The sequence below is a fragment of the Streptomyces sp. HP-A2021 genome (assembly GCF_022807935.1).
GTDB classification, from domain to species: Bacteria; Actinomycetota; Actinomycetes; order Streptomycetales; family Streptomycetaceae; genus Streptomyces; species Streptomyces afghaniensis.
Genome location: NZ_CP094344.1, coordinates 4324205 through 4438394 on the forward strand (window position 1 = coordinate 4324205; position 114190 = coordinate 4438394).

A 114190-nucleotide genomic window follows, 5' to 3' on the forward strand; every position below is an offset into this window, starting at 1 on the left:
ACTACGCGACCTGGCAGAAGGACTGCCAGGCGGTGATGGACCAGGCACTGCCCTATCTGAAGCAGCGGATCGCGGCAGCCAAGCCGGGCGAGAAGCAGGCGATCGTCTTCGACATCGACAACACCACGCTGGAGACCGACTTCGGCTTCAGCTACCCGCAGCCGGCCAACAAGCCGGTCCTGGAGGCCGCCAGATACGCCCAGGAGCGCGGCGTCGCCCTGTTCTTCGTGACCGCCCGCCCGGACATCATCTACTCGTTCACCGAGTACAACCTCAAGCAGGCCGGATACCAGGTCTCCGGCCTCTACGTCCGGAACTTCATCGACCTCTTCAAGAACGTCGCCGAATACAAGACGGCCCAGCGCGTCGACGTCGAGAAGAAGGGCTACACGATCATCGCGAACATCGGCAACAGCGCCACCGACCTCTCCGGCGGCCACGCCGAGAAGACGTACAAGCTGCCGGACTACGACGGGCAGCTGTCGTAGGGCGGGAGCTCGTCCGCCCTCGGGGCATGCAAGAGGGCCGGTGCTTTTCAGCACCGGCCCCTCTCATTCGACCGTGACGCTTACACGTCCTTGCTCAGGTTCGGACCCGTGCCACCGGCCGCCTGCTCGATCGGCGGGACGTCCGGCAGGGCCGACTTCTCCTCACCCCGGAAGGTGAAGGTCTTGGTCTCGCCCTCGCCCTCGGTGTCCACGACCACGATGTGACCGGGGCGCAGCTCGCCGAAGAGGATCTTCTCCGACAGGCTGTCCTCGATCTCGCGCTGGATCGTCCGGCGCAGCGGCCGGGCGCCCATGACGGGGTCGTAGCCCTTCTTGGCGAGGAGCTCCTTGGCGGACTGGGCGAGCTCGATGCCCATGTCCCGGTCCTTCAGGCGCTCGTCCACCTTGCTGATCATCAGGTCGACGATCCGCAGGATGTCTTCCTGGGTCAGCTGCGGGAACACGACCACGTCGTCGACGCGGTTGAGGAACTCGGGCCGGAAGTGCTGCTTGAGCTCGTCCGAGACCTTGTTCTTCATGCGCTCGTAGTTGGTCTTCGTGTCACCCGAGGCCGCGAAGCCCAGGTTGAAGCCCTTGGAGATGTCCCGGGTGCCGAGGTTGGTCGTCATGATGATGACCGTGTTCTTGAAGTCCACGACCCGGCCCTGGGAGTCGGTCAGGCGACCGTCCTCCAGGATCTGCAGCAGCGAGTTGAAGATGTCCGGGTGAGCCTTCTCGACCTCGTCGAAGAGGACGACCGAGAACGGCTTGCGGCGGACCTTCTCCGTCAGCTGGCCGCCCTCTTCGTAGCCCACGTAACCGGGGGGCGAACCGAAGAGACGCGACACCGTGTGCTTCTCGCTGAACTCCGACATGTCGAGGGAGATCAGCGCGTCCTCGTCACCGAAGAGGAACTCGGCGAGCGCCTTGGACAGCTCGGTCTTACCGACACCGGACGGGCCGGCGAAGATGAACGAGCCACCGGGACGCTTCGGGTCCTTCAGACCGGCACGCGTACGGCGGATCGCCTTCGACAGCGCCTTGACGGCGTCGTTCTGGCCGATGACCCGCTTGTGGAGCTCGTCCTCCATGCGGAGCAGGCGGCTGGACTCCTCCTCGGTCAGCTTGAAGACCGGGATGCCCGTGGCCGTGGCGAGGACCTCGGCGATCAGCTCGCCGTCGACCTCGGCGACGACATCCATGTCGCCGGCCTTCCACTCCTTCTCCCGCTTGGCCTTGGCGGCCAGGAGCTGCTTCTCCTTGTCGCGGAGGGAGGCGGCCTTCTCGAAGTCCTGCGAGTCGATCGCGGACTCCTTGTCGCGGCGGACGCCGGCGATCTTCTCGTCGAACTCGCGCAGGTCCGGCGGCGCGGTCATCCGGCGGATGCGCATCCTGGATCCGGCCTCGTCGATCAGGTCGATCGCCTTGTCCGGCAGGAAGCGGTCCGAGATGTACCGGTCGGCCAGGGTGGCGGCCTGGACCAGCGCCTCGTCCGTGATGGAGACGCGGTGGTGCGCCTCGTAACGGTCACGGAGACCCTTGAGGATCTCGATCGTGTGCGGCAGGGACGGCTCCGCGACCTGGATGGGCTGGAAGCGGCGCTCGAGGGCCGCGTCCTTCTCCAGGTGCTTGCGGTACTCGTCCAGCGTGGTCGCACCGATGGTCTGGAGCTCGCCGCGGGCCAGCATCGGCTTCAGGATCGAAGCCGCGTCGATGGCGCCCTCGGCGGCACCCGCACCGACCAGCGTGTGCAGCTCGTCGATGAACAGGATGATGTCGCCGCGGGTGCGGATCTCCTTGAGCACCTTCTTCAGGCGCTCCTCGAAGTCACCGCGGTAGCGGGAGCCGGCGACCAGGGCGCCGAGGTCCAGGGTGTAGAGGTGCTTGTCCTTGAGGGTCTCGGGCACCTCGCCCTTGACGATGGCCTGGGCGAGGCCCTCGACGACGGCGGTCTTGCCGACACCGGGCTCACCGATCAGGACCGGGTTGTTCTTCGTCCGGCGGGACAGCACCTGCATGACCCGCTCGATCTCCTTCTCGCGCCCGATGACCGGGTCGAGCTTGGACTCACGAGCGGCCTGGGTGAGGTTCCGGCCGAACTGGTCGAGGACCAGGGACGTGGAGGGCGTGCCCTCGGCAGGACCGCCGGCGGTGGCGGTCTCCTTGCCCTGGTAACCGGAGAGCAGCTGGATCACCTGCTGCCGCACGCGGTTCAGATCTGCGCCCAGCTTGACCAGGACCTGGGCGGCGACGCCCTCGCCCTCGCGGATCAGGCCGAGCAGGATGTGCTCCGTGCCGATGTAGTTGTGGCCCAGCTGAAGGGCCTCGCGGAGCGACAGCTCCAGGACCTTCTTGGCACGGGGGGTGAAGGGGATGTGACCCGACGGGGCCTGCTGGCCCTGGCCGATGATCTCCTCCACCTGCTGGCGGACCGCCTCGAGCGAAATCCCGAGGCTCTCAAGGGCCTTGGCGGCGACACCTTCACCCTCGTGGATCAGGCCCAGGAGGATGTGCTCAGTGCCGATGTAGTTGTGGTTGAGCATCCGGGCTTCTTCCTGAGCCAGGACGACAACCCGCCGCGCGCGGTCGGTGAACCTCTCGAACATCGTTAATCGCTCCTCAGAGCGGTCAGGCAGTGGGGGGAACTTCCCCTCCCTGTCCTTCCGCAGCTTAGTCCCGCAAGCGGGGACCGCTCATTCCAACTGCCGACACCGTCCTTGGCCTCCTGACCCCGAACGCCGACATCTGCTCCAACCCGATGGTGCGAGACGATGTTCCCGCAGGCCAGGCAGTTACCCCCTTCGCCAGTACGCCCATGGCGAACGTGAGACGGCCTTTCCTGCGTGTCGCCCCCTCCCACTAGGGATGTCTTACCCGTACGGACCCGAAGTCCATGCCGAGCGCCCCCGTTCCCTCCGCTACGGGCGAACAACCTTGCGCCTCCCCGCACCCCCCACACGCCCCCATTTCGCCACACTGTGCACATGTGACGCCACCCAGCGTAACCCGCACGTCCTTCCGGCTGTTGCACTTGGCATGTTCGGTGCCTCTCGCCCCGTCCCGCTCCCCCGCCGGCCGCTCGACGCGAGCTGCCGGGCCCGGCGGTGGTACGAGAACGAACTGGGCTGGCCGACGGTGCCCGGCGATCCCCTGCGGCTGGTGGTGGGGGTGCGCTACGACGTCCTGGACGTGCCGGCCGAGGCGGGCCACGCGGCCCTGCGGCGCCTGGCGCCGGGCTCTCCGGTGGCCGTGCTCGGCGACCGGATGCGACTGCTCGTGGCCGCGGGCACCGCGGAGGAACTGCCCGGGCTGCTGGAGTGGCTGGAGTGGGGGACGCTGCCGCTCGACCTGACGGCGATCGGGGCCGGAGGCACCATGGAGGCGCCTCGGCCGCCGGGGATGAATACGCCGCCGCGGACATGCGAGAGGGACCAGCGGCTGCCTCAGAGGGCGGGCGGGGCGTTGCCGCCTCAGGATGCGGGCGCGTGGTTCTGCCGCGGGGCGGGCGGCTCGAGGTCGGGCGAGGAGTGCGGGGCGCTGCCCTGCGAGACGAACGCGCCGTTCTTGCGAGAGACGGACGCGCAGTGCCTCGACGAGTGGGACGCGCCGTCCTTTCGAGAGACGGACGCGCAGTGCCTCCACGAGCCGGACGCGCCGTCCTTGCGAGAGACGGACGCGCAGTGCCTCCACGAGCCGGACGCGCCGTCCTTGCGGGAGAGGGACGCGCAGTGCCTCCACGAGAGGTACGCGCCGTCCTTGCGCGGGGCGGGCGGCTCGATGCGGCGTGAGAGCGGCGGGCCGTTGCCTGAGGAGAGGGGCGGGGCTCTGCCCTGCGGGAGGGATGCCTCGTGCTTCCGTGAGGCGGGTGGGGCGCTACTGCGCGTAAGCGGCGGGACCCTATCCTCCGAGACCGCCTCGCTGCCTGAGGAGAGGGACGGGACTCTGCCCTGCGGGAGGGATGCCTCGTGCTCCCGTGAGGCGGGTGGGGCGCTGCACTGTGGGGCAGGCGCGTCGTTCCTCCGTGAGTCGGACGGCTCGGTGTCGCGCGGGAGGGGTGGGTCGCTGCCTCCCGACGGGTTTATCGCGTCGGGTTCCGAGCGGGGCGGGCTCCTGCCCCGGCAGGCGTTCGTGCCGTCGGCCGCCGAGGCGGACGGCGCGCAGCCCCCCGAGCCCGGCTTTTCCGGCAGCCGGCCGCTTCCCCTGGGCCGGTTCGGTTCCCAGGGGGCCGCTGTGTGGCTGCGGCCCCCCGAGCCGGGATGCGAGGTCGAGGCCTCGCTGCCGACGCTGTCGGCCTTGGGGGGCGGTGGAGACGCCCCCGATCTCGTACGGCTGGTGAACACGGTGGCCACGCAGTGCCACCGGGTCCGGCTGCGGCGCGCGTGCGCCCGGCCGCCGGCCTTGCGTGCGCAGGGTCGGTAGTGCGGCTGTTCAGCCGTTGGCCTTCTCGTAGGCCTCGCGGATGGTCGCGGGAACACGGCCGCGGTCGTTGACCTCGTAGCCGTTCTCCTTCGCCCAGGCGCGGATGGCCGCGGTGTCCTGGCTGCCGCTCGAAGCCGCGCGCGCCTTTCCGCGCCCGCCCGCAGCACGGCCTCCGGTACGACGACCGCCCTTCACGTAAGGCTCGAGAAGGCCGCGGAGCTTGTCCGCATTAGCGGTGGTGAGATCGATCTCGTACGTCTTGCCGTCCAGCGCGAACGTGACGGTCTCGTCCGCCTCGCCGCCGTCGAGGTCGTCGACAAGAAGGACCTGAACCTTCTGTGCCACCGGATTTCCTTTCATCGATATCTTCAGGGCCGGGGTGTGCCGGCGTCCGCCGTATCGCCGTCCCCTGTTATATGCAGTACTGCAGTACCTCGGAAAGCAAACCGCTTTTGCCGGAAAAACACAAACCCTCGGCAGAGACCGGCAGCCCCGCCTCCGTCCGGAAACGTGCGCGTTTCGGACATAGGGCACCCGGGCGGGGCGGCGGTACGGAATATGTCTTGACGAACCGGGCCGGCGGTCTTGCGACCGGCTTGCGACTGGCTTGTGTGTCCGTCCCGGCGATCACAGATGCAGAAGCATCCGGCTGTTGCCCAAGGTGTTCGGTTTCACCCGTTCGAGACCGAGGAACTCCGCGACACCCTCGTCATAGGAACGCAGCAGCTCCGCGTAGACATCCGTGTCGACAGGCGTCTCGCCGATCTCCACGAAGCCGTGCTTGCCGAAGAAGTCCACTTCGAAGGTCAGACAGAAAACGCGGCGAACGCCGAGCCAGCGGGCGGTGTGCAGCAACTTCTCCAGCAACTGGTGACCGACGCCCGCGCCCTTCAGGCCGGGCTTCACGGCGAGAGTGCGCACTTCGGCGAGGTCTTCCCACATCACGTGCAGGGCGCCGCAGCCGACGACCTCGGCGTTGTCGTCCCGTTCCGCGACCCAGAACTCCTGGATGTCCTCGTAAAGCGTCACCGTTGCTTTGTCGAGCAGGATGCCGCCGCGGACGTAGGCGTCAAGGAGGCGGCGCACGGCCGGGACATCGCTGGTACGTGCCCGTCGGACGGTGATGGCTTTTGCGGGTGCTTCAGGGCTCTTCGCGGACATGCCGGGACGCTATCGCCCGTCGGGGTCCTGAGCAGAGGCGGGGTTCTCCGGCGGTTCGGTTCGTTCCGGCGGTTCCGTTCCTTCCGGCGGAACGGCCAGTTCCGACGGTCCGGTCGGTTTCTGGGTTTCCGGGCCCTGAGCGATGCGTACGGCATCGCGGAGAGTCTCTCGCTGTTCCTCGCTCATCATGCCGAAGAAGGCGACGAGAGCCGCGGCGGGGTTGTCGCTCTGCGACCAGGCGTCGTTCATCAGGGCGGCTGCGTAGGCGGCGCGTGTGGAGACCGCCTCATATCGATAGGCGCGGCCTTCCGCCTCGCGGCGCACCCAGCCCTTCTGATGGAGATTGTCCAAAACGGTCATCACGGTGGTGTACGCGATGGACCGCTCCTTCTGAAGATCTTCCAGGACTTCTCGAACGGTCACCGGGCGGTTCCACTTCCACACCCGCGACATGACCGCGTCTTCGAGTTCTCCCAATGGGCGAGGCACACCTCAGAACAATAGTGGGAGATCTGGGTAATGGCGTGGCGGACGTGCACTTCACCGGCGAACGGGAGCAAAAAGGGCGTACGACTCGAAAGTGCGGGCCTCAAGGCCTCACCAGGGAGGGCGGGCCGCACGGAGTCGTACGCCGTCGGAGCGCTGTGCCGGGCGGGCGGCAGGCAGCGGTCGGGTCAGGCTTCGGCCTTCGGGGGCGTCGCGGAGGACTGCCGGGCACCCTCCACGCGCGCGAGGGCGGCGTCGACGGCCGCGTCCTCCTTGGCCTTGTTGGCGCCGCCCTGTGTCTTCACGATCACCCGGATCACGCCGATGAAGAAAACGGCCATGACGACCGGGGGCAGGAGCGCGGAGACATAGTCCATGGATCCAGAGTAGCCACGTCAGCCCGCGGCGAGCTGCTGGGGGTTCGACGGGGGTGGCGGGGTGGGCTTGCGGCGCGGGAAGACCTCGCCCGGGGTGGGGATCGGGCGGCTGGGTTTCGGGGTGCCCGGGGTGGGGGCCGGGGTGGGCTTGGGGGCGGGCTTCGGGGCCGCCGGCTTCCGTGCGGGCTTCTTCTCGGGCTGCTTCTCGGGCTGCTGTTCCGGGGCGTTCTCGGCGGCGTTGGAGAGGCCTCCGGGGAGGGGGAGGAGACGGAGGCGGGAGCGTGAGGCGGGGATGGTGGGGGTGCCGGGGGCCACCGGGCGGGGGTGAGTGGCCGACGAGTACGTGTGCGAGCGGGTGCGGACGGGCTGCTGCCCGTCGAGCAGGTGACAGCGGTCCAGGAGGGCGGCCGCGGTGGGGTTGCCGCGCAGGGCGCGAAGGGCGGCGAGGTCGTCGGGGTGGGGGCGGTATCCGGCGCCCAGTGCCTCGTCCAGGAGCGTGAGGTAGCCGGCGGCGGTGCCGGGGAGGGCGGCGCGGTACCGGCCGAGGTCGGCCACGAGGAAGGCGCGCAGCCTGACCCCTTCCCGCATCGCCTCGTCGAGCGACTGTGCGAGGCGGAGGCAGTCCTGGACGTCGTCGGCCGAGGCGGAGGTGGGGTGGAGGGCGAGGGCGAGAGCGCGGCGGAGCACACGCAGCTCCTCCACGCCGAACGCCATGCCGCCGCGGGATCCGTATGGCGTGGGCATGCTGCGACGATACGCGCTAATCAGACAAATTCCGCATAAAGGGTGGGTGTGGCGCGGGGGACCACCCGGGTGGGCGGGGTGCGTGGCCGCCCTAGCGGGCAATCGTGCCTCCCCCAGTGCCTTAAGGGCCTGGGAGGTACCCCCAGGGCGGCACGGGTGGGCAGCGGCGCACCAGCGCCGCTGCCCGGCTCACATACGCGACACGTTCCGCTCGTACACCAGGCGCAACCCGATCAGCGTCAGCCACGGCTCGTGCTCGTCGATGACCGACGACTCGCCCAGGACCATCGGTGCCAGGCCGCCCGTCGCGATGACCGTGACATCGTCCGGGTCCTCGGACAGCTCGCGGGCCACGCGGTTGACGACCCCGTCGACCTGGCCGGCGAAGCCGTAGATGATGCCCGACTGCATCGCCTCGACCGTGTTCTTGCCGATGACGCTGCGGGGCCGGGCCACCTCGATCTTGCGGAGCTGGGCGCCGCGGACGCCGAGGGCCTCGACGGAGATCTCGATGCCGGGGGCGATGACCCCGCCGACGTACTCGCCGCGCGCGCTGACCGCGTCGAACGTCGTCGCCGTGCCGAAGTCGACGACGATCGCGGGGCCGCCGTAGAGCTCGACCGCCGCGACCGCGTTGATGATGCGGTCCGCGCCGACCTCCTTGGGGTTGTCCATGAGGATCGGGACGCCCGTCTTGACGCCCGGTTCCACGAGGACCGCCGGGACGTCGCCGTAGTAGCGGCGCGTCACCTCGCGGAGCTCGTGCAGGACCGAGGGGACGGTCGCGCAGATGGCGATGCCGTCGATGCCGTCGCCCAGTTCGTCCCCGAGGAGCGGGTGCATGCCCATCAGGCCCTGGAGGAGGACCGCCAGCTCGTCGGCGGTGCGGCGCGCGTCCGTGGAGATGCGCCAGTGTTCGACGATGTCCTCGCCGTCGAACAGGCCCAGGACGGTGTGGGTGTTCCCTACGTCGATCGTCAGCAGCATGACCCGTACCCGCTCCCCTACTCCGCCGGCCGCAGGTCCAGGCCGATGTCCAGGATCGGCGAGGAGTGGGTGAGGGCTCCGACGGCGAGGTAGTCGACGCCGGTGTCCGCGTAGGCCTTGGCGTTGTCGAGCGTGAGGCGGCCCGAGGCCTCCAGGAGGGCGCGGCCCTGGACGAGGGCGACCGCCTCCTCGCACTCGCCCGGTGTGAAGTTGTCCAGGAGGATCAGGTCGGCGCCGGCGTCCAGAACCTCGCGGAGCTGGTGCAGGGTGTCGACCTCGACCTCGATGGGGATGTCGGGGAAGCGTTCGCGGACCGCCTTGAAGGCCTCGGCGACGCCGCCCGCGGCGACCACGTGGTTGTCCTTGACGAGGGCCGCGTCCGACAGGGACATGCGGTGGTTGACGCCGCCGCCGCAGCGGACCGCGTACTTCTCCAGGGAGCGCAGGCCGGGTGTCGTCTTGCGGGTGTCGCGGACCTTGGCCTTCGTGCCGTCCAGGACGTCCGCCCACGCGCGCGTGGCCGTCGCGATGCCCGACAGACGGCACAGGATGTTCAGCGCGCTGCGCTCGGCCGTGAGGAGGTCGCGGGTGCGGGTGGTGACCGACAGGAGCTTCTGGCCCGCCTCGACGCGGTCGCCGTCCTCCGCGTGGCGCTCGATCTCGAGCTCCTCCTCGCAGACGACCGAGATGACCGCTTCGGCGACGCGCAGGCCGGCCACGACGCCCGCCTCGCGGGCGGTGAAGTCGGCGGTGGACACCGCGTCCTCGGGGATCGTCGCCACCGTCGTCACGTCCACGCCGTGGGCCAGGTCCTCCTGGAGGGCCACGTTGGCGATGTCCTCGACCTCCACGGGGTCGAGGCCGGCGTCGGCCAGGAGCTGGGCGAGTGCGGGGTCCAGGCCGCACTCCAGGTATGCCTCGTCGTCCGCGCCGCAGGCGCAGCCGTCGCCGCAGCCTCCGGACGAGGCCAGGGGAAGGTCGGGGGTGCTCACGTCGGTCACTGCTCCTGGGGGGCCTTGTGCGGGAGGGTCGTGGGGAAGTTTGTGGTGTCCGTGGTGTGCACGGCCAGCGTGCGGTCGGGGTTCAGGCGTACGACGATGTGGCGCCGCCAGGTGGTGTCGTCGCGCTCGGGGCGGTCCTCGCGCCAGTGGCAGCCCCGGGTCTCCTCGCGCAGCCGGGCCGCGGCGACCAGGACCCGGGCCACGCACAGCAGGTTGGTGGCCTCCCAGGTGTCGACGCCGGCCTCGGCGGTCTTGCCGTTCTCGGCGAGGGCGTCGCGGGCGTCGGTGTGCAGCTGCTGGAGCTGGTCGGCGGCCTTGGTGAGGGACTCGGCGGAGCGCAGGACACCGGCCCCGTTCGTCATGATCCGCTGGATCGTGAAGCGGGCCTCCGGGGTGAGCAGCGGGTGCTCGGGGGTCTCCGGGTGCGGCAGCGGCTGCGGCACCCGGGCTTCGAGGCCGTTCGCCGCGATGTCGGCCGCGATGCGCTCGGCGTAGACGAGGCCTTCGAGGAGGGAGTTGGAGGCCAGGCGATTGGCGCCGTGCACGCCGGTGCAGGCGACCTCGCCGCACGCGTACAGGCCGGGGACGGTCGTACGGCCCCGGGAGTCGGTGCGGACGCCGCCGGAGGCGTAGTGGGCGGCCGGGGCGACCGGGATGGGCTCGGTGACCGGGTCGATGCCGTGCGCGCGGCAGGCGGCGAGGATCGTCGGGAAGCGGTGTTCCCACATGTCGGCGCCGAAGTGCCGGGCGTCGAGGAACATGTGCTCGGCGTCCCGCTCCTGCATGCGGCGCGTGATGCCCTTGGCGACGATGTCCCGCGGGGCGAGCTCGGCCAGTTCGTGCTGCCCCTGCATGAAGCGCACGCCGTCGGCGTCGACGAGGTGGGCGCCCTCGCCGCGTACCGCCTCGGAGACCAGGGGCTGCTGGCCCTCCGCGTCGGAGCCCAGGAAGAGGACCGTCGGGTGGAACTGGACGAACTCCAGGTCGCTCACCTCGGCGCCCGCGCGCAGCGCCAGTGCCACGCCGTCGCCCGTGGAGACGGAGGGGTTGGTCGTCGCCGAGAAGACCTGGCCCATGCCGCCGGTCGCCAGGACCACCGCAGGGGCGTGGACCGCGCCCACGCCGTCGTGCTGGCCCTCGCCCATGACGTGCAGGGTGACGCCCGCCGTGCGGCCCTCGGCGTCCGTGAGGAGGTCCAGGACGAGCGCGTTCTCGACCGTGCGCAGACCACGCGCGCGTACCGCCTCGACCAGGGCCCTGGAGATCTCGGCCCCGGTGGCGTCGCCGCCGGCGTGGGCGATGCGGCGGCGGTGGTGGCCGCCCTCGCGGGTGAGTTCCAGGCCGCCCGCGGAGGACTCGTCGAACTGGGCGCCGGTCTCGATGAGGCGTCGTACGGCGTCGGGGCCCTCGGTGACGAGGAGGCGGACCGCTTCCTCGTCGCACAGGCCCGCGCCCGCGACCAGGGTGTCGTCCAGGTGCTGTTCGGGGGTGTCGCCCTCGCCGAGGGCCGCGGCGATGCCGCCCTGGGCCCAGCGGGTGGAGCCGTCGTCCAGGCGGGCCTTGGTAACGACGACGGTGGTGAGGCCGGCCGCCTCGCAGCGCAGGGCGGCGGTGAGGCCGGCGACGCCGGAGCCGACGACGACCACGTCCGCGGAGATGGACCACCCGGGGGCGGGCGCGTGCAGTCGTATGCCTGTGGTGGTCACGAGGCGGCTCCGAAGGTTCCGAAGGTGAGCGGGATGTTGTCGATCAGCCGGGTCGTCCCGACCCGGGCGGCGACGGCGAGGACCGCCTCGCCGGTGAAGTCGTCCCCGATCTCGGTGAAGTCGGACGGGTCGACCAGGGCGAGGTAGTCCAGCACCAGCGGCGGATCGAGGCGGGCGGCCTCGTCGAGGACCTGGCGGGCGGCGGCGCGCACGGCGGCCGGGCCGCCCGGGACGGCCGTCGCGACGGCGTGCGCGTCCGCTGCCGCGCGGGACTCGCCTATGGCGCTGAGGGCCTCGGCACGCGCGCGTGTGGCGGGCACCTCGCGGGCCCGGGCGCGCAGCGCCTCCTGCGCGGCGTGCCGGTCCTGGCCCGCGAACAGGGCACTGGACAGCGCGAGGGCGGTGCGCCGCTCGGCGGGCGACAGGTAGCGGTTGCGGCTGGACAGGGCCAGGCCGTCCTCCTCGCGGACGGTGGGGACGCCGACGATCTCCACCCCGAAGTTCAGGTCCCGCACCATGCGGCGGATCAGGGCGAGCTGCTGGGCGTCCTTCTGGCCGTACAGGGCGACGTCGGGGCGGGTGAGGTGCAGCAGCTTGGCGACGACCGTGAGCATGCCGTCGAAGTGGCCCGGGCGGGAGGCGCCCTCGAGCCGCTCGCCCATGGGGCCCGCGGTGATGCGGACCTGGGGCTCGCCGCCGGGGTAGACCTCGCCGACGGCCGGGGCGAACACGACGTCCGCGCCCGACTCCCCGGCCAGCTTCACGTCGGCGTCCAGGGTCCGGGGATAGCGGTCGAGGTCCTCGCCCGCGCCGAACTGGAGCGGGTTGACGAAGACGGTGACGACGACCTCGCCGTCGGGCCCGGCGAGGGCGCGCGCGGTGCGGATCAGCGTGGCGTGTCCCTCGTGCAGCGCGCCCATGGTCATCACCACGGCGCGGCGGCCCGCACGCGCGCGTGCGTGCAGTTCACCGGCGGTGCTGAGCAGGGTGGTGGTCATCGGGCGTCCCCTTCGGTGCCGTCGGTGCCCTCGGTCCCGTGGGCGAGTACCCCGAGGAGGTCCTCGGCGAGCTCCGGCTTCAGCAGGCCGTGGGCCAGGGCCCGGTCGGCGGTCGCGCGGGCCATCGCCAGGTAGCCGTCCACGGCCTGCGGGGCGTGCCGGCGCAGCTCGGTGACGTGCGCGGCGACCGTGCCCGCGTCCCCGCGCGCGACCGGGCCCGTCAGGGCCGCGTCGCCCGAGCGCAGGGCGTTGTCCAGGGCCGCGCCGAGCAGCGGGCCGAGCATCCGGTCGGGGGCCGAGACACCGGCCGTGCGCAGCAGCTCCAGGGACTGGGCGACCAGGGTGACCAGGTGGTTGGCGCCGAGCGCGAGGGCCGCGTGGTAGAGCGGCCGGTTCTCCTCGGCGATCCACTCCGGCTCGCCGCCCATCTCGATGACCAGGGCCTCGGCGGCCAGCCGCAGCTCCTCGGGCGCGGTGACGCCGAAGGAGCAGCCGGCCAGCCGCTGGACGTCCACGGGCGTGCCGGTGAAGGTCATCGCGGGGTGCAGGGCCAGCGGCAGGGCGCCCGCGCGCAGGGCGGGGTCGAGCACCCGCGCGCCGTACCGCCCGGAGGTGTGGACGAGCAGTTGTCCCGGCCGTACCGACCCGGTGTCGGCGAGGCCCGTGACCAGCTCGGGCAGGGCGTCGTCGGGAACCGTCAGCAGGACCAGGTCGGCCCGCTGGAGGACCTCGGCGGGCGGCATCACCGGCACGTCGGGCAGCAGTTGCGCGGCACGGCGCCGGGAGACCTCCGAGACCGCGGAGACGGCGACCGGGCGGTGCCCGGCGAGCTGGAGGGACGCGGCCAGTGCGGGTCCCACGCGGCCGGCGCCGACGACGCCGACGGTGAGCCGCGCGGGGCGGTCCCTGGGGTCTGGCTGTGGGGTTGTGTTCACTCGACGGCGGCCTTCCCGTTCCAGTCCGCTCCGGGTACCGGACGATTTCTCGTCATGTTAACGCGATCGGTTCGAGGGGCGTTCGGTTGTCCACAGGATGTGCGTTCAGGCATGGAAAACCGGGTGTCCGCCCGCATCCGCGCGCGGGATGATCCGGGCCATGAGCGACACGGCGGAACAGGACGAGCAGGCGACCGGGCAACTGTCGGACGAGGACCGGAGGTCACAGCTCCGGGAGCGGCGGCTGGCCGCCCACCGCGGCGCACAGCGCGTGTTCGCGCGCTTCGCCTTCCACAAGTCGCTCCGGGAGCGGCTGGCGGAGCTGGACGGGGCGGCGGACCTGTACGACCTGGACGAGCGGTCCGACGTGTACGGCGACGGCGTCGTCGAGGCACTGGAGTCGAAGGTCGCCGGGCTGCTCGGCACCGAGGCCGCCGCGTTCTTCCCGACGGGCACGATGGCCCAGCAGGTGGCGCTGCGCTGCTGGGCGGGCCGTAGCGGCAACCCGACCGTCGCCCTGCACGCGCTCAGCCATCCCGAGGTGCACGAGCGGAACGCGTTCAGCGAGGTCGGCGGCCTGCGGCCGGTGCGCCTGAGCAGCGAGCCGCGGCTGCCCACCGCCGCCGAGGTGCGCGACTTCGAGGAGCCCTTCGGAGCGCTGATGCTGGAACTGCCCCTGAGGGACGCCGGTTTCGTCCTGCCCTCCTGGGAGGAGCTCACCGAGGTGGTGGCGGCCGCGCGGGAGCGGGACGCCGTGGTGCACTTCGACGGGGCCCGCCTGTGGGAGTCCACGGCCCACTTCGGCCGGTCCCTGGCGGAGATCGCGGGCCTGGCCGACAGCGTCTACGTGTCGTTCTACAAGTCCCTTGAGGCGTTCGGCGGTGCGGCGCTCGCCGGGCCGACGGAGCTCGTGGAGGAGGCGAGGGCCTGGCGGCACCGGTACGGCGGCCTGGTCTTCCAGCAGTTCCCGACGGCTCTGTCGGCGCTGGTCGGGCTGGAGCGGCAACTGCCCCGGCTGCCGGAGTACGTCGCCCACGCGCGCGTGGTGGCCGCCGCGCTGCGCGAGGGGTTCGCGGCGGCCGGGGTGCCGTGGGCGCGCGTGCACCCGGAGGTGCCGCACACCCACGACTTCCAGGTGTGGCTGCCGTACGACGCCGACGTCCTCTCGGAGGCGGCGGTGCGGACGGCCGAGGAGACCGGCACCGTCCTGTTCTCCTTCGCCTGGGACCGGACCGGCCCGGGCCTGGCCCGCACGGAGGTGCAGGTGCGGTCCGCCGGGCTGGAGTGGACCGCCGAGGACGTGAAGACCGCGGTCGCCGAGTTCGCCGCCCGGCTGCCCGAGGAGGCCGGCCGGGCGACGAGCGGGGCCGCCGACGGGGAACGCACGGTCAGCCGGTAGAACGCCGCACCAGGCGCGGCCGGCGGCTCATGGCGTGCCGGATCCGTGTCCGGGCGCGGGCCGGGCGCCCGGCGAGGACCGCCCGGAACTGCCGTTCGTCGCGCCATTCCCGTACCACCTGCCAGTCGTGCACACCCGGGGCGGGCGGGGCGGCCTCGTCGTGCTGCCGGGCGCGGTAGGTGTCGAGGAGGTACTGCTGCGTGATGCTCATGGTGGATCGCCTCTGCGGGACGGGGTGATGGAGGTCCGGAGGCTCCGCGGCTGCCCCGGTGGTCCCACAGTGCGCCCGTGCCGAGGGCGGCGTCGCGCCGATTGACGAGGCCCGTCAATCGACGGGGGCGCTGTCAGTGGCGGGGTGCACCATGAGGTCATGAGCGTGCACATCGACATCGCTGGGTTGAGGCGGGAACAGGTCGCCGTCGTGCCCTCGCCCCTGGCCGAGCTGGGCATGGCGCTGCACGCGCTGTCCGAGCCGGGGCACCACCCTGGCCTCCAGGGCTGGGTGACGGGCGTGACCGCCCGGCTCGACCCGCATCTGGCCGACCGGATGTGCGAGGCCGACTTCCTGTGGCGGACGACGTTCTCGGACCTGTTCATGCCCTTCGCCGGCATCCCGGGCCGGAGCACACTGCCGGGCGCCACGCTCGCCGATGAACTGGACCTGCTGGACAAACTGACGGACGAGCAGTTCGTGGACGCGGCCCTGGAGTTCACGTGCTCGCTGCCGTACTGCTCGCACGGCCCGGACGCGCTGTCCGACGCGGAGGTGCGCCGGCGCGCCCTGGACCTGGCCGCCGCGCGCGGGCCGCGGCAGTTGCGCTTCAGCGAGCGGCTGCTGGCCGACCCGCCCAGGATCCGGGCGTGGCTGCGGCAGTTCCTGCAGGACTGTGACGCGGCGTTCTTCGCGGAGGCCTGGTCGCGGCTGCGCCACCAGCTCGCGGCGGACACCCGGCACAAGACGGACCTGCTCAGGCACAAGGGCCTGGCCGAGATGCTGGCCGCGGTGTCCCCGGCGCTGACGCTCGACGAGGCCGCCGCCGACATCACGGTCGACAAGCTGGGCGAGGGCCGTACGACCACGGGGGACGGCGGTCTGCTGCTCGTCCCGACGAGCCTGGGCTGGCCCCATCTGGCGGTCCTGCACCGGTACGGCTGGCAGCCGGTGCTGCACTACCCGGTCGGCTCCCCCGAGCTCGCCGCCCCGCCCACGCTGGAGCAGCTGGCCCTGCGCATGACCGCGCTGTCCCACCCCGTGCGCATGCGCATGTGCCGCCATCTGGCCCGCAGCGCGTACACCACCGGCGAGCTGGCGCAGGTGCACGGCATGACGGCTCCGGAGATATCCCGGCATCTGGCAGTGCTGAAGAAGGCGGGCCTGATCACCACCCGCCGCCGGGGGCGCTACGTCCTGCACCAGCTGGACGTGACGGTGGTGGCCCGGCTCGGCAGCGAGTTCCTGGAGGGGATCCTGAGGTAGGTCCCGGGCGTCCGGGTCAGCCGTGCCCGCCGGCCCGCACCAGCCCCGTCTCGTAGGCCAGCACCACGACCTGCACCCGGTCCCTGAGCCCCAGTTTGGTCAGGATGCGGCCCACGTGCGTCTTCACGGTCGCCTCGGACAGCACGAGCCGGGCCGCGATCTCGCCGTTGGACAGGCCCTGCGCGACCAGCACCATGACCTCGCGCTCGCGCCCGGTGAGCCGCTCCAGCTCCTGGTGCTGGGGCTGCTTCGCGGTGCCCGGCAGCATCGGCGCGAAGCGGTCCAGGAGCCGCCGGGTGGTGGAGGGCGCGACGACCGCGTCCCCGCTGTGCACGGAGCGGATCGCGGCGAGGAGCTCCCCGGGCGGCACGTCCTTGAGCATGAAGCCGGAGGCGCCCGCCTTCAGCCCGGAGAAGGCGTACTCGTCGAGGTCGAAGGTGGTCAGGATGAGCACCTTCGGCGGGTCGGTGTCCGAGCAGATCCGGCGGGTCGCCTCCACCCCGTCGAGCTTCGGCATGCGGACGTCCATCAGCACCACGTCGACCTCCGTCGAGCGCAGCACCTGAAGGGCCTCGACACCGTCGCCCGCCTCCGCCACGACCTCCATGTCCGGCTGGGCGGCGAGCACCATCCGGAACCCGGTGCGCAGCAGCACCTGGTCGTCGACGAGCATCACGCGGATCGTCATCGGGGCCTCTTCCAGTCTCTGTTGCAGGTAGGAGCGTTACAGGTGTCAGCGAGGGGCGTGTGCCCGGGTCAGCCGGCGGGTTTGAGCGGCAGCAGGGCACTGATGCGGAATCCTCCGCCCGGGCGCGGGCCGGCGTCCAGGGTCCCGCCGACCATGCCGACCCGTTCCCGCATGCCGATCAGGCCGTGGCCCTGGCCGTCGAACCCGCCCTCCTCGTACAGCTCGTGCGGGGCGCCCTTGCCGTCGTCCTCGACGAGCAGGCCTAGGCCGTCGTCGAAGTACACCAGGCGCACGCTCGCGCCCGCGTTGGGCCCACCGTGCTTACGGGTGTTCGTGAGCGCTTCCTGCACGATGCGGTAGGCGGTGAGCTCGACGCCGCTGGGCAGTGGGCGGGGGGTGCCCTCGACCTTGAAGTCGACGGGCAGTCCGTGCCCACGGCACTGTTCGACGAGGTCCTCGATCTGCTGGACGTCGGGCTGCGGCACGTATTCGCCGCCCTCCTCGTGCTCCCCGGTACGCAGCACGCCGAGCAGGCGGCGCATCTCGGCGAGGGCCTGGCGGCCGGTGGAGGAGATGGTCTCCAGGGCCTTCTTCGCCTGGTCGGGGGCGGCGTCGAGGACGTAGGCGGCGCCGTCGGCCTGCACCACCATCACCGAGACGTTGTGCGCGACGACGTCGTGCAACTCGCGGGCGATGCGGGCGCGTTCCGCGGCGACCGCGACCTTGGACTGTGCCTCGCGCTCCCTCTCCAGGCGGGCGGCCCGCTCCTCCAGCTGCGCGAAGTAGGCACGGCGGGTACGGATGGAGTCGCCGAGCACCCAGGCGAGGGCGAAGGGCACGGTCATGAAGACCGTCGCGGCGATGCCGGCCGCGACGCTCGTCTGGTCGCTCGGCCAGCGCAGGTGGGCCACGGGGGCCGCGCACAGGCCGGCGACCAGCGCGAAGCGGGACGCCCAGCGCGCTCCCTCCGCCGCCACCGTGTAGACGATCACCAGCATGGCGAAGTCGTGGGGGCCCATCTCGACATCGGTGATCAGCTGGGCCAGACCGACTGCGGTCGCGAGCAGCAGCATCTTCTCCGGCATGCGGCGGCGCAGCGCGACCACCAGGCACAACAGCAGCGAGAGCGGAACGGCGACGGCCGGGGAGCCGAATCCGCCCGACGCTCCGCCGACCACGGAAATCCCGAGGAGGACCACGGCCCACGAGCCGTCGACCCACATCGGGTGCCTGCGGAGGAAGTCATAGAGGCGCTGCACGTAACCCAGCGTAGGGAAGCGGGATAGGTGCAGGGGTCAACCGGAGGGCCGATCCGCACCGGGCGCGCGTACTCCGCAAGGTGGAGTTGCGTTCGTTGTGTCCGCATAGCCTGGCCCCGTGACGGAAGTGACGAGGGGCGAGGGACCGGAGGAGCACGAGGCACCGGAGTGGCGCGGGTGGCGTGCGGCGGCTCGGGAGGCCCTGTACGGGCCGGGCGGCTTCTACCGCCGGGCCGAGGGGCCGGCCGGGCACTTCCGCACGTCCGTGCACGCGTCACCGCTGTTCGCCGGGGCCGTGGCGGGGCTGCTGTGCCGGGTCGACGAGGCGCTGGGGCGGCCCGCGACGCTGGACTTCGTCGACATGGCGGCCGGGCGGGGCGAGCTGGCCGCCGGGGTGCTCGCCGTGCTCCCGGCCGAGGTGGCGGTCCGCACGCGCGCGTACGCCGTCGAAGTCGCCGAGCGGCCCGAGGGGCTCGATCACCGGATCGAGTGGCTGGCCGAACCGCCGCAGGGCACGAACGGGCTGCTGTTCGCCAACGAGTGGCTGGACAACGTACCGGTGGAGGTCGCGGAGGTGGACTCCTCGGGCGTGGCGCGGCTGGTGCTGGTCCGGCCGGACGGGACCGAACGGCTCGGGGAGCCGGTCGACGGGCCGCAGGCGCGGTGGCTGGCACGCTGGTGGCCACTGTCCGGCGAGGCGGGGCTGCGGGCCGAGATCGGCCTGCCCAGGGACGAGGCCTGGGCCTCTGCGGTCGCCACGCTCGACCGGGGACTCGCCGTCGCCGTGGACTACGCGCACACGGCGAAGACGCGGCCGCCGTTCGGGACGCTCACCGGCTTCCGGGAGGGCCGCGAGACGGCGGCCGTCCCGGACGGCTCGTGCGACATCACGGCCCATGTGGCGCTCGACGCGTGCGCGCTGCCCGGTGGGCGCGTGCTCCCGCAGCGCGAGGCACTGCGGGCCCTCGGCGTGACCGGCGCACGCCCCCCGCTCACGCTGGCGTCCACCGACCCCGCCGCCTACGTACGCGCCCTCGCGAGCGCCGGGGAGGCCGCCGAGCTCACGGCGTCGGGCGGCCTGGGCGACTTCGGGTGGCTGCTGCAGCCGGTCGGGATCGGGGACCCGCTGTAGGGCAGGGCCCGGGACGCTACTTGTCGATGTCGCCCACGACGAAGAACATCGAACCCAGGATCGCCACCATGTCCGCCACCAGCGTCCCCGGCAGCAGCTCCGTCAGCGCCTGGATGTTGTTGTACGAGGCCGAGCGCAGCTTCAGCCGGTACGGCGTCTTCTCGCCCTTGCTGACCAGGTAGTAGCCGTTGATGCCGAGCGGGTTCTCGGTCCAGGCGTAGGTGTGGCCCTCGGGTGCCTTCAGGACCTTCGGGAGCCGCTGGTTGACGGGCCCGGGCGGCAGTTCGGCGAGCCGGTCGAGGCAGGCGTCGGCCAGGTCGAGCGCGTTGTGCGTCTGCTCCAGGAGGCACTCGAAGCGTGCGAGGCAGTCGCCCTCCTGCCGGGTCACCACCTTCAGGGTGTCCTGGAGGTCGCCGTAGGCGAGGTACGGCTCGTCCCGGCGCAGGTCGAAGTCGACGCCCGAGGCGCGCCCGAGCGGCCCGCTCACCCCGTACGCGTGCACGGCCTGAGGCGTGAGCCGGCCCACGCCCCGGGTGCGGCCCCGGAAGATCTCGTTGCCGAGCACCAGGTCGTCGAACCGGTCCATCCGGGACCGCACGTCGGCGACGGCGGTCCGCGCGCGCGTGGTCCACCCGGCGGGCAGGTCCTCCTTGAGACCGCCCACGCGGTTGAACATGTAGTGCATCCGCCCGCCGGAGACCTCCTCCATGACGTGCTGGAGCTCCTCGCGCTCCCGGAAGGCGTAGAAGATCGGGGTGATCCCGCCGAGCTCCAGCGGGTACGAGCCGAGGAACATCAGGTGGTTGAGCACCCGGTTCAGCTCGGCGAGCAGCGTGCGCAGCCACACCGCGCGCTCGGGGACCTCCATGCCGAGCATCCGCTCCACGGCGAGGACCACGCCCAGCTCGTTGGAGAACGCCGACAGCCAGTCGTGGCGGTTGGCGAGCATGATGATCTGGCGGTAGTCGCGCGCCTCGAACAGCTTCTCCGCGCCGCGGTGCATATAGCCGATCACGGGCTCCGCGTGCGTGATGCGCTCGCCGTCCAGGACGAGCTTCAGCCGCAGCACGCCGTGCGTGGACGGGTGCTGCGGCCCGATGTTGAGCACCATGTCGGTGCTCTCCGCGGCGCCGCCGATTCCGACCATGGTCTCCGTCGTAGGAGTCATGGACACAGTCTCTCCTACGTACGCTGGCCTCATGGAGACGGGGAGCCCGCAGGACACGGGGCCGGCGGGGACAGAGGGCGCGGCGGAGACGCAGGGCGCGGCGGGGACAGAGGGCGCGGCGGGAACGCAGGACGGCGCCGAGACACCCGGCGCAGCGGGCACGCAGGGCGCGGCGGAGACGCAGAGCGCGGCGGAGACGCAGAGCGCGGCGGGGGCAGGGGGCGCAGTGGAGACGCAGAGCGCAGCGGGGGCAGCGGGCGCCACCATGACACCGGGCGCGGCGGACACGCAGAGCACCACCAAGACACCAGGCGCGGCCAAAACTCCAGGCGCCGCAGAGACGCAGAGCGCGGTGAGGGCAGGGGGCGCGGCGGGGGCAGAGGGCGCGGCGAAGACGCAGGGCGCGGCCGGAACGCAGGGCGCCGCCGAAGCAGCGGGCGCGGACAGAACACCGGGCGCAGCAGAGACGCAGAGCGCGCTGGCGGCAGAGGGCGCGGAGGCCACGCAGGGCGCGGCGGACACGCAGAGCGCCACCAAGACACCAGGCGCGGCCAAAACCCCAGGCGCAGCGGACACACAGGGCGCCGGCAACGCTCCAGGCGCCGCCGACACACCGCGCGCCGCCGGCACACCAGGCTCTGCCGGCACACCAGGCTCCGCCAACAAACCGGGCGCAGCCAAGACGCAGGACGCCGCGGAGGCCGTCGACGCCGAGCCGGTGTGGATCGCGCTGCCGCCCGGGCTGCTGAAGATGCGGCGGTTGCTGCTGGTGGTGTGGCTGGGGCTGATCAGCCTGGCCGCCGGGCTGGTGCCGGGCCTGCTGGCCGGGCCCGCCTGGGCCGCCTTCGCGCTGCCGCCGCTCGCGCTGATGGCCTGGGGCTGGGTGATGACCGGCCGCAACTGGCGCTCCTGGCGATACGCCGAGCGCGCCGACGACCTGCTGATCAGCCGCGGTGTGCTGTGGCGCGAGGAGACGGTCGTGCCGTACGGGCGGATGCAGCTGGTCGAGGTCACCTCCGGGCCCGTGGAACGGCACTTCGGGCTGGCCAGCGTGCAGCTGCACACGGCCGCCGCGGCGACCGACGCGACCATCCCCGGCCTGGACCCGGCCGAGGCCGAACGGCTGCGCGACCGGCTCACCTCGCTGGGCGAGGCCCGATCGGCGGGGCTGTGACAGCGCCCGACGCCGCCGAGGCCGCTGAGCCCGCCGCGGCCGGGAACGGCATCGCCGAGCGGCGGCTGCACCCCGTCACACCGCTGAGGCGGGCCTGGGCGCCGGTCGCCGTGGTGATCGGCTGGGCGGTGCACGACCCCGACGGGGCGCAGCGCCATCTGACGCGGCTGGACACGACCACGCTGCTGATCGGCCTCGCCGTGATCCTCCCGGCCGCCGCCCTGTACGGCTTCTGCTCGTGGTGGTTCACGCACTTCGCGGTGACGGAGACCGAACTGCGCATCCGCACCGGCCTCGTCTTCCGCCGCACCGCGCACATCAGGCTGGAGCGGATCCAGGCCATCGACGTCACCCAGCCGCTGCTCGCGCGGGTCGCGGGCGTCGCCAAGCTCCGACTCGACGTCATAGGCACCGACAAGAAGGACGAGCTGGCCTTCCTGGGCGCGGACGAGGCGGGTGCCCTGCGGGCCGAACTGCTCGCCCGGGCGGCGGGATTCGCGCCCGAGACCGCGCACGAGGTCGGGGAGGCGCCGTCGCGGCAGATGCTGCGGGTGCCGCCGGGCGTCCTCGCCGTGTCGCTGCTGCTGAGCGGGGCGACCTGGGGGTCGCTGGCCGCGGCGCTCGTCGTGCCGCCGGTGCTGTGGCTGGCCACGGAGAGCGTGTGGACGGTCCTGGCCGTCGCCCTGCCGTTGCTGGGCGCGGCGGGCGCGAGCAGCGTGGGGCGGTTCGTCGGCGAGTACGACTGGACGGTGGCCGAGTCGCCCGACGGGCTGCGCATCGACCACGGCCTGCTGGACCGGGCCCATGAGACGGTGCCGCCGGGGCGGGTGCAGACCGTGCGGATCGTGGAGCCCCTGCTGTGGCGGCGGCGCGGCTGGGTGCGCGTGGAGCTGGACGTGGCGGGCTCCTCCAACTCCGTACTGGTGCCGGTCGCTCCGCGCGAGATCGCTGAGGTCGTCGTCGCGCGCGTGCTGCCCGGGGTGACCGTGCCGGAGCAGGCGGCCCTGTCGCCGTCGCCGCGCCGCGCCCGGTGGTGCGTGCCGGTGTGGTGGCGCGGGTACGGGCTCGCCGTCACGGACGCGGTGTTCGCGGCGCGCTCCGGGCTGCTGCGGCGGAGCCTCGCGCTGGTGCCGCACGCGAAGGTGCAGAGCGTACGGATGACGCAGGGGCCGTGGGAGCGGGCCCGGGGCGTGGCCGACGTGTGTGTGGACACGGGCGCGAACAAGACGGTGAGGGCACGGCTGCGGGACGCGACCGAGGCACGCGAGCTGCTGGCGGCACAGGCGGAACGGTCACGCACGGGACGCAGGGACGCGCGGCCGGACCGCTGGATGGCATGACCCACTGAAAATGGCATGACCCACTTGCATGACCCACTTGAAGGCGAAGGCCCCCCGACCGCAGCCGGGGGGCCTTTCGGCAGCGTGGGCGTCAGGAAACCGCGCTCCGCAGCCCCTGCACGTCGATCTGCTCCGTCTCGTCGTGCGCCGTCAGGTCGATGACCTGGCCGATCCCGCGCGACTCCTCGTCGGCAGGCTTGTACCCGGCCTCTGCCTCGGCCTTGTGCAGCGCGAGAGCCTCCTGACCGACGACATCGGCCAGGTCCTCGTTCTGCACGGCCTCCAGGGCGGCCCGTGACGTCTCCTGCTTGGTACCGAAGAAGTCGAACCCGCCTTCGGACACGGGGCGCCGCACCGGCGTCTGCGGTGCCACGGCCACAGCGGTCGGCACCGTGTAGTGACCTGAAGAGGCAGGCTGCACGAGCCGCTCGGCCTCGGCTCCGGCCGCGGTGGAGGTGCCGGCGGTCGCGTGCTCGTGCCCGGCGACCGCCTCGGACTGCCCCTGCGCCTCGCTCTCCCTGTCGTCCTTCGACTGCTCCCGCTGGTCGTCCTTGCGGTCGTCCCCCGCGGGCTCCGCGTCGTCGCCCTTCGGTACGCCGTCGCCGTCGCCGCCCCCGTCCGGGTCCGGGGCCGAGTCGCTGTCGAGCCGGGCGAGCGCCGCCGCGGCACGCAGGAACAGCCGGGAGCCCTCCGGCGAGAACACCGCGGGAATCGCCGTCCGCTCCTCGACGGCAAGGCCCTCGGCCCCGGTGGCGGCAGTCGCCTCGTCCGCCTCTCCCGGAGCGTCCGCCGTCCGGTCCGCCCCCGCGGGCAGCGCGGCCCGCACCGGAGCCGTCGCCTCGATCTCGAGCACCCGGCGTTCCTCCAGGACGCTCGCGCGCTCGGTCTCGGCGGTGGCGTACCGGCGCAGCAGAGAGGCGTGCTCGTTGCGCAGCCCGGCCAGTTCGGTGCGCTTGGCGCGCAGCCGCTGCTCCAGCTTGGCGCGCAGCTCGCGGGACTCCTCGAGGTCGGCCTCCAGTTCGGCGACCCGCTCCTCGAAGCGCCATTCGTCGCTCGCCCGCGCGCGCGTGAGGTCGGCGACGCGTTTGCCCGCCTGGATGTCCCAGCGGCGGAGCACGACCGCGCCGACGACCGCCGTCGCCGCGGCGGCCGCGGCCAGACCGCGGAGCACCGTCGGCTCCGTGAACACCCAGGGCCCCAGGGCGCAGACGAGGGAGACGCCTGCGATCGCCGACGGGGGCAGCAGCCTGTGCAAGGGCGGGGAATGGCGGTGACGTCCACGTGGCATGGCCAGAAACTTACCGCGCGTAGGCGAATCTTGGTGACCCACCCCGCAAAAACAAAGCCACAGAAGCGTTCACACGGCACCGGAACTCGGGAAGGAGCGGAATCGGACCTTCACCCAATTCCCAAGATCATTTTCAACGGCCGTTCAGCCGCCCGCCCATCCACTCCAGCGTCGCCGGAATCTCGCGCCGCCAGGTGTTGAAGTTGTGCCCGCCGCTTTCCAGGATGATCGACGAGATCCGCGTCCGCCCGGTGGCCTCCACCCGCTCTATGAACCGCATCGTGTCCTTGTAGTTGGACTCGCCGGATCTGCTGCTGGTGACGAGAAGTGAAGTGTCGGGAGCGGGCCTGTGCTTGAGGTACCACCACAGGTCGGCGCGATTCCGGAGCCCCTTGTCGCCCTGGAAGAGATCGCCCGTGGTGGCGTCGATCGGCGCCTTGTAGTACGCGGACAAGCCCGCCCCGGCGCCATACACACCGGGATGGTGCATGGCGATCTTCAAGGCGCAGTAGCCGCCCGTCGAGTTGCCGATGATGCCCAGCCCGCCCGGCTTTTCGGCCACCCGGTAGTGCGTGCGCAACGCGTCGGGCAGATCCCTGGCGAAGAACGACTCGGTCTGCGGACCGCCCGGGACGTCCACGCACTCCGTGTCCCGGGGCGGCGCCACCGTGGGCCGCAGCATCACGAGGATCATCGGCCGCATCCGGCCCGCCCGGGCCAGTTCCAGTGCCGTGCGCGGGTAGTGGAGCTTCTCCACCAGCGCCGACGCCGTGCCCGGGTAACCGGTCAGCACGACGGCCGCGGGGAACGTACGGGTGCGGTACCGCGGCTGGAAGTACTCCGGCGGCAGATAGACGTACGCGGGCGTGGCGATGTGCGTCGTACGGCCCACGATGTCGATCTGCTGGATCCGGCCGCCCGCCCGGGCGCTCACCCCGGCCGCCCCCGGCACCCGGCGCGAGCCGACCACCTCCAACGGGCCGCCGCCCGGCGTGTGGTCGACGACCACGCCCTGGCCCTTCTCCTGCCCGAACAGGTCCGCCCAGCTCGCGTAGAAACCGAAGGACTGGTTGGCGGCGAGCCCCACCGCGGCGAACAGCGCCACCTGTGTGGCGAGCAGCAGGCCGACCCGCCCGCCCACGGCCCGCAGGCTCCGCCGGGCCAGGCGTGGCCACAGCCAGACCGTGCCGGCGAACAGCAGCACGGCGGACAGTACCGCCAGCACCAGCACCTTGTTGCTCGTGAGACCCAGACCCATCGGTGGTTACCTGTCCGCGCTTCCCGTCCGGGGCAGCCCTGCGCGCTCACACCTTCGCACGGGCTTGTCCCGGACTTTCCTTTGCCTTTGAAACGGCTTTGACGACGGGAGTGAACCTCTTCCCCCTAGACACCGTCCTAGAGGGCGCAATGTCGCCGGATGCCCGAATCGGCACCGGATCCAAGGTCTCTCGCAGAACTACGGGATGCGATGTCTGTCAGGACAGATGAGGAAATGTCGGGTGAGGTTCCGAGTCGTGGCAACGCCACGGCGGGAACCGGCCGGATGAACCGCGTGCGCCACCTGCTGCGCGGACCACGCCCCGAGGCCGTCCCCCTCCTCGTCGGCAGAGCCTGCGCCCTGGTGGGCGCCTTGGACATCGCCGCGGGCGTCTTCCCGCGCTTCCGGCACAGCCGCATGCACGCCATCGCCGAGGTGCTGCCCGGCGCGCTCGGCCCGTTCGCGGCCGCCCTTTCCCTCAGCACCGGCGTGCTGTTGCTGCTCCTCGCCCACGGTCTCAAGCGGGGCAAGCGCCGGGCCTGGCGGGCGGCCGTGGCCCTGCTGCCGGCCGGTGCCGTCGCGCAGTTCACCTACCGGCACTCGATCGTGGGCGTGCTGATCTCCCTGGCCCTGCTGGCACCCCTGCTGCGCCACCGCGACCAGTTCGACGCCCTGCCCGACCCGCGCAGCCGCTGGCGGGCGCTGGCCAACTTCGTGCTGATGAGCGCCGGTTCGCTGCTGCTCGGCCTGCTCATCGTCAGCGTCCACACCGAGCGCATGGTCGGCGACCCGAGCCTGGCCGACCGCATCACCCACGTCATCTACGGCCTGTTCGGCTTCGAGGGCCCGGTCGACTACCAGGGCAACACCTCCTGGACCGTCGCCTTCTCGCTCGGCGCCCTCGGCCTGCTCACCGCCGTCACCACCATCTACCTGGCCTTCCGCCCCGAACACCCGGCCGCACACCTCACCGAGGAGGACGAGGCGAAGCTGCGCGCCCTGCTGGAGCGGCATGGCGGCCGCGACTCCCTCGGCCACTTCGCGCTCCGCCGCGACAAGGCCGTCGTCTTCTCCCCCAGCGGCAAGGCGGCCGTGACGTACCGCGTGGTCTCCGGTGTGATGCTCGCCAGCGGCGACCCGATCGGCGACGTCGAGGCCTGGCCCGGCGCCATCGAACGGTTCATGGACGAGGCCAGGGCCCACTCCTGGACACCGGCCGTCATGGGCTGCTCCGAGACCGGCGGCGAGGTGTGGACCCGCGAGACCGGGCTCGACGCCCTCGAACTGGGCGACGAGGCGGTGGTGGACGTCGCGGATTTCTCCCTCGCCGGCCGCGCGATGCGCAACGTGCGCCAGATGGTCAAACGCATCGAGCGCGCCGGTTACGAAACCCGGGTACGACGTGTCCGTGACCTCGGCGACGCCGAGCTGGAGCGCATCCGGCGCGCCGCCGACGACTGGCGCGGCACCGACACCGAGCGCGGCTTCTCCATGGCCCTGGGCCGCGTCGGCGACCCCGCCGACGGCGACTGCCTCATCGCCACCGCCCACAAGCAGGACGACCACCCCGGCCCCTACGGCGACCTGAAGGCGATCCTGCACTTCGTGCCCTGGGGCACCGACGGCGCCTCCCTCGACCTCATGCGCCGCGACCGCTCGGCCGACCCCGGCATGAACGAACTGCTCATCGTCGCCGCCCTCCAGGCCGCCCCGAAGTTCGGCATCGCGCGCGTCTCCCTCAACTTCGCGATGTTCCGCTCGGCGCTGGCCCGCGGCGAGAAGATCGGCGCCGGCCCGGTGCTGCGCGCCTGGCGCGGACTGCTCGTCTTCCTCTCCCGCTGGTTCCAGATCGAGTCGCTGTACAAGTTCAACGCCAAGTTCCAGCCGCGCTGGGAGCCCCGCTTCGTCGTCTACCGGGCCTCCGCCGACCTGCCCCGCATCGGCTTCGCCGCCATGCAGGCCGAGGGCTTCGTCAACCTGGCGCTGCCGCTGCCGCGTTTCCTGCGCCGCCGTCGCCCGGCCGGCCGCCGCCCCTGCGCCCACGGCACGACGACGGAACGGAGCGTCAGAGCGGCGTGACCTGTCGGGACCGACCCGGGCCGCAGCGCCTGGCGGCCGTCCCCTGGGCCTACGCTGAACATATGAGCAACCAGAGCGGACGCGGGCGCGTGGCGGGCCTACCGGAATGGGACCGCTGCGCGGTCATGGGAGTCGTGAACGTCACCCCCGATTCCTTCTCCGACGGCGGCCGCTTCTTCGACACCACGGCCGCCGTCAAGCACGGCCTCGACCTGGTCACCGAGGGGGCGGACCTGGTCGACGTCGGCGGCGAGTCGACCCGCCCCGGCGCCACCCGGGTGGACGAGGCCGAGGAACTCCGCCGCGTCGTCCCCGTCGTGCGCGGCCTGGCCTCCGAGGGCGTCACCGTCTCGGTCGACACCATGCGCGCCTCCGTCGCCGAACGGGCCCTCGCGGCCGGCGCCGCCCTCGTCAACGACGTCAGCGGCGGCCTCGCCGACCCCCGCATGATCCCGGCCGTCGCCGACGCCGGCGCCCCCTTCGTCGTCATGCACTGGCGCGGCTTCCTCCAGGGCGGCAACGTCCGCGGCGAGTACGCCGACGTCGTCACCGAGGTCGTCGACGAGCTCCACGCGCGCGTGGAGGCCGTCCTGGCGGGCGGCGTCGCCCCCGACCGCATCGTCGTCGACCCGGGCCTCGGCTTCTCCAAGGACGCCGAGCACGACCTCGCGCTCCTCGCCGGCCTCGACCGGGTCCTCGCCCTCGGCCACCCGCTGCTCGTCGCCGCCTCCCGCAAACGCTTCCTCGGCCGGGTCCTGGCCGGCCCGGACGGCCCGCCACCGCCCGCACGCGAACGTGACGCCGCCACCGCGGCCGTCTCCGCGCTCGCGGCGCACGCCGGCGCGTGGGCGGTGCGCGTGCACGAGGTGCTCGCCACGGCGGACGCCGTACGCGTCGCCCGCGCCATCGCAGCGGCCCGCACCGGCGCAGAAGGAACCCGGTGAGCGCCCCGCACACCGACGTCGAACAGGTCGAGGCCGCCAACACCGCCTTCTACGAGGCACTGGAACGGGGCGACTTCGAGGAACTGGCGTCGCTCTGGCTGACCCCTGCCGACCTGGGCGTCGACGAGACCTACCACGACCCGGCCGACAGCGGCGTGGTCTCCTGCGTGCACCCCGGCTGGCCCGTACTCACCGGGCGCGGCGAGGTCCTCCGGTCGTACGCGCTGATCATGGCGAACACCGACTACATCCAGTTCTTCCTGACCGACGTGCACGTCTCCGTCACCGGCGACACCGCCCTGGTGACCTGCACGGAGAACATCCTCAGCGGCGGCCCCGCCCCCAAGGGCGACGAGGAGCTCGGTCCGCTCGTCGGCCAGCTCGTGGTCGCCACGAACGTGTTCCGGCGCACGCCCGCGGGGTGGAAACTCTGGTCGCACCACGCATCCCCCGTTCTGGCCGAAAACGACGAGGACGAACAGGACGACACCCCCGAGTGAGTGGGTACGCGCCAGGAAGTGGTTGGAATCACGGATGCACGGGTATGGGCGGCTACCAGCCCGTGAGCCGCCGGGTTCTCCAGGGGAAACGCCGGGTGAATCCTGCCGGGTCCGGCCCGGGCCCACGCCCCCGAGGCCCGGCCCCGCCCAGGCTCGCAGGTAGATTCGACTGAGGCCGGTGGCCGCCCGCACACGGCACGGACCGGCCGGCACCGACGATTGCAGGAGTGATTCGCGTGGATCGTGTCGCGCTGCGCGGCCTGAAGGCCCGCGGGCACCACGGGGTGTTCCCGAGGGAACGCGAGGAGGGCCAGACCTTCGTCGTGGACCTCGTCCTCGGCCTGGACACCCGGCCGGCCGCGGCCGACGACGACCTGGCGAAGACCGTGCACTACGGCATCGTGGCCGAGGAGGTCGTGGCCGTCGTCCAGGGCGAGCCCGTCAACCTCATCGAGACGCTCGCCGAGCGCATCGCCCAGGTATGTCTGAAGCACGAGGGGGTTCAGGAGGTCGAGGTCTGCGTCCACAAGCCGGACGCCCCGATCACCGTCCCCTTCGACGACGTGACCGTCACCATCACCCGGAGCCGAGTATGACTGCACCCTTCCTCAAGGGCCCCAGCGACCCGACCGTACAGCCGGTACCCGCCTCCGTCGTCGAGAAGGTCGACGCCGCCGACACCACGCTCAGCAATCCGAAACGGGCCGTGGTCGCCCTCGGCTCCAACCTCGGGAACCGCCTGGAGACCCTCCAGGGAGCCATCGACGCCCTGGAGGACACCCCCGGCGTCCGCATCAAGGCCGTCTCCCCCGTGTACGAGACCGAGCCCTGGGGCGTGGAGCCCGGCAGCCAGCCCGCCTACTTCAACGCGGTCGTCGTGCTGAAGACCACCCTGCCGCCGTCCTCGCTGCTGGAGCGCGCGCACGCGGTCGAGGAGGCCTTCCACCGCGTCCGGGACGAGCACTGGGGCCCGCGCACCCTGGACGTCGACATCGTCTCCTACGCCGACGTCGTCTCCGACGACCCGCAGCTCACCCTCCCCCACCCCCGCGCCCACGAGCGCGCCTTCGTCCTGGCCCCCTGGCACGACCTGGACCCCGAGGCGCAGCTGCCCGGCCGCGGCCCCGTCGCCGGTCTGCTGGACTCCGTCACCCGCGAGGGCGTGGCGCCGCGCACGGACCTGGAACTCCGGCTGCCCGAGTAGCCGTTAAGGTCGAGACGGCTGCACAACCGGGCCGGAGCCGGGGGAACCGAAGGGACACTGTGAAAGAGCTGCGCATCAGGGTGCTGGCCGGCGTCTTCGTCGTGGCAGGGGTGCTGTCCTGGGCGGGCGCCCGCCTGTGGAACTCGATCGGCACGCTCCCCAGCGTCCCCCTGGCCGCCCCCATCGTCCTGGCCCTGATCGCCGTGGTCCTGCTGGCCACGGCGCTCTCGCTGCGCGCCCGGCTGAGGGCCCAGCGCGAGCGTCAGCCCGACGCCAAGGGCGTCGACCCCATGATGGCGGCCCGCGCGGTCGTCTTCGGCCAGGCCAGCGCCCTGGTCGCCGCCCTGGTCTCCGGCATGTACGGCGGCACCGGCGTCTTCCTGCTGGAGTCCCTCGACATCCCCGCCCGCCGCGACCAGGCCATCTACGCCGGCTTCTCCGTCCTCGCGGGCATCGGCGTCATAGCGGCGGCCATCTTCCTGGAGCGCGTCTGCAAGCTCCCGGACGACGACGAACACGAGGGCACGGGGGCGGCCCCGACCGTGTGACGTGAGGCGTCAGCGCGCCATGATGAGGCTCATCGCCTCGTTCCGCGTCGCCGCGTCCCGCAGCTGCCCCCGCACGGCCGACGTCAGCGTCTTGGCGCCGGGCTTGCGTATCCCGCGCATCGACATGCACATGTGCTCGCACTCCACGACCACGATGACGCCACGCGGTTCCAGGATCTCCATCAGCGAGTCCGCGATCTGCGTGGTGAGTCGTTCCTGCACCTGCGGACGACGGGCGTAGACGTCCACGAGCCGGGCCAGCTTGGACAGCCCGGTGATCTTTCCGCTGTGGGCGGGGATGTACCCGACGTGGGCGACGCCCCGGAACGGCACCAGATGGTGTTCACAGGTCGAGTACACCTCGATGTCCTTCACGAGGACCATCTCGTCGTGCCCGATGTCGAACGTCGTCGTCAGCACGTCCTCGGGTTTCTGCCACAGCCCCGCGAATATCTCCCTGTACGCCCGCGCCACCCGCGCCGGAGTCTCCCGGAGCCCCTCGCGGTCAGGGTCCTCGCCGACCGCGATCAGCAGCTCCCGTACGGCGTTCTCGGCCCGCTTCTCGTCGAACTCGCCGATCTGGCCCTCGCCGTCCAGCATCACGGGGTCGGTCATCTGGTGCCTCGTTCCTGTTTCCATCACGGGCGGCCTGCACAAATGGCGGAAAGCCGCGCCCCCCAGGCTAAAACCTGGGGGGCGCGGCATCCATTCCGGGCCCGGTGGGCCACCGGGAGAGCGCTGATCAGCTCTCGGGGCGGTCCTCCGGGGCTCGCTCGGGCGCCGGGGCGGGCTCCGCCGCGGTGCTCTTCGCGGTGGTGATGGCCGGCGTCGCGCCGTTCGCCCCGTTCGTCAGGGCCAGCTCCTTGGGGGAGAGGACCGGCGGGCGGGTGGACGGCGTACGGCGGGAGGAGCCGGTCCAGGCGGGCCGCGGCGGGCGCTTGACGACCGGGGCGAAGATCTCGGCGATCTCCTCCTTGCCCAGCGTCTCCTTCTCCAGCAACTGCAGCACCAGGTTGTCGAGGACGTCGCGGTTCTCGACCAGGATCTCCCAGGCCTCGTTGTGCGCGGTCTCGATGAGCTTCTTGACCTCTTCGTCGACCAGCGCGGCGACCTCTTCCGAGTAGTCGCGCTGGTGAGACATCTCACGTCCGAGGAAGGGCTCGGTGTTGTCGCCGCCGAACTTGATCGCGCCGAGACGCTCGGTCATGCCGTACTGCGTGACCATCGCCCGGGCCAGGCCCGTGGCCTTCTCGATGTCGTTGGCGGCACCCGTCGTCGGGTCGTGGAAGACGAGCTCCTCGGCCGCGCGGCCGCCCAGCATGTAGGCCAGCTGGTCCAGCATCTCGTTGCGCGTGGTCGAGTACTTGTCCTCGTCCGGCAGCACCATCGTGTAGCCGAGGGCGCGGCCTCTCGACAGGATCGTGATCTTGTGGACGGGATCGGAGTTCGGCGAGGCCGCCGCGACCAGGGCGTGTCCGCCCTCGTGGTACGCGGTGATCTTCTTCTCCTTGTCCGACATGATCCGGGTCCGCTTCTGCGGGCCCGCGACCACACGGTCGATCGCCTCGTCCAGCATGTGGTTGTCGATCAGCTTCTGGTCGCTGCGGGCCGTCAGCAGGGCGGCCTCGTTCAGCACGTTGGCCAGATCGGCACCCGTCATACCGGGCGTACGGCGGGCGACGGCCGACAGGTCGACGTCCGGGGCGACCGGCTTGCCCTTCTGGTGAACCTTGAGGATCTCCAGACGGCCCTGCATGTCCGGGCGGTCGACGGCGATCTGCCGGTCGAATCGGCCGGGGCGCAGCAGCGCCGGGTCGAGGATGTCGGGCCGGTTCGTCGCGGCGATGAGGATCACGCCGCCCTTGACGTCGAAGCCGTCCATCTCGACGAGCAGCTGGTTCAGCGTCTGCTCGCGCTCGTCGTGACCACCGCCGAGGCCGGCGCCGCGGTGGCGGCCGACCGCGTCGATCTCGTCGACGAAGACGATCGCCGGGGCGTTCGCCTTGGCCTGCTCGAACAGGTCACGGACCCGGGAGGCACCGACACCGACGAACATCTCGACGAAGTCGGAACCGGAGATCGAGTAGAACGGCACCCCGGCCTCACCCGCGACGGCACGCGCGAGCAGGGTCTTGCCGGTACCGGGCGGGCCGTACAGCAGCACGCCCTTGGGGATCTTGGCGCCGACGGCCTGGAACTTGGCCGGTTCCTGGAGGAACTCCTTGATCTCGTGGAGCTCCTCGACGGCCTCGTCCGAGCCGGCGACGTCCGAGAACGTCGTCTTCGGGGTGTCCTTGGTGATGAGCTTGGCCTTGGACTTCCCGAAGTTCATGACCCGGGAGCCGCCGCCCTGCATCTGATTCATCAGGAACAGGAAGACGACGACGATGAGGACGAAGGGGAGCAGCGAGAGCAGGATCCCGACGAACGGGTTCTGCTTGGACGGCGAGACCGTGTAGCCGTCCGGGATCTGCTTGTCCTGGAACTTCGCCTGGAGCGTGTTGGCAATCGTCACGCCCTGGTCGCCGATATAGCTCGCCTGGATCTTCGAGCTGCCCTCGATCTTTACGCCGTCCTTGAGCGACGCCTTGATGGTCTGCTCGTCGCCGGTGGTCAGCTTGGCCGACTCGACCTTGTTGTCATTGATCGCCTGGACGACCTGGCCGGTGTCCACCGTCTTGTAGCCGCCGGACGAGCCGACGACCTGCATCAACACGACCACGGCAAGGACGGCCAGCACGATCCACATGACCGGCCCACGGAAGTATCGCTTCACGTCCATCCATACGGAGCGGTGCCGCCCCGTCCCTCCTGCCATAGTGAGTTTGATAAAGGCTGTTCTTCGGACGGTACCCCAGCATTGTCACCTGAAGCCGCGCGGGACGACTGGCGATCCGTCTACGCATGCTCCAACGGCGGGAAGCCCGCCGGGGTTCCCGATCTCCGTCACGGCACCCCGGCCGGAGTTTCAGCCGCCGTACACGTGGGGCGCGAGCGTACCGACGAACGGGAGGTTGCGGTACTTCTCTGCGTAGTCGAGCCCGTAGCCGACGACGAATTCGTTGGGGATGTCGAACCCGACCCATTCCACGTCGATGGCGACCTTCGCGGCCTCGGGCTTGCGCAGCAGCGTGCACACCTTGAGGGAGGCGGGCTCGCGCGAGCCGAGGTTGGAGATCAGCCAGGACAGGGTCAGGCCGGAGTCGATGATGTCCTCGACGATGAGGACGTGCTTGCCCTTGATGTCGGTGTCGAGGTCCTTGAGGATCCGCACCACACCGGAGGACTGGGTGCCCGCCCCGTACGAGGATACGGCCATCCAGTCCATGGTGAGGGGGGTGGACAGCGCCCGGGCGAGATCGGCCATGACCATCACCGCGCCCTTGAGGACGCCGACGATCAGCAGGTCCTTGCCCGCGTACTCCGCGTCGATCTTCGCGGCCAGCTCGGCCAGCTTGGCGTCGATCTCTTCCTTGGTGATGAGTACCTGCTGAAGGTCGGCACCCATGTCTTTCGCGTCCACCCGCATCACTTTCGGTCGTCCCTGACTGAGCGGCCCCTCCACCGACTGCTCGGAGGGGGACGTGATTCAGCCTTGCCGAATCACCAGTCTGCCACCCTGCCGCCGGGCCATGACCTTGCCGGGGAGGTTGATGGCACCCTGACCGCGCCAGCCGGTGATCAACCGGTCGACTTCCTCGAGGTGACGGGCGAACAGCGAACCGGCCGGGGCACCGGCTGCGATGGCGGCCCGGCGCAGCACTCGGCGGCGTACGGCGGGCGGCAGGGCGTAGAGCTTCGCGCACTCCAGTTGCCCGGCGGAGTCACGGACGGTGGCCTCGGCCTGGGTGGCCCAGGAGTCGAGGGCGTCGGCGTCGTCGCGGGACAGCTGGGCCGTACGGGCGAGGGCCTCGACGACGCCCTTGCCGAGGGCCTTCTCCAGTGCGGGCAGGCCCTCGTGGCGCAGCCGGGAGCGGGTGTAGGCCGGGTCGGCGTTGTGGGGGTCGTCCCAGACGGGCAGGGACTGGACCATGCAGGCCTTGCGGGCGGTCTGCCGGTCGAGTTCCAGGAAGGGCCGCCGGTAACGGCCGCCGGCCCCCGAGACCGCGGCCATGCCGGACAGGGAGCGGATGCCGGAGCCCCGGGCGAGGCCCAGCAGGACGGTTTCGGCCTGGTCGTCCCGGGTGTGGCCGAGCAGGACCGCGGCGGCGCCGTGGCGTTCGGCGGCGGTGTCGAGTGCGGCGTAGCGGGCGTCGCGGGCGGCGGCTTCGGGGCCGCCCGCGCGGCCGACGGTCACGGCGACGGAGTCGACGGGGTCGAGGCCGAGTTCACGCAGGCGCTGGACGACTTCCGCGGCCCGTACGTCGGAGCCGGGCTGGAGGCCGTGGTCGACGGTCACGCCGCCGGCTCTGATGCCGAGCTTGGGGGACTCGAAGGCGAGGGCGGAGGCGAGGGCCATGGAGTCGGCGCCGCCGGAGCATGCCACGAGCACGAGCGGCGGGGGCGGCGGCTCGTGCGAGGGGGCGTGCGGGAGTGCGGCGGCGGTGCGGTGTTCGGTGAGCAGGTCGTGGAGGACGCGGCGGACCGCCAGGCGTATCGCCGCGACCGCAGGATGGGGACCCATGTCCGGTTCCCTTCATGAAGTTTTCGGGGGGTGAACCCGAGTGTCGGTCACGCAGAGTGTGTAGATGGTGACAGAACCGGGCCGTTCCCCGAGCATTGCACGCCTACCCCTCGCTCACGGTCCCTCGGACGGGTGATTGGAGGGGCGTTCGCCTGCCGTCGGCCCGTTTCCTTTCACGACCCAACCGCGATGTGCACTACTCGGTCCTGCGATGCACCCGCGCGATCCAGTCCGCCGGTTTGGCGATCTCCGTCTTGGTGGGGAGGGTGTTGGGCGAGGTCCACACGCGGTTGAAGCCGTCCATGCCGACCTCGTCGACGACGGCCCGTACGAAGCGTTCGCCGTCCCGGTACTGACGGAGCTTGGCGTCCAGGCCGAGCAGCTTGCGCAGGGCCAGGTCCAGGCGGGAGGCGCCCTTGGCGCGGCGCTGCTGGAACTTCTCGCGGATCTCCCCGACGGTCGGCACGACGTCCGGTCCGACGCCGTCCATCACGAAGTCGGCGTGGCCCTCCAGCAGGGACATCACGGCCGTGAGGCGGGCGAGGATCTCGCGCTGGGCGGGCGTCTGCACGATCTCGACGAGGGAGCGGCCGCCGTCGTCCTCCTCGGCCTCGGGGCGGCCCCCGGCGAGGCTCTGCGCGGCCTCCCGTACCCGTTCCAGGACGGTCATGGGGTCGACGTCGGTCTCGCCCAGGAAGGACTGGATCTCGCCCTCGAGGTGGTCGCGCAGCCAGGGCACGGCCGTGAACTGCGTGCGGTGTGTCTCCTCGTGCAGGCACACCCAGAGCCTGAAGTCGTGCGGGTCGACGTCGAGTTCGCGCTCCACGTGCACGATGTTCGGGGCGACGAGCAGGAGCCGGCCGCCGCCGTTCTCCCCCGCCGGGAGCTGGCGCGTGGCCGGGGCGAAGGTCTCGTACTGGCCGAGGACGCGGGAGGCCAGGAAGGACAGGAGCATCCCGAGCTCGACGCCGGTGACCTTGCCGCCGACGGCGCTCATGACCGCGCCGCCGGGGGTGTTGCCGCGCCGGTCCTGCATCTTGTCGAGCAGGGGCTTCAGCAGTTCCCGGAAGCCGGCGACGTTCGCCCGGATCCAGCCCGGGCGGTCGACGACCAGGACGGGGGTGTCGTGGCCCTCCTCCGTGCCCAGACGAGTGAAGCCCCGGACGTGACCCTCCGAGGCCTTGGCATGCCGGCGCAGCTCCGCGACGACGGCCCGGGCCTCGTCGCGGCTGACGTCGGGGCCCGGCCGCACGAGCCGGGTCGCGGTCGCGACCGCGAGGTTCCAGTCGACCATGCCGGTTGAAGCACCACCGATGCTCGTCATGCGTCAACCGTACGTGAGCGCCGGCCGCTGGGGCAGGGCGGCGAGGGGGTGGTGGAGCTGGGGGTGCGTTTTGGCTGGCGGCGTCGTAGCCGGCGTGCTGGGTCGGCAGGGCTGGGGTGTCTTGGCCGGTACTCGGCGTTGCAGGCCGTGCCCACCCGTTCCGCCCCAGCGGAACGACTGCCCACGGCGGGGCGGATCGGCTGCCCACGGCCGTGCCTACCGGCAGCCGCAGGCCGCCAGTGTCGTTGCCGCCCTGTCCAGGGCCGTCTGGGCCGCTGCCGGGTCGGTCGTGTTGTTGGCCATGAAGGCGAAGGCCAGCAGGCGGCCGTCCTGGTCGACGACCGTGCCCGCGAGGGTGTTCACGCCGGTCAGGGTGCCTGTCTTGGCGCGGACGACGCCGGCTGCGCCGTCCGTGTAGCGGGTGGTCAGGGTGCCGGTGAAGCCGGCCACGGGGAGGCCGGTGAGGGCCGGGCGGAGTTCGGGGTGGGCGGGGTCGGCCGCCTTGGCCAGGAGGGCGGTGAGGAGGCCGGCGGTCAGACGGTCGGAGCGGTTCAGGCCGCTGCCGTCCTTGAAGGCCGCCCCCTTGAGGGGCAGGCCGAGCTTGCGGAGCTGCGCGTTGATCGCCTGGTCGGCGCCGGCGAAGTCGGCCCGGTGGCCGGTGGCGATCGCCGTCTGGCGGGCGAGGGCCTCGGCGATGTCGTTGTCGCTGTTGGTCAGCATCCGTTCGACGAGGGCCGAGAGCGGGGGCGAGTCCACCGTGGCCAGGGTCTTCGCGCGGGACGTGGCCTTCGACGGCCCGGGGGACGTTGCCTTGATGCCGCGGGACCTCAGCAGGTCCCCGAAGCGGCGGGCCGCGTCCGCGGCCGGGTCGGTCACGCGGGCGACCGGGCCGCTGGTCGAGTCGTCCGTGCGGCCCTCGTCCACCATCAGAGGGCTGACGAGGGCGAGATTGGGGTTGACCCCGATCGGGTGCTTCTGGGTGCCCGCGTACCGGGTCGTGTCGTAGGAGAGCGTCACGTCACGGATGCCGCGCTGGGCCAGGGCCGCGGCCGTCTGGTCGGCCAGGAGGCGCAGACTGGCCGAGCCGTCGGAGGCCTCGCGGGCCGTGAGGGTGGGGTCGCCGCCGCCGACCAGGACGACTTCCTGCGTGTCGGGTTCCAGCGCGGCGCGGGTGGTGAGGCGGTGGTCGGCGCCCATCGCGGACAGCGCGGCGACGGCCGTGGCGATCTTCGTCGTCGAGGCCGGGGTGAGCGCGGCGTCCGAGTCCGTGCCGTACAGGCGCCTGCCGGTCGTGATGTCCACGACCGCCGCTGCCGGCCGGGGGCCGAGCGCCGGGTCCTTCAGCAGGGGCGTGAGGGTCTTCGCGAGGGCCTTGCCGTCCGGGGCGGACTTCACGGTGCTGACACCGCCGAGGCCGGTCAGGACGGGTCCGGCGCTGGGGGCGGGCCGGGGCTGCGCGGGCGCGCCGGGGGCCCGGCCGTGATCTGTGCCACCCGCGCGGCCCAGGGCCACGGCACGGTCCCGCTCGGCCGTACGCTGACCCGAGGAGTCCCAGGGGCCGGCGGCGGTCACCACACCGGCGGCCAGTGCGAGGCCGGCGGTGGCGGCGCCCGCCGTGTAGTGCCAGGTCTTCGGCCGGGTGACCCGCGCGACCTGCGGTTTTCCGGCTCGGGCGAGCCGCGCGATCCGTGGTTTCGCGGCCGCGGCGGCCCTGGCCAGGCGCGGTCGCAGGGCCTGCGCGATCCGCACCGCGTGCGGTTTCGCGGCCCGCCAAGGACGCAGCTCCGGCACGACCACCAGCCCCTTTCGCGATCACACACCTGCGTGAGGGACACTTAACCACCAGAACTATGTGTTGATCATGGAGGAGCCACCGGTGGAGTTCGACGTCACGATCGAGATTCCGAAGGGTTCGCGCAACAAGTACGAGGTGGACCACGAGACCGGTCGTATCCGCCTGGACCGGCGACTCTTCACCTCGACCGCCTACCCGACCGACTACGGCTTCGTCGAGAACACCCTCGGCGAGGACGGCGACCCGCTGGACGCGCTGGTCATCCTGGACGAGCCGACGTTCCCGGGCTGCCTCATCAAGTGCCGGGCGATCGGCATGTTCCGGATGACGGACGAGGCCGGTGGCGACGACAAGCTGCTGTGCGTGCCGGCCACGGACCCGCGTGTGGAGCACCTGCGGGACATCCACCACGTGTCGGAGTTCGACCGCCTGGAGATCCAGCACTTCTTCGAGGTCTACAAGGACCTGGAGCCCGGCAAGTCGGTCGAGGGCGCCGACTGGGTGGGCCGCACCGAGGCCGAGGCCGAGATCGAGCGGTCGTACAAGCGCTTCAAGGACCAGGGCGGTCACTGACCTTTCTGATGCTCACGGGCCGTACGCCTGCGCGTGCGGCCCGTTCGCCTGTATGTGCGCATACTGAGGCTGGGGGGTACTGAGGCTTACGTGTCGTACAGGGAGCGCCAGGCAGTGACGGACGCGGAGGACCGCAAGCCGAAGTCGGACGAGGCGAGGAGCGCCTTCATGCCTCCGGCCGGGGCCGCCGTCGACGGGGACATGTCGACGACGTCGGAGTTCGCGATCCCGGAGGGGCTGGCCGTGCCCCGAACGACCGGTACGGAGTCGGAGACGACGTCCGAGTTCGTCTTCCCCAAGGGACTCGACGTCCCGCAGGCGCCCGCGGCGGAGCCGGAGGGTTCGGCGTTCAACCCGCCGAGGACCTACAGCGCCAAAAACGCCCCGCCCGCCTTCACGCCGCCGACCGGCATCCCCGTGATCAGTCTGACCAAGGACGTGCCCTGGCAGGACCGGATGCGCACGATGCTGCGGATGCCGGTGGCCGAGCGGCCCGCGCCGGAGCCCGCGCACAAGGCGGAAGAGGACGAGGGTCCGGCTGTTCCGCGTGTGCTCGACCTGACGCTGCGTATCGGTGAACTGCTGCTGGCGGGCGGCGAGGGCGCCGAGGACGTGGAGGCGGCGATGTTCGCCGTCTGCCGGTCCTACGGCCTGGACCGCTGCGAGCCGAACGTCACCTTCACCCTGCTGTCGATCTCCCACCAGCCGTCCCTGGTCGACGACCCCGTGACGGCGTCCCGGACGGTACGCCGCCGGGGCACCGACTACACGCGTCTGGCGGCCGTGTACCAGCTGGTGGACGACCTCAGCGACCCGGAGGCGCAGATCTCCCTGGAGGAGGCCTACGGGCGACTCGCCGAGATCCGCCGCAACCGGCACCCCTATCCCGGCTGGGTACTGACCGCCGCAAGCGGGCTGCTGGCGGGCTCGGCATCGGTGCTGGTCGGTGGTGACCTGATCGTCTTCTTCGCGGCCGTGCTGGGCGCGATGCTCGGCGACCGGCTGGCTTGGCTGTGCGCGGGGCGCGGGCTGCCGGAGTTCTACCAGTTCACGGTCGCCGCGACGCCTCCGGCCGCGATCGGGATCGCGCTGACGCTGGCGCACGTGGATGTCGAGGCGTCCGCGGTGATCACTGGTGGGCTGTTCGCGCTGCTGCCCGGGCGGGCGTTGGTGGCGGGCGTGCAGGACGGTCTGACCGGCTACTACATCACGGCGTCCGCACGGCTGCTGGAAGTCATGTACTTCTTCGTGGGCATCGTCGTCGGAGTGCTGGTGATGCTCTACGTCGGCGTCCAGTTGGGCGCCCGCCTCACCCCCGAGGCGGCTCTGAGTACCGATCCACGGCCGCTGTTGCAGATCGGCGCGTCGATGCTGTTGTCCCTGGCCTTCGCGATACTGCTTCAGCAGGAACGATCCACCGTGCTGGCGGTGACGTTGAACGGCGGTGTCGCGTGGTCGGTGTACGGCGCGATGCACTACACGGGCGAATTCTCGCCGGTTGCCTCGACGGCGGTTGCGGCGGGGCTGGTGGGGCTGTTCGGGCAGTTGCTGTCCCGGTACCGGTTCGCGTCGGCGCTCCCGTACACGACGGCGGCCATCGGGCCCCTGCTGCCCGGTTCCGCGTCGTACTTCGGGCTGTTGTCGATCTCGCAGAACAATGTCGACGCGGGGCTGGTGTGGCTGTCGAAGGCCGCGGCGCTGGCGATGGCCATCGCGATCGGAGTGAACCTGGGAACGGAAATCTCGCGGCTATTCCTGCGGATCGGGTCTGCCGAGAAGCGGCGGGCCGCCAAGCGGACCAGGGGTTTCTAGCGCCTCTGCCTGTGCTCGGGCTTCCTGTCCGTTGGCGGCCGCGAGTCGTCTGTCAGTAACCCCCGTTGTACGGGGGCTGGCCCCCGCCCTGCTGGGTGCCGTAGGGCTGCTGCTGGCCGTAGCCCGGGGCCTGGGGGTACTGGCCGTAGTACTGCTGGTCGTTGTAACCGTTCGGGCTGCCGTACGGGGGCTGCTGCGGCTGCTGGTGGGGCTGGTCGTCCGGGGTGATGCGGCGGAGCTGGGTCGTCGCGTCGTCCATGACGGGGGGATGGGGCTGGGCCGCCGGGGCCTCGGCGGCGGCGCGCTTCTTCTTGGAGCGGTCGCGGAGGTACTCGATGACGATCGGGACGACGGAGAGCAGGACGATCAGGATGAGGATCGACTCCACGTTCTTCTTGATGAAGTCGATCTGTCCCAGCCAGTACCCCGCGAGGGTGACGCCGGTGCCCCAGGCGATGCCGCCGATGACGTTGTACGTGAGGAACGTGCGGTACTTCATGCGGCCGGCGCCGGCGACGATGGGGGCGAAGGTGCGCACGATCGGGACGAAGCGGGCCAGGACGATCGCCTTGGGGCCGTACTTCTCCATGAACTCGTGGGCCTTGTCCAGGTTCTCCTGCTTGAAGAGCTTGGAGTTGGGACGGTTGAAGAGCTTCGGGCCCAGGAACTTGCCGATCATGTAGCCCACTTGGTCGCCGATGACGGCGGCGAGCACGATCAGCGTGCAGACCAGCCACAGGGGCTGCGTGATGTAGGTGCCCTCGGCCACGAAGAGGCCCGCCGTGAACAGCAGGGAGTCGCCGGGCAGGAAGGCGAAGAGCCCGGACTCCGCGAAGACGATGAGCAGGATGCCGGGCAGGCTGAACGTCGAGATCAGATAGTCCGGGCTGAGCCACTCGGGGCCGAGCGCAAGCGTGGTCACGGGGATGTGGCTCCTGCTGCTGGGGGTACGGGCTGGGGGCTGACTGCTTCAAAGTATCAACGCAGCCGTCATGGCCCAGGTTCCATGGGCGTACTCAGGATGCACTGTGCGCGGTCCCGGTCAAAGCTGTGAACCATGGGCATCGATGAATACGGCGGCGGACAGGGCCCTCGGCCCGACGTCCTCGTCGTCACCACGAACGACGTACCCGGCCACCGCGTGCAGGAAGTACTCGGCGAGGTCTTCGGACTGACCGTGCGCTCCCGGCACCTGGGGAGCCAGATCGGCGCCGGGCTGAAGTCGATGGTCGGCGGCGAGCTGCGCGGGCTCACCAAGACGCTCGTACAGACCCGCAACCAGGCCATGGAACGGCTCGTCGAACAGGCACGCGCGCGTGGAGCCAACGGTGTGCTCGCGTTCCGCTTCGACGTGACGGAGGCGGCGGACGTGGGCACCGAGGTGTGCGCGTACGGCACGGCGGTGGTCCTGGCCCGGGAGTGAGGCCCGCGCGCGAGCGTGTTTCTGATTTGCGGCGTTTGATCCCTTTATCGTGTGCCCGTGGTCGACACCGAGCAGCAGGCGCCTTCCGTCACTCCGTCGACCCCCGCCCGCGCCCTGCTGCCGTCGATCCTGCCCGCGGTGGCCGTCGGCGTGATGTCCAGCCTGCTCCTGGTGGGGGTGGAGGTCGCCGCCGAGGAGCTCCAGGGCGTGCTGTGGAAGACCGTGCCGGACGCACTGGGCATCGGCCGGTACTCCGTGGCGTGGATGTTCGTGATGCTCGTCGCGACCGGTGTCGCGGTCGGGCTGGTGGTGTGGAAGGTGCCGGGGCACGCAGGACCGGATCCGGCGACCGTGGGGCTGGACGCGCCGGTCCTGCCGCCCTTCGCGCTGCCGGGGCTGCTGCTGGCGACCGCGCTGATGCTGGCCGGCGGGCCGAGCCTCGGCCCGGAGAACCCGATCATCGCCGTGAACGTCGGCCTGGCGGTCTGGCTGGGTGGAAAGGCCATCCCCCGGGCCCCGGGCCGGATCTGGCCGGCGCTGGCGGAGGCGGCGACACTCGGCGCCCTGTTCGGCACGCCCGTGGGGGCCGCCCTCGTCATCTCCGAGGTGCTGTCCCGGCAGGAGACGCGCGGCCTGCTCTGGGACAACCTCTTCGCGCCGCTGACCGCCGCCGTGGCCGGTGCCCTGACGGCCACGCTCATCGACCGCCCGAGCTTCGACCTGGACCTGCCGTCCTTCGGCCGGCCGGGCTGGGCGGACCTGCTGGCGGCCGTCGTGGTCGCCGCGGCGGGGGCGCTGCTCGGCATGTGCGTCGTGCGTGCGCTCCCGTACGTCCACGGTGTCTTCCGCCGGCTGCGGCACCCGATGCTGATGCTCCCGGCGGGCGGGGCCGTCCTGGGCGCTCTCGCGGCCCTGGGCGGCCATCTGACGCTGTTCAAGGGGCTCGACGAGATCGCCGAGCTGGCGCACGACCCGGACGGCTGGTCGGCCGGGGAGTTCGCCGTCATGACGGTGGTGAAGCTGGCCGCGCTGCTCGTCGCCGCGTCCTGCGGTTTCCGCGGCGGGCGCATCTTCCCGGCCGTGTTCGCCGGCACCGCCCTGGGTCTGTGCGCGCACGCCCTGGTGTCCGGGGTGCATCCGTCGGTGGGGGTGTCCGCCGGTGTGCTCGGGATGCTGCTGGCGATCACCCGGCAGGGCTGGATCAGCCTGTTCGTCGCCGCGGTGCTGATCGACTCGCCGGGGATCCTCGTCCTGCTCTGCGTCGCCTCGCTGCCGGCCTGGCTGCTGGTGACGGGCCGGCAGCAGATGCAACTGCGGCCGGACGGGACGCCGGTCCGATGACCCCACCTCTCCCCCGCCAACCCTTCCGGAGCCCCTCATGCCACTGAACGAAGGCCCCCGCCGGCCCGGCGAACGCCGCCTGTCGGTCAACCCCTTCTACGGCCCCGCCAACCCGCTCGGCGACATGGCCGAGGCCCCGCCCACGCACCGGCTCCCGGACCAGCCCATGGCGCCGGTGACCGCCCACCAGCTGGTGCGCGACGAGCTGATGCTCGACGGCAACGCGCGGCTGAACCTCGCCACCTTCGTCACCACCTGGATGGAGCCGGAGGCCGGGGTGCTGATGGCGGAGTGCCGGGACAAGAACATGATCGACAAGGACGAGTACCCGCGCACGGCCGAGCTGGAGCGGCGGTGCGTGGCGATGCTCGCCGACCTGTGGCACGCGCCCGATCCGGCGGCGGCCGTGGGCTGTTCGACGACCGGGTCGAGCGAGGCGTGCATGCTCGCCGGGATGGCCCTGAAGCGGCGGTGGGCGCGGCGCAACGCCGACCGGTACCCGGGGGCACGGCCGAATCTGGTGATGGGCGTGAACGTGCAGGTCTGCTGGGAGAAGTTCTGCAACTTCTGGGAGGTCGAGGCCCGGCTGGTCCCCATGGAGGGCGAGCGGTTCCACCTGGATCCGCAGGCAGCGGCCGAGCTGTGCGACGAGAACACCATCGGGGTCGTCGGGATCCTGGGCTCGACCTTCGACGGGTCCTACGAGCCGGTCGCGGAGCTGTGCGCGGCGCTGGACGCGGTGCAGGAGCGGACCGGGCTCGACATCCCCGTGCATGTCGACGGGGCGTCCGGTGCCATGGTCGCGCCGTTCCTCGACGAGGACCTGGTGTGGGACTTCCGGCTGCCGAGGGTGGCGTCGATCAACACCTCGGGGCACAAGTACGGCCTCGTCTACCCGGGCGTGGGCTGGGCGCTGTGGCGGGACGCGGAGGCGCTGCCGGAGGAGCTGGTGTTCCGGGTGAACTACCTGGGCGGCGACATGCCGACGTTCGCGCTCAACTTCTCCCGGCCCGGCGCGCAGGTCGTGGCCCAGTACTACACGTTCCTGCGGCTGGGCCGGGACGGCTACCGGGCCGTGCAGCAGGCCGCGCGGGACGTGGCCACGGGCATGGCCGCGCGGATCGAGGCGCTGGGCGACTTCCGGCTGCTGACCCGGGGCGAGCAGTTGCCGGTGTTCGCCTTCACGACCGCGCCGGACGTCACGGCGTACGACGTCTTCGACGTCTCGCGGCGGCTGCGCGAGAGCGGCTGGCTGGTGCCCGCGTACACCTTCCCGGCCAACCGCGAGGACCTGTCCGTGCTGCGCGTGGTGTGCCGCAACGGGTTCTCGGCCGACCTCGCCGAGCTTCTCACGCAGGACCTGGAACGGCTGCTGCCGGAACTGCGCCGGCAGCAGCGCCCCTTCACCCGGGACAAGGGTGCGGCCACCGGGTTCCACCACTAGCGGCTCAGGACTCCATGACTAGCGGCTCAGCCGCCCGAACCTCCGTACCGCCAGCGGGAAGAACACCGTCAGCAGGGCCAGGGGCCAGACGATCGCCGCCCACACGTGCCCGGACTCCGCGCCGGGGCTGCCGAACAGGTCCCGTACGGCCGTGGCCGTGTGGGACATCGGGTTCCACTCGACGACCGTGCCGAGCCAGCCGGGCATGGTGTCGGGCAGGGCCAGGGCGTTGGACAGGAAGCCGACCGGCCAGACCAGGATCTGCACGGCCTGGACCATTTCCGGCTTCCCGGCCACCAGCGCCAGGTGGATGCCGATCCACAGCATGGCGAAGCGGAACAGGAGCAGCAGGCCCACGGCTCCCAGGAAGGCCGCCGGAGTGCCGTGGGTCCGCCAGCCCAGGGCGGCGCCCACGCCGATGAGGACCACCAGGGCCATCGCCGACTGGAGCATGTCGGCGGCCGAACGGCCCACCAGTACCGCTCCGTTAGTCATGGGCATGGCGCGGAAGCGGTCGATCACACCCTTGTTGAGGTCCTGCGTGACGGCGAGCATCGTGCCCTCCAGGCCGAAGGCCATGGTGAGCGCGAGCATGCCGGGGATCAGATAGTCGCGGTACTCGCCGCCCACGCCCCGGCCGCCGCCGACCAGGTAGCCGAACATGAGCAGCAGCATCACCGGGAAGACGAGGTTGACGACCAGCTGGACCGGCTGCCGCCCCCAGCGGGCGAGTTCCCGGCGGGTCATGGTCCAGGAGTCGGTCAGGGCGTGGGCGGTCACGCGGCCTCCTTCACTCGGCGGTCGTCTCCGGTCAGGTGCAGGAACACCTCGTCCAGCGTCGGGCGGCGCAGCGCGACGTCCTCCGCCTCGATCCCGGCCTCCTGAAGGGCCCGTACGACCCCGGAGAGCGCCTCCATGCGGTCGGTCACCGGGGCGCTCAGCAGCCGGCGGTCGGTGTCGACGCTGACCCCGGTGAGGGGCAACAGGGCGACGGCGGCCCCCAGTTGGCCGGCGTGCCGCAGGACCACGTCGATGCGGTCGCCGCCGGCCCGCGCCTTCAGCTCGTCCGCCGTGCCCTCGGCGATGACCCGGCCGGCGTCGACGACCGAGATGCGGTCGGCGAGCTGGTCGGCCTCCTCCAGGTACTGCGTGGTGAGCAGGACCGTCGCACCGCCGCCGACCAAGGAGCGGACGGAGTCCCACACTTCGGCGCGACCACGCGGGTCGAGGCCGGTGGTCGGCTCGTCCAGGAACAGCACCTCCGGTTCGGTGATCAGGGAGGCCGCGAGGTCCAGGCGGCGCCGCATGCCACCGCTGTACTGCCGGACCGCCTTGCGGCCGGTGCCGGCCAGACCGAAGCGCTCCAGGAGTTCGTCGGCACGCGCGCGTGCCCGCCGCGCGCCCAGGTGGTGCAGCCGGCCGAACAGCTCCAGGTTCTGCCGCCCGCCGAGCTCCTCGTCGAGCGCGGCGTGCTGGCCGAGCAGGCCGATCCGCAGCCGCACGGCGTACGCCTCGCGCACCACGTCGTGCCCGGCCACCTCGATCCGGCCCGCGTCGGGGCGCAGCAGTGTGGACAGGATCCTCACCAGGGTGGTCTTGCCCGCGCCGTTCGGGCCGAGCACCCCGTGCACCGTGCCGCGCGCGACCGTGAGGTCGAGCCCGTCCAGCGCCTTCTTGTCGCCGTATCTCTTCTCCGCGCCTTCGACGGTGATCGCCGTGTCGGCCACAGGGACTCCCTTGCTAGTCAAACTTGACTACAAGCTCGAACGTAACCCCGTCCGAGCCACTCGTCAAATTTGATTAGAGCGCGTCCCCGGGGTGCGGCTCCCCCGTGGCGTACGGGTTCTCCTCACCCTCGGCCAGGAGCCCGACGAACGGGTCACCCTCGTCGGCGAAGGTGTAGGCGCCGCCCTCGATGCGCTCGATGAGACCGCGGGTCCACTCGGCCTCGGAGTCGGCCGTGTGGACCCACATGTTCATGATCTCGCCGATGTGGCCCAGCTGGCCGGGCCCCTCCTCGGGGACGTAGTGCTCCAGGACGGAGGCCCGCCACTGCTCGATCCGCAGGGTGCGCTCCTTCAGCAGCGCGACCGCCTCGGCGCGCGGCAGGTCGACGATGAAGCCGACGGCCGCCGTCTTCGCGTCCGCGCGCTGGTCATAGGTGACCAGCGCCTCCCGCAGCAGCCGGAAGTACTCCTCGCTGCCCTGCCCGGTGACCTCGTACTCGGTGCGCGGCGGGCCGCCGGCCGTGGACGGGGCGATCTCGTGCGCGTGCAGCAGGCCCTGCTTCGCCATCTGCTTCATGGCGTGGTAGATCGAGCCGGGCTTGGCCGTGGACCACTCGTGCGCGCCCCAGTACTCCAGGTCGTTGCGCACCTGGTAGCCGTGGGCGCGGCCGTGCATGCGGACCGCGCCGAGCACGAGGAGGCGGATCGTTGACATGCGGCCAAGGTTATGCCTCGGCCACCGCCCGCTGTTCCTCGGCCACCAGCTCGAAAGCCGTCCGGCCGTCGAGCGACTCGCGGATGACGTCGGCGTGGCCGGCGTGCCGGGCCGTCTCGCGGATCAGGTGCAGGCACAGCCAGCGCATGGAGACCCGCCCGTCCGGCGGGAACCAGGGCTGGGGCGGCAGCGCGAAGGTGTCGTCGAGGCTCGGCACCGAGCGGATGAAGGCCTCCGTCTCCGCGGCGACCTTCTCCCAGTACGCCAGCTGCGACTCGACGGTCTCGTCCCTCACCAGCCGGAAGCACTCGTGCCAGTTGCTCTGGTCCCGCTCGACGGCCGGCGGCTCGCCCTTGGCCAGGGCGAGCCACAACTGCTCGACCTCGACGACGTGCTTGAGCAGCCCGGCGAGCGACAGCTCACTGGCGCTGGGCGTGCTCATGGCCTGCTCGTCGGTCAGACCCAGCACCGCCCGCCGGATGCCGCCGCGCTGCTCCTCGATGAAGGAAAGCAGCGCTCCGCGCTCGTCGCCGTGTGCCTCCGCGGGAACGTGAGTGACCATGACCGCCGCCTTTCGTCGGCCCGGGGGCCTCTTCCCCCTGACACCGACGAAGCTACGCACCCTTGCGGTCAGTTTCTGTCCGCAAGGACAGCCGCTCTTAGCGAGAGAGCCCTCCAGTCCGACAGCGGGCCGAGCACCAACCGCCCGGCCCGCCCGTCGTCTGGGATGCCGACGCCGTCCGCGACGACGTGCGCGAATACATCGTCGAGCACCTCCATGACGAGGCAGCGATGCTGGTCGTCGACGAGACCGGCGACGTGAAGAAGGGCGCCGACACGGTCGGGGTCCAGCACCAGCACCAGCACTCCGGAACGGCCGGGCGGATCGAGAACTCCCGGGTCGCCGTCCACCTCGTCTACGCCGACGAGCGGGGACACGCGGCGGTGGACCGAGAGCTGTACATCCCGCGCTCCTGGAAGTGCCCATCCGGATTGCTGTCGGGCAGCCCGAAACCGCGCACGGCTCTGGAGGGACTGGGCATCAGAAGCCCCCTAGGTCCTCGCGGTGGCCTGTTCCGCTGGACGCGCCGGAGATAGCGCTGTGGATGACGCCGGATCAAGAAGGACTCCAGCCTGATCCATCACAGCGACCGCGGCTCGCAGGCCGAGATCAGGCCGTACCGGCCGCAGTACTCGGAGCCGTCGGCGAGCATCGCCCCGTAGGGGCCGACGGGCGCCGCCCCCCACAGCGGGGCTCTGCCTGGGCCCGGTGCGCGCTCTCGCGAACCATGCCCACGCTCGCGGCGATTGCTCGGCCGCCCGCGCACGCCAGCCTCACACCAGGCGAGATGCGCCTCGGCGATCGCCTCGGGCCGCTCGGCGAGCAGCCGCGTCGGCCACAGCTCGTCGCTCAGGTCGTGCCCGGCGGAATCCAACTGGTTGGACATGCCGCCGACGGCAGTCGAAGCGCGGGTGTGAGCGGCCCGCCATGTCCGGTATGTGGGAGGCCTGTGGTGACGGCGCCGTGTACGGCCCCGTGAGGTGACGAACGCGGCCGGCCACCCCGGGCCGGCCCCGCCGGTCCGTCCTCAGCAGGTCAAGCGGCGCTCGGCGCTCTCATAGGTGGCGAGGTTGGAGTCGACGCCCACGACGGTCTTGTAGGTGTAGGTGCCGGAACCCGTGCACTTCCAATACGCGATCTTGGAGCCGCTCTCGAGCGGGGTCCAGTCCATCTCCTCCCAGCCGTACCAGCGGTGGCGCAGCAGGGATATCGTGGCGTCCCTGCACTTGCTGCTGGTCTTGCTGGCCGCGCCGATGATCTCACTGATGCCCTTGTAGGGGGCCGAGATCTTGTAGCAGCTCCGGTCCCAGTCCTCGGCGGAGGCCGGTGTGGCCGGCATCAGTAGCGTGGCCGCGCAGGCCAGAGCGACGGCGGCGCATGACTTTCCAGCGAACCCGAGAGTTCTCATGACAGAAGCTCCTGTCTGCGGGAATGTGGGGGGATACAGGATGAAAGAATCCTTTCATCAGGGCCAAGACAAGATCAAGTCGGCGCGGCCATGTCTGGCTTTCCGTCAAAGTCCTGCGTCACCCTGCCACTTGGCGTCGAACGGCACGGCACGGCGCGGCACTGTGCGGCGTTTCCGTGCTGCGTCGGGCGGGGCCGGGCCCGGGTCCTGGCTCGCGGCCGCGTTCTGCCTCGCCCGACCCGTCGACCTCCCCGGACCGCACCCTTACCACCCGCTGAACAGCCCCAACCGCCACACCGGTATCCAGGCCCTCGACTGCAACCCCGACGGCGGCGGCGCTCCTTGACAAGCCGTTCGGAGACGTCCTACGCGCACTCCTGCGGCGGGCGCGAACACCCGCCATGGGGGAGCTCACCTTCGGGACCGAGTTGGGCGCGGCTCTCGTCGCCTGGAGCGAGGCGGCTTCAGGCCACTGACAAGGTCGGCCCTCATGGCCCGAACACCCTCAGAACGGGAAGCCGCTCCGGCCGTGCTGCACGGAGATCCACTTCAGCGTGGTGAAGGAGTCCAGCATCGTCTCGCCGTTGAGCCGGCCGAGGCCCGAGTGCTTCTCGCCGCCGAACGGGACGATCGGCTCGTCGTGGACGGTGCCGTCGTTCACGTGGAACATGCCCGTGTCGATCTGCTTGGCGAAGTTCACGCCGCGCTCGATGTCAGCGGTGTGCACGGCGCCGCTCAGGCCGTACGGGGTGTCGTTGACGAGGCGTACGGCCTCCTCCTCGCCGTCGAACGGGACGAGGAACGCGACCGGGCCGAAGACCTCCTGCCGCAGCAGGGCCGAGTCGGCGGGCAGGCCCGTCAGCACGGACGGTTCGACGAGGTTGTCGGTCCGCCCGCCGCGCACCAGGGCCGTGGCGCCCTCGGCGAGGGCCTGCTCGACCACGCCCGCGACGGCGTCCGCCTGCGAGGAGTTGATGACCGGGCCGATGACGGTCTCCGGGTCGCGCGGGTCGCCCGCCTTGAGGGTCTTCACCTTGGCGACGAACTTCTCGGTGAACTCGTCGGCGACGGACCGGTCGACCAGGACGCGGTTGGCGGCCATGCAGACCTGGCCCTGATGGACGTAGCGGCTGAAGACGGCCGCGTCGACCGCGTAGTCGATGTCGGCGTCGTCGAGGACCACCAGCGCGCTGTTGCCGCCCAGTTCGAGGACCGAGCGCTTGAACTGCCGGGCGCAGACGGTCGCCACGTGCCGGCCGACCTGGTCGGAGCCGGTGAAGGAGATGACCTTGGGGATCGGGTGCTCGAGGAAGGCGTCGCCGATCTCCGCGATGTCGGTGATGAGGACGTTCAGCAGACCGCCGGGCAGCCCCGCGTCCTCGAAGATCTTCGCGACCAGGGCGCCGCCGACGATCGGCGTGTTCTGGTGCGGCTTGAGCACCACGGCGTTGCCGAGGGCGAGCGCCGGGGCGACGGACTTGATCGAGAGCAGGAACGGGAAGTTGAAGGGGCTGATCACGCCCACGACGCCGACCGGCACGCGGTAGACGCGGTTCTCCTTGCCGTCCACCGGCGAGGGGAGGATCCGGCCTTCGGGGCGCAGCGCGAGCTGGACCGCCTCGCGCAGGAACTCCTTGGCGAGGTGCAGTTCGAAGGCGGCCTTCAGACGCGTCCCGCCGAGCTCGGCGATGATCGCCTCGGATATCTCGGCCTCGCGCTCCTCGATGAGCCTCAGGGCCTTCTCGAAGACGGCACGGCGGGCGTAGGGGTTGGTCGCGGCCCACTGCTTCTGGGCGCGGGCGGCCGCCTGGTACGCCTGGTCGACCTCGTCGACCGTGGCTATGGTGATCGACGCCAGCTTCTCGTCGTCGTACGGGTTGAAGTCGATGATGTCCCAGGAGCCGGTACCCGGGCGCCACTCACCGTCGATGTACTGCTGTGCAAGGTCGGTGAAGTAGGACGACGACATGTGATCCCTCGATCCCTAGCAGACCCTCGATCGCGCCTTCACGATCTGATCACACGTCATCGTACTTAGGTTTCGGGAGAGTTGGAGGTTTCAGGAGAGTTGGAGGAGCCCCCGGAGAAGGTCCCGGCTCTCCGAAGGGCCCGGGCTGTCGCTCTGGAGTTCCTTGAGCGCCTTCTCGTACTGGGCGACGTCCTCGGGCTTGTCCAGGTACAGCGCGCTGGTGAGCTGCTCCAGGTAGACGACGTCCGAGAGGTCGGACTCCGGGAAGCTGAGGATCGTGAACGCGCCACTTTCGCCGGAGTGGCCGCCGAGGCTGAACGGCATCACCTGGAGCCGTACGTTGGGCCGCTCGGAGATCTCGATGAGGTGCTGGAGCTGGCCGCGCATCACCTCGCGGTCGCCGTAGGGGCGGCGCAGGGCGGCCTCGTCCAGGATGATGTGGAAGTCGGGCGCCCTCTCGTCGACGAGGTACTTCTGCCGCTCCAGGCGCAGCGCCACGCGCCGCTCGACATCGGCCTCGCTGGCGCCCTGCATGCCACGCCGGACCACCGCGTGCGCGTACGCCTCCGTCTGGAGCAGGCCGTGCACGAACTGCACCTCGTAGGCCCGGATCAGCGAGGCGGCGCCTTCCAGGCCGACGTAGGTGGGGAACCAGCTCGGCAGCACGTCCGAGTAACTGTGCCACCAGCCCGCGACGTTGGCCTCCTTCGCCAGGGACAGCAGGGAGGCGCGCTCCTGCTCGTCCGTGATGCCGTACAGCGTGAGCAGGTCCTCGACGTCTCTGGTCTTGAAGCTCACCCGGCCCAGCTCCATCCGGCTGATCTTCGACTCGGAGGCGCGGATCGAGTAGCCCGCCGCCTCGCGCGTGATGCCCCGAGCCTCACGCAGTCGCCTGAGTTGTGATCCGAGCAGCATGCGCCGCACCACCGATCCCGGCTCTCCCGCGCTCACGTTCGCCAGCCTCCCCAACGTCTTCAGGGGCCGAAGTCTGCCACTAAAACACTCCGAGCAGTACTCGTCCGGTTACGGAAACGGAATCGAGACAGGGGACGCACGCGCGCGGATTCAAGAAAGAGGCAAGCGAACGGGCAGACAGGGCCGTGAAGACGACGGAAAAATTAACCAACAAGCGGTACGGGACGACTCATTCCGGTCACGTGCACGTGCATCTGCCCTTGCATCTGCTGTACGCATCCGAAACCATGGTCCCGCACCACCGCCGCATCGCACCGACCGCGAATTCCCGGGAGTGCCTCGCATGGGGACGAATGGATCGACCATGCTCGAGCCGTTACGGCAGGGCCTTCCGCCGCTGGACCCCGCGGCCGTGTCCGACGCCGCCTCCTGCGCTCTGCCCGCCCGCTACGAAGCGGTGCGCGAAGCACGGCGGTTCACCCGCAGAACGCTCGACCAGTGGGACATGGGCGACCGTTTCGACGACGTCTGCCTGGTGGTCTCGGAACTGGTCACCAACGCCCTGCGGCACGGCCTGCCGGCGAGCACCCGGTGCGCCACCACCGGCCAGGAGCCTCCCGTACGGCTGCACCTGATGCGCTGGACCGAGCGCCTGGTGTGCGCGGTGCGCGATCCCAGTCACGACAGTCCCGTAGCGCGGGAGACCGACGACTTCTCGGCCGAGTCGGGCCGGGGGCTGTTCCTCGTCGACTCCTTCAGCGACAGCTGGGGCTGGCATCCGCTCGCGGGCGCGCTCAGCGGGAAGGTGGTCTGGGCGCTGTTCCGGCTGCCGCGGCCCGGTTCGGAGCCGCACGCGGAATGAGAAACCGCGGCGCTTCCGTGCGCCGCGGTTCTACGCGCGTCGCCGCGCGTTGAATACCGATTGCCCCGTTTCGGGAAGGGGATGCCGGGGCGTCAGCCCCCCACCAGGTGGTCGAACTCGCCGTCCTTCACGCCCAGCAGCATGGCCTCGATCTCCGCACGGGTGTAGACCAGCGCGGGGCCGTCGGGGAAGCGCGAGTTGCGGACGGCCACGTCACCGCCCGGCAGCCGGGCGAACTCCACGCACGAGCCCTGCGAGTTGCTGTGCCGGCTCTTCTGCCAGGCCACACCACGCAGCCCGGCGGCCGCCATACCGTTGTACACGTCGTGGTCCACAGGTCGCTCCCCGGTGGTGCACTGGCTGGTGTGGCCATTGATGCAGTGGTCAACTGACCCGGATCATAGCTGTGTTCATGTGCAGATGCATGGGCAGATGCACGTGCACGCGGGGTGGTCCTCCGGTTACAGCTTTGACGACTGCTTTACCGAAAGCTCTTGCCTGTTTGACGGGACTGCCCGGCCACGCGTTCCCGGCCACCGGCGACGAAGTCGGCGGGTTCGGCGGAGGTCTGATGGAGGCGGAGCATCCGCTCGGCTGCGGGCGCGAGGAACCGCGCGGGGGCGTGCGGGAGAAACAGGAGCTGGGGACGCGGGGGCGGGGGCTGCGGCAGTGCCGGCAGGCCTCCATCCGGAAGACGACCGCCGCTTGCGGGAGCAGGGAGAAATGGGCCGCGCGGATGACCGTGACGTCCTCCTCGGGGCCGGTACCGAGGTCGGACCATCGCCGGACAGGCGGTCGGCCGACCGGCCCTGACGGACCGCCCGGCGTGCGTCCCGTGGGGCCTCGCGGCAGATGCATGAGGTTCCCCACCCGTCAAGCGTGGGGAACCTCACCCGGGTCGGGACGGTCAGCGGCCGGCGTACGGCATCAGCGGCTGGCGTAGGGCAGCAGCGCCATCTCGCGGGCGTTCTTGATCGCCCGGGCCAGCTGCCGCTGCTGCTGGGCCGACACGCGGGTGACCCGGCGGCTGCGGATCTTGCCGCGGTCGGAGATGAACTTCCGCAGCAGGTCGGTGTCCTTGTAGTCGATGTACTCGATCCCGGCCTGGTCCAACGGGTTGGGACGGTTCTTGACGGGCTTGCGGTCGATCTTGCGGGGCATGTCGGTTCAGACCTCCAGGAGGGTGTCGAAGGCGTGCGGCAGCCGCTGCCAGGCGTCGCGCCCGGCCGCGTACTCGGCGTCGGTCAGCAGGCAGGACTCCAGCAGCCGCTCCAGGCCGTCCCGGTCGAGACCGGGCGAGGTGAAGACCAGGTGCTGGCCGCGGTCGCCGTGCTCGGGGTGCCAGTCCAGCGCGGCGGCGGCGCGGCGCACCGGCGGGACCATCTCCCAGGCCGCGTCCGGCAGGGAGGCGAGCCACGGTCCCGCGCTCTCCACGCACAGGGCCCCGCCCGCGGCGTCCCAGTGGAACAGCGTGTCGGGCTTGTCGGCGAGCCAGAACCGGCCCCGGCTGCGGGCTGCCGCGCAGGTCAGGTCCTCCAGGGCGGCGTAGAGCCGCTCCGGGTGGAAGGGGCGGCGCTGCTGCCAGACCAGGGTGGAGACGCCGTGCGCGTCGGCCTCGGCGGGGAGCAGGGCGCAGGCCGGGTGCTGGGCGGCCGCCGCCGACTCCACGTCGAAGCCGGCCAGGGCGGCCTCGGCCAGCGGGGAGAGCGGGCGGCGCCGCGGGGCCGGCACGGTCAGGCCGTCGGCCGTGTCCGCCGCGAAGGCGCCGGGTGCGGGTGCGCCCGCCAGGTCACCGTGGCCGATCGGGACCTGGCGGGCCGTCGGGTGCAGCTGCGCGAGCAGCTCGCGGTCCTCGTCGTCGGCCTCGGGCGACTCGGCGATCGCGAGGACGGGGGCGTACTCCAGCTGGCGGGCGAAGGTGTCGGCGACCGTGCGCTGGTCGGTGGCGGCGGCGGCGAGACCGCCGTCGGCCAGGTCGTCGCCGTTGCCGAGGTACGGCAGGAGCAGGGCCGGGTCGACGGCGGTGATCACGCCGGTGACGGTGAGCCCGCCGGCGGTGACGACCTCGGCCATGGCCTTGGGCTCGACGGAGTCCCACAGCTCGACGACGGCCAAGGGCGTCCGCCCGGCGTCCGCGAGCCGCTCCAGCTCCGGAACCAGGTCCTCGCGCAGGGCGCAGCAGGCACAGTCGTTGACGAGCGGCGCCTCCCCCGCGTCCAGGACGCCGGTGGCGTCCCGGACGGTGCGGACGACCGTGCCGGCCGCGGCCGTCGCCAGGTCGTGGTGGAGCGCGACGCTGCCGGGCACGTCTGCGAGCAGGCGGGCCACGGCCGCCCTGCGGGCGTCGGCGTGCAGCCCGCCGACGATCACGACGGGGAGCCCAGGAGGGACAGCCACGGGGTCAGCCCTTCTTTCCGTACCGGCGCTCGAAGCGCTCGACGCGTCCCGCGGTGTCCATGACGCGGGCGGTGCCGGTGTAGAAGGGGTGGCTGACGTCGGAGATCTCGACGTCCACGACCGGGTAGGTGTTGCCGTCCTCCCACTCGATCGTCTTCTCGCTCGTCATGGTCGAGCGGGTGAGGAAGGCGTAGTTCGCGGCACGGTCGCGGAAGACGACGGGACCGTAGTCCGGGTGGATTCCCTTGCGCATGGTCAGCGCTCCTCTCGGAAGTCGACATGGCGGCCGACGACCGGATCGAACTTGCGCAGGGTCAGTCGGTCCGGGTCGTTGCGACGGTTCTTGCGGGTCACGTAGGTGTAGCCGGTCCCGGCGGTGGACCGGAGCTTGATGACCGGCCGGAGTTCATTGCGTGCCATGCCGCTATGCTACTGAAAATGAATTCCATTTACATCTCCTGAGCCAGAGAGGTACGTCACCACATGTCCGCGCACTGCATGCTGACCGGCACCCAGCCCGGCTTCGGCAACCGCATCTCGCACTCCCACCGGCGCACGTCACGCCGGTTCGACCCCAACATCCAGTCCAAGCGCTACTGGCTGCCGAGCGAGGGCCGGTACGTACGCCTGCGGCTGAGCGCCAGGGCGATCAAGACCGTCGACACGATCGGGGTCGAGGCGGCTGTCGCCCGGATCCGCGCCCGGGGAGTGAAGGTCTGATGGCGAAGAAGAGCAAGATCGCGAAGAACGACAAGCGGCAGGAGGTCGTCGCGCGGTACGCCGCCCGGCGGGCCGAACTGAAGGAGATCATCCGGCGGCCGTCGTCCACGGACGCCGAACGGCTCGCCGCGCAGGCGGAACTGCGCAGGCAGCCGCGCGACGCCAGCGCCACGCGGGTGCGCAACCGGGACCAGGTGGACGGGCGCCCGCGCGGTTACTTCCGGGCGTTCGGGCTGTCCCGGGTGAGTCTGCGGGAGCAGGCGCACGCGGGATATCTGCCGGGGGTGCGCAAGTCGTCCTGGTGAGCCGGGGGCTTGCCGGTAAGAGGCCCTCGGGGGTTCGCCCCGGGGCCTCTTGACCGGCCCTGGTAGCTTGCTGCGGGTTCCGGCATGGGCCGGCAGGCTCCGCCGGGGCCGGTCGGCCGGCTACAGCTTGGGGGCTTGCAGTGACTTCGGTGATCTTCTCGCGTCGCCCGGGAGCGAGTCGGCGGGTGCGGGTGCGGGTCGCGGCGGCGGCCGCGGGACTGGCGGGCGTGCTCGTCCTGTCCGCGTGCAGCGGTGACGGCGACTCCGGGAACGACTCGGCGTCCACCCCGGCCCCGTCCGCCACGGCGTCCGTCGGCACGGGCGGCGACTCCGGCTCCAGCTCCGATTCCGGTTCCGGTTCCGACGGGTCGGCCGGGGGCGAGCTCGCGGGCAGCTGGCTCGCCACGACCGACGGCAAGGCCGTGGCCCTGGTGATCACCGGGAAGCAGGCCGCGCTCTTCGCCACCGGCGGCAGCGTGTGCACCGGCACCGCGGGCGAGCAGTCCGGGATGCGGATGATCCGCCTGAAGTGCACGGACGGCTCCAAGGACCGGACGACCGGCATGGTCGACTCCGTGAACGGGAGCAGCCTGAAGGTCACCTGGGAGGGCGGCCTCGGCGCGGAGACGTACCAGAAGGCGGAGGGCGGGAAGCTGCCGACGGGGCTGCCGACGGGGGGCCTTGGGTAGGAGCGGGGTTTTGCCGGGCGGAGGTTTTGTGAGGCCGCCCCGGCGGGCGGCCTGCCCGGGTGCGTGACGGTCCCCGCGTCCGAGATGATCCGTACGTCGGAACCGCTCATCGCCATCACGCACCAGAGGACCCCATGCGCACCTTTCCTCCCCTCGCCCTGGCCGCCGCTCTCGCAGCGACACTCCTGCTGACCGCCTGCGACGACGACAAGACCAGTGGCGACGACGCCAAGAACGCGGACCGGCCGGGCGGTTCGCCCTGTGCGATCGGCGACCTGGGCATGGAGGTCGGGGCCGGTGCGGCCCCGGCGGCCGGGGACACCGGCAACGTCACCGTCACCCTCACGAACAACGGTGCCCAGTGCACCCTGAAGGGCTTCCCCGCCGTCGACCTCTTGGCGGAGGACACCACGACGTCCGTGCCTCCGGAGCAGTCCGCGAAGGCCCAGCCGCTCACCCTGGGGAAGGGCGCCACCACGTCCTTCACGATCACCTACGTCCGGGGCGAGGCGGACTCCCCGAAGAGCCTTGCCGTCCGGAAGGCGTCCTTCGCCCTGCCAGGCGCCACCGCGGACGCACGCGACCTGCCGTGGTCGTACGGCGAGGTCGCCAGGAGGGACGGGAGCGGCGGCGCGGCGCAGGCCTCGGTGAGCGGCTTCGAGTCCTCGGGCGACTGACGGCAGGTCAGCGCAGCGGCGGGCGGTGGCCGACCTGGGCGCGGTCCGCCGCCTGTGCGCCCTCCGACCAGCCCGCCGCGTCACGCACGCCGCGCAGGCGGGTCGTGGTCGTCTCCGGAAACATCCGGTCCAGCCGGCCGGTGACCGCCACCTCTCGGGAGGCGAGGACCGGGAGCAGGTCCTGTGTCACCTGGGTCTCGGCGGCAGCCGCCAGACGGGTGCCGATGCGGTGGGCGTAGGCCGCGAGGAAGGACTGGCGGAACGTCTTGGTGCGCTTGCGGCCGCCCGCCCGCTGGGCGGCTTCCGCCTTCGTCATCGCGGTCGTGGCCTGCACCAGGAGTGAGGTGTAGAGGAGTTCGACCGCTTCCAGGTCGGTTTCGAAGCCGACGACGGTGGAGAAGCCGAGCGGCTCGTTCCACACCGCCCGGCAGTGGTTGGCGGCGGCGACGGCGTCCAGCAGCACCGCCTTGGCCTGCTCGTACGGCGGTTCGACACCGATCCGGCAGGCCCCGGGCGTCTCGGGCGAGGGTGCCCGGGCCGCGAGCAGCGCCTCGTCGACACTGTGCCGGGCCATCAGCTCCTGCGCCTTGGCGCTGAGCGCCTCCGCCTCCTCCGGGAACCCGGTGGCCTCCGCCTTGGCGAGCAGGGCGCGGATCCGGCCGAGCATCCGGGACTCTGTCCTCGGCTCCCCGGGTGAGTCGTCGAGGGACTCGAGCACGGGCAGGCGCAGCAGCAGGCGGTACAGCTCCAGCACGGCGGTGGCGTACGAGAAGCGGTCGGTGCGGGGCGGGGCCTCGGCGGGAAGTTCCGCGAGCTGCGCGCTCCAGCGGCGGCCGCGCGGGCGGTCGTGCGGCACCTGCGCGCGGATCAGTGCCGCCACCAGTCGTACGTGTACGTCGTCCAGTTCGCGCCGCACGATGCGTACGACGTCGGCCGGCTGCCAGCCGCGCCGCCAGGCCGCCGCCACGAACTCCGCACCGCGCCGGGCGAGTTCGTCATCGGCCGCCAGGTCGGACGCGAGCAGGGACGCGCCGGTGTCGAGGGCCGTCTCGCCGGTGTCGTACAGGGCGGCCTCGAACGCGCGGTCGACGGTGGTGGGCGTACTCACGGGGCCGATGGTGCCATGCCGGCACGGGCGGCCCGGCAGGCGGGACAGAGTGTCAACTCGCGGTTGACACCCGGCGGGGCGCAACCTACGGTTGACACCATGACGACGAACCCCGACATCACGTCATCCGTGCGCCTCGACGACCTGATCGCGGCCATCAAGACGGTGCACCAGGAACCCCTCGAACAGCTCCAGGACGCGGTGCTCGCCGCCGATCACCTCGGCGAGGTGGCCGACCACCTGATCGGCCACTTCGTGGACCAGGCCCGACGTTCGGGTGCCTCCTGGACGGACATCGGCAAGAGCATGGGGGTCACCCGGCAGGCCGCGCAGAAGCGCTTCGTGCCGAAGGAGTCGGCCGACCTCGACCCGAGCCAGGGCTTCAACCGCTACACGCCCCGCGCCCGCAACACGGTGATGGCCGCGCACAACGCGGCCAAGTCCGCGCGCAACGCCGAGGGCGTGCCCGAGCACCTCGTCCTCGGTCTGCTGGCCGAGCCCGACGGCCTCGCCGCGAAGGCGCTCGTCGAGCAGGGCGTCTCCCTCGACACGGTGCGCGAGGCGGCGACCGCCGCACTGCCGCCGGCCGTCGAGGAGGCCCCCGAGCTGGTGCCGTACGGCCAGGCCGCGAAGAAGGTTCTGGAGCTCACGTTCCGCGAGGCCCTGCGCCTCGGCCACAACTACATCGGCACCGAGCACATCCTGCTCGCCCTGCTGGAGCACGAGAACGGCGAGGGCGTCCTCAGCGGCCTGGGCATCGGCAAGGAACGGACCGAGCAGTACGTGGCGGAGGTGCTGGAGAAGATCGTGCAGGCACAGAAGGAGACACCGGACGGGGCGTGACGGGTCCGCCGAGCTGCGGGCAGTCGTGCCACTGGGGCCACACGGGTGGGCCCAGCCGCACCCCCGCTCCGCCGGGCTGCCCGCCCGGGCGGGGGCCGGGACCTAGGCCGGCCATCGCGGCTGACGGAGACCCCGCCCGGAGCGGGGTCGGGCGGCCACCGCCCCGGCCCCGGACGGCGCCCCCGACGTGATCGGGGCCGGCCGGCCACCGTGCCCGGGCGGCGCTCGAGACCGCGACCGCACCAAGGCCGGGACAGCCACCGTGGCCGGGGCGGCGGCTGCAACGATGACGGGCACCATGGCTGGGACGCACCCCAGAGCGGGACGGCCACCGCGACTGGGACGGCGACCGAGCCGAGGCCGGGACCGGCGCGGCCACCGCGACGGGGACCGCGACCGGGACAGCCACCGCAACCCGAACCCGGACCAGAACAGCCACCGCAACCCGAACCCGGACCAGGACAGCCACCCGGGCCGGGCCGTGGTGAGGGGGCGTTGTCAGACCCCCCTGGCACACTCGCAGCATGGCCGACCGGTGGGCGCTCGCTCCGGCCGAGGACGGTGGCGTGGACGTCGCCCCCCTCGGTCCGGACGGGGTGCCCGCCGGGCCGGTGCGGCGGGAGGCGGATCCCGCCGAGGCCGTACGGAGCCGTCCCGGCGTCACGCGGTGGGTGTGGCGGTCCACCGCCGAGGTCTACCCGCGCCTGCTCGCCACGGGGGTGCGAGTCGAGCGGTGCTACGACGTCGAGGCCGCCGAGACGCTCCTCCTCGGCCACGAGGGGCGGTACGGGGAACCCCGCTCGGCCGGGGCCGCCCTGGCCCGGCTGCGCGGCGGCCCCGTACCGCCCGATCCGCCGCAGCGTTCCGCCGAACCGGGCTCCCAGTCCTCCCTGTTCGAACCACAGGGCGTCCACCTGCCCCTGGCGGACCTCCTCGCGGTCTACGCCGAGCAGCAGAAGCGGCACGCGCAGGCCGAGCACCCCGAGCGGATGCGCCTGCTGACCGCCTCCGAGTCGGCCGGCATGCTGGTGGCCGCCGAGATGAACCGCGCCGGGCTGCCCTGGCGCGCCGAGGTCCATCGCACGGTGCTGCACGACCTGCTGGGCGAGCGGTACGCGGGCGGTGGCGAGCCGCGCCGCCTGGCCGAGCTGGCCGACGAGGTGTCCGCGGCGTTCGGCCGCCGGGTGCGGCCCGATCTGCCCGCCGACGTGGTCAAGGCCTTCGCGCAGGCCGGGATCAAGGTCGCCTCGACCCGCCGCTGGGAGATCGAGTCCGTCGACCACCCGGCCGTGAAACCCCTGCTGGAGTACAAGAAGCTGTACCGCATCTGGGTCGCCCACGGCTGGTCCTGGCTCCAGGACTGGGTGCGCGACGGTCGCTTCCGGCCCGAGTTCCTCGCGGGCGGGACGGTGACCGGGCGCTGGGTGACCAACGGCGGGGGCGGGCTCCAGATCCCCAAGGTGATCAGGCGGGCCGTGGTCGCCGACCCCGGCTGGCGGCTCGTCGTCGCCGACGCCGACCAGATGGAGCCGCGCGTCCTCGCCGCGATCTCCCGCGACCCCGGCCTGATGGAGGTGGCCGGCCGCGACAGCGACCTGTACCAGTCCGTCTCCGACCGCGCCTTCTCCGGCGACCGCGCCCAGGCCAAACTCGCCGTGCTCGGCGCGGTCTACGGCCAGACCTCCGGCGACGGCCTGAAGAACCTCGCCGCGCTCAGACGCCGCTTCCCCCGCGCGGTGGCGTACGTCGACGAGGCGGCCCGCGCCGGCGAGGAGGGCCGGCTCGTGCGGACGTGGCTCGGCCGGACCTGCCCGCCGGCAGCCCGGGGGACGGACGACGCGACGGAGGAGGCCGGCATCCCGGCCACCGACGAGGAGCAGCCCGACAGCGGACAGTGGGTGCCCGGGTACGCCTCCACCAACGCCCGCGCCCGCGGCCGCTTCGCCCGCAACTTCGTCGTCCAGGGCAGCGCCGCCGACTGGGCCCTGCTGCTGCTCGCCGCGCTGCGCAGATCCTGCGCGGACCTGGCGGCCGAGCTGGTCTTCTTCCAGCACGACGAGGTGATCGTGCACTGCCCCGAGGAGGAGACGGAGACGGTCGTCGCGGCGATCCGCGAGGCGGCGGCCCTGGCCGGCCGGCTGACCTTCGGGGAGACGCCGGTGCGGTTCCCGTTCACGACGGCGGTGGTGGAGTGTTACGCGGACGCCAAATAGCCCAATAGCCCAGTAGCCCGACAGCCGGGCTCACGGTGTCAGTCGGTGGGAGCGAGCAGCTCGCGGAGTTCGGTGACCACCGCGTGCGCGTCGGTCCCCTCCAGTGCCGCGAGAGCCGAGCGCCACTCCTCGCGTGCCGCTCCGGCCTGCCCCCGTTCCCGTAGCAGCAGCCCGTGCTGGTGGCGGGCGAGACCGCCGGCGTAGTGGTCGGCGCGGGCGTCGGCCCGGTCCAGCAACTCGGCGCACTCGCGGGCGGCCCGCCCGGTGCTGCCCAGCAGTCGCAGCGCGCGGACCAGGCCGAGCCGGGTCTGGGACTCGCCGTGCCAGTCGCCGTGGCCGCCCAGGATGCGCAGACTCTCCTCGAAGTGCGGGAGGGCGGCGGCCGGTTCCCCGAGCCGCAGATGGGCGTACCCGATGTTGCAGTGCGCGGAGTGCCGCACGATCACGGCGCCGATCTCGTCCCCGATGGCGAGCGAACGCCGGTGCTGCTCGATGGCGGCCCGCGGGTCGGTGTGCTCGTAGAGGTTGCCGAGGTGGCTGTGGGTGACGGCCTCGCCGTACGGGTCGTTCAGCTGCCGTGCGTACTCCAGGCTCCGGGTCAGCGCCTCGCTCGCCTCGACGTGCCGGCCGAGCCCGTCGAGCAGCAGACCGCGGTTGTTGAGGCAGCGGCGGATCCAGGACGGGTCGTCGAGCCGTCGCCAGATGGCCAGCGCGCGGTCGTTGAGGTCGAGGGCGTCGCTCTGGCGGCCGGTCAGGAAGTGCAGCCCGGCGAGGTCGACCAGCGCGTACGCCTCCGCGGCCGCGTCCCCGAGCCGCCGCGCCACGCCCAGACCGGCCCGGCCGAGCACCTCCATCTCGGCGACGCGGCCCCGGCGGTGCGCGCAGGGGAGGATCAGCCGTACGAGAGTGGAGACGAGGCCCGCGCGCCGCCGGCACGGGTCGTCCGCGTACCGCTCGACCAGGGTGACGACGTTCGCCAGCTCGCTGTCGCCCCAGGCGAAGGCCTCCTCGGGGCTGCCGAAGAGGGCGACGGTCTCGACGTGCGCCGCGTGCCCGGGCGGCTGGGCCGCGGTGGGGCGGCGACGGTCGTCCTGGTCGGGGCCGGGCTCGACGATCGCGACGAGCACCCGCTCGGCGACGGCGGCGTACCAGCGCAGGGCGGTTTCGCAGGCGTCGGTGCCCTCCGTACCCCACTCCCCCGCCAGCTCACGGGCGAAATCGCGGACGAGGTCGTGCGGCGCGTAGCGGCCGTACGCCGGCTCCTGGAGCAGGGCCACGTCGACGAGGCGGTCCAGGGCGGCCTCGGTGCGGCGTTCGCCCGTGCCGGTGAGGCGGGCGAGCAGGGGTGCGCCGTACGTGGGCAGGTCGAGCGCCCCGATACGGCGGAGGGTGAGGGCCGCGTCCCGGTCGGCCTCGCGCTCGGAGCCGGCGAGCGCGTCGTGCGCGACGGCCAGGGAGCGGCGCACACTCAGGTCGTCGTACTCGAGGTGCCGCAACCGCCCTTCCGTCTCGGACAGTTGCCCGGCGAGGACCTCCGGTGTGAGGGCATGCCGGGCGGCGAGCCGCGCGGCGACGACGCGCAGGGCCAGGGGCAGCCGGCCGGTGAGTTCGACGAGACGGCGGGCGGCGTCCGAACCGCCCAGGCCGTCCCGCCCCGAGGCCGCGGCCAGGAGCGCCGCGCTCTCCTCGTCCGACAACGGGCCGAGCGGAAAGCGGGCGACGCCGTCGAGAGCGGTGAGCGGCGAACGGCTGGTGACGATCACCGCGCACCCGGCACCGCCCGGCAGCAGCGGCCGTACCTGCGCGGCACTCGCGGCGTCGTCCAGCACCAGCAGCGTGCGGGTCGGCGCTAGCAGCGAGCGCAGCAGAGCGGATGCCGCGTCGGGGCGTTCGGGGATGCGGCAGGGCTCGGCCCCGAGGTCACGCAACAGGGCGGTGAGCGCCTGACCTGGGGTCAGAGGGGCCATGCCCGGGGTCGCACCGTGCAGGTCGAGGTAGAGCTGCCCATCGGGGAAACGTTCCGCCAACTCGTGCGCGACGTGCAGCGCGAGTGCGCTCTTGCCGACGCCGGGCATGCCGCTGATGACGGCGGCGGCGGGGAAAGCCGGGGTGTTCGGGGCACTGGAGGCAGTCGGGCCGCTCGGGGACGGCGGTCCCGGTGTCGTGAGGGAGCGGCGCAGGGCGTCGCGTACGGCGGCACGCCCCGTGAAATGCGCCGGCGGCGGGGGAAGCTGAGCGGGCGGCGGCTGAGCGGACGAGGGTGGCCTCCCCACGGCCCCCCGCAACACCTCCACATGCGCCTCCCGCACCCCCGGCCCCGGCTCGATGCCGAGTTGGTCGACCAGTCGGGTGCGCAGGTCGTGGTGGACGGCCAGGGCCTCGGCCTGGCGGCCGGTCCGGTGCAGGGCGAGCATGAGCTGGCGGTGGTACACCTCCCGCAGCGGGTACTCGGCGGTCAACGCCGCCAGCTCCGGCACGAGCCCGTCGAGACGCGGGCCGCCCAGCGCCAACTCGGCGTCGTGGCGCCACTCCAGAAGCAGCAGCCGGGCCTCGCGCAACCGCCGTGCGAGGGCGTACCCGCCCACCTCGGACGGCAACCCGGCGAGCGGCGCACCCCGCCACAGCGCGAGCGCGGCGGCGCACTCACGCACGACGCGCTCCCATTCCTGCCCGGCGTGCGCGGCCCGCGCCGCGGCGACGTGGGCATCGAACACATGGACGTCCAGCTCACCCTCGTCGACCCGCAGCACATACCCGGACGGCACGGTTCGCAGCCGCTCGGGGGCGTCGAGCACCCGCCGCAACCGGGCTATGTGGTTGTGCAGCGAGGCCTGGGCGGAAACGGGCGGCGCCCCGCCCCACAGCGCCTCCTTGAGCGACTCGACGGAGACGACCCGTCCGGCGTCGAGCAGCAACGCGGTCAGCAGCACCCGGGACTTGGGACTTGCGACGTCCCTCGCTTCCCTCCGGCCGCGCCCGTTGACGTCGTAGTACAGCGCCGGCGACCCGAGCAGCCCGAAGCGCAGCCCGCACCGCTCACCGGAACCGTCCTCGCTGCCCGAACAGGCAGATGCCCCCATCTCACGCCCCCCGTCTCCCCGCACCACCGCCCTTGACGAGTTTCCGCCCCCGGGGCAGCGGTTTTCCGCCACCTTCGTTCTCATGTTCTCCACCGGAACAGCCCCGCACAGGCCGTCGTCCGTCATGGTTCGGCAACTTCACGCCAATCGGCAGACGACGCAACGGAGAACCGTTGGCCACATGTTAGCGATCCGTTGGCAAACCCTGATGTGATCACTACGTCGGATCTGGCCCGGCGGCGCGCGCGTCTGGACGCGCAACTCGGGGGAGTGTCGCCGCCGCGGCCGGGTCCGGGTCCCGGTCGGCGGAGGTGAACGGCCGGGGCCCCACCAACTTCCTGCCGCCTGGCGGAGTCCTCGGCGTCAGATGACCGGCGGCCGCCCCAGCCGCGTGAGCCGCCACACCGTCCGCCAGCGCATGGGCCGCCGCTCACCGGCCGACTCCCGTACGCCTTCCACGAACCCGCCGAACCATGCCCGCAGCCCCGCACGCGACCGGTTCCGTGCGAGGGTGAGCAGCACCCAGACGCCGAGGTGGACGGGGACGAGCGCGAGCGGCAGCCGGCGGCGGGCCAGCCAGACCCGGTTGCGGGCGTTCACCCGGTAGTAGATGGCGTGCCGGGCGGGCGAGGTCTTCGGGTGCTGGAGCAGCAGTTCGGGCGCGTACAGGATGCGCCAGCCCGCGTCGGCCGCGCGCCAGGCCAGGTCGGTCTCCTCGTGCGCGAAGAAGAACTCGGCAGGCCAGTCGCCGACTTGGTCGAGCATGGCCATCCGCAGCGCGTGCCCGCCGCCGAGGAACCCGGTGACGTACCCGCCCCGCAGGGGGTCCGAGTTGCCGATCCGGGGCACGTGCCGCTGCTGCGTCTCGCCCAGCTCGTCGGCGATGCGGAAGCCGACGATGCCGAGCCGCTCGTCGGCGGCGTACAACTCCTGCACGCGGCGCAGCACATCGGCGTCGACGAGCAGCCCGTCGTCGTCCAGATCCACGACGACGTCGATGTCGCCGAACTCCCGCAGCCGCGCGAGGGCCGCGTTCCGGCCGCCGGGACAGCCGAGGTTCTCGTCGAGCTCGATCGGGGTGACCTCGCCGGGCAGCGACAGCCGCCGGGCGAACTCGGGCAGCGGGCAGCCGTTGCCGACGATCACGATCCGCTCGGGCGGCACGTCCTGCTTGGCCACGGACCGCAGCAGCGCGTCGACCTCCTCGGGCCGATTGCCCATCGTCACCACGGCGACGGCGATCCTGGGCGCCCCCATGTCCTCACCTCGTCCCGGTCGGCAACTGACGGGTTGCCGGGCGATGCTAGCCGTTCACGGTAAAGACCCCTTAAGTACGCCTGCCGGACGGCGGTGCGCCTACGCCGTTCGGCGGATGCGGCACCCGACCCGATCGGGCACAGGATGTCGGGTGCGGCAGGGTGCGCGCTGCCTAGCGTGGTGATCACCGAAGAGGAAGGAACCGGGCGTGCTGGAGCGGCTCAACCAGGCGATGGAGCACATCGAGCGCCATCTCGACGAGTCCGTGGACGGCGCCGAACTGGCGCGGATCGCGACCACGTCGGAGTACCACCTGCGCCGGATGTTCTCCGCGCTGGCAGGTATGCCCCTGTCGGAGTACATCCGCCGCCGACGGCTGACGGTCGCGGGCTCGGAAGTGCTCGCGGGCGGCGAGACGCTGCTGGAGATCGCGGTGCGCTACGGCTACGGCTCGGGCGAGGCGTTCGCACGGGCGTTCCGCGCGATGCACGGCGTGGGTCCGGGCGAGGCCCGGCGCACCGGCGCCGCGCTCGTCTCCCAGCCCCGGCTGACCTTCCGCCTCACCATCGAAGGGAGCAGCAGCATGCACTACCGAGTAGTGGACCGCCCGGCCTTCACCGCCGTCGGCTTCAAGACCCGGGTACCGCTCGTGCACTCGGGCCCGAACCAGGCGATCGTCGACTTCGTCCGGGGGCTCGACAAACAGGCCCTGGAGCAGCTCGGAAAGCTCTCGGACCTGGAGCCGCACGGCATCGTCGCGGTCTGCGACGACCTGGACCCGAGCCGCGCCGAGGGCACCGAACTCGACTACTACCAGGCGGCGCTCACCACGGCGTCCGCACCGGCCGGCGCCCCCGCGGGCACCACCACCCTGCCCGTCCCGCCCGGCACCTGGGCGGTCTTCACCGCCTCCGGCCCGGCACCGCGGGCCATCCAGGAGCTGTGGCGGGACGTGTTCACCGAGTGGTTCCCGTCCAACCCGTACCGCAGCCGCCCCGGCCCGGAGATCCTCCGGACCGACCTCTCGGCGGACGGGACGACAGCGGACGCCGAGCTGTGGCTGCCGGTGGAGCGGGAGACGAGCCGCTGAACGCCGAGAGCCCCGGGCCGGAATCGGTCCGGCCCGGGGCTCTCGGGGGCGGCTACCGCGGCGCGGCCGTCTCCGCGGTGTCCTTCCGGCGGGCCCGCTCCCGGACCAGCGAGATCGCGATCACCAGCGCGGCGACGAGCACCGAGAGCAGCACCTGGCTGCGGCCGCCGCCCTCCTTGCCGTCGGTGAGCATGTAGAGGAGGACGAACGTGATCATCCCGATCGTCGCCCACGTCAGATAGGGGAACAGCCACATCCGGACGACGAGCTTCTCCGGGCTCTCGCGCAGGATGATCCCCCGCATCCGCAGCTGCGAGAAGCAGATGACCAGCCAGACGAAGAGCGCGACGGCGCCCGAGGAGTTCAGCAGGAACTGAAAGACCGTGTCCGGCCACAGGTAGTTGAAGGCGACCGCCACGAAGCCGAAGACCACGGAGGCCAGGATCGCGGCCTGCGGGACACCTCGCGGGTTCGTCCGCGCGAAGGAGTGCGGGGCGTCGCCGCGCTGCCCGAGGGAGAAGGCCATCCTGGAGGCGGTGTAGAGGCCGGAGTTGAGACAGGACAGCACGGCGGTCAGCACGATGAAGTTCATGATCTCGCCGGCGTGCGGGATGCCGATCGAGTCGAGGGCCGCGACGTACGAGCCCTTCTTCTCGATCGCGGGGTCGTTCCACGGCAGCAGGGCGACCACGACGAGGATCGAGCCGACGTAGAAGACACCGACCCGCCAGATCACGCTCCTGGTGGCCTTGGCCACCGCCCGCCGCGCGTCCGAGGACTCACCGGCGGCGAGGGTGACGATCTCGCTGCCCATGAAGGAGAAGACGACCAACAGGATGCCGGTGAGGATCGCCCCCGGTCCGTTCGGCAGGAAGCCGCCGTGCTCGGTGAGATTTCCGAATCCCGTAGAGGCGTGGTCGGAGCCGGGCAGCACACCGAAGATGGCCAGCCCGCCGAGGACGATGAAGCCCGCGATGGCGACGACCTTGATGCCGGCGAACCAGAACTCGAACTCGCCGAAGGAGCCGACCGAGGCCAGGTTCGTGGCGGTGAGGACCGTCATCACGATCAGGGCCCAGGCCCACTGCGGTACGGCCGGCACCCACCCTTCCAGGATGACGGCGCCCGCGGTCGCCTCCACGGCGAGGACGACGACCCAGAAGAACCAGTACAGCCAGCCGATCGAGAACCCGGCCCAACGGCCGAGCGCCCGGTCCGCGTAGGCCGAGAAGGACCCGGAAGTCGGGTTGGCCGCGGCCATCTCGCCGAGCATCCGCATCACGAAGACGACCAGGGCGCCGACCAGTGCGTAGGACACGAGGATGCCGGGCCCGGCGGCGGCGATGCCGGAGGCGGAGCCCACAAAGAGACCGGCACCGATCACCCCGCCGATGGCGATCATGGACAGATGGCGGTTCTTGAGACCGGCCTTCAGACCTGCCTGCTGCTCCGGAGGCTGACCACTGGTGGACGGAGCGGTATCAGGGGTCAGTGAATCGGGGGGACGTGTAGTCATGTTCGACATCCATGGGGTCGTTGGGAGTGCCGTGCTGTGCGTCAGGAGGGACGGTCGGGGCACTGACGATTCCCGGAAGCGTTCACGGTGCGGTTCGCGGAATCCGGATGTCGCGCCGGTGATCGGGTCGTCACCGCACGTCCGCGTTTCGCTCCGTCTCCTCGTGGGAGGTGGGCCGCATCACTTGCGGAAATGGATTTGCGCAAGCGTATGGGGGTTCATGGGGTCAAATGTTTGTGAAGGCTGAACAAACTCGACCTCGATGGCTGTACGACCGGCCAATGCGGAAGCGGTTCAGCCGGTGGGCGGCAGCCGCAACTGGAGCATGGCCAGCAGCCGCTGGTCGGGACGGCTGAGATCGAGGCCGGTCAGCTGCTCGGCCCGGCGAAGGCGGTACCGCAGCGTGTTGGGGTGCACATGGAGCTGTGCGGCCGCCGCTCGTATGTCACCGAAGGAGTTGAGGTACGTCAGAAGCGTCTCGGCGAGCCGGCCCTGATGCCGGCTGTCGTGCGAGACCAGGGCCGTCAGCCGGGGATCCCGTATCTCGGGGTGGGCGGAGAGCAACGTCAATATCTCGCTGACCAGCACCTCCGCCTGGATGTCCGGCAGCGCGGCGACGGCGACGGTCACTCCGGCGCTCACCATGGCGTCGAGTATGCGGTCGGCCTCCCGGCGTGACTCGAAAACGTCCCCGAGCCCCGGCACCAGGCAACCGACCGAGCCGCGCAGTGGCAGGCCGAGGTGGCGGCGTGCGGCGTCGGTGATCTCCTGGGTCCAGCCGCGCAGCGTGTCCGTGTCGACGCCGCGGGGCAGCTGGGGCAGCAGCACATAGATACGGGGATCGACCTGGGTGACCAGGGCGCTGCGGTGCCGGGCGGCGATGTGCACGGAGACCAGGTTGGTGACCTCGGAGTGAGTCAGTTCCGGTGCGGCGGCGCCCTCCGGGATCTCGTACCCCTCTGTGGTCCCGTATGCCTCTGTGGTCCCGTACGAGAAACCCAGCACGGCGGCCGGGCGGCCGGCGTCGAATCCCAGGTGCGTGGCCAGCGGCTGCGGTCCGGTGCTCCCGTCGAGGAGTCCGGCCAGCAGGGTCCGGGTGAGCGTCACATCGTCCGAGAGCTCCCGGCGACGGCGCACGAGATGGAGCGCCGCGACCCGGGCGGCACCCAGCAGTGCCTGGCGCGAGCGTTCGGACAGCGGAACCGAGCCCTCCTGCACCCAGATGGTGCCCAGCTGCCGGTCCCCGGACCTGATCGCCACTGCGAGCCGACGACGGATGCCCAGCTCGGGGTGGCTGTCGATACCGATCACCTCGTCGCTGGAGTGCAGGTGCTGGAACACGCCCCACTCGCGCAGCTTCGCCAGATACCCTTCCGGTCCCTGCCAGCCGAGGATGGAGCGCCGGCGCAGGTCGTCCGCCTCGTCGGAGTCGGTGGTGCGGGAGTAGGCCAGCACCCGGTTCGCGGCGTCCTCGATGCTGACGATGCCGCTGGTGAGGATGGCGGTGGTCTGGGCGAGCGAGAACAGGTCGCCCTCCTCGGCCCCCATGCCCGGCCCGCCCGGCGGTGCGTCGTCGAGGGCGGCCCGGGCCAGCGCGTTCACCTGCTCCCAGCGTGCTTCGCTGCGCAGCGAGAGCAGGGCGACCCCGGCCTCGGCAGCGGTCTCGCTGAGCGCCGCGGCCTGGCCTGGCCCGTCCAGCTTGACCACGACTGCGGCGGCTCCGTCCCGCCCGGCGGCCCGTAGCGCGGGGAAAGCGGCCCGGCCCCGGGCACCGATCACGAGAACCAGCTCGCCCGGCTGCGCGGTCGGCGGATCCTCCGGATCGAGCAGCGAGACGCCACGGATCTCGACGTCCAGCCCGGCGGGAGCGGCCTGCACCTCCACCAACGAATCACCCAGCACCATCAGCAACTGACGCAGGCCGATGCTCGCTGCGGTGGGAGACACTGCGGCCGGGTCCATGATCGTCGCCTCCAGCACAAAGGGCCAGGTCAGAGATCATCTGACCTGGCCCTTGAGAAGAGCCGCCTTCGGGATTCGAACCCGAGACCTACGCATTACGAGTGCGTTGCTCTGGCCATCTGAGCTAAGGCGGCGCGCTGTCCGCACTATGGTGCGATCAGCAACGACGGTAAGTCTACACAGTTTCCGAGGGTGCTCCGCACCAGCCCCGGAGGCTGGGTCTCCGGGGCCGGCGCAGGGGTTATGAGCAGCGCTTGCCGTCCGTGGGTGGGGTGCCGCGCAGGAGGTACGCGTTGATCGTGCGGTCGATGCAGGAGCTGCCGCGGCCGTACGCGGTGTGCCCGTCGCCCTCGTAGGTGAGCAGGCGGGCCGAGGAGAGCTGGCCCGCCAGGGCCTTCGCCCAGCGGTACGGGGTCGCTGGGTCGCGGGTGGTGCCGACCACGACGATGGGGGCGGCGCCCTTCGCCTCGATGCGGTGCGGCTCGCCGGTGGCGTGCACGGGCCAGTACGCGCAGTTCAGGGAGGCCCACGCCAGGCCCTCGCCGAAGACCGGGGACGCCTTCTCGAACGTGGGCAGCGCCCTGCGCACCTCGTCGGGGGTGTCGAAGGCGGGGGGCAGGTCCAGGCAGTTCACGGCCGCGTTGGCGAACATCAGGTTGCTGTAGCCGCCGTCGGCGTCCCGCTCGTAGTAGCCGTCGGAGAGGACGAGGAGGCCGGAGCCGTCGTTCTTCTTCATCGCGGACGTCAGCGCCTCGCGCAACTGCTGCCAGGCGCCCTCGTCGTACATGGCCGCGATCACGCCCGTCGTGGCGAGCGACTCGGTGAGGCGGCGGCCGTCGGGGGCGCCGGTGGCGGCCGGCCGCGCGTCCAGCTTCTCGAAGAACGCCTTGAGGTTCTCGCCGACCTGCTCGGGCGAGGTGCCCGCGCCGCCCAGCGGGCAGTCCTTGTGCCGTACGCAGTCCCGCGCGAACGACCGGAACGCCGTCTCGAAGCCCGCCGTCTGTTCGAGGTTCAGCCGCCGCGCGGGCAGCGACGGGTCCATCGCGCCGTCCAGCACCAGCCGGCCCGCCCGTTCCGGGAAGAGCCCGGCGTACGTCGCCCCGAGGAACGTTCCGTAGGAGGCGCCGACGTAGTTCAGCTTCTTGTCACCGAGCGCCGCCCGCACGATGTCCATGTCCCGGGCCGCCTCGACGGTGGACACATGGCGCAGCAGCCGGGGCGAGTCCGCGCCGCAGCCCTCGGCGAACGTCCGGTACGCCCTGACCAGTCCGTCGGTCTCCTTGACGTCGTCGGGTGTGTTGTCCGTCTGCGTGTAGGTGTCCATCGCCGGCCCGTTCAGACACCTGACGGGCTCGCTGCGGGCCACGCCGCGCGGGTCGACCGCCACCATGTCGTAGCGGGCACGGACCTCGGCCGGGTAGCCGATGCCGGCGTACGCCTGGACGTAGCCGATCGCCGAGCCGCCCGGCCCGCCGGGGTTCACGAGCAGCGAACCCAGCCGCTTCCCCGGACCTGTGGCCTTCTTGCGGGCGACGGCGAGCCGGACGTCTCCGGCGGCCGGCTTGGCGTAGTCGAGCGGCGCCTTGATCGTGGCGCACTCGAAACCGGAGACGCCGCAGCCGCGCCAGGCCGGCTTCTGTCCGTAGTACGGAGTGAGCGCCGCGGGGGTGGCCCGCGGCAGCGCGACCAGTGCCGCTTGCTCCGCCGCGGCCGTGGCGGACGTCGTCGAGCTCCCGGAGGAGCAGGCGGAGACGAGCAGCACGGCCGTGGCGAGGAGGCCGGCCGCGGTCCTGGCTCCGCCGCGGGTCCGGCGGTGCAGACCGCCGGAACGGGAGACAGAGCGGTCGGCGGAGCGGGGGGTGCGCCTTGTGTCCATCCTGCGAGCGTAACTCTGGGCGACGAAATGGATGCCCAGCGTGCGTGTCGTGCCTCGTACGAGTTACGGCGTCAATTCCTCGTCTGCTTCGTGCGCGGCGCCAGGCGGTACCAGGCGGTGGCGCTCTGCCGGCTCAGCCCGCTCTGAGTGCCATCGTCATGGCCTCCACCGCGAGCAGCGGGGCCACGTTGCGGTCGAGGGCGTCGCTGCAGGCGGCGATCGCCTCGATGCGGCGGAGCGTGGACTCCGGAGAGCTGCCGCGGGCGAGGCGCTCCAGGGCGTCCTCGGCGTCGGCGTTGGCGATGGCCACGCGGGAGCCGAGCTGGAGGGCGAGGACGTCGCGGTAGAAGGCCGTGAGGTCGGTCAGGGCGAGGTCGAGGCTGTCACGCTGCGTGCGCGTTCTGCGGCGCTTCTGCTTGTCCTCCAGGTCCTTGATCACGCCCGCCGTGCCGCGCGGCATCCGGCCGCCCTGGGCCGCGCCGAGGGCGGCCCTCAGCTCCTCGGTCTCCTTGGCGTCCGTCTCCTCCGCGAGCTGCTTGGCGTCCTCGGCGGCCGCGTCGACGAGCTCCTGGGCGGCCTTGAGCGCGCCGCCGATGTCCTCGACCCGCAACGGCAGCCTGAGCACGGCGGCACGGCGCTCGCGCGCGGCCGGGTCGGTGGCCAGGCGGCGGGCCCGGTCGACATGGCCCTGGGTCGCGCGGGCCGCCGCGGCGGCGACGCCGGGCTCGATGCCCTCCCGGCGTACGAGCATGTCGGCGACGGCGTCGACCGACGGCGTGCTCAGGTTCAGGTGGCGGCAGCGGGAGCGGATGGTCGGCAGGACGTCCTCGATGGAGGGGGCGCACAGCAGCCAGACCGTGCGCGGGGCGGGCTCCTCCACGGCCTTGAGGACGGCGTTGGCCGACTTCTCGTTCAGCCGCTCGGCGTCTTCGACGAGGATGACCTGCCAGCGGCCGTTCGCCGGTGACGTGAACGACTTGCGGACCGTGTCGCGCATGTCGTCGGCGAGGATCTGCGTGCCGACCGCGGCGACGGTGGTGACGTCGGCGTGCGTGCCGATCAGCGCCGTGTGACATCCGTCGCAGAAGCCGCAGCCCGGGGAGCCGCCGAGGGCCCGGTCCGGGCTGACGCACTGCAGGGCCGCCGCGAACGCCCGCGCCGCCTGGTTCCGCCCGGCCCCGGGCGGGCCCGTGAACAGCCACGCGTGCGTCATCTTCGACGCCTCGGGCGGGGGAACGTCGGTCCCGGCCGCGGTGACCAGGGCGTCGGCGTCCCGCGCGGCGGCGTCCAGCTGCGCGCTCACCCTCTCCTGCCCGACGAGGTCGTCCCACACGGTCATGGGTCACGCCGCCCTTTCGTCACGTTCCACGGTGCCGGATCCATTGTGGGGGTGACCACTGACAACGCCTGCCCTCGCCTGCTCCCCCGGGCCCGGCCCGTGGCCCGTCTCCGGCGTCGGCCCGGGCTTCCCTGGCGGACGAGCCGGAGGCCTCAGCGGCCCCGGCCGCCCTTGCCCCGGCGCCCCCGCCCCTCGTCCGGCTCGTCCTCGTGCGGTCCGAGCAGCTCGTCCGCCAGCGACGGCAGGTCGTCCAGCGGCGTCTCCTCCGCCCAGTCGGACCGCGGGCGGCGAGGCCGGCCCTCGGCGTCGACCTGGGGCAGCTCGCGCGTACGGTCCTCGGTCCCGTCGGGCCGGGCGGCCGGGGCGTCCTTCCGGAAGTACCCGGGCGGCACCCGGTCCGCGGGTTCGTCCCCGCGTACGGGCGGCAGCACGGCCGTCTCCTCGGCGTCCCCCGGCCGGACCGGAGGCAGCACGGCCGTCTCGTCGCCCGCCCCGGAGGGCACCTGGGGCAGCACCTCGGTCTCGTCCCCGGAACCGGATCCGGACCAGGACCCGGAGCTGGGGCGAACCGGCGGCAGTACCTCCGTCTCCTCCCCCGCCCCCGGCGGAACCGGCGGCTTGGGCAGCTCGGCCGTCACCTCGGCGTCGGACCCACCGGAGGTCCCGCCCCGGCCCTGCTCCTCGTCCCGCACCGGGCGCAGCACAGTCGTCTCGTCCGCCGAGCCGCCCGGTGTCACCACGGGCGTGGGCACCGTCGCCGCGTCCTGAGCGGCCGTCGAACCGGAGGCACCCCGCGGGGCGGAGCTCTTCGGCCCGGCCTCCGCGGCAGCGGCCGCCGCCTCCGCCAGACGCCGGGCCTCCTCGGCCCGCAGCAGGGCCTCCTCGGCCTTGCGCTGCTTCTCCAGGCGGAGCGCCTCGGCCTCGGCGCGCAGCCGGGCCTCTTCCTCGGCCTGCTTGCGCCGGCGTTCCTCCTCGGCCTTGCGCCGGGCTTCCTCCTCGGCGCGGGCCTTCTCCTCCGCGAGGAGCCTTGCCCGCTCCTCCTCGGCCTTCTTGCGCGCTTCCTCGGCCCGTCGCCGGGCCTCCTCCGCCTGCCGTTCGGCCTCGCGCCGCTGCGCCTCCTCCAGCTCGCGCCGCTTGCGCTCCTCCTCCTCGGCGCGCAGCCTGGCGAGCTGCTCCTGGCGCTCACGCTCCAGGCGCTCCTCCTCCGCCTTGCGGGCGGCCTCTTCCTCGGCCTTCCGGCGGGCCTCCTCCTCGGCCTTCTTCCGAGCCTCCTCCTGGGCCTTGATCTCGGCCTCGGACAGCGGCAGCACCTGGTCGAGCCGGTGCCGGATGACGGTCGTGACGGCCTCGGGCTCCTGGCCCGCGTCCACCACCAGGTACCGCCCGGCGTCGGCCGCGGCCAGGGTCAGGAAACCGGCCCGCACGCGCGCGTGGAACTCGGCCGGCTCCGACTCCAGCCGGTCCGGCGCCTCGGTGAACCGCTCGCGCGCCGTCTCCGGCGCGACGTCCAGCAGGACGGTCAGATGCGGCACCAGTCCGTTCGTGGCCCAGCGGTTGATCCGGGCGATCTCGGTCGGCGACAGGTCACGGCCCGCCCCCTGGTAGGCCACGGACGAGTCGATGTACCGGTCGGAGATGACGACGGCGCCGCGCTCCAGGGCGGGTCGCACGACGGTGTCGATGTGCTCGGCCCGGTCGGCCGCGTACAGCAGCGCCTCCGCGCGGTGCGACAGGCCCTCGCTCGACACGTCCAGCAGGATCGACCGCAGCCGCTTGCCCACCGGCGTGGCCCCCGGCTCGCGCGTCAGCACGACCTCGTGGCCCTTGCCCCGGATCCACTCGGCGAGCGCCTCGGCCTGCGTGGACTTCCCGGCCCCGTCGCCGCCCTCCAGGGCGATGAAGAAACCGGAGGCGGCGGGCGCCTGGTCCGGGTCGTCGCCGCGGAGCAGCGCGTCGCGCAGATCCTGGCGCAGCGGTACTCCGGAACGGTCGTCGACCTTGGCCAGCACCAGCGCGGCCACCGGCAGCAGCAGGGCGCCGGCCAGCATCAGCGTGAAGGCCGCGCCGCCGTGCGCGAAGACGAACTTGCCGCTCTCCAGCCGGTGCGGCCCGATCCCCGCCGCCACCACCGGGGCGATCACCGCGCCGAGCGCCACGCAGACCCGGACGACCGCGTGCAGGTGCTCCGTCGTACGGGACCGCCGGTACTCCTCGGTCTCCTGGTCGAGCAGTGTGTGGCCGATGTTGGCGGACATGCCCGCGCCGACGCCGGCCAGCGCGAGGATCAGCAGCACGCTGGTGACGTCCGGGACGAGCCCGGCGGCCAGCAGCGCGACACCGGTGAAGGCGATGGCCAGCGCGAGCAGCCGGCGGCGTGACAGGGCGGGCAGCAGCGCGGGCGCCGTACGGATGCCGACGACGACACCGCCGGTCAGCGCGCCCACGAACAGCCCGTAGAGCACGGGGCCGCCGCCCAGGTCCTTGGCGTGCAGCACGGCCACGGCGACGGCGGCGGACACCGCGGCGGCGACGGCCGCGCAGGCCAGCACCAGCAGCGGCATCACGCCGGTGCGGCCCTTGTCGGCGCCGGCGGTCGTCTTCGGGCGGCGCAGCCCCTCGAGCGGCGACCGCGCGCGCGGGGTGCGCGTGGCGGGCAGCTCCAGGAAGGTCAGCACGGACAGGGAGGCGGCGAACAGCCCCGCCGCCACGTAGGAGGCGAGGGCCGCCTGGTGCTGCCCGAACCAGTCGATGCCGGCGCCCAGGAGGTTGTTGAACAGGGACGCGACGACGAGCGCGACGGCCGCGAGCGGGATCGCGACGAAGCCGGTGCGCAGCGACAGGCGGCGCAGCGCGTCCATGTGGTCCGGCAGCGGCCGGACCGTCGCGCCTTCCGGCGGCGGGGGCGGCAGCAGCGCGGGGGCCGCGCTCTCGCGGCACACCGTCCAGAACCGCTCGGCGACTCCGGTCACGAAGGCCGTGACGAGGAGGACGGCCAGCGCGTCCTCGGGCGTCCAGTCGATCCACAGCGGCGCGACGATGAGCAGCGCCGCACGCAGCCCGTCCGCGCCCACCATGGTCCAGCGGCGGTCCAGCGGGCCGTCCTGGGAGGTGAGCGCGGTGAGCGGGCCGAGGAGCACGGCGCCGAACAGGAGCGTCGCCAGGATGCGCACCCCGAAAACGGTCGCCACTGCGAACGCCACGCCCCGGTAGCCGCCCCCGAACGAGCCCTCGGCGACAGCCGCTTGGAGGGCGAGGACGACCAGCACGAGAAGGGCGAGGGTGTCGCCCACGCCGCCCACGAGCTGCGCGCTCCACAACCGCTTCAACTGCGGACGGCGCAGCAGGGCGCGGACGGCACGCTCGCGGGAGTCCGCGACAAGGGCGTCGTCAGGGGCCGGCTGAGAGGCCGTTGGATGCTCGGCTCGCGTCATGCGTTCAGCCTATCGGGAGCCACCGACACCCCGGGAAGCCCGGCCTGGCATGCGCACGCCCCGACACCGAAGTGTTGCCGGGGCGTTCGCTTTCCGAACCCTGGGCGAAGATCCGGACCTTGGAGGTCCGGATTCCGAACGGGTCCCGCGGGATCCCGAACGGGCCCTGAACGGTCCTCAGTCCTCCGCCGGCTCGGAGGCGGTCGCCGTCTTGGCGGCCGCCTTCTTCGCGGTGGTGGTCTTCTTGGCCGTCGTCTTCTTCGCGGTCGTGGTCTTCTTCGCCGCGGTCTTCTTGGCCGCCGTCGTCTTCTTCGCCGGAGCCTTCTTGGCCGCCTTCTTCGCAGTCTTCTTCGCGGGCCCCTTCGCGCGCTTCTCGGCGAGCAGCTCGAAACCGCGCTCCGGGGTGATCGTCTCGACGCTGTCACCGGAGCGCAGGGTCGCGTTGGTCTCGCCGTCGGTGACGTACGGCCCGAAGCGGCCGTCCTTGACGACGACCGGCTTCTCGCTCACCGGGTCGGTGCCCAGCTCCTTCAGCGGCGGCTTGGCGGCCGCCCGGCCACGCTGCTTCGGCTGGGCGTAGATCGCCAGCGCCTCCTCCAGCGTGATCGTGAAGAGCTGCTCCTCGGCCTGGAGCGAGCGCGAGTCCGTGCCCTTCTTCAGATACGGGCCGTAGCGGCCGTTCTGCGCGGTGATCTCCTGGCCCTCGGCATCGGTGCCGACGACGCGCGGCAACGACATCAGCTTCAGGGCGTCGTCGAGTGTCACCGTGTCCAGGGACATCGTCTTGAACAGGGACGCCGTGCGCGGCTTGACCGCGTTCTTGCCCGTCTTCGGGGTGCCCTCGGGGAGGATCTCCGTCACGTACGGGCCGTAGCGGCCGTCCTTGGCGACGATGGTGTGGCCGGTGGCCGGGTCCGTGCCCAGCTCGTAGTCGCCGCTCGGCTTGGCGAGCAGCTCCTCCGCGAGGTCCACGGTCAGCTCGTCCGGCGCCAGGTCGTCCGGGATGTCGGCGCGCTGGTGCTGCTCGGTGTCCTTCTCGCCGCGCTCGATGTACGGCCCGTAGCGGCCGACCCGCAGCACGATGTCGTTGCCCACCGGGAACGACGACACCTCGCGCGCGTCGATCGCGCCCAGGTCGGTCACGAGTTCCTTGAGGCCGCCGAGGTGGTCCCCGTCGCCGTTGCCGGCGTCGGCGGCACCGCCCCCGCCTGTGCCCTCACCGAAGTAGAACCGCTTCAGCCACGGCACGGACTGCGCCTCACCGCGGGCGATGCGGTCGAGGTCGTCCTCCATCTTGGCGGTGAAGTCGTAGTCGACGAGCCGCCCGAAGTGCTTCTCCAGGAGGTTGACCACGGCGAAGGACAGGAAGGACGGGACGAGCGCCGTGCCCTTCTTGAACACGTAGCCGCGGTCCAGGATCGTGCCGATGATCGACGCGTACGTCGACGGGCGGCCGATCTCGCGCTCTTCCAGCTCCTTGACCAGGGAGGCCTCGGTGTAGCGGGCCGGAGGCTTGGTGGCGTGCCCGTCGACCGTGATCTCCTCGGCGCTCAGGGCGTCGCCCTCGGAGACCTGGGGCAGCCGGCGCTCGCGGTCGTCGAGCTCGGCGTTCGGGTCGTCGGCACCCTCGACGTAGGCCTTGAGGAAGCCGTGGAAGGTGATCGTCTTGCCGGACGCGCTGAACTCGACGTCCCGGCCGTCGGCCGCCGTGCCGCCGATCTTCACCGTGACGCTGTTGCCGGTCGCGTCCTTCATCTGGGAGGCGACGGTCCGCTTCCAGATCAGCTCGTACAGCTTGAACTGGTCGCCGGTCAGTCCGGTCTCGGCAGGCGTGCGGAAACGATCACCCGAGGGGCGGATCGCCTCGTGGGCCTCCTGCGCGTTCTTGACCTTCCCGGCGTACGTCCTCGGCTGCGGCGGCAGATATTCGGCGCCGTACAGCTGCGTGACCTGGGCGCGGGCGGCGGCGACCGCCGTGTCGCTCAGGGTCGTGGAGTCCGTACGCATGTACGTGATGTAGCCGTTCTCGTACAGCTTCTGGGCGATCTGCATCGTCGCCTTCGCGCCGAAGCCGAGCTTGCGGCTGGCCTCCTGCTGCAACGTCGTCGTACGGAACGGGGCGTACGGCGAGCGGCGATAGGGCTTGGACTCGACGGACCGGACCGCGAAGCTCGTGTTCTCCAGGGCTGCGGCCAGGGCGCGGGCGTTCGCCTCGTCGAGGTGGAGGGTGTTCGCGCTCTTCAGCTGTCCCAGGGAGTCGAAGTCGCGGCCCTGCGCGACCCGCCTGCCGTCGACGGTCTGGAGGCGTGCGACCAGCGACGACGGGTCCGACGAGTCTCCCGCACGGCCGGTCGCGAAGGTGCCCGTCAGGTCCCAGTACTCAGCCGAACGGAAGGCGATGCGCTCGCGTTCCCGCTCGACGACGAGCCGCGTGGCGACCGACTGGACTCGGCCCGCGGACAGCCGCGGCATGACCTTCTTCCACAGGACCGGCGAGACCTCGTAACCGTAGAGACGGTCGAGGATGCGGCGGGTCTCCTGGGCGTCGACGAGCTTCTGGTTGAGCTGGCGCGGGTTGGCCACGGCGGCCTGGATCGCGGCCTTGGTGATCTCGTGGAAGACCATCCGCTTGACCGGGACCTTGGGCTTGAGCACCTCCTGGAGGTGCCAGGCGATGGCCTCGCCCTCGCGGTCCTCATCGGTGGCGAGGAAGAGCTCGTCGGAGTCCTTCAGCAGATCCTTGAGCTTCTTGACCTGCGCCTTCTTATCGGCGTTGACCACATAGATCGGCTGGAAGTCGTGTTCGACGTCCACACCGAGGCGGCGGACCTCGCCGGTGTACTTCTCGGGCACCTCGGCAGCGCCGTTGGGAAGGTCGCGGATGTGCCCGACGCTCGCCTCGACTACGTAGCCGGGGCCCAGGTAGCCCTTGATCGTCTTCGCCTTGGCAGGCGACTCGACGATGACGAGTCGGCGGCCGCCCTGTGCGGTCTCGCTGGTCGGGGACAACTTCGCTCTTCTCTCCGGTCGACGCTGGGGCCTCCCCAGGGTTCGCCTCCCGGGGTCGGGTCGTGGTGACGCTGCGGAGTGTGACGGTACATCCCGCCCCCGTGTCAAACGGGAAAAGCCCGCAACGGCCACTCGAACGGTAACCCGACTACCACCATTCCTGCCGCCCGGAGTGCCCGGAGCCGGCCCGGGCCCATGCGGAGGGCAACCTCTCGGTCACCCACAGGCGCGGCGCCGGCACGGGCCTCAGAGGCGGGTGAAGCACCAGGTTCCGGCCGCCAGGGCCAGCACCGCGACGACGCTCGCGAGGGTCGCCGACGCGACGGGGCTCACGCCCTGGGCGACGGGCCGATGCCGGCGGACGCATGTCACGGTCCACGCCAGCAGTCCGCCTCCGAACAGGGAGAACACCGCTCCCGCGAAGATCGCCGGTTCGCTCTCCATGGCTCGCCGTGCCCCTTTTCTCCGGTCCGCGTCTCCCCAGCCACGGGAGGCTGACACGCGTGGGCGGCGGGCAGGCGAACCGGAGGTGAACGCCGGGGCGACACAGCTGCGGATCGGGGACTTCCGACCCCCCACGGACCGTTTCGGGCGAGGTGTTCAAATCGACTCGAATTTGTTGGCGAGTCTCCTCGACGAGGGCCCCGTGGTGTGTGGGACGGGGGCGGTGGGACGTGAGGGGTGAGCGCGGAGCGTGCACCGTGGGGCGCTGGTGGTCCCCTCGGCAGGGGTGCCTGCCGGGTCCCTCAGCGGACCGGCTCCAGGAATCCCTGCTCGACGAGCAGCCGGATCTGCGCCGGAGTGCGGTCGCGCAGCAGCACCGGGTCCTCGCCGATCAGCTGGGCGATGGCGTCGAGGATGCGACCGGCGCTCATCGTGCCGTCGCACACGCCCGCGAAGCCCGCGCCGACCGTGTCCACCCGGGTCGCCCTCCGCATGCCGCGGTTCTGGCGCAGCACGACATGCTCGGGGTCCTCCGCGCCGGGCAGCCCGACCTGTTCCTGTACGACCTCCGCGCCGAGCCGGAAGTGTCCTTCGAGCAGGGCGGCGTCGTCGTGGTCGCGCAGGTAGTCGAGCCGGTCGAAGTGGGCCCGGATGGTGTCCCCGAGCGGCTGCTCGACCGGATGCGGCCACTCCTCCACCGTGACCGAGGGCACGGCGGCGCCCGTCCTGCGCAGGGTGATCCAGCCGAAGCCGACGGCCTTCACCTTGCGCGCCTCGAACTCGTCGAGCCATGCGTCGTACCGCGCCTGGTACTCCGCCACGTCCTCACGGTGGTCGCCCGCGTCCCGCAGCCACAGCTCGGCGTACTGATTGACGTCCTGTACCTCGCGCTGCACGATCCACGCGTCGCAGCCCCGGGGCACCCACGCCCTGAGCCGGTCCTGCCAGTCCTCCCCTTCCACGTGCTGCCAGTTGGCGAGGAACTGCGCGAACCCGCCCTCGTTCAGCCGCTCCCCCGCCTCCTGAACGAGCGTGCGGCACAGATCGTCCCCGCCCATCCCGCCGTCGCGGTAGGTGAGCCGGGCGCCGGGAGAGATCACGAACGGCGGGTTCGAGACGATCAGGTCGTACTTCTCGTCGTCCCGCACCGGCTCGAAGAGGGAGCCCTCGCGCAGCTCGGCGGCCGGAGTGCCGGACAGCGCCAGGGTGAGGGCGGTGATGTGCAGCGCGCGCGGGTTGAGGTCGGTGGCCGTCACGCGCGTGGCGTGATGGGCGGCGTGCAGCGCCTGGATGCCGGAGCCGGTGCCGAGGTCGAGCGCGGCGGCGACGGGCGTACGGACCGTGATGCCGGCGAGGGTCGTGGAGGCGCCGCCGACTCCCAGGACGACTCCCTCGTCACGCCGGCCGATCCCGCCGGCGCCACCGACCGCGCAGCCCAGGTCCGACACGATGAACCAGTCCTCGCCGCCCGGCCCGCCGTACGGCCGTACGTCCACGGTGGCGGCGAGCTCGTCGCCACCGACGCGCGTCAGCCAGCCGCTCTCCAGGCAGGCCTCGACGGGCAGGACGTCCGCCACGCGCGCGCGGGGCACGGGCTGCTGAAGGAGGAACAGCCGGACGAGCAACTCCAGCGGCGTGTCCCCCCGGGTCGCCCGGAGCGCGGGCACGGTCTCGCTCCGGGCCAGGGCCGCGTACGCGGGGGCGCCGAGCAGTTCGAGCAGCCCGTCGGCGGTGAAGGAGGCTCCGAGCAGGGCGTCCCGGAGCCGGGCGGCGACATCGGGACGGTCGGAGGAGGGCAGCGGGGACAGGGGTGACTGGCTGGCGTTACTCACGCCCCCCATTGTGGCCGCCGACACCGGTATCGCACGCGCCCGTGCCGGGCAACGGGCGCGGCTCGGCGGACCGCCCGGGCAATCACTCTGATACTCGGCAGTCCCGCCCGCCTCGGAAATGCTCCTCGCTCAGCTCTGGGTCGCCGGCGCCGTGGCCGCCTTGCAGCTGTCCTGCCGGGCCATCGCCTGGCCGACCTCGCCCTCCTCCAGGGTCCGGAGCGCGTCGTTCCCGCTCTTGCCCAGCTTGTCGAGCTCCGTGGCGATGTCCTTGAGGCCGTCCGCGAACTTGCCCTGGTCCTTGGTGTCGAGCCCGTCGACCTGCTTCTTCAGGGAGGCGTACGAGGAGGAGATCGCGTTGAGCTCCTTGACGGCGTCCTGCTGCTTCTTCTCGCCGTTCTCGACGTCCGGCGCCCCGGCCTTGGTCACCGCGGCCCCGATGGCCTTGTAGGCGTCGGACATGTCCTGGAAGGCCTGTGCGTCGGTCTTCTGGACGTCCTCCGGCTTGCTGTTGTCCGAGGTTTCCTTCTGGATCGAGGCATTGGCCGACTCGATCTTCTTGGCCTGCGGCTGCACGGCGTCGCAGACCTCCTTGGCCCAGGAGTCCAGCTTCTCGTTGTCGTCGCCGCCGCACCCCGACAGCGCCAGTACCAGTACCGCACCGCCGGACAGTGCGGCCGCGAGCTTCTTGTTCACCGGTTTGGTCCCTTCCATGGCTCTCGGCCCCGGAACATACACGCCAGATGCACGGCAACCGCACGCCGAACGTCTATTAAGACCCTTTTGTAACCTTTTGCACCAAGCGAGAGAAGCCTCACGACGCGATGGTGCACACACAGAGCGGGCGGGCGACGCGTCAACGCGCGCCGCCCGCCCGCACCTTGAGCTGGGGCTTGGACGACCTCCCTACGAAACCACCGCCGGGTCCGCCGACTTGGGCTTCGCATCGGCGTTGTCTTCGTCACCCATGGCGATTCCACGCCGCTTTGACACGTACACCGCGCCGACGATCACGAGGAACGCCAGGGCCGCGACCAGGATCCGCACCCCGATGCTCTTGTCGGCGCCGTAGGAGAACTTGATCACCGCAGGCGCGATGAGCAGCGACACCAGGTTCATGACCTTCAGCAGCGGGTTGATCGCGGGACCGGCGGTGTCCTTGAAGGGGTCGCCGACGGTGTCGCCGATCACGGTCGCCGCGTGGGCCTCACTGCCCTTGCCTCCGTGGTGGCCGTCCTCGACGAGCTTCTTGGCGTTGTCCCAGGCGCCACCGGAGTTGGCCAGGAACACCGCCATCAGCGTGCCCGCACCGATCGCGCCCGCCAGGAACGCGCCGAGCGGCCCGACACCGAGCGTGAACCCGATGAAGATGGGCGCCATCACGGCGAGCAGACCGGGCGTGGCCAGCTCGCGCAACGCGTCCTTGGTGCAGATGTCGACGACCTTGCCGTACTCCGGGGTCTCGCTGTAGTCCATGATCCCGGGCTTCTCGCGGAACTGCCGCCGGACCTCGTAGACCACGGAACCCGCCGACCGCGACACGGCGTTGATCGCCAGCCCCGAGAAGAGGAAGACGACCGCCGCGCCCGCGATGAGACCCACGAGGTTGTTGGGCTGCGAGATGTCCATCATCAGGCTCATCGGGGCACCGTCCCCGCTGAGCTTCTCGCCCACGTCCCGCGCGCCGGTGAAGATCGCGTCACGGTACGACCCGAACAGCGCCGCCGCCGCGAGCACGGCCGTGGCGATCGCGATGCCCTTGGTGATCGCCTTGGTGGTGTTGCCGACCGCGTCCAGGTTCGTGAGCACCTGCGCGCCCGCGCCCTCGACGTCGCCGGACATCTCCGCGATGCCCTGCGCGTTGTCGGAGACCGGCCCGAAGGTGTCCATCGCGACGATCACGCCGACCGTGGTGAGCAGGCCGGTGCCCGCCAGCGCCACCGCGAACAGTGCCAGCATGATCGACGTACCGCCGAGCAGGAACGCCCCGTACACGCCGAGGCCGATCAACAGGGCGGTGTAGACGGCCGATTCGAGACCCACGGAGATACCGGCGAGGACGACGGTGGCCGGGCCGGTGAGCGAGGTCTTGCCGATGTCCCGGACGGGACGCCGGGTGGTCTCGGTGAAGTAGCCGGTCAGTTGCTGGATCAGGGCGGCGAGCACGATACCGATGGCCACCGCGACGAGCGCGAGGACCCGCGGGTCGCCGTCCTTGCCCGTGATCGCCGCGTCGGTCACGCCGTCGAGCTCCGAGTACTTCCCGGGCAGGTAGACGAAGACGGCCACGGCCACCAGCACGAGCGAGATCGCCGCGGAGATGAAGAACCCGCGGTTGATGGCGCTCATGCCGCTGCGGTCGGCCCGCCTCGGCGCCACCGCGAAGATGCCGATCATCGCGGTGATCACACCGATCGCCGGCACGAGCAGCGGGAATCCGAGCCCGGCGTCGCCGAAGGCCGCCGTGCCCAGGATCAGCGCGGCGACCAGGGTCACGGCGTACGACTCGAAGAGGTCGGCCGCCATGCCCGCGCAGTCGCCGACGTTGTCGCCCACGTTGTCGGCGATGGTCGCGGCATTGCGCGGGTCGTCCTCCGGAATGCCCTGTTCGACCTTGCCGACCAGGTCGGCGCCGACGTCGGCGGCCTTGGTGAAGATGCCGCCGCCGACACGCATGAACATCGCGATCAGCGCGGCTCCGAGACCGAAGCCTTCGAGCACCTTCGGCGCGTCGGCCGCGTACACCAGCACCACGCAGGAGGCGCCCAGCAGGCCGAGGCCCACTGTGAACATGCCGACGACGCCGCCCGTGCGAAATGCGATCTTCATCGCTTTGTGCGATACCGCGGTGAGATCTTTTTCCGGCTCGCCTGCCGCCGGAGTGGCTTCCCGCGCCGCCGCGGCGACACGCACATTGCTGCGCACGGCGAGCCACATGCCGATATAGCCGGTGGCCGCCGAGAACGCCGCTCCGATCAGGAAGAACACCGACCGTCCGGCACGCTGATTCCAGTCGTCCGCGGGCAGCAGCATGAGCAGGAAGAACACGACCACGGCGAATACGGCGAGCGTGCGCAGCTGACGTGCCAGATAGGCGTTCGCGCCTTCCTGGACCGCCGCCGCGATCTTCTTCATGCTGTCGGTGCCCTCGCCGGCCGCGAGTACCTGGCGCACCAGGACGCCCGCGACCACGAGTGCCGCCAGCGCGACGACCGCGATGACCACGACGAGAACGCGGTTGCCATCGGTCAGTACGGCGGCTGCGAGGTCTGTGGGATGGCCCGACTGTGGTGAGAGAGAAAGCCCCGCCATTCGTCCTCCTTGACGCTTGGGCTGAGCTCAAGATGTGGACGGGATTGTAGGTACCGGAACCTGATCAAAACAGAGCGCGATAAGCGGAATTGGCCTTCTGAGGTAATGCCCTGAAAGCATTCTCGGACTGCCCTGGAGCATGCGAATGATCGTGAACGAATTCACGCGATGAACGGCACAGGAACTACTGTAAAGGCGAGCACTGACACCCGCACATGACGAAGGGCCCCACGGGTGGGGCCCTTCGTCAGGAACGGTGTGCGCGGTGGCTTGTCAGGCCAGGATGGTGGGCGGCGGGGTGGTCGGCCATGTCATCTTGATCGACCCGCCGTGCTCCCCCGCGCTGACCTCGACATCGTCGACGAGCCCGCTGATGACCGCGAGGCCCATCTCGTCCTCCTCGGCCTCACCGTCGGGGTCACCTGGTCCGGCGCCGGGTCCGCGCTCGCCGGGGACCGCGTGCGGGGCCTCGTCGCCGACCTCGATGGAGAACTGTTTCTCCTCCTCGATCAGCAGCACCTTCACCGGTGCCGAGATCCCGCCGGTCTGGTGCAGCCCGACGGCCCGCGTGCAGGCCTCGCCGACAGCGAGCCTGACCTCGTCGAGGACGGCCTCGTCCACTCCGGCCCTGCGCGCCACCGCGGCCGCCACCAGTCGGGCGGTCCTGACGTGCTCGGGCAGCGCGCTGAAGCGGAGCTCAACGGTGGCCATGCATCCCCCTCGCAACTACGGGCGTGCTTTTCGAGAGGCTCCGGGCCGCCGAAAGCCCGGGCCCCCTCGGTCTTCACTTCTGCCGAACTCTTGCCGCGACTTCGGCCGGCCCGGGCGCGAGGCCCGGGTCCGGTGGTCAGTCGGTCGCCGCCACCGCTTCCTCGACCGAGGTGTGAATCGGGAACACCTTGGTGAGGCCGGTGATGCGGAAGATCTTCAGAATGCGCTCCTGGTTGCAGACCAGGCGCAGGGAGCCCTCATGGGCCCGCACACGCTTCAGGCCGCCGACCAGCACGCCGAGCCCGGTGGAGTCGAGGAAGTCCACGCCCTCCATGTCGACGACAAGGTGGAAACTGCCGTCGTTCACCAGCTCGACCAACTGCTCGCGCAGCTTGGGCGCGGTATATACGTCGATTTCGCCACCGACCCTGACGATCGTGCGATCGCCCATGGTCTCGGTCGACAGGGACAGGTCCACGGATCCTCCAGCACCTTGCTATCGAGCGGTCGCCCTTGGGGCACCTCGGCTTCGTCCCCTGGACGGTTCGCCAGCCGCGATGGCATTCAATCACTTACGGGCAGGCGTGCACGACGCCTTGGCTCCATTGTCCGTCACGCCAGTGACACACTCGGTGCCGATGGCCAAGAATCACCGATCCGATGGACCCCCGACGGACCCCGCCTCCCGACCCGCGCCGGGCGCGGTCCTGGACCGGCTCGCGTCCGGTCCGAGCAGGGCTTCGCGCATTACTCATACGGAGCACTTGCCCCCGCGCGAGGGTCGGCATGCCGTCTGGTCGGAACGGATCCGCGCGGAGGTCGTGGCGGCCGTGCAGGCCGCGGGCATCGAGCACCCCTGGGCCCATCAGGCGCGCGCGGCGGAGCACGCGCTGGACGGCGAATCGGTCGTCGTCGCCACCGGCACGGCCTCCGGCAAGTCCCTGGCCTACCTCGTGCCGGTCCTGTCCACCCTCCTGGACGGCGCCGAGGCCCCGAACGGCCGCGGCGCGACCGCCCTCTACCTCGCCCCCACCAAGGCCCTTGCGGCGGATCAGTGCCGCTCCGTGAAGGAACTTTCACATCCGTTGGGCCATTCGGTACGCACGGCCGTGTACGACGGCGACACTCCGTTCGAAGAGCGCGAGTGGATCCGCCAGTACGCCAACTACGTCCTGACCAACCCGGACATGCTGCACCGCGGCATCCTGCCGTCCCACCCCCGCTGGTCCTCCTTCCTGAAGTCGCTGAAGTACGTCGTCGTCGACGAGTGCCACACCTACCGCGGCGTCTTCGGCTCGCACGTCGCCCAGGTGTTGCGCCGGCTGCGGCGCCTGTGCGCCCGCTACGGCTCCTCACCCGTGTTCCTGCTGGCCTCCGCCACTGCCGCCGAGCCCGCGGTGGCCGCCCGCCGCCTCACCGGTCTGCCGGTGGTGGAGGTCGCCGACGATGCCTCCCCGCGTGGTGAACTGGTGTTCGCACTCTGGGAACCGCCGCTGACCGAGCTGCACGGCGAGAAGGGCGCCCCCGTCCGCCGCACGGCCACCGCCGAGGCCGCCGACCTGCTCACCGACCTCACCGTGCAGGGCGTGCGCTCGGTCGCCTTCGTGCGGTCCCGGCGCGGTGCCGAGCTGATTTCCGTCATCTCCCAGGAGCGACTGGCCGAGGTCGACCGGTCGCTGGCCCGGCGTGTCGCGGCGTACCGGGGCGGTTATCTGCCGGAAGAGCGTCGCGCACTCGAACAAGCCCTCCATTCGGGTGAACTGCTGGGCCTCGCCGCGACGAACGCCCTCGAACTCGGCATCGACATCTCCGGCCTGGACGCGGTCGTCATCGCCGGCTACCCGGGCACACGCGCCTCCCTGTGGCAGCAGGCGGGCCGGGCCGGGCGGTCCGGCCAGGGGGCGCTGGCTGTCCTGGTCGCCCGTGACGACCCGCTGGACACCTTCCTCGTCCACCACCCGGAGGCCCTGTTCGACCAGCCCGTCGAGTCGACGGTCCTCGACCCGGACAACCCCTACGTGCTGGCCCCGCACCTGTGTGCGGCCGCCGAGGAACTGCCCCTGACGGACGAGGACCTCGACCTGTTCGGCCCGGCCTGCGAGGACCTCCTTCCTCAGCTCGAAGCCGCCAAGCTGCTGCGCCGCCGCACCAAGGCCTGGCACTGGACCCGCCGCGAGCGGGCAGCCGACCTCACCGACATCCGCGGTGAGGGCGGGCGCCCGGTCCAGGTCGTCGAGGCCGGCACGGGCCGGTTGCTCGGCACGGTCGACGCGGGCGCCGCGCACTCGACCGTCCACGAGGGGGCGGTCCACCTCCACCAGGGCCGCACGTACCTGGTGCGGTCGCTGGACCTGGAGGACTCCGTCGCCCTCGTCGAGGAGGCAGCCCCGCCCTACTCCACGGTCGCCCGCGACACGACGTCGATCTCCGTGCTGGAAACGGACGTCGAGGTCCCCTGGGGCGACGGCCGCCTCTGCTACGGCTCCGTCGAGGTCACCAACCAGGTCGTCTCCTTCCTCCGCAGACGGCTCATGACCGGTGAGGTGCTGGGCGAGACGAAACTCGACCTCCCTCCTCGTACGCTGCGCACCCGGGCCGTGTGGTGGACCGTCACCGAGGACCAGCTCGACCGCGCGCGGATCAACCCGGAGATCCTCGGCGGCTCCCTGCACGCCGCCGAGCACGCGTCGATCGGCCTGCTGCCCCTCTTCGCGACCTGCGACCGCTGGGACATCGGCGGCGTGTCGATCCCGCTCCACCCCGACACGCTCCTGCCCACGGTCTTCGTCTACGACGGCCACCCCGGCGGCGCGGGCTTCGCTGAGCGCGCCTTCCACACCGCCCGCACCTGGCTGACCGCCACCCGCCAGGCCATCGCCTCCTGCGAGTGCGACGCCGGCTGCCCGTCCTGCATCCAGTCCCCCAAGTGCGGCAACGGCAACGACCCGCTGCACAAGAGGGGCGCGGTGCGGCTGCTCACGGTGCTGCTGGAGGGGGCTCCCGAAGAGAAGGAGGCGGAGGCGCAGGAGCGGCCGACGGAAGGCCCGAGGGAACCGACGGAGGCCCCGCCCGCGCCCTGACCTCCGCCGTGAACGGCCCCCGGCCCGACGCCGCCGTCACGTCCGAGGTCTCTCCGACGACCTCGCACCGCACGAGCCGGACGCCCTGTGCCCGGGCCACCCGGCCGGCCCGGGCGCAGGCCGCCGTACCGCCCTCGGCCCAGTGGTCCGCCGCCGCGAGCGCCGCGAGATCCGCACCGCCCGCCGCACGGTGCCGGATCACGACGGCCTGCCCCAGCGCGAGGACGACGCCGAACACCACGCACAGGACGGCGATCGCCCCGGCACTCCAGACGGTGGCGGACCCCTGGTCCGATGCGACACCTCGCAACGGCCTGCGCCCCGCCTCCCGGCGCCCCGCGTCCCGGCGCCTCGCACCCCGCCCCCGCCTCTGCGGCCGCCGTCTCATGTGCCCACCCCCACCGTCTCCTCCACCGACGCCACGGCCTCCTCCCGCACGGCGAAGGACAGGCCGCGCAGTACCGGCGGCTCGGCCACGACGACCACCCGGACATGTTCCGCGCCCCGGTCGACGGTGACCTTCGCGCCGGGCGGTGCCGCCTCACGGGTCAGTCGCACGACCGCGTCGGGCGGGTCCTGGCGGGCCGCCGCGCGGGCGCCCGTCCTCGCCGCGTCCACGCACTGGATCTGCGCGGCCACGACCAGCAGTCCCCACACCAGCGCCATCGCGAACATCACCAGCACGGGCAGCACCACGGCCGACTCCGCCGTGACGAACCCCCGGTCCGCGCCCCGCTCACATCCGCGCATCGAGGGCTTCCTTCACGATGTTCTGGAGCTCCGCGCTGACCGCGCCACTCGTGACGACCTTGTAGAGCACCACCGCGAAGGCCACCGCCGCGACGATTCCCATCGCGTACTCGGACGTGACCATCCCCGCGTCCCTCCGCGCCGCACGCGCCCCGCACACCAGGGCACCCACCCGTGCCCGTACCGCCTGATACATCTCGACCCCCGTGGGAAAGTTCCGAACTTCTGTTGCCAATCGCTGACTTGTTCCGCCGCTGATCCGGGTCTTTGCAGCCTCACGCACCACCCCCTCCGAGCACCCCGCCCGCGAGCCCGATCACCACGGGCAGCACGCCGACCGCGATGAACGCGGGCAGGAAGCACAGCCCGACCGGCGCGCTGACCATGACGCCCGCTCGGCGCGCCCTGGCCGTCGCGGCGCGCCCCCAGTCGGCACGGGCCTCGGCGGCGAGGCGTGCGACCGGCGTGGCGGCGGGCAGTCCGGACACATCGGCCCGTTCGAGCAGCCGGGCCAGGCCTCCGGCGCCCGGGAGGGCGGACAGCCTCCGCCAGGCCGGGCCCGGTTCGCCGCCCAGCCGTACCTCAGCCGCACCGTGGGCGAGGGCGTCGCCCACCGGGCCGCCCAGGGCCTCGCCCACCGCCTGTGCGGCGACCACCGGGCCGGCGCCCGCCGCGATGCAGGCAGCCAGCAGGTCGGCGGCCAGGGGCAGTTGCCGCGCTGCCTCGGCGAGGTCGGGTGCCCGCGTGTCCGCACCGGCCGCCTCCTGCCGCAGCCGCCACCGCCACATCCCCACCGCGCCGGCCAGTCCGACGGCGACGCCGACCGGGCCGCCGATCAGCGCCCAGCCGGCGCATGCCACGCCGACGGGCACCGACCATCTGCGCGCGGCCCGGCTCCAGGCGAGGCGCGGGGCCGGAGCGGTCGCTTCGCGGGGCGACAGCTCGGCCAGCCGACGCCGCATCCTGCGGCGGCGCCCCGCCTCCTCGAGCCGGCACACCGACCACCGGAGAACCAGCAGAACCCCCACCGTTACCCCCAGCCTGTGGACAACTTCCCCGCTCATGCCGCCACCTCCGCACCCCGCACGATCCGCTGCACCCACCACAGCCCGAGGCCCTCCAGCACACCGCCGGCCACCAGACAGCCCAGGCCCGCCGTGGTGTGCAGCAGGACATGGAGGGGGTCGGCGCCGAGAGCGGTGCCGATGAGGAGCCCCAGGGCCGGCAGCCCGGCGAGCAGCACCGCGGTGGCCCGGGCACCGGCCAACTGGGCGCGCAGGTCGGACCGTTGGTCCCGTTCGGCGCGCAGGGCGGCGGCGAGCCGGTCGAGTCCCGCCGCGAGCCCCGCGCCCTGGTCCACGGCGACCCGCCAGCACGCCGCGAGTCCCCGCAGCCCCTCGGCCCCCGGCTGCCCGGCAGCGGTCGCGAGCGCGTCCGGCACGTCACCGCCGAACCGTGCCGCCGCCAGCACCGTCCCCTGTGCGTCCGCGAGGCCGCCGCAGTCCCGGGCGGCCCGCAGCAACGCCTCTCCCGGCTGGCGCCCGGCCCGCACCTCCCCGGCGAGCACCCCGCACAGCGCGATCACCGCGTCGGCCCGGCGCTCCCGGTCCCGCCGCACCCGGCCGGCCAGCCGGATCCGTCGCAGCAGCGGCACGCCGGCCGCTCCCAGGACGACGGGCAGCACCGACGACCCGAGCACCGCCAGCACCAGCCCGGCCACCGGTGCCCACCACTCGGCCCGCAGCCGCCCGCGGACCCGCCGCAGCCCCTCAACCGTCCGGCGCAACCCGGGCGGTCCGCTCCCGACGGTCCCGCCGCCGGAGAGCAGCAACCGCGCCCGCCGTGCCGCCGAGTGACGCTCACCCAGCAGCCAGACCGCGGCCCCCATGCACACCGCGGCCGCACCCATGGACATCTCAGCCGCTCCCGTCATCACTCGCCCCCTTCATGGCGGCCGCACCCGGCCCGCCCTCGCTTCCCCCGCTCCGAAGCAGCCCCCGCAGCCGCTCCCACCCCCGTTCGCGCACGAAGGCCTCCGTTCCCCACCGCAGCGCCGGCACCGTCCGCACCAGCCCCGACGACTCCCGCTCCAGCACATGCACCTCGGCGATCCGCCGCCGCCCGGTCCGGTCGCGTACGAGGTGCAGCACCACGGAGAGGGCGGCCGCCACCTGGCTGTGCAGCGCGGCCCGGTCGAGCCCGGCGGCCGTACCGAGCGCCTCCAGGCGGGCCGGTACATCGGCGGCGGCATTGGCGTGCACGGTTCCGCAGCCGCCCTCGTGGCCGGTGTTCAACGCGGCCAGCAGGTGCACCACTTCGGGTCCGCGGACCTCGCCCACGACCAGCCGGTCGGGCCGCATCCGCAGCGCCTGGCGCACCAGGTCCTCGAGCGTGACGAGGCCGGCGCCCTCCTGGTTGGCGGGTCTGGTCTCCAGCCGCACCACGTGCGGATGGTCCGGCCGCAGTTCCGCCGAGTCCTCGGCGAGGACGATCCGCTCGTCCGGCCCCACCAGCCCCAGAAGGGCGCTCAGCAGGGTCGTCTTGCCGCTGCCCGTGCCGCCGCTGACGAGGAAGGACAGCCGTGCGTCGAGGAGCGCGCGCAGCACGCGCTCCCCGCCCGGCGGCACCGTGCCCGCCGCGACCAGCTCGCCGAGCGTGAAGGCACGCGGCCGTACGACCCGCAGGGACAGGCAGGCGCAGCCCACGGCGACCGGCGGCAGCACCGCGTGCAGCCGGGTCCCGTCGGGCAGGCGGGCGTCGGCCCAGGGCCGGGCGTCGTCCAGCCGGCGCCCGGCCACGGCGGCGAGGCGCTGGGCGAGCCGCCGTACGGCCGCCGCGTCCGCGAAGCGCACCTGCGTGAGCTCCAGTCCGCCGCCGCGGTCCACCCAGACCCGGTCCGGGGCCGACACCAGCACGTCGGTCACCGACGGGTCGGCGAGCAGGGGCTCCAGCGGCCCACTGCCGACCAGCTCGGACCTCAACCGCGCGGCGGCCCCCAGGACTTCCGCGTCCCCGAGCACCCGTCCCTGCTCCCGCAGGGCCTGTGCCACGCGCGCGGGGGTGGGTTCGGCCCCGCTCTCGGCCAGCCACCGCCGCACCCCGTCTAGCAGTTCCACGCCCTCCAGCCCGGCCAGGCTGTTCACGCCGCACCCGCCTCGACGAGCGCCCGCTCCCAGAACTCCCTGCAGAACCGGGCGAGCGGTCCGCGCGGAGCGGCGCCCGGGGGTGCCGTGCCCTCGTCCCGGCGCAGCAGTTGCGGCTCGACCGGCACCTCGCCGACCAGGGGCAGTCCGAGCAGCCGGGCCACTTCCCGGTCGTCGAGCCCCGGCGGGTACGGCCCGCGGACCGCCACCCGCAGATCGCGCACGACCATGCCGACCGCGGACGCCACCCGCCCGGCGGCCGCGACGGCGCGCAGCTCGGCGGGCACCACCAGAACGCCGACGTCGAGCTGGGTGAGGACCTCGGCGACGCCGTCGTCGATGCGGCGCGGCAGGTCGACCACGACCGTGCCGCCCCGGCGCCGGGCCGCGGCGAGCACCGCGCGCACCGCCTGGGGCGGGACGGCGATCCGGTCGCCGCGGTCCCAGCTGAGCACCCGCAGCGAGTGCAGCTCGGGCAGCGACTCCTCCAGAGCGCCCCCGCCGACCCGCCCGCGTGAGGAGGCGAACGCGGGCCAGCGCAGCCCGTCGGCCGTCTCGCCGCCGAGCAGTACGTCGAGTCCGCCGCCCAGCGGATCGGCGTCCACGAGGAGTGTGCGCAGCCCCTCGCGCGCGGAGGTGACGGCGAGGGCGCACGCGAGCGTGGACGCTCCGGCCCCGCCCCGGCCGCCGATCACGCCCACGGTGAGGGCGGGCCGGCCGACGCCCTCGGCCACGTCGGCGATGCGGTCGACGAGCCACTGCTCGCCGTCGGGCAGCATCAGGACGTGCTCGGCGCCGATCTCGACGGCCCGGCGCCACACCCCGGAGTCGTCCTGATCCCGGCCGACGAGGACGACTCCTCTTCTGCGCGCGGCCCCGCGCACCCGCCGCGCGGCGTCGTCGCCCACGAGGACGAGCGGCGCGGTCTCCCAGCCGCCTCTGCGGTCGGGCACCCCGTGGTGCACCTCGGGTGTGGCGCCCGCCGCCGCGCACAGGCGCAGCAGGTCGTCGAGGAGTTCGGTGTCCTCGGTGACGATCAGCGGTCCGCCCTGCCGCCCTCCGGCGGCCGGCGGCGGATCGTGTGTGACGGCTCCGGCCACGGTCTCCATCCCCCTTCGCTGCATGACTCGCACGGCCCCTTCGGCCCCGCGATTCCCCATCGTGGGAAGAGCCGGCAAGGCGGCCTCCCTTTGAACGGCCGACACAAACCGGCCATACGCCCCCGGCAATCGGAGCCGGGCCATGAACCCGCCGCGAGTGGGGTGCGCTGGAATCACGGTGCAGCGATCCCGGAAATCGTGTGGATCTTGGTGGATAACTGTGGACGCCTCGGCGGTTGTGAATATCGCCGTCACCCATACCGGTGACGTCCGCAGGCCCTCCGTGCGACTTCCACAGAGCAGTCCGACGGCTACTCACCGTGACAGATCATGGGCATGCCAACAGGCGCCTCGAGGCGACAGCGGAGCGGCACTCCGGCCGCGTGAAGGGGAAGAAAACCCACCCGGACATGCGACGACCCCCGCCGGGGGGGAGAGCGGGGGTCGTCCCCACGGCCGACTCGGGGGGGGAGGAGTCGGGCCGGGTTAGCACGGTCGCGAACGATCCGTGACTTCCATGGTGTACCCGAGAGCCCTCTCAGGCAAACCCACACGCCCCACCTTACGCCGAATGGGCTGCCCCTATGCTCAAGGGCGTGGAAAACCACTCGTCGCCCCGCACAGCGGCCTTCTTTGACCTGGACAAGACGGTCATTGCGAAGTCGAGCACGCTCACGTTCAGCAAGTCGTTCTACCAAGGCGGTCTGATCAACCGCAGGGCCGTCTTGCGAACTGCATATGCCCAGTTCGTCTTCCTGGCCGGCGGCGCCGACCACGACCAGATGGAGCGCATGCGCGCGTACCTGTCCGCGCTCTGCCGCGGCTGGAACGTGCAGCAGGTCAAGGAGATCGTCGCCGAGACGCTGCACGATCTGATCGACCCGATCATCTACGACGAGGCCGCCTCCCTCATCGAGGAGCACCACACGGCCGGCCGCGACGTCGTGATCGTGTCCACGTCGGGCGCGGAGGTGGTCGAGCCGATCGGCGAGCTGCTCGGCGCGGACCGGGTGGTGGCGACCCGCATGGTCGTGGGCGACGACGGCTGCTTCACCGGCGAGGTGGAGTACTACGCCTACGGCCCGACCAAGGCCGAGGCCATCAGGGAGCTGGCCGCGTCCGAGGGGTACGACCTCAGCCGCTGCTACGCCTACAGCGACTCGGCGACCGACGTGCCGATGCTGGAGGCCGTCGGGCGCCCCCATGCCGTGAACCCGGACCGGGCGCTGCGCCGCGAGGCCCTCGCGCGCGGGTGGCCCATTCTGGACTTCCACCGGCCGGTCCGGCTCAAGCAGCGCATCCCCGGGTTCTCCGTACCGCCGCGTCCGGCGCTCGTCGCGGTCGCCGCGATAGGCGCCGCGGCGGCCACCGCCGGCCTCGTCTGGTACGCGAACCGGCGCCGCGCGCCCGTCGCTTGACCCGGAACGACCCGAAGTCCTATTTGAACCCAAAAGTAAAGAAGTGCAGCCTGGACTTCCGCTTATCCCGGGGCAGGAGTACAAAGGAGTCAACGGCCCGCGAGACCAAGGACATCCGAGAGGATCACCTTAATTACGCATTTGGCCCCACGGACCGAGCATGAACACCGGGCACCCACGCGACGTCGACCCGTCGATTACGGGCCAGCCGCACCAGGGACGGGCAAAGTTCCCGACCTGATGGGCATATATCGAGGACGCTTGGTACCCCGATGCTCATGCCAGCGGCGGTACGAGTTCTCGTACCGCCGCATCTCTTTGCCGGCCCGGTTTCACGCCGCTCCGCGCTGCAACGCCTCGCACACCGCCGTCGACTCGCGCGCCCCCAGTTCGACCGCCCTGCCGCAGTGGGCGATCCAGGCGGCCATGCCCTCCGGGGTACCGGAGACGTACCCGTCGAGAGCTTCCAGGTAGGCCTCACGGCCCAGCTCGGCATGGCCCACCTCGGCCGCGCAGACCGATTTCGGATCCAGGCCGCTGCCGATCAGGACGATGCGTTCGGCCGTGCGCGCGACCAGGCCGTTGTGGGACGTGAAAGGGCGCAGCGCGAGGAGCTCGCCGTGCACGACGGCGGCCGTCACCAGCGCCGGCGCGGAGCCGCCCGCGATGATCAGCCCGGCCAGCCCCTCCAGCCGGCCATGCGCCTCGGCCGCGCTCGGCAGCGGCAGCCCGACGAGCGGCTCGTCGACCGGCTCGCCCTCCTGCCGGGGCCGTCCCACCTGGTCGGCCTTGTCGGCCGCCGCCACCAGGTGCAGCCGGGCCAGCACCCGCAGCGGCGACTGCCGCCAGATGGACAGCAGCTGGCCCGCCTCGGCGGTGAGCCGAAGAGCGGCACCCACGGTGCGCGCCTCGTCGTCGCCGCTGAAGTCCGTACGCCGGCGGACCTCCTCCAGGGCCCAGTCCGCTCCGGCCAGCGCCGCCGAGCCACGGGCACCGCGCAGGGCCGCCTCGGAGGTGATCGCGTTGCTGCGCCGCCGCATGATGCGGTGCCCGTAGACCCGGTCCACGGACTTGCGCACGGACTCCACGGAATCGGCAACCCCGGGCAGCGCCCCCAGGGCCGCGAGAGGGTCGGCGGTCGCGCCTGCTGTACTCATGAGTACGACCCTACGCACCCCGAGGGCCCGCCCCACGGCGGAGTGGCCATCTTCACTCGGGGCCGCTACCTCGCTGCCGGAGCCCCGGGCACGCCCTTCGGGGCGGGGGCGGGCCGGCCAGCGAGGAACGACGCCCAGCCCTGCTTCGGCGCCTCGCCGACCTTCAGCGTGCGCAGCTTCTCCAGCGCCGTCGGGTCCTGGGCGTCCAGCCAGTCCACGAGCTGCCGGAACGAGACGCAGCGCACCTCCTCCTTGGTGCACACCGTCTCGATGACCTCCTCGACGGCCCGCATGTAGGTGCCGCCGTTCCAGGACTCGAAGTGGTTGCCGATGATCAGAGGCGCGCGGTTGCCGTTGTAGGCCCGGTAGAAGCCCTTGAGCAGGCCGTCGCGCATCTGGTCGCCCCAGAAATCGTGCATGGCGCGCTTGCCCTGGGTGGTGGTGCCCGACTGGTTGATCATGAAGTTGTAGTCCATGCTCAGCTGCTCGTAGGAGTGCCCGGGGAACGGCACGAGCTGCATGGACACGTCCCACAGGCCGTGCTTCTTCTTCGGCCAGACCTGGTCGTTGACGCCGCTGGTGTCATAGCGGAAGCCCAGGTCGCGGGCCGCCTTCACGAAGTTCCGCTGGCCCTCCAGGCAGGGTGTGCGGGCGCCGATGAGCTCCCTGTCGTAGTCGAAGGGCAGCGGGGGCGCTCCCTTCAGGCCGGCGTTGGTCTTCCAGGTCTTCACGAACTGCTTGGCCTGGGCGATCTCGTCCTTCCAGTCCTGCACGGACCACTCGCCGACCCCGCCGCCGCTGCCGCAGAAGTGGCCGTTGAAGTGGGTGCCGATCTCGTTGCCCTCCAGCCACGCCAGCCGCAGCTGCTTCACGGTGGCGGCGATGCCGCGGCGGTCGTTGAAGCCGATGTCTGAGCGCCCCGGGGAGTGCTGCGGCGGCCGGTACCGGTCGCGCTTCTCGTCCGGCAGCAGGTACACGCCGCTCAGGAAGTAGGTCATGGTCGCGTTGTTCTCCTTGGCGACCTTGCGGAAGTGCGAGAACAGCTTCTGGCTGTCCTCGCCCGCGCCGTCCCAGGAGAAGACGACGAACTGCGGGGGCTTCTGGCCGGGCCGCAGCCGCTCGGGCCTGGGCAGGTGGGGCTGGGCGCCGGTGTAGGCGGTGGAACCGTCCCCGATCAGCCGGATCGCGCTCTTCGGAGCCGGAGCCGGCTTCGCCTTCCGCGGAGCAGGGGTCTCGTGCGGCGATGTACCGGTCCCGCAACCGGCGAGCGATACGGCGCAGACCGCGACGATCACGGAGCCCGCGGCGATCCTGTGGCTGGCGGCCATGTTCCGCCCACCTTCTTCCTTCTCTCGGGTGCGGACAGCGCCGCCAAATTCGCACGAGACCGAGAAGGAATTAGTACGACAAGCCGATCAGATAGCCACTTCACCCTTCAGGGTGATTTATTCGCCCATTTGCCCGTAAAGTCTATGCTCGTCCTTTACTCTGCATTACGATCCGTTTACCGAGCGTTGATTCATCCCGCCGATTTACACCGTGACCACGGCCGCGACCGGCCCCCGCCCCGAGCGGGGAGCCCGTCGCTCGACCGCGCAGCCCCGGAGGAGACGGGAAACACATGTCAGCCTGCGTCCCCACCCGCGCCGACGATCCGAGCCGGACCGAGCGCACCCATCCACCCCACAGCCCGCCGTCCCATGGCCCCCGCCGTTTCCGGATCGCGGGTGCCGACGTGTCGGCCTCGATCGCGGTCTTCCTGATCGCTCTGCCCCTTTCCCTGGGCATCGCCCTCGCCACCGGCGCACCGCTCCAGGCCGGCCTCGTCGCCGCCGCCGTGGGCGGGCTCGTCGCCGGACGGCTCGGCGGCTCCCCGCTCCAGGTGAGCGGACCGGCCGCCGGACTCACCGTCGTCACCGCCGATCTCATCCAGCGCTACGGCTGGCGGACGACCTGCGCCATCACCGTCCTGGCCGGTCTCGCCCAACTGGGCCTCGGCTGCCTGCGCGTGGCCCGTGGCGCCCTCGCCGTCAGCCCCGCCATCGTGCACGGCATGCTCGCCGGGATCGGCGTCACCATCGCCGTCGCCCAGCTGCACATCGTGCTCGGCGGCACACCGCAGAGTTCTGTCCCGGACAACCTCCGCGCCCTGCCCGCCCAGTTGGCGGACATGCGCCTGGCGTCCGTGTCGGTGAGCGCGCTGACCCTGGCGCTGCTCATGCTCTGGCCGAGACTGCCCGGCCGGGCCGGACGCCTGCTGCGCAAGGTCCCGGCCGCGCTCGTCGCCGTCGCCGGAGCCAGCGTCGCCGCCGCCCTCGCCGGGCTCCGCCTGCCCAAGGTCGACCTGCCGTCCTGGAGCAACCACGCCCTGGCCGGACTGCCCGAGGGCCCCGTGCTCGGCATCGTCGCCGCGGTGCTCACCACCACGCTGGTGTGCAGCGTGCAGTCACTGCTCGGCGCGGTCGCCGTGGACAAGCTGGTGGCCGGCCGCCCGGGCCTGTCCGCCCGCGTCCGGCGTTCCGACCTCGACCGCGAGCTGCTCGGGCAGGGCGCCGCGAACATCGTCTCCGGCTCGCTCGGCGGACTGCCCATCGCGGGTGTGGCCGTGCGGACTTCGGCGAATGTGCACGCGGGCGCGGTGAGCCGGAACTCCACGATGCTGCACGGCGTTCTCGTAGTGATCGCCGCGCTGCTGATGGTCCCGATCCTGGAGCTCATCCCGCTCGCCTCGCTCGCCGCCCTGGTGATGGCCGTCGGCATCCAGATGGTGTCCCTGCACCACATCCGCACGGTGACGCGCCACCGAGAAGTGTGGGTGTACGCCGTCACGACCCTCGGTGTCGTGTCCCTCGGCGTCCTGGAGGGCGTCGCGCTGGGCATCGCCATGGCCGTCGGCGTCGCCCTGCACCGCCTCACCCGCACCCGCATCACGCACGAAGAGACGGAAGGAGTCCATCACGTACACGTCCGAGGGCAGTTGACGTTCCTCGCGGTGCCACGGCTCAGCCGGGCCCTGCATCTCGTACCCCACGGTGCCGACACCGTCGTCGAGCTGGACGGGTCGTTCATGGACCACGCGGCGTACGAGACGTTGCAGGACTGGCAGAAGACGCACACCGCGCAGGGCGGCACCGTCGAGATCACCGGCCGGCACCCCGGCACCCGCATCTCCGAGCCCCAGGCCTTCACCGGCTGCCGTTGCCGGCCCTGGACGCCCTGGCGCAACCACCAGTGCGACCGTCCCCAGTACGCTCCCCCTTCCCGGAACGACCCGGCCGGGTCGGACCGCACCGCCCCGGCGCCGAAGGGCACCGGCGGAGCCAGTGGACACGAACTGGCGCGTGGCATCAGCGCGTTCCAGCGCAACACCGCGCCCCTGGTGCGCAACGAGCTGGCCCGGCTGGCGCGTGAGGGGCAGCGGCCGTCACAGCTCTTCCTGACCTGCGCCGACTCGCGGCTGGTCACATCGATGATCACCTCCAGTGGCCCCGGCGACCTGTTCGTCGTGCGCAACGTGGGCAACCTCGTCCCACGCCCGGGCGAGGAGAGCGGCGACGACTCGGTGGCGGCCGCGATCGAGTACGCCGTGGACGTGCTTCAGGTGCGGTCCATCACGGTGTGCGGGCATTCGGGCTGCGGCGCCATGCAGGCGCTGCTCAACTCCGAGCCCGGCGGCGCCCGGACGCCGCTGAAGCGGTGGCTGCGGCACGGGCTGCCGAGCCTGGAGCGCATGGCCGACGACAGCGGGCCGTGGGGCAGGCTGGCCGGGCGGGCTCCCGAGGACGCGGTCGAGCAGCTCTGCCTGACCAACGTGGTCCAGCAGCTGGAGCACCTGCGCGCCCACGACTCGGTAGCACGGGCCCTCGCCAAGGGCTCCCTGGAGCTGCACGGAATGTACTTCCACGTGGGCGAGGCCGAGGCCTATCTGCTCACCGAGACGGACAGCGGCAGCGTCTTCGACCGCGTACGCGAGGCGGGCCTGACGGCCTGAGCCCGGCTCGCGCACGGGTGTGCGGCCCGGACAGCGCCGGTGACCCCGACAGCCCCGGTGGCCCGGACGGCTCCGACGGCCCGACGGCCTTCAGGCCGCACACCCCCGCCTCCGACACCCCCGCCACCCGCACGCCACACCCCCGCCCCCTGCGTGACGCGCGTTACACAGGCTGAACTTTCCCTGGTCGGCGTCCGTGGGTACGGATGACGCCGCCCGCCGACACCGCCGCCCGACAGGTCTAAACCAATCGGCGGTCGGCCCTTGTCATCGCACCCCCGGGTCTGATGAGCTGTGGCCTGGGACACAACGGACACCCTGGGAAAGGCAGATGCCGTGAGCAACGAAAGCCTGGCCAACCTGCTCAAGGAAGAGCGCAGGTTCGCACCCCCCGCCGACCTGGCCGCCAACGCCAACGTCACCGCGGAGGCGTATGAACAGGCCAAGGCTGACAGGCTCGGCTTCTGGGCCGAGCAGGCCCGTCGGCTGACCTGGGCCAAGGAGCCCACCGAGACCCTCGACTGGTCGAACCCGCCGTTCGCCAAGTGGTTCAAGGACGGCGAGCTCAACGTCGCCTACAACTGCGTCGACCGGCATGTGGAGGCCGGGCACGGCGACCGTGTCGCGATCCACTTCGAGGGCGAGCCCGGCGACAGCCGCGCCCTCACCTATGCCGAGCTCAAGGACGAGGTCTCCAAGGCCGCCAACGCCCTGCTGGAACTGGGAGTTCAGGCCGGCGACCGGGTCGCCGTCTACATGCCGATGATCCCCGAGACGGCGATCGCGATGCTGGCCTGCGCCCGCATCGGCGCCGCGCACTCCGTCGTCTTCGGCGGTTTCTCCTCGGACGCGCTCGCCACCCGCATCCAGGACGCCGACGCGCGCGTGGTCATCACCTCCGACGGCGGTTACCGGCGCGGCAAGCCGTCCGCGCTGAAGCCGGCCGTGGACGAGGCCGTCGAGAAGGCGGGCAACGTGGAGCACGTCCTGGTCGTGCGCCGCACGGGCCAGGAAGTCGCCTTCACCGAGGGCCGCGACGTGTGGTGGCACGACCTCGTCGGGCGGCAGAGCGCCGAGCACACCCCGCAGCCGTTCAACGCCGAGCACCCGCTGTTCATCCTCTACACCTCGGGCACCACGGGTAAGCCGAAGGGCATCCTGCACACCTCCGGCGGCTACCTCACCCAGACCGCCTACACCCACCACGCCGTCTTCGACCTCAAGCCGGAGACGGACGTCTACTGGTGCACCGCCGACGTCGGCTGGGTCACCGGCCACTCGTACATCGTCTACGGCCCGCTCGCCAACGGCGCGACGCAGGTCATGTACGAGGGCACGCCCGACACCCCGCACCAGGGCCGCTTCTGGGAGATCGTGCAGAAGTACGGCGTGACGATCCTCTACACCGCGCCGACCGCGATCCGTACGTTCATGAAGTGGGGCGACGACATCCCCGCCAAGTTCGACCTGTCGAGTCTGCGCGTGCTGGGCTCGGTGGGCGAGCCGATCAACCCCGAGGCGTGGATCTGGTACCGCAAGAACATCGGCGGCGACCGCACCCCGGTCGTGGACACCTGGTGGCAGACCGAGACCGGCTCGATGATGATCACCCCGCTGCCGGGTGTGACGGCGGCCAAGCCCGGGTCCGCGCAGACGCCGCTGCCCGGCATCTCCGCGACGGTCGTCGACGACGAGGCGAACGAGGTGCCCAACGGCGGTGGCGGCTACCTGGTGCTGACCGAGCCGTGGCCGTCGATGCTGCGCACCATCTGGGGCGACGACCAGCGGTTCATCGACACGTACTGGTCGCGCTTCGAGGGCAAGTACTTCGCCGGTGACGGTGCCAAGAAGGACGACGACGGCGACATCTGGCTGCTCGGCCGGGTCGACGACGTCATGCTCGTCTCCGGGCACAACATCTCCACCACGGAGGTCGAGTCCGCGCTCGTCTCGCACCCCTCGGTCGCCGAGGCGGCCGTGGTCGGCGCGGCGGACGAGACGACCGGGCAGGCGATCGTCGCGTTCGTGATCCTGCGCGGCACGGCCTCCGAGACCGAGACCCTGGTCGCCGAGCTGCGCGCCCATGTCGGCAACGCGCTGGGCCCGATCGCCAAGCCCAAGCGGATCCTGCCGGTGGCCGAGCTGCCCAAGACCCGCTCCGGCAAGATCATGCGCCGTCTGCTGCGGGACGTTGCCGAGAACCGCCAGCTCGGTGACGTCACCACGCTGACCGACTCCACCGTCATGGACCTGATCCAGGCCAAGCTGCCGGCCGCGCCCAGCGAGGACTGATCACGGCACAGGCATAACGCAGTGCGCGAAGGGGCACCCGGCGGTCGGTACGCCGGGTGCCCCTCGGCACTCCCGGTGTCGAGCACCGAGGTGCCTCGGCACCCCCGGTGATGATCGCCGGATGCGCCCGGCCATATGTTTACCTAGACTAAGAAAAACAACTGCTTCATGGTGCGCCGGGAAGTCTGGTCGGCATGCGTTCAGCCCTGCCCACCGACCGGAGGTCTCCCCCGTGACCGCGCCCCGCCCCGACACCCCCCGCAAGGTCCTCGGCCGGCTTTCCCTCCCCGAGCGGACCTACGTCGCGGACGCACTGCGCACCGAGACCGTCGGTGGTGTGCTGCTGCTGGCCGCCGCGGTCACCGCGCTGCTCTGGGCGAACATCCCCGCGCTGCACGACAGCTACGAGAGCGTCTCCCACTTCCACTTCGGCCCCGCCGCCCTCGGCCTGGACCTGTCGGTCGCGCACTGGGCCGCCGACGGGCTGCTGGCGGTCTTCTTCTTCGTCGCCGGGATCGAGCTCAAGCGCGAGCTCGTCGCCGGTGATCTGCGCGACCCCAAGGCCGCCGCGCTGCCGGTCGTCGCCGCGCTGTGCGGGATGGCCGTGCCGGCGCTCGTCTACGTCCTCACCAACGTCACCGGCGGCGGCTCACTGGCCGGCTGGGCCGTGCCGACCGCCACGGACATCGCCTTCGCGCTCGCCGTACTGGCGGTCATCGGCACGTCCCTGCCGAGCGCGTTGCGGGCGTTCCTGCTCACGCTCGCCGTCGTCGACGACCTCTTCGCGATCCTGATCATCGCGGTGTTCTTCACCGACAGCCTGAACTTCGCCGCGCTCGGCGGCGCCGTCGCGGGCCTGGCCGTCTTCTGGCTGCTGCTGCGGGGCGGCGTACGCGGCTGGTACGTGTACGTGCCGCTCGCGCTCGTCGTCTGGGCGCTGATGTACAACAGCGGCGTCCACGCCACCATCGCCGGCGTCGCCATGGGCCTGATGCTGCGCTGCCACCGGCACGAGGGCGAGGCGCACTCCCCCGGCGAGCACATCGAGCACCTCGTACGGCCCCTGTCGGCAGGGCTGGCAGTGCCGCTGTTCGCGCTCTTCAGCGCCGGTGTCGTCGTCTCCGGCGGCGCGCTCGCCGATGTGTTCACCCAGCCCGAGACCCTCGGCGTCGTCCTCGGCCTGGTCGTCGGCAAGGCACTCGGCATCTTCGGCGGGACGTGGCTGACGGCCCGTTTCACCCGGGCGTCGCTCAGCGACGACCTCGCCTGGGCGGACGTGTTCGCGGTGGCCAGTCTCGCCGGCATCGGCTTCACCGTGTCGCTGCTCATCGGCGAACTCGCCTTCGAGGGCGACCAGGCGATGACCGACGAGATCAAGGCCGCGGTGCTGGCGGGCTCGCTGATCGCCGCGACACTCGCGACCGTCCTGCTGAAGATGCGCAACGCCAAGTACCGTCGCCTGTGGGAGAACGAGGAGCGCGACGAGGACGCCGACGGCATCCCGGACATCTACGAGGAGGACGACCCGGCGTACCACGAGCGGCTGGCCGACCTCTACGAACGCAAGGCCGCGGAACACCGCCGGATCGCCCGGGAGAAGGCAGCCGCGCGCCACGGGCTTGCCGAAGTACCGGGCGGGGCAGGCGATGACCACCACCGTCCGGCATGATCTGACGAGACGGTACAAAAGACGGGACCGTACGCAGTCGGGCCGTACACAGTGGGACGACTGTGGCGAGTCAGGCACAAGACGCGGAAATCGGACCGTACGCAGAAGAGGGAGACCGCGATGAGCGCACCCGACGGCAGCCCGGTCGGCGCCGAACGCACCATCGGCCAGCTGTTCGCCTCGGCGACGGCGGAAATGTCGGCGCTGGTGCACGACGAGATCGCGCTGGCGAAGGCGCAGCTCAAGCAGGACGTGAAGCGCGGCGCGACCAGCGGCGGCGCCTTCTCGATGGCGGGGGCGGTACTGCTGTTCTCCCTGCCGATGCTGAACTTCGCGCTGGCGTACGGCATCCGCACCTGGTCGGACTGGAACCTCGCGATCTGCTTCCTGCTGTCCTTCGCGGCGAACGTGCTCGTCGCGGTCGTGCTCGCGCTGATCGGCGTGGTCTTCGCGAAGAAGGCCAAGAAGAGCAAGGGCCCGCAGAAGGTCGCCGCCTCGATGAAGGAGACCGCGGGCGTCCTGCAGAAGGCCAAGCCGCACCCGCGTCCGGAGCTCGCGCAGGACCGGGTCCCCGAGGCCATCGAGGCTGTGGCACGCTCGTCGTCATGACCGATCCCGCCACACCTTCGGCACAACCGGCTTCGGCCGTGCGGCTGGACGGCCCCTGGAGCCACCGCGACGTCGCCGCCAACGGCGCCCGCTTCCACATCGCCGAGCTGGGCGACGGGCCGCTGGTCCTGCTGCTGCACGGCTTCCCGCAGTTCTGGTGGACCTGGCGGCACCAGCTGGTTGCGCTCGCCGACGCGGGCTTCCGGGCCGTGGCCATGGACCTGCGGGGCGTCGGGGGCAGCGACCGTACGCCGCGCGGTTACGACCCGGCCAACCTCGCGCTCGACGTCACCGGCGTCATCCGCTCGCTCGGTGAGCCGGACGCCGCGCTGGTCGGCCACGACCTGGGCGGATACCTGGCGTGGACGGCGGCCGCGATGCGTCCCAAGCTCGTGCGGCGGCTGGCGGTCGCGTCCATGCCACATCCGCGGCGCTGGCGCGCGGCGATGCTGCGGGACATGAAGCAGACCCGCGCCGGTTCACACATCTGGGGGTTCCAGCGGCCCTGGATCCCGGAGCGGCAGCTCACCGCCGACGACGGGGCGCTCGTGGCCGAACTGATCCAGGACTGGTCCGGGCCGCGCCCGCCGGAGGACGAGGCGCTGGAGAACTACCGCCGGGCCATGTGCATCCCCTCCGCGGCGCACTGCGCGGTCGAGCCGTACCGCTGGATGGTGCGCTCCCTGGCCCGCCCGGACGGCATCCAGTTCAACCGCAGGATGAAGCGGCCCGTGCGCGTGCCGACGCTCCATCTGCACGGCTCGCTCGACCCCGTGATGCGCACCCGCAGCGCGGCCGGCTCCGGCGAGTACGTCGAAGCCCCCTACCGCTGGCGCCTGTTCGACGGTCTCGGTCACTTCCCGCACGAGGAGGACCCGGTCGCGTTCTCCTCGGAACTCATCAACTGGCTGAAGGATCCCGAACCCGATCGGTGACCGGGTGACCGCGGCCGGTGTCCGCGCGTGAACGCTTGTCCGACGAACGGCCAATTGCCTGGCGCATAGGCCAATTGGGCCCTCCGGGGGCGGTTATCGACCATGGGGCAGGGGCACACGTCGGGGTATGGGCTGGACGCACGACTACAGTGACGCAAGCCGCAATCGCCGCTCGGCGGGCGGTGCGAATCCCCACCAGCGGAGCGGTGCACCGCAGATGGCGACCGCGGACCCCAGGGTCGGGATCCCGCGTATCCTCCGCCGCCGGGCCCGCTGGGTCTCCGTACGTCTGCGCCACACACGCGACTGAGGCGTCACCCGCGCGAGTGACCCGCCGGCGGCCCCGCCCCAGCACTCCTAGAGCGCGCAGCTGTCGCTGCCCACCTGCTGGTTGGCGGTGCGCCCCTTGGTGATGTCCTCCTGGATCTCGTCCACGGTCAGCGCGTAACCCGTTTCGGCGTCGTCGAGGGACTTGGCGAAGACGACGCCGTAGACCCTGCCGTCGGGTGTGAGCAGCGGACCGCCGGAGTTGCCCTGGCGGACGTTCGCGTAGAGGGAGTAGACGTCGCGGCGGACCGTGCCGCGGTGGTAGATGTCCGGGCCGTTGGCCGTGATGCGTCCTCGCACGCGTGCGGCCCGCACGTCGTACGCCCCGTTCTCCGGGAAGCCCGCGACGATCGCGCCGTCGCCGCTGCCCGCGTCCTTGGTGGTGAACCGCAGCACCGGCGCCTTGAGGTCCGGCACGTCGAGCACGGCGATGTCGCGCCGCCAGTCGTAGAGCACGACCGTGGCGTCGTACTTCCTGCCCTCGCCGCCTATCTGCACGGTCGGCTCGTCGACGCCGCCCACCACGTGCGCGTTGGTCATGACACGGCGGTCGTCGAAGACGAAGCCGGTGCCTTCGAGGACCTTGCCGCAGCTCGGGGCCGTGCCCATGACCTTGACGATGGAACGCTGGGCGCGGGTCGCCACCGGGCTGCCCGCCAGGGCCGGGTCGGGCGGCTGGACGTCGGTGATCGGCTCGTTCGAGAACGGGCTGAAGACCTGCGGGAAGCCGTTCTGCGCGAGGACCGAGGAGAAGTCCGCGAACCAGGTAGCGGCCTGGTCCGGCAGCGCCTGGGAGACGCCGAGCAGCACCTTGGAGTTGCGGACCTCCTTGCCGAGGGTCGGCAGCGTGGTGCCCGCGAGGGCCGAGCCGATCAGCCAGGCGACCAGGAGCATCGCCACGACGTTGACCAGGGCGCCGCCCGTGGCGTCCAGGGCCCTGGCCGGGGACCAGGTGATGTGCCGGCGCAGCTTGTTGCCGAGGTGGGTGGTGAGGGCCTGGCCGACGGAGGCGCAGACGATGACGACGACGACCGCGACGACGGCCGCGGTCGTGTTCACCTCCGCGTTGTCCGTGATCGCGTCCCAGATGACGGGCAGCGCGTAGACCGCGACGAGACCGCCGCCCAGGAAGCCGGTCACCGACAGGATGCCGACGACGAACCCCTGGCGGTACCCCACGACCGCGAACCACACGGCGGCGACCAGCAACAAGATGTCCAGCACGTTCACGGAGGCCACCCTGTCATGCGCGCCAGTCGAGCGGGACCTGCTTCTCGCGGTCCCAGGGCCGCTCCCAGCCCGCGTAGTGCAGCAGCCGGTCGATGATTCCGGCCGTGAAACCCCAGACAAGTGCCGATTCGACCAGAAATGCCGGGCCTCGGTGGCCGCTGGGATGGACGGTGGTGGCGCGGTTCGCGGGATCCGTGAGATCCACCACGGGGACGGTGAAGACTCTGGCGGTTTCGTTCGGATCGACGACGCCTACCGGGCTGGGCTCACGCCACCAGCCCAGCACCGGGGTGACGACGAAGCCGCTGACCGGGATGTACAGCCTGGGCAGAACGCCGAAGAGCTGGACGCCCGAGGGATCGAGGCCGGTCTCCTCCTCAGCCTCGCGCAGGGCGGCCCGCAATGGGCCGTCCCCCCGCGGGTCGCCGTCCTCCGGGTCGAGGGCGCCGCCGGGGAAGGAGGGCTGGCCGGCGTGCGAACGCAGAGAGCTCGCACGCTCCATGAGCAGCAGCTCCGGCCCGCGCTCGCCCTCCCCGAACAGGATCAGCACGGCGGACTGGCGCCCGGCGCCGTCCTCCGGCGGCAGGAAGCGGCTCAGCTGCCGCGGCCGGACCGTCTCCACGGCGTGCACCACCGGGTCCAGCCAGGCGGGCAGCCCTTCCTTGCTGACTGTCACTCGGCCGCCCTGTGTGTTGCTCGCCCGCGTCATCGCCACCCCCGTCGTCCTGCCGCTTCCAACGCGCAGCGCCCCTGAGATCGTTCCGTGAAGGGCCGCGAACCCCTGATCGAGGGGGTCGTGGGGCGGCTCATCCGGCCCCCAGCGGCGGTGCCGGTTTGCCGCCCGCGTCCAGATAGGCCTGCGGGGGGTTCAGACGCTGGCCGGGGAAGCCGCCCTTCTCGTACTTGAGCAGCTTCTTCGCCTTCTCCGGGTCGGTCTCGCCCTCGCCGTACGCCGGGCAGAGCGGGGCGATCGGGCAGGCGCCGCAGGCGGGCTTGCGGGCGTGGCAGATACGGCGGCCGTGCCAGATCACGTGGTGCGAGAGGTCCGTCCAGTCGCTCTTCGGGAAGAGCGCGCCGACCGCCGCTTCGATCTTGTCCGGGTCGGTCTCGGCGGTCCACTGCCAGCGGCGCACCAGGCGCTGGAAGTGCGTGTCCACGGTGATGCCGGGCCGGCCGAACGCGTTCCCGAGCACGACGAACGCGGTCTTGCGGCCGACGCCGGGCAGCTTGACCAGGTCCTCCAGCCGGCCGGGGACCTCGCCGCCGAAGTTCTCCGCCAGAGCCTTGGACAGCCCTATGACCGACTTCGTCTTGGCCCGGAAGAAGCCGCACGGGCGGAGGATCTCCTCCACCTCCTCCGGGTTGGCGGCGGCCAGGTCCTCGGGGGTGGGGTACTTGGCGAAGAGGGCGGGGGTCGTCTGGTTGACGCGCAGGTCGGTGGTCTGAGCGGACAGGACCGTGGCGACCACCAGCTGGAAGGGGTTGGCGAAGTCCAGCTCGGGGTGGGCGTACGGGTAGACCTCGGCGAGCTCGCGGTTGATGCGGCGGGCCCGGCGGACCAGGGCGGTACGCGACTCGCCGCTGGGCGGGTGGACGACGGTCCGGGCCGGTGCGGTGCCCTTGAGACGGGCCGTGGCCTTCTTGGGCGCGACGGTGACCTTCTTGGCGGCGGGGGCCTTTTTCGCAGGCGCCGTCTTCTTCGCTGACGCGGCTTTCTTCGCGGACGCCGTCTTCTTCTCAGACGCCGTCTTCTTCGCAGACGCGGCCTTCTTCGCAGACGCGGCCTTCTTCGCAGACGCAGCCTGCATCGCAGATGCCTGCTTGCTCGCGGCCCCGGCCTTCCCGGCAAGCCCCTTCTTCACCGGCTTCGACTTCCCGGAAGGCGCCGCCTCCCCTGTCGCTTTCGCCGTTTTCCTACCGCCATCGGGGCCCTGTTCGCCCACAGCGGAATCGCGACGTACAACCACCCGCTAAGCCCCCTCGGCCTGTGCTCTCACCGGCGATTTGGACACCCGGCCAGCCTAAGGCCCGGCACCGACATCCGCCCCGGACCCCGAAGATCGGCGCCCAATTGGACCCCTGCCGCGTACCCCGGGACACGTGTGCGGCATCCTTGTGACAGATCACACTGTTTGGACCGTCAGGCAAAATGGGCACCACGGTGCCTTGGTACGCGGGGGCAACAGCCCCTGAGCAGGTCGACAAGGAGAGAACTCGTGGACGACGTTCTGCGGCGCAATCCGCTCTTCGCGGCGCTCGACGACGAGCAGGCCGCGGAGCTCCGCGCCTCCATGAGTGAGGTGACCCTCGCGCGCGGCGACTCGCTGTTCCACGAGGGTGACCCCGGCGACCGCCTGTACGTGGTCACGGAGGGCAAGGTCAAGCTCCACCGCACGTCCCCCGACGGCCGCGAGAACATGCTGGCCGTGGTCGGCCCCGGCGAGCTCATCGGCGAGCTGTCGCTGTTCGACCCGGGCCCGCGCACCGCGACCGCCACGGCGCTGACGGAGGTCAAGCTGCTCGGCCTCGGCCACGGCGACCTCCAGCCCTGGCTGAACGCCCGCCCCGAGGTGGCCACGGCGCTCCTGCGCGCCGTCGCGCGCCGGCTGCGCAAGACCAACGACGCGATGTCCGACCTCGTCTTCTCGGACGTCCCGGGCCGTGTCGCCCGCGCCCTGCTGGACCTCTCCCGCCGGTTCGGCGTGCAGTCCGAGGAGGGCATCCACGTCGTCCACGACCTCACGCAGGAGGAGCTGGCCCAGCTGGTCGGCGCGTCCCGCGAGACGGTCAACAAGGCGCTGGCGGACTTCGCCCAGCGTGGCTGGCTGCGCCTGGAGGCCCGCGCGGTGATCCTCCTGGATGTGGAACGCCTCGCCAAGCGCTCGCGCTGACGCGCACGCACCCTGGCCGTACGTCGTCGGGCCCCGTCTCCCCGTGAGACGGGGCCCGACGACGTAACCGGGCACGGTCAGATGAGCCCGTGCTCCTCCAGGTAGTCCAACTGCGCCCGCACCGACAGTTCCGCCGCCGGCCACAGGGAGCGGTCGACGTCGGCGTAGACGTGGGCGACGACCTGCCCGGGGGTGCGGTAGCCGTCCTCGACGGCCGTCTCCACCTGGGCGAGGCGGTGGGCGCGGTGGGCGAGGTAGTACTCGACGACGCCCTGGGCGTCCTCCAGGACCGGCCCGTGGCCCGGCAGCACCGTGTGGACGCCGTCGTCGACCGTGAGGGACCTGAGGCGCCGCAGGGAGTCCAGGTAGTCGCCGAGACGGCCGTCTGGGTGGGCCACCACCGTCGTACCGCGGCCCAGGATCGTGTCGCCGGTCAGGACGGCCTGGTCGGCCGGGAGATGGAAGGAGAGGGAGTCGCCGGTGTGGCCGGGGGTCGGGACGACCCTCAGTTCGAGCCCGCCGGTGGTGATCACGTCTCCGGCGGCCAGACCCTCGTCACCCAGCCGCAGTGCCGGATCGAGCGCACGCACGCGCGTGCCGGTCAGTTCGGCGAACCGGGCGGCGCCCGCCGCGTGGTCGGGATGACCGTGGGTCAGCAGGGTCAGGGCGACGCGCTTGCCGGCCTGCTCGGCCGTGGCGACGACATGCCGCAGGTGCCCGTCGTCGAGGGGGCCGGGGTCGACCACCACCGCCAGGTCCGAGTCGGGCTCGGAGAGGATCCAGGTGTTCGTGCCGTCCAGGGTCATCGCCGACGGGTTGGGGGCCAGGACGTTGACGGCCCGGGCGGTGGCGGGCCCCGAGAGGACCCCGCCGCGGGGCTGGCCGGGAAGGGCTGCTGCGTCCGTCATGCGCTGGCTCCACCGGTCGGGGCGGTCGGGATGTGCTTGGTGAACTCGTCGTGACCCGGCCAGGAGAGCACGATCTCGCCGTCCACCAGGCGGGCGGTGGCCAGGACGGGCGTGAGGTCACGGCCCGGGGCGGCCGCGAGCGCCTGGGCGGCGCTCTCGTACGCCGTCAGCTGGCGCAGGGTCGCGATGGTCGGCGGCATCATCAGCAGCTCACCCTTGTCGTACCCGGCCGCCGCCTCGCCCGGGGCGATCCACACCGTACGGTCGGCCTCCGTGGAGGCGTTGCGGGTGCGCTGCCCCTCGGGGAGGGCGGCCACGAAGAACCAGGTGTCATAGCGGCGGGCCTCGAACTCCGGGGTGATCCAGCGGGTCCAGGCACCGAGCAGGTCGGAGCGCAGGACCAGGCCGCGGCGGTCCAGGAACTCCGCGAAGGACAGGTCCCGGGCGACCAGGGCGGCACGGTCGGCCTCCCAGTCGGCGCCGGTGGTGTCGCCGACGACCGAGTCGGGTGTCTCGCCGGCGAGCAGCACGCCCGCCTCCTCGTACGTCTCCCGGACGGCCGCGCAGACGATCGCCTGGGCCGTCGTCTCGTCGACGCCGAGCCGGCCCGCCCACCACGCGCGCGTGGGGCCCGCCCAGCGGACCTGGTGGTCGTCGTCCCGGGGGTCGACACCGCCGCCCGGATACGCGTACGCGCCTCCGGCGAAGGCCATGGAGGCGCGTCTGCGCAGCATGTGGACGGCGGGGCCGGTGCCGGTGTCCTTCAGGAGCATGACGGTGGCCGCACGCTTGGGGGTCACCGGGGTGAGGGTGCCGGCCGCGAGTGCGCGGATGCGGTCCGGCCACTCCGGGGGGTACCACTGACCGTTCGCCATGGGCGCGAGGCTATCCCGTGACGGGCGGATGTTCGAGTGGCCCTCGGGGCCGATGCCGCAGCGTGCCCCTCGGGGACGACGCCGCAGCTCGAGGCCACCGAAAGGGTGCTACGCGAGCTCCACCTGGATCTCGACCTCCACCGGCGCGTCCAGCGGCAGCACCGCCACGCCCACCGCGCTGCGCGCGTGCACGCCCTTGTCGCCGAGGACCTCGCCGAGCAGCTCGCTGGCGCCGTTGAGCACCGCGGGCTGGCCCGTGAAGTCCGAGGCCGAGGCCACGAAGCCCACGACCTTCACCACGCGCGCGATGCGGTCCAGGTCACCGGCGACGGACTTGACGGCGGCCAGGGCGTTCAGCGCACACGTGCGTGCCAGCTCCTTGGCCTCCTCCGGGGTGACCTCCGCACCGACCTTGCCGGTGACCGGAAGCTTGCCCTCCACCATCGGGAGCTGCCCGGCGGTGTAGACGTACGGCCCGGACTGCACGGCCGGCTGGTACGCGGCGAGCGGCGGGACGACGTCGGGCAGGGTCAGGCCGAGCTCGGCCAGTTTCGCCTCGACGGCGCTCATTACTGGTTCTCCGCCTTCATCTGCTTCTCCCGCTTCAGGTAGGCCACGAGCTGCTCGGGGTTGTTCGGCCCGGGCACGACCTGGACGAGCTCCCAGCCGTCCTCGCCCCAGGTGTCCAGAATCTGCTTCGTGGCGTGGACGAGCAGCGGCACGGTTGCGTATTCCCACTTGGTCATGCGGCCG

General features: G+C 71.8%; 102 protein-coding genes, 1 tRNA gene and 2 pseudogenes (1 of these 105 only partly in view). 36 read left to right on the forward strand and 69 right to left on the reverse strand.

Features of this window, described 5'->3' with window-relative positions; genetic code table 11:
• Positions 1–488 carry the 3' portion of an HAD family acid phosphatase gene (locus MQE23_RS19585; protein WP_037667053.1) on the forward strand. Its footprint begins 145 nt before the window's first position, so 488 of the gene's 633 nt are visible here — the last part of the coding sequence; the start codon falls outside the window, past its left edge; it ends in the stop codon at positions 486–488.
• Positions 489–568: 80 nt separating this feature from the next.
• On the opposite strand, the gene MQE23_RS19590 is transcribed toward MQE23_RS19585, so the two are convergent.
• Positions 569–3094 (reverse strand): ATP-dependent Clp protease ATP-binding subunit, encoded by a 2526-nt coding sequence (locus tag MQE23_RS19590; protein WP_020270125.1) that lies wholly within the window; start codon positions 3092–3094, stop codon positions 569–571.
• A 430-nt stretch (positions 3095–3524) separates the two neighbouring features.
• Here MQE23_RS19590 and MQE23_RS19595 point away from each other — a divergent pair, with 430 nt between their 5' ends.
• The gene (locus tag MQE23_RS19595) at positions 3525–4907 is read left to right on the forward strand and encodes an SCO3374 family protein (RefSeq protein ID WP_243379716.1); all 1383 of its coding nucleotides are present in this window, start codon (positions 3525–3527) and stop codon (positions 4905–4907) included.
• Between the two features lie 9 nt (positions 4908–4916).
• Here the strand turns inward: MQE23_RS19595 and MQE23_RS19600 are convergent, their stop codons facing one another.
• The 10 genes from MQE23_RS19600 to MQE23_RS19645 form a co-directional block, all read right to left on the reverse strand.
• Positions 4917–5252, reverse strand: coding sequence for an Lsr2 family protein (locus MQE23_RS19600; protein ID WP_020270127.1), 336 nt, complete (start codon positions 5250–5252; stop codon positions 4917–4919).
• A 282-nt stretch (positions 5253–5534) separates the two neighbouring features.
• On the reverse strand, positions 5535–6068 hold the full coding sequence (locus MQE23_RS19605) for an amino-acid N-acetyltransferase (RefSeq protein WP_020270128.1): 534 nt from the start codon (positions 6066–6068) through the stop codon (positions 5535–5537).
• Positions 6069–6077: 9 nt separating this feature from the next.
• Complete coding sequence (locus MQE23_RS19610) at positions 6078–6545, reverse strand: BlaI/MecI/CopY family transcriptional regulator (protein ID WP_020270129.1); 468 nt, start codon at positions 6543–6545, stop codon at positions 6078–6080.
• A gap of 197 nt (positions 6546–6742) precedes the next feature.
• Complete coding sequence (locus MQE23_RS19615) at positions 6743–6931, reverse strand: hypothetical protein (RefSeq protein ID WP_020270130.1); 189 nt, start codon at positions 6929–6931, stop codon at positions 6743–6745.
• Positions 6932–6949: 18 nt separating this feature from the next.
• Complete coding sequence (locus tag MQE23_RS19620) at positions 6950–7645, reverse strand: hypothetical protein (RefSeq protein WP_243382688.1); 696 nt, start codon at positions 7643–7645, stop codon at positions 6950–6952.
• A 219-nt stretch (positions 7646–7864) separates the two neighbouring features.
• Positions 7865–8662 carry a type III pantothenate kinase gene (locus MQE23_RS19625; protein ID WP_010044343.1) on the reverse strand — a complete coding sequence of 266 codons (798 nt, stop codon included), beginning with the start codon at positions 8660–8662 and terminating at the stop codon, positions 7865–7867.
• 17 nt (positions 8663–8679) lie between these two features.
• A complete protein-coding gene (gene nadC / locus MQE23_RS19630; protein WP_037667065.1) occupies positions 8680–9654 on the reverse strand; it encodes a carboxylating nicotinate-nucleotide diphosphorylase in 975 nt (324 codons plus the stop codon).
• 5 nt (positions 9655–9659) lie between these two features.
• Positions 9660–11369, reverse strand: a complete 1710-nt coding sequence (locus MQE23_RS19635; protein ID WP_020270134.1) for an L-aspartate oxidase — start codon at positions 11367–11369, stop codon at positions 9660–9662.
• The gene (panC, locus tag MQE23_RS19640) at positions 11366–12367 is read right to left on the reverse strand and encodes a pantoate--beta-alanine ligase (protein ID WP_243379717.1); all 1002 of its coding nucleotides are present in this window, start codon (positions 12365–12367) and stop codon (positions 11366–11368) included. The genes MQE23_RS19635 and panC overlap by 4 nt, the downstream gene beginning before the upstream one ends.
• Positions 12364–13302 (reverse strand): DUF2520 domain-containing protein, encoded by a 939-nt coding sequence (locus tag MQE23_RS19645; RefSeq protein WP_037667073.1) that lies wholly within the window; start codon positions 13300–13302, stop codon positions 12364–12366. Before MQE23_RS19645 ends, panC begins: the two co-directional genes overlap by 4 nt.
• A gap of 160 nt (positions 13303–13462) precedes the next feature.
• Here MQE23_RS19645 and MQE23_RS19650 point away from each other — a divergent pair, with 160 nt between their 5' ends.
• Complete coding sequence (locus tag MQE23_RS19650; protein WP_243379718.1) at positions 13463–14701, forward strand: beta-eliminating lyase-related protein; 1239 nt, start codon at positions 13463–13465, stop codon at positions 14699–14701.
• Here the strand turns inward: MQE23_RS19650 and MQE23_RS19655 are convergent.
• The gene (locus tag MQE23_RS19655; RefSeq protein WP_243379719.1) at positions 14691–14912 is read right to left on the reverse strand and encodes a hypothetical protein; all 222 of its coding nucleotides are present in this window, start codon (positions 14910–14912) and stop codon (positions 14691–14693) included. The two genes, MQE23_RS19650 and MQE23_RS19655, sit on opposite strands and share 11 nt — an antisense overlap.
• A 159-nt stretch (positions 14913–15071) precedes the next feature.
• Here MQE23_RS19655 and MQE23_RS19660 point away from each other — a divergent pair, with 159 nt between their 5' ends.
• A complete protein-coding gene (locus MQE23_RS19660; protein WP_037667075.1) occupies positions 15072–16178 on the forward strand; it encodes a DUF5937 family protein in 1107 nt (368 codons plus the stop codon).
• A 16-nt stretch (positions 16179–16194) separates the two neighbouring features.
• Here MQE23_RS19660 and MQE23_RS19665 read toward each other — a convergent pair whose 3' ends face one another.
• Positions 16195–16866 carry a response regulator transcription factor gene (locus MQE23_RS19665; protein WP_020270140.1) on the reverse strand — a complete coding sequence of 224 codons (672 nt, stop codon included), beginning with the start codon at positions 16864–16866 and terminating at the stop codon, positions 16195–16197.
• A gap of 68 nt (positions 16867–16934) precedes the next feature.
• On the reverse strand, positions 16935–18125 hold the full coding sequence (locus tag MQE23_RS19670; RefSeq protein ID WP_020270141.1) for a sensor histidine kinase: 1191 nt from the start codon (positions 18123–18125) through the stop codon (positions 16935–16937).
• A gap of 118 nt (positions 18126–18243) precedes the next feature.
• On the opposite strand from MQE23_RS19670, the gene MQE23_RS19675 reads away from it, so the two are divergent.
• Positions 18244–19257 (forward strand): SAM-dependent methyltransferase, encoded by a 1014-nt coding sequence (locus MQE23_RS19675; RefSeq protein ID WP_243379720.1) that lies wholly within the window; start codon positions 18244–18246, stop codon positions 19255–19257.
• 16 nt (positions 19258–19273) lie between these two features.
• On the opposite strand, the gene MQE23_RS19680 is transcribed toward MQE23_RS19675, so the two are convergent.
• On the reverse strand, positions 19274–20425 hold the full coding sequence (locus MQE23_RS19680) for an NADH-quinone oxidoreductase subunit D (protein WP_082319698.1): 1152 nt from the start codon (positions 20423–20425) through the stop codon (positions 19274–19276).
• Between the two features lie 718 nt (positions 20426–21143).
• Here MQE23_RS19680 and MQE23_RS19685 point away from each other — a divergent pair.
• Entirely contained in the window at positions 21144–21599 is a 456-nt protein-coding gene (locus MQE23_RS19685) for a PH domain-containing protein (RefSeq protein ID WP_020269404.1), read from the forward strand.
• Positions 21596–22939, forward strand: coding sequence for a PH domain-containing protein (locus tag MQE23_RS19690; RefSeq protein ID WP_243379721.1), 1344 nt, complete (start codon positions 21596–21598; stop codon positions 22937–22939). The genes MQE23_RS19685 and MQE23_RS19690 overlap by 4 nt, the downstream gene beginning before the upstream one ends.
• 91 nt (positions 22940–23030) lie before the next feature.
• Here MQE23_RS19690 and MQE23_RS19695 read toward each other — a convergent pair whose 3' ends face one another.
• Positions 23031–24227, reverse strand: a complete 1197-nt coding sequence (locus MQE23_RS19695) for a hypothetical protein (protein WP_063610737.1) — start codon at positions 24225–24227, stop codon at positions 23031–23033.
• Between the two features lie 133 nt (positions 24228–24360).
• Positions 24361–25479, reverse strand: coding sequence for an alpha/beta hydrolase-fold protein (locus MQE23_RS19700; RefSeq protein WP_243382690.1), 1119 nt, complete (start codon positions 25477–25479; stop codon positions 24361–24363).
• 291 nt (positions 25480–25770) lie between these two features.
• Between MQE23_RS19700 and MQE23_RS19705 the strand changes: the two genes are divergently transcribed.
• From MQE23_RS19705 to MQE23_RS19730, 6 genes are all read left to right on the forward strand, one after another.
• Positions 25771–27564, forward strand: a complete 1794-nt coding sequence (locus tag MQE23_RS19705; protein ID WP_243379722.1) for a phosphatidylglycerol lysyltransferase domain-containing protein — start codon at positions 25771–25773, stop codon at positions 27562–27564.
• A 62-nt stretch (positions 27565–27626) separates the two neighbouring features.
• A complete protein-coding gene (gene folP, locus MQE23_RS19710) occupies positions 27627–28508 on the forward strand; it encodes a dihydropteroate synthase (protein WP_243379723.1) in 882 nt (293 codons plus the stop codon).
• Positions 28505–29008, forward strand: coding sequence for a nuclear transport factor 2 family protein (locus tag MQE23_RS19715; protein ID WP_020270238.1), 504 nt, complete (start codon positions 28505–28507; stop codon positions 29006–29008). Before folP ends, MQE23_RS19715 begins: the two co-directional genes overlap by 4 nt.
• 236 nt (positions 29009–29244) lie before the next feature.
• Complete coding sequence (gene folB, locus MQE23_RS19720) at positions 29245–29604, forward strand: dihydroneopterin aldolase (RefSeq protein WP_020270239.1); 360 nt, start codon at positions 29245–29247, stop codon at positions 29602–29604.
• Positions 29601–30212, forward strand: a complete 612-nt coding sequence (gene folK / locus MQE23_RS19725; protein ID WP_020270240.1) for a 2-amino-4-hydroxy-6-hydroxymethyldihydropteridine diphosphokinase — start codon at positions 29601–29603, stop codon at positions 30210–30212. The genes folB and folK overlap by 4 nt, the downstream gene beginning before the upstream one ends.
• A gap of 59 nt (positions 30213–30271) precedes the next feature.
• Positions 30272–30760: a DUF3180 domain-containing protein gene (locus MQE23_RS19730; RefSeq protein WP_020270241.1), complete on the forward strand. Its 489-nt coding sequence runs from the start codon at positions 30272–30274 to the stop codon at positions 30758–30760.
• A 9-nt stretch (positions 30761–30769) separates the two neighbouring features.
• Here the strand turns inward: MQE23_RS19730 and folE are convergent, their stop codons facing one another.
• The 6 genes from folE to dacB all read right to left on the reverse strand — a co-directional run bounded on the left by folE (position 30770) and on the right by dacB (position 38505).
• Entirely contained in the window at positions 30770–31375 is a 606-nt protein-coding gene (gene folE / locus MQE23_RS19735; protein WP_020270242.1) for a GTP cyclohydrolase I FolE, read from the reverse strand.
• 127 nt (positions 31376–31502) lie between these two features.
• Positions 31503–33542, reverse strand: coding sequence for an ATP-dependent zinc metalloprotease FtsH (gene ftsH, locus MQE23_RS19740; RefSeq protein ID WP_020270243.1), 2040 nt, complete (start codon positions 33540–33542; stop codon positions 31503–31505).
• A gap of 186 nt (positions 33543–33728) precedes the next feature.
• Entirely contained in the window at positions 33729–34289 is a 561-nt protein-coding gene (gene hpt, locus MQE23_RS19745; protein WP_020270244.1) for a hypoxanthine phosphoribosyltransferase, read from the reverse strand.
• 60 nt (positions 34290–34349) lie between these two features.
• Complete coding sequence (tilS, locus tag MQE23_RS19750; RefSeq protein WP_243379724.1) at positions 34350–35384, reverse strand: tRNA lysidine(34) synthetase TilS; 1035 nt, start codon at positions 35382–35384, stop codon at positions 34350–34352.
• Between the two features lie 196 nt (positions 35385–35580).
• Positions 35581–36708, reverse strand: a complete 1128-nt coding sequence (locus MQE23_RS19755; RefSeq protein ID WP_037667219.1) for a zinc-dependent metalloprotease — start codon at positions 36706–36708, stop codon at positions 35581–35583.
• 216 nt (positions 36709–36924) lie between these two features.
• Positions 36925–38505 carry a D-alanyl-D-alanine carboxypeptidase/D-alanyl-D-alanine-endopeptidase gene (gene dacB, locus MQE23_RS19760; RefSeq protein WP_243379725.1) on the reverse strand — a complete coding sequence of 527 codons (1581 nt, stop codon included), beginning with the start codon at positions 38503–38505 and terminating at the stop codon, positions 36925–36927.
• A 79-nt stretch (positions 38506–38584) separates the two neighbouring features.
• Between dacB and MQE23_RS19765 the strand changes: the two genes are divergently transcribed.
• Complete coding sequence (locus tag MQE23_RS19765) at positions 38585–39076, forward strand: inorganic diphosphatase (RefSeq protein ID WP_031487466.1); 492 nt, start codon at positions 38585–38587, stop codon at positions 39074–39076.
• 114 nt (positions 39077–39190) lie between these two features.
• Positions 39191–40888, forward strand: coding sequence for a threonine/serine exporter family protein (locus tag MQE23_RS19770; RefSeq protein WP_243379726.1), 1698 nt, complete (start codon positions 39191–39193; stop codon positions 40886–40888).
• A 52-nt stretch (positions 40889–40940) separates the two neighbouring features.
• On the opposite strand, the gene MQE23_RS19775 is transcribed toward MQE23_RS19770, so the two are convergent.
• The gene (locus tag MQE23_RS19775) at positions 40941–41810 is read right to left on the reverse strand and encodes a VTT domain-containing protein (RefSeq protein ID WP_020271524.1); all 870 of its coding nucleotides are present in this window, start codon (positions 41808–41810) and stop codon (positions 40941–40943) included.
• A 135-nt stretch (positions 41811–41945) separates the two neighbouring features.
• On the opposite strand from MQE23_RS19775, the gene MQE23_RS19780 reads away from it, so the two are divergent.
• From MQE23_RS19780 to MQE23_RS19790, 3 genes are read left to right on the forward strand one after another with little or no spacing between them, the layout of a single operon-like run.
• A complete protein-coding gene (locus MQE23_RS19780; protein ID WP_010044286.1) occupies positions 41946–42311 on the forward strand; it encodes a YbjQ family protein in 366 nt (121 codons plus the stop codon).
• A 51-nt stretch (positions 42312–42362) separates the two neighbouring features.
• Positions 42363–43652, forward strand: a complete 1290-nt coding sequence (locus MQE23_RS19785) for an ion channel protein (protein WP_243379727.1) — start codon at positions 42363–42365, stop codon at positions 43650–43652.
• A gap of 37 nt (positions 43653–43689) precedes the next feature.
• On the forward strand, positions 43690–45096 hold the full coding sequence (locus MQE23_RS19790; protein WP_020271522.1) for a glutamate decarboxylase: 1407 nt from the start codon (positions 43690–43692) through the stop codon (positions 45094–45096).
• 18 nt (positions 45097–45114) lie between these two features.
• On the opposite strand, the gene MQE23_RS19795 is transcribed toward MQE23_RS19790, so the two are convergent.
• From MQE23_RS19795 to MQE23_RS19810, 4 genes are all read right to left on the reverse strand, one after another.
• Positions 45115–45876, reverse strand: coding sequence for an ABC transporter permease (locus tag MQE23_RS19795; RefSeq protein WP_020271521.1), 762 nt, complete (start codon positions 45874–45876; stop codon positions 45115–45117).
• Positions 45873–46823: a daunorubicin resistance protein DrrA family ABC transporter ATP-binding protein gene (locus MQE23_RS19800; protein ID WP_020271520.1), complete on the reverse strand. Its 951-nt coding sequence runs from the start codon at positions 46821–46823 to the stop codon at positions 45873–45875. The genes MQE23_RS19795 and MQE23_RS19800 overlap by 4 nt, the downstream gene beginning before the upstream one ends.
• Before the next feature lie 73 nt (positions 46824–46896).
• A complete protein-coding gene (locus MQE23_RS19805) occupies positions 46897–47538 on the reverse strand; it encodes a PadR family transcriptional regulator (protein WP_020271519.1) in 642 nt (213 codons plus the stop codon).
• 10 nt (positions 47539–47548) lie between these two features.
• Entirely contained in the window at positions 47549–48100 is a 552-nt protein-coding gene (locus MQE23_RS19810; RefSeq protein WP_020271518.1) for a DinB family protein, read from the reverse strand.
• A 161-nt stretch (positions 48101–48261) separates the two neighbouring features.
• On the opposite strand from MQE23_RS19810, the pseudogene MQE23_RS19815 reads away from it, so the two are divergent.
• Positions 48262–48522, forward strand: a pseudogene (locus MQE23_RS19815) (transposase); the annotation flags it as partial.
• Between the two features lie 188 nt (positions 48523–48710).
• On the opposite strand, the pseudogene MQE23_RS19820 reads toward MQE23_RS19815, so the two are convergent.
• The 4 genes and pseudogenes from MQE23_RS19820 to MQE23_RS19835 form a co-directional block, all read right to left on the reverse strand.
• Positions 48711–48992 (reverse strand): annotated as a pseudogene (locus MQE23_RS19820) (homocysteine S-methyltransferase family protein); the annotation flags it as partial.
• Between the two features lie 135 nt (positions 48993–49127).
• Positions 49128–49439, reverse strand: coding sequence for a hypothetical protein (locus tag MQE23_RS19825; protein WP_010044268.1), 312 nt, complete (start codon positions 49437–49439; stop codon positions 49128–49130).
• 574 nt (positions 49440–50013) lie between these two features.
• Positions 50014–51477: an aldehyde dehydrogenase family protein gene (locus MQE23_RS19830; protein ID WP_020271515.1), complete on the reverse strand. Its 1464-nt coding sequence runs from the start codon at positions 51475–51477 to the stop codon at positions 50014–50016.
• A gap of 90 nt (positions 51478–51567) precedes the next feature.
• The gene (locus MQE23_RS19835; protein WP_051185528.1) at positions 51568–52392 is read right to left on the reverse strand and encodes a helix-turn-helix transcriptional regulator; all 825 of its coding nucleotides are present in this window, start codon (positions 52390–52392) and stop codon (positions 51568–51570) included.
• Between the two features lie 364 nt (positions 52393–52756).
• Between MQE23_RS19835 and MQE23_RS19840 the strand changes: the two genes are divergently transcribed.
• Positions 52757–53254 carry an ATP-binding protein gene (locus MQE23_RS19840; RefSeq protein WP_020271513.1) on the forward strand — a complete coding sequence of 166 codons (498 nt, stop codon included), beginning with the start codon at positions 52757–52759 and terminating at the stop codon, positions 53252–53254.
• 92 nt (positions 53255–53346) lie between these two features.
• On the opposite strand, the gene MQE23_RS19845 is transcribed toward MQE23_RS19840, so the two are convergent.
• The 5 genes from MQE23_RS19845 to rpmG all read right to left on the reverse strand — a co-directional run bounded on the left by MQE23_RS19845 (position 53347) and on the right by rpmG (position 56071).
• Positions 53347–53565, reverse strand: coding sequence for a DUF397 domain-containing protein (locus tag MQE23_RS19845; RefSeq protein WP_050810297.1), 219 nt, complete (start codon positions 53563–53565; stop codon positions 53347–53349).
• A 616-nt stretch (positions 53566–54181) separates the two neighbouring features.
• A complete protein-coding gene (rpsR, locus tag MQE23_RS19850; protein ID WP_020271512.1) occupies positions 54182–54415 on the reverse strand; it encodes a 30S ribosomal protein S18 in 234 nt (77 codons plus the stop codon).
• Positions 54416–54421: 6 nt separating this feature from the next.
• Positions 54422–55651, reverse strand: coding sequence for a GTP-binding protein (locus tag MQE23_RS19855; protein ID WP_037668132.1), 1230 nt, complete (start codon positions 55649–55651; stop codon positions 54422–54424).
• Between the two features lie 4 nt (positions 55652–55655).
• Positions 55656–55904: a type B 50S ribosomal protein L31 gene (locus MQE23_RS19860; protein WP_020271510.1), complete on the reverse strand. Its 249-nt coding sequence runs from the start codon at positions 55902–55904 to the stop codon at positions 55656–55658.
• Positions 55905–55906: 2 nt separating this feature from the next.
• Positions 55907–56071, reverse strand: a complete 165-nt coding sequence (gene rpmG / locus MQE23_RS19865; RefSeq protein ID WP_010044249.1) for a 50S ribosomal protein L33 — start codon at positions 56069–56071, stop codon at positions 55907–55909.
• Positions 56072–56134: 63 nt separating this feature from the next.
• Between rpmG and rpmB the strand changes: the two genes are divergently transcribed.
• The 4 genes from rpmB to MQE23_RS19885 all read left to right on the forward strand — a co-directional run bounded on the left by rpmB (position 56135) and on the right by MQE23_RS19885 (position 58042).
• Positions 56135–56371, forward strand: a complete 237-nt coding sequence (gene rpmB / locus MQE23_RS19870; RefSeq protein ID WP_086561587.1) for a 50S ribosomal protein L28 — start codon at positions 56135–56137, stop codon at positions 56369–56371.
• Positions 56371–56676 carry a 30S ribosomal protein S14 gene (gene rpsN / locus MQE23_RS19875; protein ID WP_020271508.1) on the forward strand — a complete coding sequence of 102 codons (306 nt, stop codon included), beginning with the start codon at positions 56371–56373 and terminating at the stop codon, positions 56674–56676. The genes rpmB and rpsN overlap by 1 nt, the downstream gene beginning before the upstream one ends.
• A 149-nt stretch (positions 56677–56825) precedes the next feature.
• Positions 56826–57365: a hypothetical protein gene (locus tag MQE23_RS19880; protein ID WP_243379728.1), complete on the forward strand. Its 540-nt coding sequence runs from the start codon at positions 56826–56828 to the stop codon at positions 57363–57365.
• Positions 57366–57499: 134 nt separating this feature from the next.
• Positions 57500–58042 (forward strand): DUF4232 domain-containing protein, encoded by a 543-nt coding sequence (locus MQE23_RS19885; protein ID WP_243379729.1) that lies wholly within the window; start codon positions 57500–57502, stop codon positions 58040–58042.
• Positions 58043–58049: 7 nt separating this feature from the next.
• Here the strand turns inward: MQE23_RS19885 and MQE23_RS19890 are convergent, their stop codons facing one another.
• A complete protein-coding gene (locus MQE23_RS19890) occupies positions 58050–59150 on the reverse strand; it encodes a DUF2786 domain-containing protein (RefSeq protein WP_020272710.1) in 1101 nt (366 codons plus the stop codon).
• A 99-nt stretch (positions 59151–59249) separates the two neighbouring features.
• On the opposite strand from MQE23_RS19890, the gene MQE23_RS19895 reads away from it, so the two are divergent.
• A complete protein-coding gene (locus tag MQE23_RS19895; protein WP_020272711.1) occupies positions 59250–59993 on the forward strand; it encodes a Clp protease N-terminal domain-containing protein in 744 nt (247 codons plus the stop codon).
• Positions 59994–60517: 524 nt separating this feature from the next.
• Positions 60518–62206 carry a bifunctional 3'-5' exonuclease/DNA polymerase gene (locus MQE23_RS19900; RefSeq protein ID WP_243379730.1) on the forward strand — a complete coding sequence of 563 codons (1689 nt, stop codon included), beginning with the start codon at positions 60518–60520 and terminating at the stop codon, positions 62204–62206.
• Positions 62207–62244: 38 nt separating this feature from the next.
• Here MQE23_RS19900 and MQE23_RS19905 read toward each other — a convergent pair whose 3' ends face one another.
• Both MQE23_RS19905 and MQE23_RS19910 read right to left on the reverse strand, forming a co-directional pair.
• The gene (locus tag MQE23_RS19905) at positions 62245–65286 is read right to left on the reverse strand and encodes an AfsR/SARP family transcriptional regulator (protein WP_243379731.1); all 3042 of its coding nucleotides are present in this window, start codon (positions 65284–65286) and stop codon (positions 62245–62247) included.
• A 363-nt stretch (positions 65287–65649) separates the two neighbouring features.
• On the reverse strand, positions 65650–66543 hold the full coding sequence (locus MQE23_RS19910; RefSeq protein WP_020272715.1) for a glycosyltransferase: 894 nt from the start codon (positions 66541–66543) through the stop codon (positions 65650–65652).
• Between the two features lie 208 nt (positions 66544–66751).
• Here MQE23_RS19910 and MQE23_RS19915 point away from each other — a divergent pair, with 208 nt between their 5' ends.
• Entirely contained in the window at positions 66752–67633 is an 882-nt protein-coding gene (locus MQE23_RS19915; protein WP_020272716.1) for an AraC family transcriptional regulator, read from the forward strand.
• A gap of 52 nt (positions 67634–67685) precedes the next feature.
• Here MQE23_RS19915 and MQE23_RS19920 read toward each other — a convergent pair whose 3' ends face one another.
• From MQE23_RS19920 to bldG, 13 genes are all read right to left on the reverse strand, one after another.
• Positions 67686–69149, reverse strand: a complete 1464-nt coding sequence (locus tag MQE23_RS19920; RefSeq protein WP_037669291.1) for an amino acid permease — start codon at positions 69147–69149, stop codon at positions 67686–67688.
• A 294-nt stretch (positions 69150–69443) separates the two neighbouring features.
• Complete coding sequence (locus MQE23_RS19925) at positions 69444–71111, reverse strand: helix-turn-helix domain-containing protein (protein ID WP_243379732.1); 1668 nt, start codon at positions 71109–71111, stop codon at positions 69444–69446.
• Positions 71112–71171: 60 nt separating this feature from the next.
• A tRNA-Thr gene (locus MQE23_RS19930) sits at positions 71172–71245 on the reverse strand.
• Positions 71246–71352: 107 nt separating this feature from the next.
• Entirely contained in the window at positions 71353–72987 is a 1635-nt protein-coding gene (locus tag MQE23_RS19935; protein ID WP_243379733.1) for an alpha/beta hydrolase, read from the reverse strand.
• Between the two features lie 133 nt (positions 72988–73120).
• The gene (locus MQE23_RS19940) at positions 73121–74326 is read right to left on the reverse strand and encodes a DNA polymerase III subunit delta' (protein WP_020272720.1); all 1206 of its coding nucleotides are present in this window, start codon (positions 74324–74326) and stop codon (positions 73121–73123) included.
• A gap of 152 nt (positions 74327–74478) precedes the next feature.
• On the reverse strand, positions 74479–77757 hold the full coding sequence (gene tmk / locus MQE23_RS19945; RefSeq protein ID WP_243379734.1) for a dTMP kinase: 3279 nt from the start codon (positions 77755–77757) through the stop codon (positions 74479–74481).
• A gap of 177 nt (positions 77758–77934) precedes the next feature.
• Positions 77935–80766, reverse strand: a complete 2832-nt coding sequence (gene topA / locus MQE23_RS19950) for a type I DNA topoisomerase (RefSeq protein ID WP_243379735.1) — start codon at positions 80764–80766, stop codon at positions 77935–77937.
• A 246-nt stretch (positions 80767–81012) separates the two neighbouring features.
• The gene (locus MQE23_RS19955) at positions 81013–81210 is read right to left on the reverse strand and encodes a hypothetical protein (protein ID WP_020272723.1); all 198 of its coding nucleotides are present in this window, start codon (positions 81208–81210) and stop codon (positions 81013–81015) included.
• Positions 81211–81512: 302 nt separating this feature from the next.
• Complete coding sequence (locus tag MQE23_RS19960) at positions 81513–83051, reverse strand: class I SAM-dependent methyltransferase (RefSeq protein WP_243379736.1); 1539 nt, start codon at positions 83049–83051, stop codon at positions 81513–81515.
• 120 nt (positions 83052–83171) lie between these two features.
• The gene (locus MQE23_RS19965) at positions 83172–83753 is read right to left on the reverse strand and encodes a putative Small kinetochore-associated protein (RefSeq protein ID WP_020272725.1); all 582 of its coding nucleotides are present in this window, start codon (positions 83751–83753) and stop codon (positions 83172–83174) included.
• Positions 83754–83945: 192 nt separating this feature from the next.
• On the reverse strand, positions 83946–86351 hold the full coding sequence (locus MQE23_RS19970; RefSeq protein ID WP_020272726.1) for a sodium-translocating pyrophosphatase: 2406 nt from the start codon (positions 86349–86351) through the stop codon (positions 83946–83948).
• Between the two features lie 273 nt (positions 86352–86624).
• Entirely contained in the window at positions 86625–87062 is a 438-nt protein-coding gene (locus MQE23_RS19975) for an ATP-binding protein (protein WP_020272727.1), read from the reverse strand.
• A gap of 136 nt (positions 87063–87198) precedes the next feature.
• On the reverse strand, positions 87199–87540 hold the full coding sequence (bldG, locus tag MQE23_RS19980) for an anti-sigma factor antagonist BldG (RefSeq protein ID WP_003991900.1): 342 nt from the start codon (positions 87538–87540) through the stop codon (positions 87199–87201).
• A gap of 79 nt (positions 87541–87619) precedes the next feature.
• On the opposite strand from bldG, the gene MQE23_RS19985 reads away from it, so the two are divergent.
• On the forward strand, positions 87620–90142 hold the full coding sequence (locus tag MQE23_RS19985; RefSeq protein ID WP_243379737.1) for a DEAD/DEAH box helicase: 2523 nt from the start codon (positions 87620–87622) through the stop codon (positions 90140–90142).
• On the opposite strand, the gene MQE23_RS19990 is transcribed toward MQE23_RS19985, so the two are convergent.
• From MQE23_RS19990 to ssd, 7 genes are all read right to left on the reverse strand, one after another.
• Complete coding sequence (locus MQE23_RS19990) at positions 90039–90530, reverse strand: Rv3654c family TadE-like protein (RefSeq protein ID WP_243379738.1); 492 nt, start codon at positions 90528–90530, stop codon at positions 90039–90041. The genes MQE23_RS19985 and MQE23_RS19990 overlap by 104 nt on opposite strands.
• Complete coding sequence (locus MQE23_RS19995; protein WP_020272729.1) at positions 90527–90892, reverse strand: TadE family type IV pilus minor pilin; 366 nt, start codon at positions 90890–90892, stop codon at positions 90527–90529. The genes MQE23_RS19990 and MQE23_RS19995 overlap by 4 nt, the downstream gene beginning before the upstream one ends.
• The gene (locus MQE23_RS20000) at positions 90879–91088 is read right to left on the reverse strand and encodes a DUF4244 domain-containing protein (protein ID WP_020272730.1); all 210 of its coding nucleotides are present in this window, start codon (positions 91086–91088) and stop codon (positions 90879–90881) included. Before MQE23_RS20000 ends, MQE23_RS19995 begins: the two co-directional genes overlap by 14 nt.
• Before the next feature lie 79 nt (positions 91089–91167).
• On the reverse strand, positions 91168–91956 hold the full coding sequence (locus MQE23_RS20005; protein ID WP_243379739.1) for a type II secretion system F family protein: 789 nt from the start codon (positions 91954–91956) through the stop codon (positions 91168–91170).
• Entirely contained in the window at positions 91953–92825 is an 873-nt protein-coding gene (locus tag MQE23_RS20010) for a type II secretion system F family protein (protein ID WP_243379740.1), read from the reverse strand. Before MQE23_RS20010 ends, MQE23_RS20005 begins: the two co-directional genes overlap by 4 nt.
• The gene (locus tag MQE23_RS20015) at positions 92809–94035 is read right to left on the reverse strand and encodes a TadA family conjugal transfer-associated ATPase (RefSeq protein ID WP_243379741.1); all 1227 of its coding nucleotides are present in this window, start codon (positions 94033–94035) and stop codon (positions 92809–92811) included. Before MQE23_RS20015 ends, MQE23_RS20010 begins: the two co-directional genes overlap by 17 nt.
• Positions 94032–95144 carry a septum site-determining protein Ssd gene (gene ssd, locus MQE23_RS20020; RefSeq protein ID WP_243382692.1) on the reverse strand — a complete coding sequence of 371 codons (1113 nt, stop codon included), beginning with the start codon at positions 95142–95144 and terminating at the stop codon, positions 94032–94034. Before ssd ends, MQE23_RS20015 begins: the two co-directional genes overlap by 4 nt.
• Before the next feature lie 575 nt (positions 95145–95719).
• On the opposite strand from ssd, the gene MQE23_RS20025 reads away from it, so the two are divergent.
• The gene (locus MQE23_RS20025; RefSeq protein ID WP_020271824.1) at positions 95720–96553 is read left to right on the forward strand and encodes an HAD family hydrolase; all 834 of its coding nucleotides are present in this window, start codon (positions 95720–95722) and stop codon (positions 96551–96553) included.
• Between the two features lie 332 nt (positions 96554–96885).
• Here the strand turns inward: MQE23_RS20025 and MQE23_RS20030 are convergent, their stop codons facing one another.
• Both MQE23_RS20030 and MQE23_RS20035 read right to left on the reverse strand, forming a co-directional pair.
• On the reverse strand, positions 96886–97710 hold the full coding sequence (locus tag MQE23_RS20030) for a hypothetical protein (RefSeq protein WP_037668400.1): 825 nt from the start codon (positions 97708–97710) through the stop codon (positions 96886–96888).
• 65 nt (positions 97711–97775) lie between these two features.
• Positions 97776–99038, reverse strand: coding sequence for a hypothetical protein (locus MQE23_RS20035; RefSeq protein WP_243379742.1), 1263 nt, complete (start codon positions 99036–99038; stop codon positions 97776–97778).
• Between the two features lie 293 nt (positions 99039–99331).
• On the opposite strand from MQE23_RS20035, the gene MQE23_RS20040 reads away from it, so the two are divergent.
• From MQE23_RS20040 to MQE23_RS20065, 6 genes are all read left to right on the forward strand, one after another.
• The gene (locus MQE23_RS20040; RefSeq protein ID WP_243379743.1) at positions 99332–101701 is read left to right on the forward strand and encodes a SulP family inorganic anion transporter; all 2370 of its coding nucleotides are present in this window, start codon (positions 99332–99334) and stop codon (positions 101699–101701) included.
• A 336-nt stretch (positions 101702–102037) separates the two neighbouring features.
• Positions 102038–103993: an acetate--CoA ligase gene (acs, locus tag MQE23_RS20045; protein WP_037668417.1), complete on the forward strand. Its 1956-nt coding sequence runs from the start codon at positions 102038–102040 to the stop codon at positions 103991–103993.
• A gap of 232 nt (positions 103994–104225) precedes the next feature.
• On the forward strand, positions 104226–105662 hold the full coding sequence (gene nhaA, locus MQE23_RS20050; protein WP_020271818.1) for a Na+/H+ antiporter NhaA: 1437 nt from the start codon (positions 104226–104228) through the stop codon (positions 105660–105662).
• Positions 105663–105782: 120 nt separating this feature from the next.
• On the forward strand, positions 105783–106271 hold the full coding sequence (locus MQE23_RS20055) for a phage holin family protein (RefSeq protein ID WP_020271817.1): 489 nt from the start codon (positions 105783–105785) through the stop codon (positions 106269–106271).
• Complete coding sequence (locus MQE23_RS20060; protein ID WP_020271816.1) at positions 106268–107206, forward strand: alpha/beta hydrolase; 939 nt, start codon at positions 106268–106270, stop codon at positions 107204–107206. The genes MQE23_RS20055 and MQE23_RS20060 overlap by 4 nt, the downstream gene beginning before the upstream one ends.
• Before the next feature lie 127 nt (positions 107207–107333).
• Complete coding sequence (locus MQE23_RS20065) at positions 107334–107516, forward strand: hypothetical protein (protein WP_078602692.1); 183 nt, start codon at positions 107334–107336, stop codon at positions 107514–107516.
• Between the two features lie 47 nt (positions 107517–107563).
• Here the strand turns inward: MQE23_RS20065 and MQE23_RS20070 are convergent, their stop codons facing one another.
• From MQE23_RS20070 to nth, 3 genes are all read right to left on the reverse strand, one after another.
• Entirely contained in the window at positions 107564–108763 is a 1200-nt protein-coding gene (locus MQE23_RS20070) for a MarP family serine protease (protein ID WP_037668409.1), read from the reverse strand.
• A 13-nt stretch (positions 108764–108776) separates the two neighbouring features.
• The gene (locus tag MQE23_RS20075; protein ID WP_037668406.1) at positions 108777–109472 is read right to left on the reverse strand and encodes a CoA pyrophosphatase; all 696 of its coding nucleotides are present in this window, start codon (positions 109470–109472) and stop codon (positions 108777–108779) included.
• Between the two features lie 97 nt (positions 109473–109569).
• A complete protein-coding gene (gene nth, locus MQE23_RS20080; protein ID WP_243379744.1) occupies positions 109570–110571 on the reverse strand; it encodes an endonuclease III in 1002 nt (333 codons plus the stop codon).
• Between the two features lie 408 nt (positions 110572–110979).
• Between nth and MQE23_RS20085 the strand changes: the two genes are divergently transcribed.
• Positions 110980–111654 carry a Crp/Fnr family transcriptional regulator gene (locus MQE23_RS20085; RefSeq protein WP_010031945.1) on the forward strand — a complete coding sequence of 225 codons (675 nt, stop codon included), beginning with the start codon at positions 110980–110982 and terminating at the stop codon, positions 111652–111654.
• A gap of 77 nt (positions 111655–111731) precedes the next feature.
• Here MQE23_RS20085 and MQE23_RS20090 read toward each other — a convergent pair whose 3' ends face one another.
• The 4 genes from MQE23_RS20090 to MQE23_RS20105 form a co-directional block, all read right to left on the reverse strand.
• Positions 111732–112562 (reverse strand): MBL fold metallo-hydrolase, encoded by an 831-nt coding sequence (locus MQE23_RS20090; protein ID WP_243379745.1) that lies wholly within the window; start codon positions 112560–112562, stop codon positions 111732–111734.
• On the reverse strand, positions 112559–113437 hold the full coding sequence (locus tag MQE23_RS20095; RefSeq protein WP_020271810.1) for a Nucleoside diphosphate-linked moiety X motif 19: 879 nt from the start codon (positions 113435–113437) through the stop codon (positions 112559–112561). The genes MQE23_RS20090 and MQE23_RS20095 overlap by 4 nt, the downstream gene beginning before the upstream one ends.
• A 108-nt stretch (positions 113438–113545) precedes the next feature.
• On the reverse strand, positions 113546–114007 hold the full coding sequence (locus tag MQE23_RS20100; protein ID WP_020271809.1) for a RidA family protein: 462 nt from the start codon (positions 114005–114007) through the stop codon (positions 113546–113548).
• A complete protein-coding gene (locus tag MQE23_RS20105; RefSeq protein WP_020271808.1) occupies positions 114007–114183 on the reverse strand; it encodes a DUF4177 domain-containing protein in 177 nt (58 codons plus the stop codon). The genes MQE23_RS20100 and MQE23_RS20105 overlap by 1 nt, the downstream gene beginning before the upstream one ends.
• Between the last annotated feature and the right edge of the window lie 7 nt (positions 114184–114190).

Coding starts and splice junctions, on each gene's coding strand:
- MQE23_RS19590 (WP_020270125.1), bottom strand. CDS start 3,094: ATGTTCGAGAGGTTCACCGACCGCGCGCGGCGGGTTGTCGTCCTGGCT.
- MQE23_RS19595 (WP_243379716.1), top strand. CDS start 3,525: ATGTTCGGTGCCTCTCGCCCCGTCCCGCTCCCCCGCCGGCCGCTCGAC.
- MQE23_RS19605 (WP_020270128.1), bottom strand. CDS start 6,068: ATGTCCGCGAAGAGCCCTGAAGCACCCGCAAAAGCCATCACCGTCCGA.
- MQE23_RS19615 (WP_020270130.1), bottom strand. CDS start 6,931: ATGGACTATGTCTCCGCGCTCCTGCCCCCGGTCGTCATGGCCGTTTTC.
- MQE23_RS19620 (WP_243382688.1), bottom strand. CDS start 7,645: ATGGCGTTCGGCGTGGAGGAGCTGCGTGTGCTCCGCCGCGCTCTCGCC.
- MQE23_RS19625 (WP_010044343.1), bottom strand. CDS start 8,662: ATGCTGCTGACGATCGACGTAGGGAACACCCACACCGTCCTGGGCCTG.
- panC (WP_243379717.1), bottom strand. CDS start 12,367: ATGACCACCACCCTGCTCAGCACCGCCGGTGAACTGCACGCACGCGCG.
- MQE23_RS19650 (WP_243379718.1), top strand. CDS start 13,463: ATGAGCGACACGGCGGAACAGGACGAGCAGGCGACCGGGCAACTGTCG.
- MQE23_RS19655 (WP_243379719.1), bottom strand. CDS start 14,912: ATGAGCATCACGCAGCAGTACCTCCTCGACACCTACCGCGCCCGGCAG.
- MQE23_RS19660 (WP_037667075.1), top strand. CDS start 15,072: ATGAGCGTGCACATCGACATCGCTGGGTTGAGGCGGGAACAGGTCGCC.
- MQE23_RS19665 (WP_020270140.1), bottom strand. CDS start 16,866: ATGACGATCCGCGTGATGCTCGTCGACGACCAGGTGCTGCTGCGCACC.
- MQE23_RS19680 (WP_082319698.1), bottom strand. CDS start 20,425: ATGACTCCTACGACGGAGACCATGGTCGGAATCGGCGGCGCCGCGGAG.
- MQE23_RS19695 (WP_063610737.1), bottom strand. CDS start 24,227: ATGCCACGTGGACGTCACCGCCATTCCCCGCCCTTGCACAGGCTGCTG.
- MQE23_RS19705 (WP_243379722.1), top strand. CDS start 25,771: ATGAACCGCGTGCGCCACCTGCTGCGCGGACCACGCCCCGAGGCCGTC.
- folP (WP_243379723.1), top strand. CDS start 27,627: ATGAGCAACCAGAGCGGACGCGGGCGCGTGGCGGGCCTACCGGAATGG.
- folK (WP_020270240.1), top strand. CDS start 29,601: ATGACTGCACCCTTCCTCAAGGGCCCCAGCGACCCGACCGTACAGCCG.
- folE (WP_020270242.1), bottom strand. CDS start 31,375: ATGACCGACCCCGTGATGCTGGACGGCGAGGGCCAGATCGGCGAGTTC.
- ftsH (WP_020270243.1), bottom strand. CDS start 33,542: ATGGACGTGAAGCGATACTTCCGTGGGCCGGTCATGTGGATCGTGCTG.
- hpt (WP_020270244.1), bottom strand. CDS start 34,289: ATGCGGGTGGACGCGAAAGACATGGGTGCCGACCTTCAGCAGGTACTC.
- tilS (WP_243379724.1), bottom strand. CDS start 35,384: ATGGGTCCCCATCCTGCGGTCGCGGCGATACGCCTGGCGGTCCGCCGC.
- MQE23_RS19755 (WP_037667219.1), bottom strand. CDS start 36,708: ATGACGAGCATCGGTGGTGCTTCAACCGGCATGGTCGACTGGAACCTC.
- MQE23_RS19780 (WP_010044286.1), top strand. CDS start 41,946: ATGGGCATCGATGAATACGGCGGCGGACAGGGCCCTCGGCCCGACGTC.
- MQE23_RS19790 (WP_020271522.1), top strand. CDS start 43,690: ATGCCACTGAACGAAGGCCCCCGCCGGCCCGGCGAACGCCGCCTGTCG.
- MQE23_RS19805 (WP_020271519.1), bottom strand. CDS start 47,538: ATGTCAACGATCCGCCTCCTCGTGCTCGGCGCGGTCCGCATGCACGGC.
- MQE23_RS19810 (WP_020271518.1), bottom strand. CDS start 48,100: ATGGTCACTCACGTTCCCGCGGAGGCACACGGCGACGAGCGCGGAGCG.
- MQE23_RS19825 (WP_010044268.1), bottom strand. CDS start 49,439: ATGCCGGCCACACCGGCCTCCGCCGAGGACTGGGACCGGAGCTGCTAC.
- MQE23_RS19830 (WP_020271515.1), bottom strand. CDS start 51,477: ATGTCGTCGTCCTACTTCACCGACCTTGCACAGCAGTACATCGACGGT.
- MQE23_RS19835 (WP_051185528.1), bottom strand. CDS start 52,392: ATGCTGCTCGGATCACAACTCAGGCGACTGCGTGAGGCTCGGGGCATC.
- MQE23_RS19840 (WP_020271513.1), top strand. CDS start 52,757: ATGCTCGAGCCGTTACGGCAGGGCCTTCCGCCGCTGGACCCCGCGGCC.
- MQE23_RS19845 (WP_050810297.1), bottom strand. CDS start 53,565: ATGGCGGCCGCCGGGCTGCGTGGTGTGGCCTGGCAGAAGAGCCGGCAC.
- rpsR (WP_020271512.1), bottom strand. CDS start 54,415: ATGCCCCGCAAGATCGACCGCAAGCCCGTCAAGAACCGTCCCAACCCG.
- MQE23_RS19860 (WP_020271510.1), bottom strand. CDS start 55,904: ATGCGCAAGGGAATCCACCCGGACTACGGTCCCGTCGTCTTCCGCGAC.
- rpmG (WP_010044249.1), bottom strand. CDS start 56,071: ATGGCACGCAATGAACTCCGGCCGGTCATCAAGCTCCGGTCCACCGCC.
- rpmB (WP_086561587.1), top strand. CDS start 56,135: ATGTCCGCGCACTGCATGCTGACCGGCACCCAGCCCGGCTTCGGCAAC.
- rpsN (WP_020271508.1), top strand. CDS start 56,371: ATGGCGAAGAAGAGCAAGATCGCGAAGAACGACAAGCGGCAGGAGGTC.
- MQE23_RS19885 (WP_243379729.1), top strand. CDS start 57,500: ATGCGCACCTTTCCTCCCCTCGCCCTGGCCGCCGCTCTCGCAGCGACA.
- MQE23_RS19895 (WP_020272711.1), top strand. CDS start 59,250: ATGACGACGAACCCCGACATCACGTCATCCGTGCGCCTCGACGACCTG.
- MQE23_RS19900 (WP_243379730.1), top strand. CDS start 60,518: ATGGCCGACCGGTGGGCGCTCGCTCCGGCCGAGGACGGTGGCGTGGAC.
- MQE23_RS19905 (WP_243379731.1), bottom strand. CDS start 65,286: ATGGGGGCATCTGCCTGTTCGGGCAGCGAGGACGGTTCCGGTGAGCGG.
- MQE23_RS19910 (WP_020272715.1), bottom strand. CDS start 66,543: ATGGGGGCGCCCAGGATCGCCGTCGCCGTGGTGACGATGGGCAATCGG.
- MQE23_RS19920 (WP_037669291.1), bottom strand. CDS start 69,149: ATGACTACACGTCCCCCCGATTCACTGACCCCTGATACCGCTCCGTCC.
- MQE23_RS19925 (WP_243379732.1), bottom strand. CDS start 71,111: ATGGACCCGGCCGCAGTGTCTCCCACCGCAGCGAGCATCGGCCTGCGT.
- MQE23_RS19935 (WP_243379733.1), bottom strand. CDS start 72,987: ATGGACACAAGGCGCACCCCCCGCTCCGCCGACCGCTCTGTCTCCCGT.
- MQE23_RS19940 (WP_020272720.1), bottom strand. CDS start 74,326: ATGACCGTGTGGGACGACCTCGTCGGGCAGGAGAGGGTGAGCGCGCAG.
- tmk (WP_243379734.1), bottom strand. CDS start 77,757: ATGACGCGAGCCGAGCATCCAACGGCCTCTCAGCCGGCCCCTGACGAC.
- MQE23_RS19955 (WP_020272723.1), bottom strand. CDS start 81,210: ATGGAGAGCGAACCGGCGATCTTCGCGGGAGCGGTGTTCTCCCTGTTC.
- MQE23_RS19960 (WP_243379736.1), bottom strand. CDS start 83,051: ATGGGGGGCGTGAGTAACGCCAGCCAGTCACCCCTGTCCCCGCTGCCC.
- MQE23_RS19965 (WP_020272725.1), bottom strand. CDS start 83,753: ATGGAAGGGACCAAACCGGTGAACAAGAAGCTCGCGGCCGCACTGTCC.
- MQE23_RS19970 (WP_020272726.1), bottom strand. CDS start 86,351: ATGGCGGGGCTTTCTCTCTCACCACAGTCGGGCCATCCCACAGACCTC.
- MQE23_RS19975 (WP_020272727.1), bottom strand. CDS start 87,062: ATGGCCACCGTTGAGCTCCGCTTCAGCGCGCTGCCCGAGCACGTCAGG.
- MQE23_RS19985 (WP_243379737.1), top strand. CDS start 87,620: ATGGCATTCAATCACTTACGGGCAGGCGTGCACGACGCCTTGGCTCCA.
- MQE23_RS19990 (WP_243379738.1), bottom strand. CDS start 90,530: ATGAGACGGCGGCCGCAGAGGCGGGGGCGGGGTGCGAGGCGCCGGGAC.
- MQE23_RS19995 (WP_020272729.1), bottom strand. CDS start 90,892: ATGCGCGGATGTGAGCGGGGCGCGGACCGGGGGTTCGTCACGGCGGAG.
- MQE23_RS20000 (WP_020272730.1), bottom strand. CDS start 91,088: ATGTATCAGGCGGTACGGGCACGGGTGGGTGCCCTGGTGTGCGGGGCG.
- MQE23_RS20005 (WP_243379739.1), bottom strand. CDS start 91,956: ATGAGCGGGGAAGTTGTCCACAGGCTGGGGGTAACGGTGGGGGTTCTG.
- MQE23_RS20010 (WP_243379740.1), bottom strand. CDS start 92,825: ATGACGGGAGCGGCTGAGATGTCCATGGGTGCGGCCGCGGTGTGCATG.
- ssd (WP_243382692.1), bottom strand. CDS start 95,144: ATGGAGACCGTGGCCGGAGCCGTCACACACGATCCGCCGCCGGCCGCC.
- MQE23_RS20025 (WP_020271824.1), top strand. CDS start 95,720: ATGCTCAAGGGCGTGGAAAACCACTCGTCGCCCCGCACAGCGGCCTTC.
- MQE23_RS20030 (WP_037668400.1), bottom strand. CDS start 97,710: ATGAGTACAGCAGGCGCGACCGCCGACCCTCTCGCGGCCCTGGGGGCG.
- MQE23_RS20035 (WP_243379742.1), bottom strand. CDS start 99,038: ATGGCCGCCAGCCACAGGATCGCCGCGGGCTCCGTGATCGTCGCGGTC.
- MQE23_RS20040 (WP_243379743.1), top strand. CDS start 99,332: ATGTCAGCCTGCGTCCCCACCCGCGCCGACGATCCGAGCCGGACCGAG.
- MQE23_RS20055 (WP_020271817.1), top strand. CDS start 105,783: ATGAGCGCACCCGACGGCAGCCCGGTCGGCGCCGAACGCACCATCGGC.
- MQE23_RS20060 (WP_020271816.1), top strand. CDS start 106,268: ATGACCGATCCCGCCACACCTTCGGCACAACCGGCTTCGGCCGTGCGG.
- MQE23_RS20065 (WP_078602692.1), top strand. CDS start 107,334: ATGGGCTGGACGCACGACTACAGTGACGCAAGCCGCAATCGCCGCTCG.
- MQE23_RS20075 (WP_037668406.1), bottom strand. CDS start 109,472: ATGACGCGGGCGAGCAACACACAGGGCGGCCGAGTGACAGTCAGCAAG.
- nth (WP_243379744.1), bottom strand. CDS start 110,571: ATGCAGGCTGCGTCTGCGAAGAAGGCCGCGTCTGCGAAGAAGGCCGCG.
- MQE23_RS20090 (WP_243379745.1), bottom strand. CDS start 112,562: ATGACGGACGCAGCAGCCCTTCCCGGCCAGCCCCGCGGCGGGGTCCTC.
- MQE23_RS20095 (WP_020271810.1), bottom strand. CDS start 113,437: ATGGCGAACGGTCAGTGGTACCCCCCGGAGTGGCCGGACCGCATCCGC.
- MQE23_RS20100 (WP_020271809.1), bottom strand. CDS start 114,007: ATGAGCGCCGTCGAGGCGAAACTGGCCGAGCTCGGCCTGACCCTGCCC.
- MQE23_RS20105 (WP_020271808.1), bottom strand. CDS start 114,183: ATGACCAAGTGGGAATACGCAACCGTGCCGCTGCTCGTCCACGCCACG.